The 115343-nt window shown below is 36.1% G+C and carries 115 protein-coding genes, 8 tRNA genes, 4 pseudogenes and 1 riboswitch (1 of these 128 running past the window's edge); of the genes and pseudogenes, 86 read left to right on the forward strand and 41 right to left on the reverse strand.

What is annotated here, in order from left to right:
- Positions 1 to 9: 9 nt before the first annotated feature.
- The 8 genes from LOK41_RS01910 to LOK41_RS01945 all read left to right on the forward strand — a co-directional run bounded on the left by LOK41_RS01910 (position 10) and on the right by LOK41_RS01945 (position 692).
- Positions 10 to 85: transfer RNA gene (locus LOK41_RS01910), tRNA-Phe, on the forward strand.
- 14 nt (positions 86 to 99) lie between these two features.
- Positions 100 to 175 (forward strand) — tRNA-Thr (locus tag LOK41_RS01915).
- Between the two features lie 10 nt (positions 176 to 185).
- Positions 186 to 261 (forward strand) — tRNA-Lys (locus tag LOK41_RS01920).
- Between the two features lie 18 nt (positions 262 to 279).
- Positions 280 to 350: transfer RNA gene (locus LOK41_RS01925), tRNA-Gly, on the forward strand.
- A gap of 10 nt (positions 351 to 360) precedes the next feature.
- A tRNA-Ile gene (locus LOK41_RS01930) sits at positions 361 to 437 on the forward strand.
- A gap of 4 nt (positions 438 to 441) precedes the next feature.
- Positions 442 to 516: transfer RNA gene (locus LOK41_RS01935), tRNA-Asn, on the forward strand.
- 8 nt (positions 517 to 524) lie between these two features.
- A tRNA-Ser gene (locus tag LOK41_RS01940) sits at positions 525 to 615 on the forward strand.
- Between the two features lie 5 nt (positions 616 to 620).
- Positions 621 to 692 (forward strand) — tRNA-Glu (locus LOK41_RS01945).
- 104 nt (positions 693 to 796) lie between these two features.
- On the opposite strand, the gene LOK41_RS01950 is transcribed toward LOK41_RS01945, so the two are convergent.
- Positions 797 to 1099, reverse strand: a complete 303-nt coding sequence (locus LOK41_RS01950; RefSeq protein WP_241814934.1) for a hypothetical protein — start codon at positions 1097 to 1099, stop codon at positions 797 to 799.
- A gap of 120 nt (positions 1100 to 1219) precedes the next feature.
- Here LOK41_RS01950 and LOK41_RS01955 point away from each other — a divergent pair, with 120 nt between their 5' ends.
- From LOK41_RS01955 to LOK41_RS01995, 9 genes are all read left to right on the forward strand, one after another.
- A complete protein-coding gene (locus tag LOK41_RS01955; RefSeq protein WP_241814935.1) occupies positions 1220 to 2092 on the forward strand; it encodes an RNA polymerase sigma-70 factor in 873 nt (290 codons plus the stop codon).
- Between the two features lie 246 nt (positions 2093 to 2338).
- Entirely contained in the window at positions 2339 to 2782 is a 444-nt protein-coding gene (locus LOK41_RS01960; RefSeq protein WP_241814936.1) for a carboxymuconolactone decarboxylase family protein, read from the forward strand.
- Between the two features lie 306 nt (positions 2783 to 3088).
- Positions 3089 to 4033 (forward strand): L-lactate dehydrogenase, encoded by a 945-nt coding sequence (locus LOK41_RS01965; protein ID WP_241814937.1) that lies wholly within the window; start codon positions 3089 to 3091, stop codon positions 4031 to 4033.
- Between the two features lie 386 nt (positions 4034 to 4419).
- Positions 4420 to 6357 (forward strand): 1,4-alpha-glucan branching protein GlgB, encoded by a 1938-nt coding sequence (glgB, locus tag LOK41_RS01970; RefSeq protein ID WP_241814938.1) that lies wholly within the window; start codon positions 4420 to 4422, stop codon positions 6355 to 6357.
- A complete protein-coding gene (locus tag LOK41_RS01975; RefSeq protein ID WP_241814939.1) occupies positions 6305 to 7435 on the forward strand; it encodes a glucose-1-phosphate adenylyltransferase in 1131 nt (376 codons plus the stop codon). Before glgB ends, LOK41_RS01975 begins: the two co-directional genes overlap by 53 nt.
- Before the next feature lie 19 nt (positions 7436 to 7454).
- Positions 7455 to 8489 carry a GlgC family sugar phosphate nucleotidyltransferase gene (locus LOK41_RS01980; RefSeq protein WP_241814940.1) on the forward strand — a complete coding sequence of 345 codons (1035 nt, stop codon included), beginning with the start codon at positions 7455 to 7457 and terminating at the stop codon, positions 8487 to 8489.
- 297 nt (positions 8490 to 8786) lie between these two features.
- Complete coding sequence (gene glgA / locus LOK41_RS01985) at positions 8787 to 10223, forward strand: glycogen synthase GlgA (protein ID WP_241815275.1); 1437 nt, start codon at positions 8787 to 8789, stop codon at positions 10221 to 10223.
- Between the two features lie 11 nt (positions 10224 to 10234).
- Entirely contained in the window at positions 10235 to 12643 is a 2409-nt protein-coding gene (locus LOK41_RS01990) for a glycogen/starch/alpha-glucan phosphorylase (protein WP_241814941.1), read from the forward strand.
- Between the two features lie 328 nt (positions 12644 to 12971).
- Positions 12972 to 13526 carry a GNAT family N-acetyltransferase gene (locus LOK41_RS01995; RefSeq protein ID WP_241815276.1) on the forward strand — a complete coding sequence of 185 codons (555 nt, stop codon included), beginning with the start codon at positions 12972 to 12974 and terminating at the stop codon, positions 13524 to 13526.
- 36 nt (positions 13527 to 13562) lie between these two features.
- Here the strand turns inward: LOK41_RS01995 and LOK41_RS02000 are convergent, their stop codons facing one another.
- Entirely contained in the window at positions 13563 to 13706 is a 144-nt protein-coding gene (locus tag LOK41_RS02000) for a hypothetical protein (protein ID WP_241814942.1), read from the reverse strand.
- Between the two features lie 76 nt (positions 13707 to 13782).
- The gene (locus LOK41_RS02005; protein WP_241814943.1) at positions 13783 to 14505 is read right to left on the reverse strand and encodes a lipase family protein; all 723 of its coding nucleotides are present in this window, start codon (positions 14503 to 14505) and stop codon (positions 13783 to 13785) included.
- Positions 14506 to 14670: 165 nt separating this feature from the next.
- Here LOK41_RS02005 and LOK41_RS02010 point away from each other — a divergent pair, with 165 nt between their 5' ends.
- Positions 14671 to 15456, forward strand: a complete 786-nt coding sequence (locus LOK41_RS02010; protein ID WP_241814944.1) for a MerR family transcriptional regulator — start codon at positions 14671 to 14673, stop codon at positions 15454 to 15456.
- A gap of 39 nt (positions 15457 to 15495) precedes the next feature.
- Here LOK41_RS02010 and LOK41_RS02015 read toward each other — a convergent pair whose 3' ends face one another.
- On the reverse strand, positions 15496 to 16278 hold the full coding sequence (locus LOK41_RS02015) for a TIGR00266 family protein (protein ID WP_241814945.1): 783 nt from the start codon (positions 16276 to 16278) through the stop codon (positions 15496 to 15498).
- Between the two features lie 500 nt (positions 16279 to 16778).
- Between LOK41_RS02015 and cspD the strand changes: the two genes are divergently transcribed.
- Complete coding sequence (gene cspD, locus LOK41_RS02020; RefSeq protein ID WP_001193054.1) at positions 16779 to 16979, forward strand: cold-shock protein CspD; 201 nt, start codon at positions 16779 to 16781, stop codon at positions 16977 to 16979.
- Positions 16980 to 17023: 44 nt separating this feature from the next.
- Here the strand turns inward: cspD and LOK41_RS02025 are convergent, their stop codons facing one another.
- Positions 17024 to 17755 (reverse strand): yteA family sporulation protein, encoded by a 732-nt coding sequence (locus tag LOK41_RS02025; RefSeq protein ID WP_241814946.1) that lies wholly within the window; start codon positions 17753 to 17755, stop codon positions 17024 to 17026.
- A gap of 177 nt (positions 17756 to 17932) precedes the next feature.
- On the reverse strand, positions 17933 to 18886 hold the full coding sequence (locus tag LOK41_RS02030) for a 1,4-dihydroxy-2-naphthoate polyprenyltransferase (protein ID WP_241814947.1): 954 nt from the start codon (positions 18884 to 18886) through the stop codon (positions 17933 to 17935).
- A gap of 192 nt (positions 18887 to 19078) precedes the next feature.
- Between LOK41_RS02030 and LOK41_RS02035 the strand changes: the two genes are divergently transcribed.
- From LOK41_RS02035 to LOK41_RS02085, 11 genes and pseudogenes are all read left to right on the forward strand, one after another.
- Positions 19079 to 20473 (forward strand): isochorismate synthase, encoded by a 1395-nt coding sequence (locus LOK41_RS02035; RefSeq protein ID WP_241814948.1) that lies wholly within the window; start codon positions 19079 to 19081, stop codon positions 20471 to 20473.
- Positions 20470 to 22224 carry a 2-succinyl-5-enolpyruvyl-6-hydroxy-3-cyclohexene-1-carboxylic-acid synthase gene (menD, locus tag LOK41_RS02040; RefSeq protein ID WP_241814949.1) on the forward strand — a complete coding sequence of 585 codons (1755 nt, stop codon included), beginning with the start codon at positions 20470 to 20472 and terminating at the stop codon, positions 22222 to 22224. The genes LOK41_RS02035 and menD overlap by 4 nt, the downstream gene beginning before the upstream one ends.
- Entirely contained in the window at positions 22221 to 23033 is an 813-nt protein-coding gene (gene menH / locus LOK41_RS02045) for a 2-succinyl-6-hydroxy-2,4-cyclohexadiene-1-carboxylate synthase (protein ID WP_241814950.1), read from the forward strand. Before menD ends, menH begins: the two co-directional genes overlap by 4 nt.
- Positions 23034 to 23114: 81 nt before the next feature.
- A complete protein-coding gene (menB, locus tag LOK41_RS02050; RefSeq protein WP_017153677.1) occupies positions 23115 to 23933 on the forward strand; it encodes a 1,4-dihydroxy-2-naphthoyl-CoA synthase in 819 nt (272 codons plus the stop codon).
- 249 nt (positions 23934 to 24182) lie between these two features.
- Positions 24183 to 25628: an o-succinylbenzoate--CoA ligase gene (locus tag LOK41_RS02055; RefSeq protein WP_241814951.1), complete on the forward strand. Its 1446-nt coding sequence runs from the start codon at positions 24183 to 24185 to the stop codon at positions 25626 to 25628.
- Positions 25629 to 26735, forward strand: coding sequence for an o-succinylbenzoate synthase (gene menC / locus LOK41_RS02060; RefSeq protein ID WP_241814952.1), 1107 nt, complete (start codon positions 25629 to 25631; stop codon positions 26733 to 26735).
- Between the two features lie 4 nt (positions 26736 to 26739).
- Positions 26740 to 27024: a PX domain-containing protein gene (locus tag LOK41_RS02065; protein WP_241814953.1), complete on the forward strand. Its 285-nt coding sequence runs from the start codon at positions 26740 to 26742 to the stop codon at positions 27022 to 27024.
- Between the two features lie 178 nt (positions 27025 to 27202).
- Complete coding sequence (locus tag LOK41_RS02070; protein ID WP_241814954.1) at positions 27203 to 27820, forward strand: DUF47 domain-containing protein; 618 nt, start codon at positions 27203 to 27205, stop codon at positions 27818 to 27820.
- A 71-nt stretch (positions 27821 to 27891) separates the two neighbouring features.
- Entirely contained in the window at positions 27892 to 28878 is a 987-nt protein-coding gene (locus LOK41_RS02075; protein ID WP_241814955.1) for an inorganic phosphate transporter, read from the forward strand.
- A gap of 58 nt (positions 28879 to 28936) precedes the next feature.
- Positions 28937 to 29050 (forward strand): annotated as a pseudogene (locus tag LOK41_RS02080) (GntT/GntP/DsdX family permease); the annotation flags it as partial.
- Between the two features lie 378 nt (positions 29051 to 29428).
- Complete coding sequence (locus LOK41_RS02085; protein ID WP_241814956.1) at positions 29429 to 29647, forward strand: YjcZ family sporulation protein; 219 nt, start codon at positions 29429 to 29431, stop codon at positions 29645 to 29647.
- Positions 29648 to 29698: 51 nt separating this feature from the next.
- On the opposite strand, the gene LOK41_RS02090 is transcribed toward LOK41_RS02085, so the two are convergent.
- From LOK41_RS02090 to LOK41_RS02110, 5 genes are all read right to left on the reverse strand, one after another.
- Positions 29699 to 31669 (reverse strand): FtsX-like permease family protein, encoded by a 1971-nt coding sequence (locus LOK41_RS02090; protein WP_241814957.1) that lies wholly within the window; start codon positions 31667 to 31669, stop codon positions 29699 to 29701.
- On the reverse strand, positions 31666 to 32418 hold the full coding sequence (locus LOK41_RS02095) for an ABC transporter ATP-binding protein (protein WP_098489699.1): 753 nt from the start codon (positions 32416 to 32418) through the stop codon (positions 31666 to 31668). Before LOK41_RS02095 ends, LOK41_RS02090 begins: the two co-directional genes overlap by 4 nt.
- Before the next feature lie 20 nt (positions 32419 to 32438).
- Positions 32439 to 34409: an ABC transporter permease gene (locus tag LOK41_RS02100; RefSeq protein ID WP_241814958.1), complete on the reverse strand. Its 1971-nt coding sequence runs from the start codon at positions 34407 to 34409 to the stop codon at positions 32439 to 32441.
- Between the two features lie 97 nt (positions 34410 to 34506).
- On the reverse strand, positions 34507 to 35526 hold the full coding sequence (locus LOK41_RS02105) for a sensor histidine kinase (protein WP_241814959.1): 1020 nt from the start codon (positions 35524 to 35526) through the stop codon (positions 34507 to 34509).
- 2 nt (positions 35527 to 35528) lie between these two features.
- Positions 35529 to 36224 (reverse strand): response regulator transcription factor, encoded by a 696-nt coding sequence (locus LOK41_RS02110; RefSeq protein ID WP_241814960.1) that lies wholly within the window; start codon positions 36222 to 36224, stop codon positions 35529 to 35531.
- 206 nt (positions 36225 to 36430) lie between these two features.
- Here LOK41_RS02110 and LOK41_RS02115 point away from each other — a divergent pair, with 206 nt between their 5' ends.
- The 5 genes from LOK41_RS02115 (at position 36431) to LOK41_RS02135 (ending at position 40428) form a co-directional block, all read left to right on the forward strand.
- Positions 36431 to 36703, forward strand: a complete 273-nt coding sequence (locus tag LOK41_RS02115) for an autorepressor SdpR family transcription factor (RefSeq protein ID WP_241814961.1) — start codon at positions 36431 to 36433, stop codon at positions 36701 to 36703.
- Positions 36700 to 37350, forward strand: a complete 651-nt coding sequence (locus tag LOK41_RS02120; RefSeq protein WP_241814962.1) for an SdpI family protein — start codon at positions 36700 to 36702, stop codon at positions 37348 to 37350. Before LOK41_RS02115 ends, LOK41_RS02120 begins: the two co-directional genes overlap by 4 nt.
- Before the next feature lie 31 nt (positions 37351 to 37381).
- A complete protein-coding gene (locus LOK41_RS02125; RefSeq protein WP_241814963.1) occupies positions 37382 to 38017 on the forward strand; it encodes an SdpI family protein in 636 nt (211 codons plus the stop codon).
- A gap of 130 nt (positions 38018 to 38147) precedes the next feature.
- The gene (locus LOK41_RS02130; RefSeq protein WP_241814964.1) at positions 38148 to 38864 is read left to right on the forward strand and encodes an ABC transporter ATP-binding protein; all 717 of its coding nucleotides are present in this window, start codon (positions 38148 to 38150) and stop codon (positions 38862 to 38864) included.
- A complete protein-coding gene (locus tag LOK41_RS02135; protein WP_241814965.1) occupies positions 38854 to 40428 on the forward strand; it encodes an ABC transporter permease in 1575 nt (524 codons plus the stop codon). Before LOK41_RS02130 ends, LOK41_RS02135 begins: the two co-directional genes overlap by 11 nt.
- Positions 40429 to 40500: 72 nt before the next feature.
- Here LOK41_RS02135 and LOK41_RS02140 read toward each other — a convergent pair whose 3' ends face one another.
- Positions 40501 to 41385: an AraC family transcriptional regulator gene (locus LOK41_RS02140; protein ID WP_241814966.1), complete on the reverse strand. Its 885-nt coding sequence runs from the start codon at positions 41383 to 41385 to the stop codon at positions 40501 to 40503.
- A 305-nt stretch (positions 41386 to 41690) separates the two neighbouring features.
- Here LOK41_RS02140 and LOK41_RS02145 point away from each other — a divergent pair, with 305 nt between their 5' ends.
- The 4 genes from LOK41_RS02145 (at position 41691) to LOK41_RS02160 (ending at position 45705) form a co-directional block, all read left to right on the forward strand.
- Positions 41691 to 42461 carry an ABC transporter ATP-binding protein gene (locus tag LOK41_RS02145; protein ID WP_241814967.1) on the forward strand — a complete coding sequence of 257 codons (771 nt, stop codon included), beginning with the start codon at positions 41691 to 41693 and terminating at the stop codon, positions 42459 to 42461.
- On the forward strand, positions 42448 to 44397 hold the full coding sequence (locus LOK41_RS02150; RefSeq protein WP_241814968.1) for an FtsX-like permease family protein: 1950 nt from the start codon (positions 42448 to 42450) through the stop codon (positions 44395 to 44397). The genes LOK41_RS02145 and LOK41_RS02150 overlap by 14 nt, the downstream gene beginning before the upstream one ends.
- Before the next feature lie 145 nt (positions 44398 to 44542).
- A complete protein-coding gene (locus LOK41_RS02155; RefSeq protein ID WP_241814969.1) occupies positions 44543 to 45109 on the forward strand; it encodes a class I SAM-dependent methyltransferase in 567 nt (188 codons plus the stop codon).
- The gene (locus LOK41_RS02160; protein WP_241814970.1) at positions 45109 to 45705 is read left to right on the forward strand and encodes a DedA family protein; all 597 of its coding nucleotides are present in this window, start codon (positions 45109 to 45111) and stop codon (positions 45703 to 45705) included. Before LOK41_RS02155 ends, LOK41_RS02160 begins: the two co-directional genes overlap by 1 nt.
- Before the next feature lie 179 nt (positions 45706 to 45884).
- Here LOK41_RS02160 and LOK41_RS02165 read toward each other — a convergent pair whose 3' ends face one another.
- The gene (locus LOK41_RS02165) at positions 45885 to 46064 is read right to left on the reverse strand and encodes a cold-shock protein (protein WP_241814971.1); all 180 of its coding nucleotides are present in this window, start codon (positions 46062 to 46064) and stop codon (positions 45885 to 45887) included.
- Positions 46065 to 46228: 164 nt separating this feature from the next.
- The gene (gene hpt / locus LOK41_RS02170) at positions 46229 to 46759 is read right to left on the reverse strand and encodes a hypoxanthine phosphoribosyltransferase (RefSeq protein ID WP_174100052.1); all 531 of its coding nucleotides are present in this window, start codon (positions 46757 to 46759) and stop codon (positions 46229 to 46231) included.
- A 188-nt stretch (positions 46760 to 46947) separates the two neighbouring features.
- Here hpt and LOK41_RS02175 point away from each other — a divergent pair, with 188 nt between their 5' ends.
- The 9 genes from LOK41_RS02175 to LOK41_RS02215 all read left to right on the forward strand — a co-directional run bounded on the left by LOK41_RS02175 (position 46948) and on the right by LOK41_RS02215 (position 54871).
- On the forward strand, positions 46948 to 47853 hold the full coding sequence (locus LOK41_RS02175; RefSeq protein WP_241814972.1) for an ABC transporter permease subunit: 906 nt from the start codon (positions 46948 to 46950) through the stop codon (positions 47851 to 47853).
- A complete protein-coding gene (locus LOK41_RS02180) occupies positions 47846 to 48745 on the forward strand; it encodes an ABC transporter permease subunit (protein ID WP_241814973.1) in 900 nt (299 codons plus the stop codon). The genes LOK41_RS02175 and LOK41_RS02180 overlap by 8 nt, the downstream gene beginning before the upstream one ends.
- 235 nt (positions 48746 to 48980) lie before the next feature.
- Positions 48981 to 49193, forward strand: a complete 213-nt coding sequence (locus tag LOK41_RS02185) for a hypothetical protein (protein WP_241814974.1) — start codon at positions 48981 to 48983, stop codon at positions 49191 to 49193.
- Between the two features lie 186 nt (positions 49194 to 49379).
- Positions 49380 to 49712: a hypothetical protein gene (locus LOK41_RS02190; protein WP_241814975.1), complete on the forward strand. Its 333-nt coding sequence runs from the start codon at positions 49380 to 49382 to the stop codon at positions 49710 to 49712.
- Between the two features lie 588 nt (positions 49713 to 50300).
- Positions 50301 to 50903: a PspC-like choline-binding domain-containing protein gene (locus LOK41_RS02195; protein WP_241814976.1), complete on the forward strand. Its 603-nt coding sequence runs from the start codon at positions 50301 to 50303 to the stop codon at positions 50901 to 50903.
- Positions 50904 to 51129: 226 nt separating this feature from the next.
- Positions 51130 to 51624, forward strand: a complete 495-nt coding sequence (locus LOK41_RS02200) for an LPXTG cell wall anchor domain-containing protein (RefSeq protein ID WP_241814977.1) — start codon at positions 51130 to 51132, stop codon at positions 51622 to 51624.
- A gap of 94 nt (positions 51625 to 51718) precedes the next feature.
- Positions 51719 to 52339, forward strand: a complete 621-nt coding sequence (locus LOK41_RS02205) for a class D sortase (protein WP_241814978.1) — start codon at positions 51719 to 51721, stop codon at positions 52337 to 52339.
- Between the two features lie 43 nt (positions 52340 to 52382).
- Positions 52383 to 53072: a response regulator transcription factor gene (locus LOK41_RS02210; protein WP_174100064.1), complete on the forward strand. Its 690-nt coding sequence runs from the start codon at positions 52383 to 52385 to the stop codon at positions 53070 to 53072.
- Entirely contained in the window at positions 53069 to 54871 is a 1803-nt protein-coding gene (locus tag LOK41_RS02215; protein WP_241814979.1) for a sensor histidine kinase, read from the forward strand. Before LOK41_RS02210 ends, LOK41_RS02215 begins: the two co-directional genes overlap by 4 nt.
- Before the next feature lie 374 nt (positions 54872 to 55245).
- Here the strand turns inward: LOK41_RS02215 and thiT are convergent, their stop codons facing one another.
- On the reverse strand, positions 55246 to 55848 hold the full coding sequence (thiT, locus tag LOK41_RS02220; protein WP_241814980.1) for an energy-coupled thiamine transporter ThiT: 603 nt from the start codon (positions 55846 to 55848) through the stop codon (positions 55246 to 55248).
- Positions 55849 to 55943: 95 nt separating this feature from the next.
- A riboswitch (TPP riboswitch) is annotated at positions 55944 to 56045 on the reverse strand.
- Positions 56046 to 56482: 437 nt separating this feature from the next.
- Between thiT and LOK41_RS02225 the strand changes: the two genes are divergently transcribed.
- Genes LOK41_RS02225 through LOK41_RS02235 form a run of 3 tightly spaced genes read left to right on the forward strand, consistent with a single transcriptional unit; the run spans position 56483 to position 58879 of the window.
- A complete protein-coding gene (locus tag LOK41_RS02225) occupies positions 56483 to 56710 on the forward strand; it encodes a FeoA family protein (RefSeq protein ID WP_241814981.1) in 228 nt (75 codons plus the stop codon).
- Complete coding sequence (gene feoB / locus LOK41_RS02230; protein ID WP_241814982.1) at positions 56707 to 58695, forward strand: ferrous iron transport protein B; 1989 nt, start codon at positions 56707 to 56709, stop codon at positions 58693 to 58695. Before LOK41_RS02225 ends, feoB begins: the two co-directional genes overlap by 4 nt.
- A 16-nt stretch (positions 58696 to 58711) precedes the next feature.
- Complete coding sequence (locus tag LOK41_RS02235; RefSeq protein WP_174100074.1) at positions 58712 to 58879, forward strand: FeoB-associated Cys-rich membrane protein; 168 nt, start codon at positions 58712 to 58714, stop codon at positions 58877 to 58879.
- A gap of 40 nt (positions 58880 to 58919) precedes the next feature.
- On the opposite strand, the pseudogene LOK41_RS29225 reads toward LOK41_RS02235, so the two are convergent.
- The 3 pseudogenes from LOK41_RS29225 to LOK41_RS02245 form a co-directional block, all read right to left on the reverse strand.
- Positions 58920 to 59021: pseudogene (locus tag LOK41_RS29225) on the reverse strand (lipoprotein BA_5634 family protein); the annotation flags it as partial.
- 146 nt (positions 59022 to 59167) lie between these two features.
- Positions 59168 to 60036: pseudogene (locus LOK41_RS02240) on the reverse strand (LysR family transcriptional regulator).
- 123 nt (positions 60037 to 60159) lie between these two features.
- Positions 60160 to 60600 (reverse strand): annotated as a pseudogene (locus LOK41_RS02245) (aspartate/glutamate racemase family protein); the annotation flags it as partial.
- 22 nt (positions 60601 to 60622) lie between these two features.
- Here LOK41_RS02245 and LOK41_RS02250 point away from each other — a divergent pair.
- Positions 60623 to 61129 carry a DUF4178 domain-containing protein gene (locus LOK41_RS02250; protein WP_241814984.1) on the forward strand — a complete coding sequence of 169 codons (507 nt, stop codon included), beginning with the start codon at positions 60623 to 60625 and terminating at the stop codon, positions 61127 to 61129.
- 12 nt (positions 61130 to 61141) lie between these two features.
- Positions 61142 to 61951 carry a DUF4247 domain-containing protein gene (locus LOK41_RS02255; protein WP_241814985.1) on the forward strand — a complete coding sequence of 270 codons (810 nt, stop codon included), beginning with the start codon at positions 61142 to 61144 and terminating at the stop codon, positions 61949 to 61951.
- 76 nt (positions 61952 to 62027) lie between these two features.
- Here LOK41_RS02255 and LOK41_RS02260 read toward each other — a convergent pair whose 3' ends face one another.
- Positions 62028 to 62957 carry an alpha/beta hydrolase gene (locus LOK41_RS02260; RefSeq protein WP_241814986.1) on the reverse strand — a complete coding sequence of 310 codons (930 nt, stop codon included), beginning with the start codon at positions 62955 to 62957 and terminating at the stop codon, positions 62028 to 62030.
- Between the two features lie 426 nt (positions 62958 to 63383).
- Positions 63384 to 64538, reverse strand: coding sequence for an MFS transporter (locus tag LOK41_RS02265; RefSeq protein ID WP_241814987.1), 1155 nt, complete (start codon positions 64536 to 64538; stop codon positions 63384 to 63386).
- 99 nt (positions 64539 to 64637) lie between these two features.
- On the opposite strand from LOK41_RS02265, the gene LOK41_RS02270 reads away from it, so the two are divergent.
- The gene (locus LOK41_RS02270) at positions 64638 to 65501 is read left to right on the forward strand and encodes a LysR family transcriptional regulator (protein WP_241814988.1); all 864 of its coding nucleotides are present in this window, start codon (positions 64638 to 64640) and stop codon (positions 65499 to 65501) included.
- Positions 65502 to 65601: 100 nt separating this feature from the next.
- Here the strand turns inward: LOK41_RS02270 and LOK41_RS02275 are convergent, their stop codons facing one another.
- Both LOK41_RS02275 and LOK41_RS02280 read right to left on the reverse strand, forming a co-directional pair.
- Positions 65602 to 66894, reverse strand: coding sequence for a hypothetical protein (locus LOK41_RS02275; protein WP_241815277.1), 1293 nt, complete (start codon positions 66892 to 66894; stop codon positions 65602 to 65604).
- A 210-nt stretch (positions 66895 to 67104) separates the two neighbouring features.
- Positions 67105 to 68133, reverse strand: coding sequence for a YdcF family protein (locus LOK41_RS02280; protein WP_241815278.1), 1029 nt, complete (start codon positions 68131 to 68133; stop codon positions 67105 to 67107).
- 185 nt (positions 68134 to 68318) lie between these two features.
- On the opposite strand from LOK41_RS02280, the gene LOK41_RS02285 reads away from it, so the two are divergent.
- Positions 68319 to 68534, forward strand: a complete 216-nt coding sequence (locus tag LOK41_RS02285) for a spore germination protein (RefSeq protein ID WP_241815279.1) — start codon at positions 68319 to 68321, stop codon at positions 68532 to 68534.
- 43 nt (positions 68535 to 68577) lie between these two features.
- Here LOK41_RS02285 and cydB read toward each other — a convergent pair whose 3' ends face one another.
- Both cydB and cydA read right to left on the reverse strand, forming a co-directional pair.
- Positions 68578 to 69609: a cytochrome d ubiquinol oxidase subunit II gene (gene cydB, locus LOK41_RS02290; RefSeq protein WP_241814989.1), complete on the reverse strand. Its 1032-nt coding sequence runs from the start codon at positions 69607 to 69609 to the stop codon at positions 68578 to 68580.
- On the reverse strand, positions 69599 to 70945 hold the full coding sequence (gene cydA / locus LOK41_RS02295; RefSeq protein ID WP_241814990.1) for a cytochrome ubiquinol oxidase subunit I: 1347 nt from the start codon (positions 70943 to 70945) through the stop codon (positions 69599 to 69601). Before cydA ends, cydB begins: the two co-directional genes overlap by 11 nt.
- Positions 70946 to 71168: 223 nt before the next feature.
- Here cydA and LOK41_RS02300 point away from each other — a divergent pair, with 223 nt between their 5' ends.
- Positions 71169 to 71732 (forward strand): beta-class carbonic anhydrase, encoded by a 564-nt coding sequence (locus LOK41_RS02300; protein WP_241814991.1) that lies wholly within the window; start codon positions 71169 to 71171, stop codon positions 71730 to 71732.
- Here LOK41_RS02300 and yidD read toward each other — a convergent pair.
- Entirely contained in the window at positions 71729 to 71965 is a 237-nt protein-coding gene (gene yidD / locus LOK41_RS02305; RefSeq protein ID WP_174100100.1) for a membrane protein insertion efficiency factor YidD, read from the reverse strand. The genes LOK41_RS02300 and yidD overlap by 4 nt on opposite strands.
- A 322-nt stretch (positions 71966 to 72287) precedes the next feature.
- Here yidD and luxS point away from each other — a divergent pair, with 322 nt between their 5' ends.
- Entirely contained in the window at positions 72288 to 72761 is a 474-nt protein-coding gene (luxS, locus tag LOK41_RS02310; protein WP_174100102.1) for an S-ribosylhomocysteine lyase LuxS, read from the forward strand.
- A 90-nt stretch (positions 72762 to 72851) separates the two neighbouring features.
- On the opposite strand, the gene LOK41_RS02315 is transcribed toward luxS, so the two are convergent.
- On the reverse strand, positions 72852 to 73409 hold the full coding sequence (locus tag LOK41_RS02315) for a helix-turn-helix domain-containing protein (protein ID WP_241814992.1): 558 nt from the start codon (positions 73407 to 73409) through the stop codon (positions 72852 to 72854).
- 259 nt (positions 73410 to 73668) lie between these two features.
- On the opposite strand from LOK41_RS02315, the gene dapA reads away from it, so the two are divergent.
- From dapA to LOK41_RS02335, 4 genes are all read left to right on the forward strand, one after another.
- The gene (dapA, locus tag LOK41_RS02320) at positions 73669 to 74565 is read left to right on the forward strand and encodes a 4-hydroxy-tetrahydrodipicolinate synthase (protein WP_241814993.1); all 897 of its coding nucleotides are present in this window, start codon (positions 73669 to 73671) and stop codon (positions 74563 to 74565) included.
- 19 nt (positions 74566 to 74584) lie between these two features.
- Complete coding sequence (locus tag LOK41_RS02325; RefSeq protein WP_241814994.1) at positions 74585 to 76069, forward strand: aldehyde dehydrogenase family protein; 1485 nt, start codon at positions 74585 to 74587, stop codon at positions 76067 to 76069.
- 223 nt (positions 76070 to 76292) lie between these two features.
- A complete protein-coding gene (locus tag LOK41_RS02330; protein WP_241814995.1) occupies positions 76293 to 76739 on the forward strand; it encodes a DUF5412 domain-containing protein in 447 nt (148 codons plus the stop codon).
- Positions 76740 to 77061: 322 nt separating this feature from the next.
- On the forward strand, positions 77062 to 77532 hold the full coding sequence (locus tag LOK41_RS02335; protein ID WP_241814996.1) for a DinB family protein: 471 nt from the start codon (positions 77062 to 77064) through the stop codon (positions 77530 to 77532).
- Between the two features lie 212 nt (positions 77533 to 77744).
- Here the strand turns inward: LOK41_RS02335 and LOK41_RS02340 are convergent, their stop codons facing one another.
- Genes LOK41_RS02340 through ytzI form a run of 4 tightly spaced genes read right to left on the reverse strand, consistent with a single transcriptional unit; the run spans position 77745 to position 78639 of the window.
- Positions 77745 to 77972 (reverse strand): DUF3953 domain-containing protein, encoded by a 228-nt coding sequence (locus LOK41_RS02340; protein WP_241814997.1) that lies wholly within the window; start codon positions 77970 to 77972, stop codon positions 77745 to 77747.
- 25 nt (positions 77973 to 77997) lie between these two features.
- Entirely contained in the window at positions 77998 to 78228 is a 231-nt protein-coding gene (locus tag LOK41_RS02345; protein WP_241814998.1) for a DUF3953 domain-containing protein, read from the reverse strand.
- 27 nt (positions 78229 to 78255) lie between these two features.
- The gene (locus tag LOK41_RS02350) at positions 78256 to 78486 is read right to left on the reverse strand and encodes a DUF3953 domain-containing protein (RefSeq protein ID WP_241814999.1); all 231 of its coding nucleotides are present in this window, start codon (positions 78484 to 78486) and stop codon (positions 78256 to 78258) included.
- A 6-nt stretch (positions 78487 to 78492) separates the two neighbouring features.
- Positions 78493 to 78639: a YtzI protein gene (gene ytzI / locus LOK41_RS02355; protein ID WP_241815000.1), complete on the reverse strand. Its 147-nt coding sequence runs from the start codon at positions 78637 to 78639 to the stop codon at positions 78493 to 78495.
- Positions 78640 to 78746: 107 nt separating this feature from the next.
- Between ytzI and LOK41_RS02360 the strand changes: the two genes are divergently transcribed.
- Positions 78747 to 79064 (forward strand): HAD family hydrolase, encoded by a 318-nt coding sequence (locus LOK41_RS02360; RefSeq protein ID WP_174100110.1) that lies wholly within the window; start codon positions 78747 to 78749, stop codon positions 79062 to 79064.
- 85 nt (positions 79065 to 79149) lie between these two features.
- Positions 79150 to 79629 (forward strand): antimutator 8-oxo-(dGTP/GTP)ase, encoded by a 480-nt coding sequence (gene mutTA / locus LOK41_RS02365; RefSeq protein WP_241815001.1) that lies wholly within the window; start codon positions 79150 to 79152, stop codon positions 79627 to 79629.
- A gap of 290 nt (positions 79630 to 79919) precedes the next feature.
- Here mutTA and LOK41_RS02375 read toward each other — a convergent pair whose 3' ends face one another.
- Positions 79920 to 80570 (reverse strand): HAD family hydrolase, encoded by a 651-nt coding sequence (locus LOK41_RS02375; RefSeq protein ID WP_241815281.1) that lies wholly within the window; start codon positions 80568 to 80570, stop codon positions 79920 to 79922.
- Between the two features lie 175 nt (positions 80571 to 80745).
- On the opposite strand from LOK41_RS02375, the gene LOK41_RS02380 reads away from it, so the two are divergent.
- Positions 80746 to 81870 (forward strand): recombinase family protein, encoded by a 1125-nt coding sequence (locus tag LOK41_RS02380; protein WP_241815002.1) that lies wholly within the window; start codon positions 80746 to 80748, stop codon positions 81868 to 81870.
- A gap of 303 nt (positions 81871 to 82173) precedes the next feature.
- Here LOK41_RS02380 and LOK41_RS02385 read toward each other — a convergent pair whose 3' ends face one another.
- Positions 82174 to 82596 (reverse strand): e9imm peptide, encoded by a 423-nt coding sequence (locus tag LOK41_RS02385; protein WP_347269282.1) that lies wholly within the window; start codon positions 82594 to 82596, stop codon positions 82174 to 82176.
- A gap of 371 nt (positions 82597 to 82967) precedes the next feature.
- On the opposite strand from LOK41_RS02385, the gene LOK41_RS02390 reads away from it, so the two are divergent.
- A complete protein-coding gene (locus tag LOK41_RS02390) occupies positions 82968 to 83195 on the forward strand; it encodes a hypothetical protein (protein WP_241815004.1) in 228 nt (75 codons plus the stop codon).
- 46 nt (positions 83196 to 83241) lie between these two features.
- On the opposite strand, the gene LOK41_RS02395 is transcribed toward LOK41_RS02390, so the two are convergent.
- Genes LOK41_RS02395 through LOK41_RS02405 form a run of 3 tightly spaced genes read right to left on the reverse strand, consistent with a single transcriptional unit; the run spans position 83242 to position 85821 of the window.
- Complete coding sequence (locus LOK41_RS02395; protein WP_241815005.1) at positions 83242 to 84048, reverse strand: ABC transporter permease; 807 nt, start codon at positions 84046 to 84048, stop codon at positions 83242 to 83244.
- Positions 84041 to 84805, reverse strand: a complete 765-nt coding sequence (locus LOK41_RS02400) for an ABC transporter ATP-binding protein (RefSeq protein WP_241815006.1) — start codon at positions 84803 to 84805, stop codon at positions 84041 to 84043. The genes LOK41_RS02395 and LOK41_RS02400 overlap by 8 nt, the downstream gene beginning before the upstream one ends.
- Positions 84806 to 84816: 11 nt before the next feature.
- The gene (locus LOK41_RS02405) at positions 84817 to 85821 is read right to left on the reverse strand and encodes an ABC transporter substrate-binding protein (RefSeq protein WP_241815007.1); all 1005 of its coding nucleotides are present in this window, start codon (positions 85819 to 85821) and stop codon (positions 84817 to 84819) included.
- A gap of 121 nt (positions 85822 to 85942) precedes the next feature.
- Between LOK41_RS02405 and LOK41_RS02410 the strand changes: the two genes are divergently transcribed.
- From LOK41_RS02410 to LOK41_RS02485, 16 genes are all read left to right on the forward strand, one after another.
- Complete coding sequence (locus LOK41_RS02410; RefSeq protein ID WP_241815008.1) at positions 85943 to 86239, forward strand: DUF3986 family protein; 297 nt, start codon at positions 85943 to 85945, stop codon at positions 86237 to 86239.
- A 1-nt stretch (position 86240) separates the two neighbouring features.
- Positions 86241 to 86474 (forward strand): hypothetical protein, encoded by a 234-nt coding sequence (locus LOK41_RS02415; RefSeq protein WP_241815009.1) that lies wholly within the window; start codon positions 86241 to 86243, stop codon positions 86472 to 86474.
- A 339-nt stretch (positions 86475 to 86813) separates the two neighbouring features.
- Entirely contained in the window at positions 86814 to 87746 is a 933-nt protein-coding gene (locus LOK41_RS02420) for a metallophosphoesterase (protein WP_481748791.1), read from the forward strand.
- Positions 87747 to 88376: 630 nt separating this feature from the next.
- Positions 88377 to 90194, forward strand: a complete 1818-nt coding sequence (locus tag LOK41_RS02425; RefSeq protein WP_241815010.1) for an acyltransferase family protein — start codon at positions 88377 to 88379, stop codon at positions 90192 to 90194.
- 970 nt (positions 90195 to 91164) lie between these two features.
- Entirely contained in the window at positions 91165 to 92214 is a 1050-nt protein-coding gene (locus tag LOK41_RS02430) for a P-loop NTPase (RefSeq protein WP_241815011.1), read from the forward strand.
- A gap of 49 nt (positions 92215 to 92263) precedes the next feature.
- Positions 92264 to 93067, forward strand: a complete 804-nt coding sequence (gene fdhD, locus LOK41_RS02435) for a formate dehydrogenase accessory sulfurtransferase FdhD (protein ID WP_241815012.1) — start codon at positions 92264 to 92266, stop codon at positions 93065 to 93067.
- A gap of 49 nt (positions 93068 to 93116) precedes the next feature.
- Positions 93117 to 94133, forward strand: a complete 1017-nt coding sequence (gene moaA, locus LOK41_RS02440) for a GTP 3',8-cyclase MoaA (protein ID WP_241815013.1) — start codon at positions 93117 to 93119, stop codon at positions 94131 to 94133.
- Between the two features lie 97 nt (positions 94134 to 94230).
- On the forward strand, positions 94231 to 95247 hold the full coding sequence (locus LOK41_RS02445) for a MoeB/ThiF family adenylyltransferase (protein ID WP_241815014.1): 1017 nt from the start codon (positions 94231 to 94233) through the stop codon (positions 95245 to 95247).
- Between the two features lie 17 nt (positions 95248 to 95264).
- Positions 95265 to 96554 (forward strand): molybdopterin molybdotransferase MoeA, encoded by a 1290-nt coding sequence (locus tag LOK41_RS02450; protein ID WP_241815283.1) that lies wholly within the window; start codon positions 95265 to 95267, stop codon positions 96552 to 96554.
- Between the two features lie 42 nt (positions 96555 to 96596).
- Positions 96597 to 97061, forward strand: coding sequence for a molybdenum cofactor biosynthesis protein MoaE (locus LOK41_RS02455; RefSeq protein WP_241815015.1), 465 nt, complete (start codon positions 96597 to 96599; stop codon positions 97059 to 97061).
- A gap of 3 nt (positions 97062 to 97064) precedes the next feature.
- Entirely contained in the window at positions 97065 to 97301 is a 237-nt protein-coding gene (moaD, locus tag LOK41_RS02460) for a molybdopterin converting factor subunit 1 (protein ID WP_241815016.1), read from the forward strand.
- A 373-nt stretch (positions 97302 to 97674) separates the two neighbouring features.
- Entirely contained in the window at positions 97675 to 100629 is a 2955-nt protein-coding gene (gene fdhF, locus LOK41_RS02465) for a formate dehydrogenase subunit alpha (RefSeq protein ID WP_241815017.1), read from the forward strand.
- On the forward strand, positions 100629 to 101108 hold the full coding sequence (locus LOK41_RS02470; protein ID WP_241815018.1) for a helical membrane plugin domain-containing protein: 480 nt from the start codon (positions 100629 to 100631) through the stop codon (positions 101106 to 101108). The genes fdhF and LOK41_RS02470 overlap by 1 nt, the downstream gene beginning before the upstream one ends.
- A 364-nt stretch (positions 101109 to 101472) precedes the next feature.
- Positions 101473 to 101883, forward strand: coding sequence for a phosphate-starvation-inducible protein PsiE (locus LOK41_RS02475; protein WP_241815019.1), 411 nt, complete (start codon positions 101473 to 101475; stop codon positions 101881 to 101883).
- Between the two features lie 22 nt (positions 101884 to 101905).
- Positions 101906 to 102259 carry a Na-translocating system protein MpsC family protein gene (locus tag LOK41_RS02480; protein WP_241815020.1) on the forward strand — a complete coding sequence of 118 codons (354 nt, stop codon included), beginning with the start codon at positions 101906 to 101908 and terminating at the stop codon, positions 102257 to 102259.
- A 131-nt stretch (positions 102260 to 102390) separates the two neighbouring features.
- On the forward strand, positions 102391 to 102768 hold the full coding sequence (locus LOK41_RS02485; RefSeq protein WP_241815021.1) for a nucleoside triphosphate pyrophosphohydrolase family protein: 378 nt from the start codon (positions 102391 to 102393) through the stop codon (positions 102766 to 102768).
- 10 nt (positions 102769 to 102778) lie between these two features.
- Here the strand turns inward: LOK41_RS02485 and LOK41_RS02490 are convergent, their stop codons facing one another.
- The 4 genes from LOK41_RS02490 to LOK41_RS02505 form a co-directional block, all read right to left on the reverse strand.
- Positions 102779 to 103915 carry a Ger(x)C family spore germination protein gene (locus LOK41_RS02490; protein WP_241815022.1) on the reverse strand — a complete coding sequence of 379 codons (1137 nt, stop codon included), beginning with the start codon at positions 103913 to 103915 and terminating at the stop codon, positions 102779 to 102781.
- Positions 103912 to 105012: an endospore germination permease gene (locus LOK41_RS02495; RefSeq protein ID WP_241815023.1), complete on the reverse strand. Its 1101-nt coding sequence runs from the start codon at positions 105010 to 105012 to the stop codon at positions 103912 to 103914. Before LOK41_RS02495 ends, LOK41_RS02490 begins: the two co-directional genes overlap by 4 nt.
- Entirely contained in the window at positions 104957 to 106549 is a 1593-nt protein-coding gene (locus LOK41_RS02500) for a spore germination protein (RefSeq protein ID WP_241815024.1), read from the reverse strand. The genes LOK41_RS02495 and LOK41_RS02500 overlap by 56 nt, the downstream gene beginning before the upstream one ends.
- 305 nt (positions 106550 to 106854) lie before the next feature.
- Entirely contained in the window at positions 106855 to 107664 is an 810-nt protein-coding gene (locus LOK41_RS02505; protein ID WP_241815025.1) for an alpha/beta fold hydrolase, read from the reverse strand.
- Between the two features lie 229 nt (positions 107665 to 107893).
- Here LOK41_RS02505 and LOK41_RS02510 point away from each other — a divergent pair, with 229 nt between their 5' ends.
- The 4 genes from LOK41_RS02510 (at position 107894) to LOK41_RS02525 (ending at position 112499) form a co-directional block, all read left to right on the forward strand.
- Positions 107894 to 109093, forward strand: a complete 1200-nt coding sequence (locus LOK41_RS02510; protein WP_241815026.1) for an ATP-binding protein — start codon at positions 107894 to 107896, stop codon at positions 109091 to 109093.
- A 232-nt stretch (positions 109094 to 109325) separates the two neighbouring features.
- The gene (locus LOK41_RS02515; protein WP_241815027.1) at positions 109326 to 110549 is read left to right on the forward strand and encodes an ATP-binding protein; all 1224 of its coding nucleotides are present in this window, start codon (positions 109326 to 109328) and stop codon (positions 110547 to 110549) included.
- Positions 110550 to 111157: 608 nt separating this feature from the next.
- Positions 111158 to 111481, forward strand: coding sequence for an iron-sulfur cluster biosynthesis family protein (locus LOK41_RS02520; protein ID WP_241815028.1), 324 nt, complete (start codon positions 111158 to 111160; stop codon positions 111479 to 111481).
- Between the two features lie 112 nt (positions 111482 to 111593).
- Entirely contained in the window at positions 111594 to 112499 is a 906-nt protein-coding gene (locus LOK41_RS02525) for a DMT family transporter (protein WP_241815029.1), read from the forward strand.
- A gap of 28 nt (positions 112500 to 112527) precedes the next feature.
- Here the strand turns inward: LOK41_RS02525 and LOK41_RS02530 are convergent, their stop codons facing one another.
- The gene (locus tag LOK41_RS02530; protein WP_174100125.1) at positions 112528 to 112749 is read right to left on the reverse strand and encodes a hypothetical protein; all 222 of its coding nucleotides are present in this window, start codon (positions 112747 to 112749) and stop codon (positions 112528 to 112530) included.
- A gap of 518 nt (positions 112750 to 113267) precedes the next feature.
- Here LOK41_RS02530 and LOK41_RS02535 point away from each other — a divergent pair.
- A complete protein-coding gene (locus LOK41_RS02535) occupies positions 113268 to 113639 on the forward strand; it encodes an ATP synthase subunit I (RefSeq protein WP_241815030.1) in 372 nt (123 codons plus the stop codon).
- Between the two features lie 495 nt (positions 113640 to 114134).
- On the opposite strand, the gene pckA is transcribed toward LOK41_RS02535, so the two are convergent.
- On the reverse strand, positions 114135 to 115343 hold the 3' portion of the coding sequence (gene pckA, locus LOK41_RS02540; protein WP_241815031.1) for a phosphoenolpyruvate carboxykinase (ATP). It continues 378 nt past the right edge of the window; the window shows 1209 of its 1587 coding nt (coding positions 379-1587); its start codon lies beyond the right edge, outside the window; it ends in the stop codon at positions 114135 to 114137.

Consider the following 115343-nt stretch of genomic DNA (forward strand, 5'->3'; position numbering starts at 1 on the left):
TTACATAAAGGCTCGGTAGCTCAGTCGGTAGAGCAGAGGACTGAAAATCCTCGTGTCGGCGGTTCGATTCCGTCCCGAGCCACCATTTTGAAATAGCAAGCCGGCTTAGCTCAATTGGTAGAGCAACTGACTTGTAATCAGTAGGTTGGGGGTTCAAGTCCTCTAGCCGGCACCACTTTCAAAATGAGCCATTAGCTCAGTTGGTAGAGCATCTGACTTTTAATCAGAGGGTCGAAGGTTCGAGTCCTTCATGGCTCACCATTTATTTTTAAATTTCATGCGGGTGTAGTTTAGTGGTAAAACAAGAGCCTTCCAAGCTCTGGTCGAGAGTTCGATTCTCTTCACCCGCTTTTCTATTGGGGGCCTATAGCTCAGCTGGTTAGAGCGCACGCCTGATAAGCGTGAGGTCGATGGTTCGAGTCCATTTAGGCCCACCATTATTCCGCAGTAGCTCAGTGGTAGAGCTATCGGCTGTTAACCGATCGGTCGTAGGTTCGAGTCCTACCTGCGGAGCCATATTATATAGAGAAGTACCCAAGTGGCTCAAGGGGCTCCCCTGCTAAGGGAGTAGATCGCTAACGCGGTGCGAGGGTTCGAATCCCTTCTTCTCTGCCAGAACTGGCCCGTTGGTCAAGTGGTTAAGACACCGCCCTTTCACGGCGGTAACACGGGTTCGAATCCCGTACGGGTCATACTTAAAGAGATAGCATAGTCTGCTATCTCTTTTTTGTGTTCACCAGTACTCAACCAGAAATGCCCTTCCTTAAGAACGTGCAGGAAAGAGCCAAGGGGGGATTCACGGTTCTGAAATTCCATGAGCAATTAATAGTAAAAAAATAAAAATAGATAGCAGTATAAAAAATATGCCATTAGATATAACACTGAAAATCACTATACTAGTTTTCTTTGTCATAACTCCTAAAATAAGGGCGATTATAAATCCAATATCTATTATAAAGAATAAAATCATGCTAATCTGTAAATTGATAGTTGGATATAATTTTGTTGTTATAAAAACGAGTAGTGTAGCGATAAGTAACGAAATTATCCAAAGTATGGGGATAGCTATTTTTTTACTTTCTCGAATGTTATTCTTCATAATATCACCTCTTTCCACTTTCCTAAATTACACAAATCTTTCGTAACAGAAAGATAATCTTTTCAATATAACAAATCATATATTTTTATATTGAAACACACTATAGAATGGAGTGATGGTATGGATTTTGAAACCTTGTATCGAACCTATCAGCCGTTGATTTACGCTGTTGCTTATCGCTTGCTTGGCTCTGTTAGTGATGCGGAAGATGTTGCACAAGATATACTTATTAAAAGTCAACATGTGAACCAAGAATCACTTAGAAATAAGAAGGCGTATTTAATTAAAATGACGACAAACCATTGTTTAAATATATTGCAATCAGCTCAGAAAAAGAGAGAAGTATATACAGGGGAATGGCTTCCAGAACCGGAAATAGATACGATGAAGCTAAATCCTATGGAAACTATAATTCAAAATGAAAGAGTATCCTATGCATTTCTTGTACTGTTAGAGAATTTAACACCTCTTGAAAGAGCTGTATTTGTCTTAAGGGAAGCTCTCAGGTACGATTATCGAGAAATAGCGGAGATTTTAAACAAATCAGAGGCGAATTGTCGAAAGATTTACAGCCGTTGCAAAGAGAAGATACGGCCTGAAATACCAGTACATCCACAACAATCGGATCATACAGAAAAAATGATACATACCTTTATTAGAGGCTCAGAAACAGGGGATTTTGAGGAATTTATTAATTTACTGACAGCAGATGCAACCCTCGTTACTGATGGAGGTGGTAAAGTGCGTGCAGCTATATTTCCGATTCTGGGTAAACAACGTATTCAAATGTTTCTGGAGGCTATTGCTTCACGAGGATTCTTCCAATTGGAGGTTCTCCCAACTATAATAAATGGTCAATTTGGTATTTTAGCAAGGAATAAGGGACGTGCAGAAAAAGCCATATGTTTTGAGTGGAATGAAAGTGGAGAATCTATTAGAAGAATCTATATTATAGTCAATCCTGATAAATTAAAGCATATTCCAGTTCTATAGCATGAAATTGAAAAAAGAGGTCTTTATTTTAAGATCTCTTTTTGTATTTTGTCACAAATGGAACAGCTAATTTGTCTTATAAGTGACAGGATATAAAAAAGATGCTATGCATGTTGTTTATTAGAGTTTCTGTTGGGAATTAAATATTTTACGGCAGATATTGATTTTCAATAATACATGAAAAATCTTGTTAAATATCCTGGTGTCAAAGTACAAACTAATTTGATTTGATGGAGGGAATATACAATGGAAACGAGATTTTTAATGGGAAAGGTAAATCCAGAAGGTTATAAGGCAATGGCGGGATTAGAAAAATACTTGATGACTACAAGTATCGATGAGATATTGAAAGAGCTAATTAAAATTAGGGCTTCTCAAATTAATGGATGTGCGTATTGCATTGATCTCCATACGAAAGATGCGCGAAAACTAGGGGAAACAGAGCAACGTATTTATGCGCTTAATGCTTGGCGTGAGACACCATTCTTTACGCAGGAAGAACGTGCGGTGCTTGCTTTAACGGAAGCAATTACATTAGTAGCGGAAACCCATGTTCCTGATGAAGTATATGAAGAAGTAAGAAAATACTTTGAAGAAAAACAAATTGCTGAAATCATTATGCAGATTGTCACTATTAATGCATGGAATCGAATTGGAGTTTCTACCCGTTTAATGCCGGAAATAAGATAAGGTCTTGAATAAAAAGCTATTCTTTCTAGAAACGCTATCGAAAGAATAGCTTTTTATGTAGTATTACACGAAAATAAGTTTTCACAATCTAAAGAAAAGGTTTACATTGAGATTGATTCCATACCTATTATGATAACTTTCTCCTATATGTGAAAAAGTTCACAAATAGGTCATAATTTGTGAATAAATTCACAATGATTCGTGCTACAATATGTGTGTAAGGAAGTTAAACAACATTAAATTAGTACTTTAATTAATTACTTAAACAATCATAATAAATGTGAACAATAGAGAGGGGAAATTACCATGAAAAAAGGTATCAATCGCGTAGTATTAGTAGGAACAGGAGCTGTAGGTTGTAGTTATGCTTACTCAATGATCAACCAAGGTGTAGCTGAGGAATTTGTACTTGTTGACGTAAATGAAGCAAAAGCAGAAGGAGAAGCAATGGACTTAAGCCATGCGGTACCATTCTCTCCATCACCAACAAAAGTTTGGAGTGGTAGCTATGCAGATTGTAAAGATGCAGATTTAGTTGTTATCACTGCTGGATTACCACAAAAGCCAGGTGAAACTCGCTTAGACTTAGTTGAGAAAAATACAAAAATCTTTAAACAAATCGTTCGTAGTATTATGGATACTGGATTTGATGGTATTTTCTTAATCGCAACTAACCCAGTTGATATTTTAACTTACGTAACTTGGAAAGAATCTGGATTACCAAAAGAGCGTGTAATCGGTTCTGGTACAACTTTAGACTCTGCTCGTTTCCGCTATATGCTAGGTGACTACTTAGATGTAGATCCACGTAACGTTCACGCATACATTATTGGTGAGCATGGTGATACTGAACTTCCAGTATGGAGCCACACTACAGTAGGTGTACAAAAATTAGAAACAATTTTAGCGAACAACGAACAATACAACCAAGATGATTTAGATAAAATCTTTGTAAATGTACGCGATGCAGCTTACCACATTATCGAGCGTAAAGGTGCAACTTACTACGGAATCGGTATGTCACTACTTCGTGTAACAAAAGCAATCTTAAACAACGAAAACAGTGTGCTAACTGTATCTGCATACCTAGAAGGTCAATACGGTGAGAAAGACGCTTATGTAGGTATTCCAGCTGTTATTAACCGCGAAGGTGTGCGTGAAATCGTTGAGCTTGAATTAAACGAAGAAGAAAAAGCGAAATTCGCTCACTCTGTAAAAGTATTAAAAGAAACAATGGCACCAGTACTTTAATAGAATTGATAAATGATTCAGAAGCAGGAAGCTGCTTCCGGCTTCTGAATTTTTATATAAAGCAGTATAAATTCCTTTTCCAGTTCCCTTGTATATCCCCCAAATATACCCCTTTTGCTGGAAAAGGGCCGTTTATAGAAAAAAGCACTCTATACGAAAATAGAGTGCTTTTTTCTTATATTATTACAAGTGAAATAATGATCTCAAATAAAACGCTTTCAATGAATATTCGTCAAAATTCGATATATTTTATCAAAAATTTAAATATTACCTTTAATTCCCACGAAAAAACGTATATTTATTTAAAAATACACAAGGATATTTCAGTTTTTCGGCGAATGTTTACAAAGTAATAAAAATTCTGTCATCTTAGTGAGGTGAACATATTGAGTGTAACAAATTGTATAGAAGAGAGTTTGTATGAATTTCATTCAAAGAAGTGTTATGAGAGCTATAACATATTTGGCGCGCATCTTGCAGTAGAGGATGAAATACAAGGCGTACGATTTACAGTATGGGCTCCTCATGCAAAAGTTGTGAGTGTAGTTGGAGATTTTAATGATTGGGATGTTGAAGGGCATCGGATGATACAAATGACAGAAAAGGGTATTTGGTCATTGTTTATACCACATTTGGAAGAAAACGAAATATATAAGTATGCGATTGAAACCAAAAGTGGAGAAACAATTTTAAAAGCAGACCCCTATGCAAATTACGCAGAAGTAAGACCAAATACGGCATCTGTTATTTTTGATATAAGGGGATACAAATGGAACGATAACAATTGGTTCCGCAAGAAAAAAAGAAAATCAGTTTATAAAGAAGCAATGACAGTTTATGAATTGCATTTTGGATCATGGAAAAAGAAAGAAGATGGCTCTTTGTACTTGTACCGAGAAATGGCAGAGGAGCTCATTCCCTATGTAGCGGAGCATCAATTTACTCATATTGAAATTATGCCGCTTGTTGAACACCCGTATGATCGATCTTGGGGATATCAAGGGACTGGATATTATGCGGTAACAAGTCGTTTTGGTACACCGCATGATTTCATGTATTTTGTCGATGAATGTCATAAATATGGAATCGGTGTCATTTTAGATTGGGTACCAGGGCATTTTTGTAAAGATGCTCATGGTTTGTATTTGTTTGATGGTGCACCGACCTATGAATATAAAGATTTGGATGTGCAGGAGAATCAAGTTTGGGGAACAGTAAATTTTGATTTAGGGAAACAGGAAGTACGAAATTTTTTAATTTCAAATGCATTGTTTTGGATGAAATATTATCATATCGACGGCTTTCGTGTTGATGCGGTTGCGAATATGCTGTATTGGGAAAAAGAAGGCAGGCAGCAAAGTAATGAATATGCGGTTTCCTTTTTACGTGAGTTAAATGAGGCCGTATTTGCAGAGGATGAAAAATTTTTGATGACTGCAGAAGATTCTACAGCTTGGCCGCTTGTGACCGCTCCAACTTATGAAGGTGGACTAGGGTTTAATTATAAATGGAATATGGGCTGGATGAATGATGTACTGAAATATATGGAGTGTGCGCCGGAATACCGGAAATATATTCATGAGAAAATGACGTTTTCTTTGCTATATGCTTACTCTGAAAACTTTATATTGCCGCTCTCTCACGATGAAGTCGTTCACGGAAAAAAATCATTGTTAAACAAAATGCCGGGAGACTACTGGGAAAAGTTTGCACAGCTTCGTTTATTATATGGGTATTTCTTTACGCATCCGGGGAAGAAATTGCTCTTTATGGGCGGAGAATTTGGTCAGTTTGATGAGTGGAAAGATCTTGAGGATCTAGATTGGAATTTGCATGATTTTGAAATGCATCGTTCTATGCATGATTACTTTAAAGTGCTCATAGCATTGTATAAGCGCTCTAAGCCACTTTGGCAGCTGGATCATTCGCAGGAGGGATTTCAGTGGATTGATGCTGATAATAGAGAACAAAGTATTTTCTCGTTTATTCGTAAAGGAGATAAGGATGAAGATATCCTTGTCGTTGTATGTAATTTTACGAACATTGTGTACGAAAACTATAAAGTGGGCGTACCAGCATTCCAGTATTATAACGAGATTTTAAATAGTGATGATGTAACATATGGAGGCTCAGGACAGGTGAATAAAAAACGTCTGAAGGCAATAGGAGAGCCGTATCATAATCAAGAAGCTCATGTAGAAATAACAATTCCACCATTTGGTGTATCTATTTTACGACCAGTGAAAACGAGAAAGGGGAGCAAAAAACAAGATGGTTCAAAAGCAGACGTGCGTAGCAATGTTACTAGCAGGAGGAAAAGGTAGCCGTTTAAGTGCCTTAACAAAAAATTTAGCAAAGCCAGCTGTTCCATTTGGTGGCAAGTATCGAATTATTGATTTCACTTTAAGTAATTGTGCAAACTCTGGTATTGAAACGGTTGGAATTTTAACACAGTATCAGCCACTTGAGCTTCATAGTTATATTGGAATCGGTAATGCTTGGGATTTAGACCGTGTGAATGGCGGCGTGACTGTATTGCCCCCGTACTCGGAATCTTCAGGAGTGAAATGGTATACAGGAACAGCAAGCGCGATTTATCAAAACTTAAACTATTTGCATCAGTACGATCCTGAATATGTTCTGATTTTATCAGGGGATCATATTTATAAAATGGATTACAGTAAGATGTTAGATTACCATATTGAAAAAGAAGCAGATGTTTCGATTTCTGTTATTGAAGTACCTTGGGACGAAGCAAGTAGATTTGGAATTATGAATACGAATGAAGAGATGGAGATTGTTGAGTTTGAGGAAAAACCCCAGTTCCCAAAAAGCAATCTTGCCTCGATGGGCATTTATATTTTTAATTGGGCAATCTTAAAAGAATATTTAGAGATGGATGCAAGAAATCCAGAGTCTACGAATGACTTCGGAAAAGATGTCCTTCCTCTTTTACTAGATGAAGGAAAGAAATTAATTGCCTATCCGTTCCAAGGATATTGGAAAGATGTTGGAACGGTTAAAAGTTTATGGGAAGCCAATATGGACTTGCTTCGTGATGAATCTTTATTGCAACTAAATGATCGTGATTGGCGCGTTTACTCAGTTAACCCAAATGAACCACCACAATTTATAGCTGAGGATGCCAAAGTAGAAGAGTCATTGATAAATGAAGGATGCGTTATTGAGGGAGATGTAAAGCATTCTGTTTTATTCCAAGGTGTAACGGTAGGAAAAGGTAGCCTAGTTATTGATTCCGTTGTTATGCCAGGGGCTCGAATTGGAAAAAATGTTGTGATTGAAAAGGCGATTGTTGGCTCAGGGATGGTAATTGAGGATAATACCGTAATTCGATCAGAAAAAAATGTAGATGAGATTGTATTAATCGCAGAAGGCAAATAGACAAAAGGGGATGAGATACATGGGAGAATCAATGTTAGGAATTATTAATGCAACGGGGAGCTTTCCTTCTTTAAAGAAAGTAACAGAACACCGTTCACTAGCTGTACTACCATTTGGAGGACGTTATCGTCTCATTGATTTCATGCTTTCGAATATGGTTAATTCTCATATTCATAGCGTTGCGATTTTTACAAGTCATAAAAATCGTTCCTTGATGGATCATCTCGGATCAGGAAAACAATGGGATTTAGATAGAAAACGTGACGGCTTATTTTTATTTCCTCCGAATTGCCAATGTGATCAAGATGAGTTTGGTTCTTTCGCTCATTTTAGAAGACATATTGATTATTTTCTACGTAGTAGACAAGAGTACGTTGTCATTACAAATAGTCATCTTGTCACAGCGATAAATTTTCAAGCAGTGTTAGAAAGACATATACATACAGAAGCAGATATTACGGAAGTGTGTCATGAAGGAGTTCCCCTGCAAACCTATGTGCTTAAGAAACAGTTATTATTAGATTTATTTGAAACGTATAAAGATATGGAGCATTATAGTTTATTTGATGTTGTTAGAGAAAAGCGGGGGGAATCATTGTACATTGGAACATATGAACATATGGGATATGTAGCGGTGATCGATTCGATTGAAAGTTATTATAAACATAGTTTAGAGATTTTGCAGCCTTCGATTTGGAAACAGTTATTTACGAAAGAAGCACCGATTTTTACAAAAGTAAAAGATGAACCACCAACACGTTATATGAAAGATGCTAAGGTGAAAAATACAATGATTGCAAATGGAAGTATTATTGCAGGGAAAGTTGAGAACAGTGTTGTATTTCGTTCTGTTAAAGTTGGGAAAGGTTCCGTTATTCGAAATAGCATCATTATGCAAAAGAGCCAAATTGGAGATAATTGTATATTAGACGGTGTTATTATTGATAAGGATGTTAAGATTGAGGATGGTGTGATTTTAACAGGAACACCTGATAATCCACATGTTGTGGAAAAGGGGAGTATCCAAAGTCAAAATGTTACTAGTTATTCTTGAGAATTAAAAACTGGTAAAAACCTTCATTTTAGGTGGAAGAGAGAATCCGGCGATGGATAGAAGCGGTCAGGGCCTTTTTTGGCCCCATGCCGAGTTAAAACCAAAAGGAGGAAACGAGTGGAGGACTTCTTTTGGTTTCATAGCCGAAATTTCTATGTAGGAAAATTGAAATAGAGCCATATAGCCAGTGGAATTAGGTTCACTGGCTCATCATGATATGAATTTAAAATTTGAAGGGAGGAAGCTGTAAGAAGGGCGGCCCGAGATGTACACGCTTTTCAGGCAGTGGAACAACACGTGAATATTTTATTTGCAGTATCAGAATGCGTACCGTTTATTAAATCAGGAGGTTTAGCAGATGTTGCGGGGGCACTTCCAAAAGAATTGAAAAAATTAGGGGTAAATGTCCGGATTATACTTCCAAACTACAGTCTTATCCCTAAGCATTTACGAGAAGCATGTACGCTTCATAAGGTAATTCATGTTCAGCTTGGCTGGCGAAACCAATATTGCGGTATTTTAAAAGGGGAGCAAGATGGGATTACGTATTACTTAATCGACAATGAGTATTATTTTAAAAGGGATTCTCTGTATGGGCATTATGATGATGGAGAACGTTTTTCTTTCTTTTCTAAAGCGGTGTTAGAGTGTATGCCGCATTTAGATTTTGAAGTGGATATTCTTCATAGTCACGATTGGCATACAGCGATGGTGAATTTTTTACTACGTGAAAAATATAGGGACAACCCGTTATATGAACATATTAAAACCGTTTATACAATTCATAATTTGCAGTTCCAAGGTGTATTTCCACGTGAAGTTATGCATGATTTATTGGAGCTTGGTGATGAATATTTTCATAGTGAACAGCTTGAATTCTATGGGAACGTTAACTTTATGAAAGGTGGCATTATCGCTTCAGATTGCATTACAGCAGTTAGTCCGACATATAAGGAAGAGATTCAATACGAATTTTTTGGTGAAAAACTAGATGGTTTGTTGCGTAAATATAATGATAAGCTGAGCGGGATTGTAAATGGCATTGATACGAGCGTATATAATCCGAAAACAGACGCATTTATTACTGCGCAGTATGATGCTGAGTCGCTATATGATAAGCAAGAAAATAAACGTGCATTGCAGCGTTACTTTGGTTTGCCAGAAAAAGAAGATACACCAATCATTTCAATGGTAACGAGATTAACAAAACAAAAAGGTCTCGACTTAGTGCGTACTGTCTTTCATGAAATGATGGAAGAGGATGTACAATGTATCATTTTAGGATCAGGAGATTCTGAGTATGAGCAATTTTTCGAGTGGATGGCATATGAGTATCCAGAAAAAATAAAAGTGTATATTGGTTTTAATGAAGAGTTAGCACATCAAGTATATGCAGGTAGTGATTTGTTTTTAATGCCATCACTATTTGAACCGTGTGGACTTGGACAGCTCATTGCACTGGCGTATGGTGTTATTCCAATTGTCAGAGAGACTGGAGGATTGAATGATACAGTTCAGTCTTATAATGAGAAAATGGAGACTGGAAATGGCTTCAGTTTTAGAAATTTTAATGCTCATGACATGTTACATACGATTCGTCGTGCGCTGAAGTATTATCATAATAAACCGGTATGGGATCAGCTTGTAAAGCAGGCGATGACAGAAGATTATAGCTGGAAAAAGTCGGCTCTTGAATACAAGGAACTATATAAAAGTTTGCTGAAACACTCTTAGGTGGTGAAAAAATGTTTACTCATGTTGAAAGCTTTAAAGCAGCTTTTTTAGAAAAACTAGAAACGATGTATGGAAAAAGTTTCAAAGATTCTACAAGTCGTGATCAGTATAATACACTTGGACATATGGTACGTGAGTATATGAATCAGCACTGGATTACAACAAATGAAAGGTACCGGGCAGGGAATCAAAAGCAAATGTATTACTTATCTATTGAGTTTTTACTTGGCCGTTTGCTTGGTAGTAATTTACTAAATTTAGGAATACGAGATGTATGTGAACAAGGTCTTTCAGAACTTGGAATTTCCTTGAAAGAATTAGAAGAAAGTGAAGCGGATGCAGGGCTTGGTAATGGAGGACTTGGCCGCCTTGCAGCCTGTTTTCTTGATTCATTGGCATCTTTAAATCTTCCTGGACACGGATGTGGTATTCGTTATAAGCATGGTTTATTTGATCAGAAAATTGTCGATGGATATCAGGTGGAGTTGCCTGAACAGTGGCTTCGGCATGAAAATGTATGGGAAGTCAGGAGACATGATCAAGCTGTGGAAGTGAGTTATTTCGGACAAGTGGAAGCTGTGCAAATCAATGGTCGTTTAGAATTTCGTCATACTGATGCGGAAGTCATTATGGCGGTTCCTTATGATGTTCCGGTTGTTGGGTATGAAACAGATACTGTGAACACACTTCGTCTTTGGAATGCAGAACCAGTTCCTTTCCCGCAAAACTGTAAAGATATTTTGAAATATAAACGCGAAACAGAAGTGGTATCAGAATTTTTATACCCAGATGATACGCATGATGAAGGGAAAATACTACGGTTAAAACAACAGTATTTTCTTGTATCTGCAAGCTTACAAAACATTGTTCGCATGCATAGAGAGCGAAATGGGACGCTTCGCAATTTGCATGAGAAAATTGCAATTCATATTAATGATACACACCCGGTCCTTGCGATTCCAGAGCTCATGCGTATTTTACTAGATGAAGAAAAACTCTCTTGGGAAGAAGCATGGGATATTACGACCCAGACGATTTCTTACACGAACCATACGACATTGTCAGAAGCGCTTGAGAAGTGGCCGATTCATATCTTTAAATCGTTATTACCACGGATCTATATGATTATTGAAGAGATTAATGAACGGTTTTGTCATGAATTATGGGAGCGATATCCGTATGATTGGAAGCGGATTGAAGACATGGCGATTATTGCACATGGTCTTGTAAAAATGGCGCATTTAGCAATTGTCGGAAGTTATAGTGTAAATGGTGTTGCAAAAATTCATACGGAAATTTTAAAACAGCGTGAAATGCGATTGTTTTATGAATTTTACCCAGAAAAATTTAATAATAAAACAAATGGGATCGCGCATAGACGCTGGCTTATGAAAGCAAATCCGCAGCTTACCAATCTTATTTCAGAAGCGATTGGAGAGGAATGGAAGAAGCAGCCGCAGGGATTACAATTGCTACAAGATTACCGGTATGACACTGCTTTTCAAGATAAGTTACAAGATGTAAAGCAAGAGTGTAAACATATTTTAGCAGAGCGTATCCGCAACACAATGGGTGTTATTATTGATCCAAGTTCCATTTTTGATGTACAAGTGAAACGATTGCATGCTTACAAAAGGCAATTATTAAATGTGTTACATATTTTATATTTGTACAATCGTTTGAAAGAAGATTCTAGCTTTTCGTTTTATCCGCGTACATTTATTTTTGGAGCGAAAGCATCGCCAGGCTATTATTATGCGAAAAAAATTATTAAATTAATAAACGAACTTGCTAGAAAGGTAAATGAAGATCCGTATGTAAGTCAATATATGAAAGTTATCTTTCTAGAAAACTACCGTGTTTCACTAGCTGAAGATGTTTTTCCAGCAGCAGATGTAAGTGAGCAAATCTCAACGGCGAGTAAAGAAGCATCCGGAACAGGGAATATGAAGTTTATGATGAATGGAGCAATTACACTCGGAACACTGGATGGAGCCAATATTGAAATTAGGGAAAAGGTAGGAGATGAGGCCTGTTTTATCTTTGGCTTAACAGCGGAAGAAGTGCTTCATTATTATCAAAATGGTGGCTATCGTGCAAATGATTATTACCATCACAATATGCACATTAAAAAAGTAGTGGATCAGCTAATAAATGGTTTTTTCCAAAATGCCGGAGCTGAATTTGAAGCAATTTATGATTCTCTTGTCATCCAAAACGACGAATACTTTGTTCTTCGTGATTTTAGTCCATATGCAGAGCGTCAAGAAGATGTAGGAAGAGCATATGAAAACAGAAGAAAGTGGCTAGAAATGTCAATCATTAACATTGCACAATCTGGGTACTTTGCGAGTGATCGAACAATCCTGCAGTATAGTAATGAGATTTGGGGTATTGGGGATAGGGTTAAGCTTTCGTAAGATGAAGATATAAATTAAAGAGTTTGCTTTTTAGGTGGGAGCGGAGATCTAGCCATGCATAGAAGCGGTCAGATCCCTTTTTAGCCCTATGCCAAGTGAAGACAAAAGGAGAAAAAGAGTGAAGGTCACTTTTTTCCTCCATAGCAGCGACTTATATGTCTAAAAATCAAAATGAATGTATAGAAATCATATAGAGTCCCTTGTGAAGATTTGGAGGGGCTTTTATTTGTGGATTGGAGAATATAAAAATAAGTACGGTATATTTTAGTATTGGATTCTTTTTATTATGAAAAAAGTGGATAAAGTAATTATGAATCGAGGTGGAAGTATGCAAAATAGCTATGAACTTCCGAAATTAGAAACAAAGCGTCTGCTACTAACAAAATTAGATATGTCTCATTTAGACGATTTATTTGAAGTCTATTTGAATCCTCAAACGACTACATATGTACCTCGAAATGTACATAAAAATAAAGAAGAGACTCAAAGTTTATTAGAGAAGATGATAGAAACAACAAAGGAAGGTAAGTCTTTTGTTTGGTCCGTTATTTTTCAGGAGAATCAAAAAGCGATAGGAACCTGTGGTATTTGGATATTACCGCACAGTAGTGCTTCTTTAGGAGCAGTTATCAGTCCGTTGTATTGGGGAAATGGCCTCATTGTTGAAGCTTTAGAAAAGCTCATAAAGTTTGGTTTTCAGGAGTTAAGTTTGAATCGTATTGAAGGAAGATGTGATGTGAAAAATATAGCGTCTGAACGAGTGATGCAAAAGTTAAAGATGACCTATGAAGGAACATTGAGACAAAGTGTGAAAATTAATGAAAGATATTGTGATTCTAAGGTATATTCTCTTTTGAAACAAGAATATGATAGTTCCCGGTAAAGTCAAACAGCTTGGAAACTTCCAAGCTGTTTTTGGTTATTTCACTATAGAGATATAATGCGTCACCGAATACAGCATACCAGTTCCACCATATTCCTCCGTAGCAAAGTATGAGAATGTAAAGAAACCCGTAGCTGCAAATAGTAGAACAAGAAAAATTGCAAAGAAATATTTTAGCATGTATGGTCCCCTCATCCGAAATTAGTTACATATATTATTATAATATATCATCATTTTATTTCCAAATGTTTCCGGTTTAAAAATGAGAAGTCAGACATGTTTTGTATGTTGTCATAGCGTGATTGTTGGTGATAGATTTTGTGTTTTTCGTAAATGTCATGTTGTGATGAACATGTGCATACTCCCAGTCATGGTCATTAAAATGCACTTTGCGCGGTGGAAGAAGCGGGACGACATCGAATAAATTAACAAAGCGAAAGCTACTTGCTACTTGCATTTTATAGTAGTTTCGAAAAGTAATATCGCCAACTTTTGGAGAAGCGAAGTTATAGAGACCATATTGTGCAAACGCGGTATTCACTCGTGCGTCTAATATGTGCAGTGTGGCAAGTGCCCCGCCTAGGCTATGTCCTGTGGCGAGCAGCTTTTTATGTGATGGCAAAGAGACGAGCATATCCATAATCGTATCACGGCATGATTCATAAATAGAGAGAAAGCCGTTATGGACGTTCCCGCTGTTTAATGCGTATGGATAAGGTTTTTGGTTTACAAGTGAATCAATCAGCCACTCAGGATCCGTTTGTGTTCCCCGAAAGGCAACAATGATGGTATCTTCAGATTCTAATATGAAGCCAAACCATTCTGTTGTTTGCATTACCTTTGCTTGAAAACCTTGTACATATTGAAAATCATCAGGTATTTGAAAAACACCATTTTGTTTATATTGATCATATGTTAACTCGCAACAAGAAGCTAACAATATGGCAGTATCTTTATCAAAGGATAAAGGAGCACGCATCAAGGAAGCCCTCCTTAAGAAGAAGTAATAGTTCAATATATGAGTGGGTAGGTGGAATCATTCTTTGAGGAGATTGAAAGGAAATTAAAACTTGAACCTACAGTTACGTGAGGGAGTATGATTGAGGTAACCGCATTGGTAAAAAGAATGTAGGGGGAATAAGAGATGAGTAACAGTGAAAATTATTCAATTGGAGAGTTTTCGAAACAAACAGGCACATCAGTACGAACACTACATTATTACGACGAAATTGGGTTACTTACACCTGAAAAACATCCTAGTTCCGGGCATCGCATATATAAAAGATCGGATATATTAACATTGCAAAAAATTGTGAGTTTAAAATTTTTAGGATATAGCTTAGATGAAATCTGTGTAATGGTAAATAGGGAAAGCTTTAACGGAAGCTTGAAAGAAACATTACAAAGTCAGAAAAAAGCTTTTGAAGAAAAAAAGAGACATATCGAAACTTCTCTAAAAGCGATTCATCGAACGATTACTTTATTAGAGGACGAAGGGCAAATAGACAGTGACATTCTGATGACTTTAATTCGGAGTATACAAAAAGAAAATGAACAACGCTTATGGCTTGAGGAATACATAGATAAGGGAGTTGTTGATCGATTATACGATAAATCTGAAGAAGAGATGGTAGCATTGGATAAAGAATTTATTCAGTTGTCGAAGGAAGTAAAGAGATTATTCGGAAAGCCAGTCCATGATTCAGAGGTGCAACAGCTTGTTGATAAACATATGAAGGCGAGTCTTACATACGTTGGGCAAGAAGCACTGCACTTTTTTGGAGAATTAGAAAATATGGAGGAACAATATGAGCAGATGATTCCTTCTCCATATACAGCGGAAGAAGAGGACTGGTTAAACCGAGCGATGGAGTATTATATGATTCAAAACGGTATGTATAGTCCAAATGAAGCAGAAACGGATAAATAAAAAACAATCGCTACGTCTTATGACGTAGCGATTTGAACTTTACTCTTTTCCATCAAGAAGGCGACCAAGTCCTCCTAAAACGCTACCTTCCCCGCTACTTTGGGCTGCAGGGTTTGTAAGGCGTGCTGCTAAACGGCTTAATGTCAAGGATTGAAGCCAAACCGTTCCAGGCCCTTCTAACGTTGCGAAGAATAAACCTTCTCCGCCGAATAGAGCAGTTTTTACATTGCCTACAAATTGAATATCATAGTCAACATCTTTCGTCATTGCAACGAGGCAACCTGTATCGATACGTAATCTCTCGCCAGGTTTTAGTTCTCGTTTATAAACTGTTCCACCTGCATGCATGAAAGCAAGTCCGTCACCTTCAAGTTTTTGCATAATGAAGCCTTCACCACCGAAAAAGCCGCTACCGATTTTTTTCGTAAATTCAATTCCAATCGAAACCCCTTTGGCTGCGCAAAGGAAAGCATCTTTTTGACAAACCACTTTGCCTTGATATTCTCTTAAATCAACTGGAACGATTTTTCCAGGATAAGGCGCAGCAAATGATACGTGACGTTTGCCGTGACCTGTGTTTGTAAATACAGTCATAAACATACTTTCACCTGTAACGAGACGCTTTCCAGCACCCATTAGTTTGCCGAATAGGCCGCCAGATTTTCCGGCACCGTCGCCGAAGACTGTTTCCATTTCAATATGGTCTTCCATCATCATCATTGCGCCAGCTTCTGCTATAACACTTTCCTCTGGATCTAATTCAATTTCAACGAACTGCATATCATCGCCATATAATTTATACTCAATTTCATGTGCTTTCATTTTTTCACCTCTTATGTAGTGGATACTAATATTGTACAGAAATTAAAGAGATTAGAAAACTATCGTTTTGTTAATTTTCAAACAAAAAGCCATTTTGATTTTTCGACATATAAGTTGCTGTTATGAAAAGAAATAGTAGATTTGCACTTGTTTTCTTCTTTCGCTTGGTAATGAGGCTGAAAGAGGATCTGACCGCTTCTATACATGGCTGGACGCTCTTTCCTATCTAAAAAGAAAGGTTTTATATCAGTTTGTATTTATGTAGATTCCAGATTTTGTGAAGAGTTTAAAAAATGTAAGAAAAATGCTGAAATGAAAGTGTTCTCATTTGACGTTTTTGATAGAGCGTGATATAGTGAAATCACTATTGAGCTACATAATGTGGTACGGAAATAAAGCGTGTTTAATTCAAGGCATTAGGTCTGAGATACATTCATGTCCTTTATATCCACCTTTTCATGTGGATTCATAGTTTCATTTTTATTTAGGAGGTACATGACATGCAAACAGGTAAAGTTAAATGGTTTAACAGCGAAAAAGGTTTCGGTTTCATCGAAGTTGAAGGTGGAGACGATGTATTCGTACATTTCTCAGCTATCCAAGGCGACGGCTTCAAAACTTTAGAAGAAGGTCAAGAAGTTTCTTTCGAAATCGTTGAAGGTAACCGTGGACCACAAGCTGCTAACGTTACAAAAAACTAATTAGCTAGCGAGAAAAAAGCATTCCGAAATTCGGAATGCTTTTTTTATGCCTTCGAACCAGACTCATCTGAAGATAATTCACCTTTGTAAGTACGTTCTTCAAAATCATCCAGCATTTGTTCATATTCCTCATGCTCTTCTGTCGCGTACACTTGTGGATTCTTTCCATACATATCTGTTCCGATGAAGTTCTCGAAGTCTTCTACATAACCACGTGGCTCTTCAGCATCTACATACATTTCATCGAAGTTTTTAGAGTCGCGGCGTTCTAAATCGGATGGCGTTTCTGAAGTTCCATATAAAGCGACATCTTGCCAAGCATCCTCTGCATCATATCCTACGGCACTGTCCATATCATATTTGCCAAACGGTGGCTCTACTAATTCTTCTTCAATAGGGCGTGCGCTCATGTTTAATTTATTTGTTGTATGTTGGATACAGGTCGTAGCAGTCGGCATTGCTTCTAATCGTTCTAGCGGAATTTCTTCACCAGAAACTTCGCAAATACCGTATGTGCCAGCTTCGATTTTTTGCAAGGCATGCTTTGTATCTTGCAGTTGCTTATGCCAAAGTTCAATCAGTCCGAAATCTTTTTCTCGTTCATATAATTCTGTACCCATGTCCCCAGGATGATTATCATAAGCAGATAATTCTCCTACAGATTCCCGTTCAGAAGCACGATCTTCATTTTCATGATTTTGAAGTGTTTGTTCTAGTTCTTGTTGTTGCTTTTCTAACATGGATTTAAAGTGATTGATTTGTTGTGGAGTTAACATTGTATCCACCTTCCTACAATTCGGTTTCTTTATGTAGTATGAGCCGGAATTCGGGAAATATGAGGAGGAATTTAGGGAAGTAGTGGTGTCGTTACATGTCGAGTGGTCGATATGCTGTGTCGAATCGCCGATATATTTTGAAAATGAAAAAGGAGAGCTGCCTAGCAGCTCCCTTCCCTATAGGAAATACCCAAGTAATAGGCCGATTCCCATTAAAAATCCGAAGATTGTATTTGTTTTTGCAGTTGCAATCATTGCAGGTGCCATTTCCATTGGAATGCTTTTGCCGATAAATCCTTTTGTTGCTTTGAATGCTTTCGGTGCACTCAGGAATACAATTAACATCCATGGAGATACGATTCCGACAATGATTAGGGCAATCGTCCAAATGTAGGAAACGATAAACATAGAAGCAAGGACACCAATTGCATTTTCACGTCCAACGATAATTGCTAATGTGTTACGACCGTTTTCTTTGTCTCCATCTAGATCACGAATGTTATTGGAAAGTAAAATTGCACCAATTAAAATTGAATTTGGAATGGATATTAAAATAATTTCTGATGTTACAGTTCCAGTCTGAATGAAGAAAGAAATACCAATAATAATAATACCCATAAATAATCCTGCTGTTAATTCTCCAAAAGGTGTATAAGCAATTGGAATTGGGCCACCTGTATAAAGGTAAGCAACAGCCATACACACAAGACCGATTGCAGCAAGCCACCAGCTAGAGTTCATACAAATATAAACGCCTAATAGCATCGCGATACCGAAAAATCCAAATGCTAAGTTCAGTACTGTTTTTGGCTGAATACCGTCGCGGACAATTGCCCCGCCGATACCAACAGAACCTTCATGATCTAATCCTCTTTTATAATCAAAGTATTCGTTAAACATGTTTGTTGCCGCTTGAATGAGAAGACAAGCGAGAAGCATGATAAAGAAAAGAGGGAGATGTATTTGATTAATACCCCCTACTTGCATGGCATACGCTGTTCCGATAAAAACAGGAACAAAAGCAGCTGTTAATGTATGAGGACGTAATAAACTCCACCAAATGCGCCAGCCTGTTTGTTTACTTGGCTTTGACGGCATAGGAGGGGAATTTGTTTCAATTTTCATTTCCATTTTGAATCCTCCTTGTTCACATAAAGTACACAATTAAGTGTAGGAAAAGCATCATTTAGTGTCAACGTTTATTTTCTAGGAAGAGAAGGTGAATTTCTCAGAAATGCTAAACGTTGACAGGGGTTTCGTTTGAGGTGTATCTTAAAATCAAGCGTATTTATGACTATTTTTCGCCCATAGGGGGGAGACTTTGTGATTCAGACGAAACAAAAAGATTTACAAGAAATACTTACTGCAGCGATTGAATATGCAACTGATGAAAAAACATTGGTCAGTTTTGTAAAACAAATAGATTGGATGGATCCGCTTCTTTTTTATGCAGCAGGAAGAAGTATTGCATCCGAAAATAGATGTTACTTTGCAGACCCAGCCCAGCATGTAATATTTGCGGGAATTGGCTCTGTTTTCACTATAGCAAAATCTTCTGACAAGCGCTTTCAATATGCCTGTGAAGAGTGGAATAAAGTGCAGGAGAAAGCAATTGTTCATAGGGAAGAATATGAATTTGGAACGGGTCCACTTTTATTTGGTGGCTTTTCATTTGATCCAGAAAAAGAGCAAACGGATCTGTGGAAAGAATTTAAAGATACAACACTATCGTTACCGGCTTTTCTTTTAACAGTTAAAAATGAAAAAGCATGGTTAACAATAAATACATTTATTTCAGCTGGAGACTCTGTACAGATGGTTTATGAAGAAATTGTTTCTCTAGAAGAAAGAATTTTACACGAATGTAAAGGGCCACTTACAGAAGCAAAATTAGCAGTAAATTCTAAAGTAGAAGTTGATCCAAGGGGCTGGATGAATGCGATTGTAAAAGTGCAAGAAGAAATGAAAAAAGGAAGCGTACAGAAGGTTGTATTAGCAAGAGAGCTAAAACTAGTGATGGATCGAAATATTGATTCTGCTCGTATTTTAGAAGCGCTCCGCATCGGTCAGCCGGATTGTTACGTATTTTCCTTTGATTATAAAGGGGCATGCTTCTTAGGAGCAACGCCTGAAAGATTAATTCGTAAAGAAGGCGAGAAATTTACATCGATGTGTCTTGCTGGCTCGATTGGTCATGGTAACTCTATAGAAGAAAGTAAGCAAAATGGCGAGATGCTTCTTCATGATAAAAAGAATTTAGCAGAGCATGGCTATGTAGTAAATATGATTCGCGGCGTATTAAATGAACATTGTGAGTCTGTTACTATTCCAGAGCGTCCAGGGTTATTAACAACAAAAAATTTACTACATTTATATACACCAGTGGAAGCGAAAGGTGATGCATCCCTTCTGACAATGGTAGAAGAACTCCACCCGACGCCAGCTCTTGGTGGCACACCTCGCCACGCGGCGATGAAATTAATTCGTGATGTAGAATTATTAGACCGTGGACTGTACGGAGCACCAATCGGTTGGATAGATGACAAGGGGAACGGTGAATTTGCAGTCGCCTTGCGGTGCGGATTATTAAATGGTAATAAGGCATCCTTATTTGCCGGTTGCGGTATTGTGATTGATTCAGTTCCGCAACTTGAATATGAAGAAACAAGTTTGAAGTTTAGACCGATGCTTGGTGCTTTGGAGGAATTAATGAAATGAATAATCATATAGAAGCATTATCATATTATTTAGGCGCGTTTGTGGACGAACTAGCGCGTCTAAATGTATATGATGTTGTCATTAGTCCAGGCTCACGGTCAACACCGCTAGCCTTATTGATGGAGCAACATGAACAGATACAAACGTATTTACATGTAGATGAACGATCAGCTGCCTTTTTCGCGCTTGGTATTGCGAAAGCGAAGAATCGTCCTGTAGCAATTTTATGTACATCAGGAACAGCGGCAGCGAACTATTATCCAGCAATTTGTGAAGCTTTTCATTCACGTGTACCACTTCTTGTTTTAACAGCAGATAGACCGCATGAACTAAGAGATGTTGGTGCACCGCAGGCAATGAATCAATTGAATTTATATGGTTCTTTTGTAAAAAAGTTTATGGAGATGGCACTGCCAGAAGCTAGGGATCCTATGTATCATTATGCTCGTATGACAGCTGGGCGCGCTATTGCAAGTGCATCGCTTGCGCCAAAGGGACCTGTTCATATTAACTTCCCACTTCGGGAACCGCTCATTCCTGATTTCTCTTTAGAGAATTTATGGGAAAAAGGTCGTGGTGAATATACAGGGGCAGTGCATCAAGGAAATATGACGATGACGAGTGAATATGTACATTCTCTTACAGAGCGCCTTTCAAGTATGGAAAAGGGGCTTATTGTTTGTGGGGACGATAGCCATCCAGAAATCGTTGAAGTTATCACGGAACTTGCTGAGCAAACCGGATATCCGATTTTAGCAGATCCACTTTCCGGCCTCAGAAGCGGCGAGCATGATAAATCAATGGTAATGGATTGTTATGATACATTTTTACGAAACGAATTGTTAAAGGATACATGGAAGCCAGAAGTAATCATTCGTTTTGGTGGTATGCCTGTATCAAAAGCATTAACGCAATATATAAAGAAACAAGAGAATGCTGTTCATATTGTTGTAGATGAATCAGGAAAATGGAGAGATCCAGCCCTTGTAGCGACGGAAGTTGTATGTGCAAGTGATGTCTCGTTCTGTAAAACAATGATAGATCATATGCAAAAACGAGAAAAGAATGATTGGTACGTGATGTGGAAACATATAAACGATGCAACGAAGGAACAGCTTCGTGAAATCGAAACTTATGAAACAGCATTTGAAGGAAAAGTGATTACAGACATCGTGCATGTACTGCCAGAGGGAGCGACTTTATTTGCCAGCAATAGTATGCCAATTCGTGATACAGATACGTTCTTCTTTACAACAGATAAAAGAATCAATGTAATGGCAAATCGTGGTGTGAATGGTATTGATGGGATTATTTCAACAGCCCTAGGCGCTAGTATGGTTTGTGAACCACTTGTATTAGTCATCGGTGATTTATCATTTTATCACGATCTAAACGGACTTCTAGCAGCAAAATTACATGATTTAAATGTAACAATTGTTGTTGTCAATAATGATGGTGGTGGTATTTTCTCATTCCTACCGCAATACGAGTCAAAAGAACATTTTGAAACATTATTCGGAACGCCGCTTGGACTGGATTATGAATATGTTGTAAACATGTACGGTGGTTCATTTGCGCGTGTAAATGGCTGGGACGCATTTCGTAACGAAGTGCAAAAAGGAACAACTGAAAAAGGATTACATGTTGTAGAGATTTGTACGAATCGTGACGAGAACTTACAGCTGCACCGTGATTTATGGGCAAGTACATCGAAGGTTGTTACGGAAATTTTGCAAGGTGAAGCGGAATGAAAGTAACGCTAGAAGGTGTAGCATATGAATATGAGGTGGTAGGTAGTGGAGAACCGCTACTACTTCTTCATGGTTTTACGGGTAGCATGGAAACGTGGCGCCCATTTATTTCTTCATGGAGCGAACAATTTCAAGTTATCACTTTGGATCTAGTTGGTCACGGGAACACGGAAAGTCCGGAAGAAATGACGCATTATGATATTCAAAACGTAGCACTTCAAATGACGACATTACTCGATCATTTAAATATTGAAAAAGCACATATACTTGGTTATTCGATGGGCGGAAGGCTTGCGATTACGATGGCATGCTTATATCCAGGCCGTGTGAAATCTCTTTTATTAGAAAATTGTACAGCTGGGCTTGAGGTGGAATCGAATCGGCAAGAACGCCGCGCGCGCGATGAACAGCTCGCAGATCAAATCGAATTCGAAGGCATAGAAGCATTCGTAAATAAGTGGGAAAATATTCCGCTTTTTGCAACGCAAAAAAAATTACCACAAGGCGTGAAAGAAGCAGTTCGAAAAGAGAGACTAGCCAATACCCCAAGAGGACTTGCAAATAGTCTTAGGGGAATGGGAACAGGGGCGCAACCTTCATGGTGGAATCAGCTTGAAAGACTCAAAATGCCTGTTCTTTTAATGAATGGAGAGTATGATCAAAAGTTTTTTCAAATTCTTACAAACATGAAAAAATGCATCCCTCATGCGAAATTTGTCAAAATTCGCGAGGCTGGCCATGCAATTCATGTGGAACAACCGCAAAAGTTTGGTACAATAGTAGAGGGATTTCTAAAAACCATACAGTGACACTTTTTTCTTTTGAAGAGAGTGAAGCTTATAAAGGGGCTAGTGGACAACCATTAGCATAATAAAAAGGAGGTAAGAGTAATGGCTATTGAATGGGTAAAAGAAGGCAATTACGAAGATATTATTTATTCCACATACAATGGTATCGCAAAGATTTCGATTAACCGTCCTGAAGTACATAACGCATTCCGTCCGAAAACGGTAATGGAGTTAATCGATGCTTTTGCACACGCACGCGATGATGCAAATGTTGGCGTTATCATTTTAACTGGGGAAGGTGGACGTGCATTCTGTTCTGGCGGCGACCAAAAAGTTCGCGGTCATGGTGGATATGTAGGTGAGGACCAAATCCCACGCTTAAACGTATTAGACTTACAACGTCTAATTCGCGCAATCCCTAAACCAGTTATCGCAATGGTAGCAGGTTATGCAATTGGCGGTGGCCACGTACTTCATATCGTATGTGACTTAACAATCGCAGCAGACAACGCTGTATTCGGACAAACTGGTCCTAAAGTAGGTAGCTTTGATGGTGGATACGGTGCTGGCTATTTAGCTCGTATGGTAGGTCATAAGAAAGCTCGTGAAATTTGGTACTTATGCCGTCAATATAGTGCACAAGAAGCACTTGATATGGGCTTAGTAAACACAGTTGTACCATTAGATCAATTAGAAGCAGAAACAGTACAATGGGCAGAAGAAATCTTAGCAAACAGCCCAATGGCACTTCGTTTCTTAAAAGCTGCATTCAATGCAGATACAGACGGTTTAGCTGGTATTCAGCAACTAGCGGGAGACGCAACGTTACTGTACTACACAACTGACGAAGCAAAAGAAGGCCGTGACGCGTTCAAAGAAAAACGCCGTCCAGACTTCGGACAATTCCCTCGTTTCCCTTGATCAAAAGCGAAGCCGACTGTTTAGACGCAAGGGGCTAGGAGGCGTAGCTGGATGAAATTAAAAGCGGAAGCGGCTCGTTTAGAACAAGAGGGCGTTGGAACTCCTGACGAAGAGGCTTAGTTTGCCTCGCAGGAAGGCGTGAAATGACCGACTGTTCTAGCCGCTGTAGCTGGATAAGATCAAAAGCGGAAACAAAAAGAGACTTGATTCTATATCAAGTCTCTTTCTTTCATGAAAGGAGAATGTGTAATGGAGACAATGCCCAATTGGTTAATGCAACGTGCTTTTTTAACGCCAGAGCGCATTGCAATTGAGACAAAAGAAGAGAGAATGAGCTTTGCAAAATTACATGAAAAAGTATTATCTGTTTGTGAACACCTTTCATACTTACAAGTAGAAAAAGGTCAAAAAGTGGCTGTTCTGATGAAAAATGGTACGGAGATGATTACGGTAGTTCATGCCTTATCTTATATAGGGGCAGTAGCGGTACTTCTAAATACACGTCTTTCAAGAGAAGAGCTACTTTGGCAAATGGAAGATGCTGAAGTTGTTCGCTTAATAACGGACCGAGAATTTGAAACGGAGCAGGTACCTGTTTACATATTTGAAGAAGTAATGCATGGACCGAAGAAAACGGCAGTTGTTCAAGAGGAGTTCTCGTTAGAAGAAGCGATGACAATTATTTATACGTCAGGGACAACTGGTAAGCCAAAAGGGGTTATTTTAACATACGGTAATCACTGGGCGAGTGCCGTTGGATCGTCACTTAATTTAGGGCTTCGTGATGACGATTGTTGGTTAGCGTGTATGCCAATGTTTCATGTGGGCGGATTATCTTTATTAATGAAAAATGTGATGTACGGTATGCGCGTTTTACTCGTTCCGAAATATGATCCTGATTTCATTCATGAGGCAATAAAAACTCAGGGAGTAACAATCATATCGGTTGTATCTAAAATGCTGACGGACTTATTAGAAAGGCTTGGAGAAGAAACATATCCAAACTCTTTACGCTGCATGTTATTAGGCGGAGGGCCAGCACCAAGGCCGCTACTAGAAACATGTGTAGCAAAAGGAATTCCTGTATATCAAACGTATGGAATGACGGAAACATCTTCACAAATTTGTACGTTATCAGTAGATTACATGTTAAAGAAAGTCGGTTCAGCAGGAAAACCTCTTTTCCCATGTCAACTTCGAATAGAGAAGGATGGTAGGGTTATGCCGCCGAATGTTGAAGGTGAGATTGTTGTAAAAGGACCGAATGTGACACGTGGTTATTTTAAACGAGAAGACGCAACGCGTGAAACGATAGCAAATGGTTGGCTTCACACAGGAGACCTTGGCTATTTAGATGAAGAAGGGTTCTTATATGTATTGGATCGTCGCAGTGATTTAATTATTTCAGGCGGAGAAAATATTTATCCAGCACAAATTGAAGAAGTATTGCTTGCGCATCCTGCGGTAGGGGAGGCTGGTGTTGTTGGGAAAGCGGATGAAAAGTGGGGACAAGTGCCAGCTGCCTTTATTGTCAAAGCAGGACATGTAACAGAAGAAGAAATTATTCGTTTTTGTGAAGAAAAATTAGCGAAATATAAAGTGCCAAAAGAAGTGCATTTCTTATCAGAATTACCACGTAATGCTTCGAAAAAATTGTTAAGACGGGAACTAAGGCAGTTGCTGGAGGAAATGTAGATGAAGTTTAAAAAAGTGACGCTTTATATAACCGAAATGCCGCTTGTTACTCCTTTTGCCGCAAGTTACGGAACGTATAAGACGCGTGAAAGTATTGTCATTGAGCTAGAGGATACGGACGGATATATTGGTTTTGGGGAAGTTGTTGCTTTCTCAGAGCCATGGTACACAGAAGAAACCATAACAACGGCACTTCATATGCTTCAAGATTTTTTATTGCCAGATTTACTGAAAGCTGAAGTTATGCATCCAAATGAAATCCCTAATCTTTTTCAGCATATAAAGCGGAACCGGATGGCGAAAGCGGGAATAGAAGGTGCGGTATGGGATTTGTATGCGAAACGTCAAAACAAATCGTTAGCGACTTTACTTGGAGGAACGCAGCGAGAAATTGAAGTCGGCGTTGTGATGGGTTTAGATACAATTCCGAATATGTTAAAACGAATTGAAATGTATGCAGCAGAAGGATATCAGCGATTTAAAGTGAAAATCAAGCCGGAACTTGATTATGAGCTATTGAAGGAAATACGAAAAGCATTTCCACAGGTTCCTTTAATGGTAGATGCAAATTCAGCGTATACGCTAGCAGATACTGAGAAATTAAAGAGGTTAGATGAGTTTCAGTTAATGATGATTGAACAGCCTTTAGCTGATAACGATTTTCTTGATCATGCTAAACTGCAAAAACAAATCGAGACACCTATTTGTTTGGACGAGAGTATTCATAGTTTAGAAGATGCAAGAGTAGCCATTACACTGGGAAGCTGTCGCATTGTAAATATCAAGCCCGGCCGAGTCGGGGGATTAACTGAATCCATTCAAGTTCATGATTATTGCAAAGCACATGATATTCCAGTTTGGTGCGGTGGTATGGTTGAAATGGGAATTTCACGTGCACAAAATATCGCGCTGGCATCACTTCAAAACTTTACAATTCCCGGTGATATTTCAGCTTCGAGTAGGCATTGGCAGCGCGATATTATTTCACCAGAAGTAACGTTGCAAGGAGGAAAAGTGATTGTCCCAACTGGTCCTGGGTTTGGATATGATGTAAACCGGGAAAGATTAGAAGAGATTACGAAAAAACGGATTGTCTGTGAGAGGTGAATGCATGAGGGAAGAGATATTGCAGGTTATACAAACATACTTATTACGAGTGGTATTTGTAAAAGTTGCATACATCTTTTGGTCTCATGAAACGGAAGGGATAACCACTACTATTGCGATTGAAACAAGGAATGCTTCATATAAGCAATTTCAATGGTTATATTTTGAGTTGGTAGAAGGACTAAAAGGAAGAGAGAAATTTGATGTGTTACATGTAAATACGCTCTCTGATCCACAAGTGAAAAAACGTATACTGCAAGAAGGAAAGTTGTTTGTACAGCGTATATAAGGAGCCTACGATAATTCGGTTATCGTAGGCTTTTTTGCATTAAGGGAATTTGAAATTCTTTCAATTATTAAGATTTGGTTCATCATTTTTATGGATTGAATTGTGCCATAGGGAAATATTAAGGTTGTATTATTTACGCTTGATATTTAAACTCATTGGACAAATTGGAGGTAATAGCATGGCTGTAAGGAAAAAAGACAAGTTTACAAATCATTTAAGTAATATTTCTTTAAATTTAAATGAAAGTGCTAATTATTTCGCTGATTATAAACTGAAAAATGTGAATGACCTTAAAATTTTTTCTGAAAAAATGAAGAAATATGAATCAGAGGGGGATTCTTTAGTTCATGAAGTTACCAAAGACTTACACAATGCTTTCATCACTTCCATTGAACGAGAAGATATTTTATCTCTTACCTTGAGCATGGATGATGTTTTAGATGGATTAGAACATACTGCTGCTCTATTTGAAATGTATTCTATAGTAAATGCTGATAATTATATGCTTGAGTTTGTCGATGCTATCCGTAATTGCACTGCTGAAATTGTGGCAGCGGTTGAAATGTTGGCAACAAAGAAATTACTAAACATGAGGGATCATGCCATTAAAATTAAAGAATTGGAATCAAAATGTGATGAGGTTTTGCGTGAATCCATTAAAAATCTGTTTGCTAATGAAAAAGATCCTATTCGTATTATTCAATATAAAGAAATCTATGAAGAGCTCGAAAACATTGCGGACTTCTGTCAGAATGTAGCCAACACATTAGAAAGCATTATCATGAAAAATGCTTAACCGTATTCAAGGAGCATTAATATATCTCTGGAGTGAAAATTAATATAGTCAAAAAATATGTGGAGGCTATAATGACAACAATAATTATTATCCTTATTCTCGCTTTAACTTTCGAATTCATTAATGGATTTCATGATACGGCTAACGCAATTGCAATGTCAGTTTCTACAAAGGCTTTATCACCACGATTCGCGGTTATTTATGCCGGTGTATTAAATTTTATAGGTGCTTTAATATCAGAAGCCGTAGCAAAATCGATTGGCGGTAAAATTGCTGATCCTTTTCAGATTGAAAACGGCTTGTTAATCGTCATTTCCGCTCTTATTGCAGCTATATTTTGGAATCTGTTTACATGGTATTATGGGATTCCTTCTTCATCGTCACACACTTTAATCGGATCTGTTGCTGGAGCTGTTATTTTTGGATCAGGAATACATTCTATAAACTGGGAAGGTTTCACAGATATTATAAAAGCCCTAATCATTTCTCCTTTTTTAGCCTTTATAGTAGGATTTATTCTAATGAAAATATTAGCAATTGTTTTTAAAAACGTAAATCCTCGCCGGGCGACTCGTGGTTTTCGAGGGTTTCAAGTTGTAGCTTCTGGTTTAGCTGCATTTTCTCATGGAGGAAATGATGGACAAAAAACAATGGGAATTATTGTTTTTGCTTTAGTAGCAGGTGGTTACCAAACCACATTAGATGTACCACTTTGGGTACAAGTTACTTGTGCAGCAACAATTGGTCTAGGAACAATGATGGGTGGAATGCGGATTATTAAAACGGTTGCTAAAAAAATATTTAAAGTTCAACCTATCAATGGATTTGCTGCAGATTTAACATCATTTGTAGTATTGCAAGGTGCTACTATGTTAGGGCTACCAGTATCAACCACACATGTATCTTCATCTGCCATTTTAGGCGTTGGTTCCGCTAAACGTGTTCGGGGTGTAAATTGGGGAGTCGCTATAAGAATTGTGATGACTTGGGTTATTACACTGCCAATATCGGCATTAATAGCGGGTTTAGTAATGATGATAATGAAAATTTTTATATAAGGATATTAAATGAAAAAATAATGGTTAAGTGTCTAATAATAGTTGGAAAAACATTGTAGGGTCAGGATCATTCATGTTTTCCCATGTAAATGATGCTGGATTCTGGTTCATAAAAGAGACGTTTAAGACGTGGATAGTGCTAGAGACAGTATTATCATTTATCCCGCACTAACGGGCAGTAATACTCCCACCTCAAAATTCGGCGGGAGCAAAGAAGTTAGGTGGGAGATAAACTGCCCGTAAAGGCCCGATTGGTTCAATTAATAATCAGTGGGGGATGAGGAAACCCCCCACTGATTAAAGTTTCACTTTATCGCATTTGGATTTGCATGATTGCTTAATATGTTTGTGTAATATAAGGAGGATGCTCTTAAAGAGCATCCTTTTTTGTATGTGATTTAAGAATTCATTTTTTTATTATTACATGAAACAAGCCTATTTTTAGGCAATACAAGCTCCCGATTTTCCATATAGACATAATATAAATGGAATCCCCTCATTTAGAACAAGATGATCTTGTTACGAATGATATTAAAGGAGGAATAGAGTAATGAGTGAAAGTTTCGATCATAGAAATCACGGTCATGACCGTGATCGTGACCGCGATCGTGACCGTGACCGTTGTCACAACTTTGGCGGCGGTTTCGCGCTTCTAATTGTATTGTTTATCCTATTGATCATCATCGGTGCTAGCTGCTTCAGTGGTGGAGGCGGCGGTTACTGTGGTTATGGAGGCGGTTTTGGCGGCCACGGTGGATTTTGTTGCTAACATCTAAAAACTATTGAAATAGCCTTGTGCACGTGCACAAGGCTATTTTATTCACAATTTAAGGCGTTGTGATAATTTATTCATGTAAAGGGAACGGATTAAAAAGAAGAAAATAATCTCGATAATCCCAAATAAAGTAAGTACAAATAATAGTTCTTTAAGTAAAGAAAGAGAAAGCACTGCTTGTAAAAATTGAATTGCAAATATCGTATGGATAGCTGCAACTATATAAGGTACGAAAAATAAGATAGCTAATTGAATTGTTGCAGAGCGAAACATCTCTGCTTCTGTTAATCCAATTTTAGTAATAGTGATATACTTTTGTTCTTCCCGCGTTAAATCATTATACATACGGAAATATAAGACACTTGCTGCGCCGATAAAGAAGATAATACCGAGAAATGTTCCAATAAAGAAACTAGAGACATTATCTTTTTTACTGTATGCTAATGCATCACTAGCTGTAGCAAGGCTAAATGGAGTGACAACATCATGTTTTTCTGAATCATGATTTTTGAATAATGCATTTCGGTCTTTATCTATACTATTGATTATATTTTTCGTAGGAATAAGAGTATCTTCCCAATTTTCAACGAGATAGTTATAAACGGTCATAGTTTCAATATGAGGAAGTATGTTATCAACCACATGATCCTGCATGATAAGTGTATCCGGAAGAATGTATTGTGGCTCTACGCCATGTATTAAAAAATCTTTAATACGAAATGTCTTTTTGTTAGATTCTAGTGTAATTGTTTCGTGTTTTGCAAATGGATTTGCAATTAAATTTAATAGCGTTGGTGAATATTTAGAAATTATATATGCTTCGTCTGGACTTAACTGAATTTCTGGTTTTTTTAGCAGCTTAGCTAATGTATTGTAATCACTCATTTTCATAATCACAATATTTTCTTCTTGTGCCTTATCTTTTAAAACTGTCAATTTATATTTTTTATATTGAAATCCATGAGTTGTCAGTTCTTGTTCAATTGTAGCAATATGTTTTTGCTCAAATGAATTTCTGGTTTCAGATGTATACGTAAACGGAACAGGATAGCGTTCTAAAATAGATGCTTTTGTGTAATTATTCATAGCAAAGAGCGGTGTAATAATTGTAAAAGCAAGCGCAGATAACATAGTAACAATAAAGAGCATATTAATATTACCACGCGTGCGAGCAACTAAATCTGAAATCCATAACATATTTATTTGTTTCATATAAAATTTTCTTCTCTTTTTTAAAATAGATATAAAGAGAAGAATCGTTTGAGAAAAGAATAAATATGTTCCAATGGTTACAAGTGGCAAAATCGATAAAATGATAAAGATTACAGAGCCATCCTGTACGTTTTTTTCAGTGACATATCCTTTTGGATATCCAGCGATATAATAACATAGACCTAAACAGGCTAAAGCAAATAAAGAAATAAGAATAGAAGGCCGTTTTTCTTTTCCTTGCTTTTGATCGCCTTTAATGAGACGAACTGTTTTACGTGTACGAACGAACATAGGTGTAAACGTAGAAACGATAAAAAATAGAACAATAAAAGTTAATGTTGTGGCGGTAATTGCCTTTGTTGGCCAATATAAATAGATTCCTGTTGCACCTGTTAATTTGGATGTAACGAGTAGGAAAAAGTTAGAAAAAACAAGACCAACTTGAGTACCAGCAAAAATTGCTAAGATCCCAATTATCATATTTTCCAGAAAAATAAGGCGTTTTAACTGTTTCTTAGAAATACCGAGAACGGTTAAAATACCAAATTGTTTTTTACGTACATTTAAAAATGTTCCAATCGAATATAGTAAAAAAAAGAACGAGAACATAACGATGACAAATTGTGCCATTCCAATTAAATTCATTAGCGGCCCTTGTTCTTTTATGTCTTGTAAGCGTGGATGATACGAATATACAGTAAAGGAAAAGAAAACTGTAATTGAAAATACACTGCTTATAAAATAGGCGAAATATGCCTGTGAATTCCGAGAGACATTTTTAAAAGCAAACTGCCAAAATGTCATCCGCGTCTTCCTCCTAATAACGCCAACACATCTAATATTTCTTGATAAAACTTTTCACGATATAGACCACGGTGTAATTCATTGTAAAGTTCACCATCTTTAATAAAAATCACACGGTTGCAATAGCTTGCTGCAAATGGATCGTGTGTCACCATTAAGATGGTTGCTTGTTCTTCTTTATTTAATTTTGTAAATAACTCCATTACATCAATCGCCGCTTTTGAATCTAAGTTTCCTGTTGGTTCATCAGCAAGTAAGAGCGATGGATGATGAATGACAGCACGAGCTACGGCGGTGCGCTGCGCTTGTCCACCAGAAACTTCAAAAATTCGTTTATCTAAAATATGATCAATTCCAAGTTTCTTGGAAATGTGATCAAGTTTTTCATCCATTTCTTTTAGAGGAATATTATCTAATGTTAAGGGTAATACGATATTTTCACCGATTGTTAACGTATCTAATAAGTTGAAATTTTGAAAGACAAACCCTAATTCTTGGCGACGAAAAACAGCTAATTTTTCACGGCGGAACGTGTGAGGTTCTTTTCCGTTAATAAACACCTCGCCAGCAGTAGGGGAATCAATCGTTGAAATTACATTTAAGAAAGTGGATTTACCGCTCCCAGAAGGACCCATAATTGCGACAAACTCACCTTTATCTACATGTAAATTAATGTTTTTTAAAGCGGTATGAGGGACTTTCCCCTCATACACTTTTGATACATTTTTTATGTGTAATACTTCTTCCATAAAACTCACCTTTCTAGCTCTTAAAGCTTAATATGTTGCGATAATTTTTGCATATATAGGGAACGAATTAACAAGAAAAAGATGGTTTCAACGGTTCCGAAAATCATAAGGACAACCGTAACTTCAGCAAATAAAGATAGATTCATGATTTCTTGTAACATTCTTGTGGCAAACATTGTATGGATAGATGCCATAATATATGGAACAAAGAATAAAATTGCCAGTTGAATCGTAGCAGAGTGTTTCATTTCAGATTCTGTTAATCCAATTTTTGTAACGGTAATATATTTTTCTTGTTCGTTTGTTAAATCTGTATACATACGGAAATAAAGTACACTTCCAGCTCCAATGAAGAAAATAACGCCAAGGAACGTACCAATCAAGAAGAATGAAGCGGCACCTAATTTAATTTCGTATAGCGTGTTACTCGCTTCGTTCATGATAAATAATGGTTCTTCAGATGGGATATTTCTTCGATCTTTTGCAAATGTATCAAGATATTCTGCAGCAATCTCATTTGTCTTTTCCCAGTCTTTTACTTGAAAATTATAAAGCGTCATGTGTTTCATGTTATTCGATAAAGCATGTACTGTATCATCAGATAAAATCAGTATTTGTGATGTCCATCCAGTTGGTATCACGTTAATAAATTCGTAACCTTTTACATGTAGTGTAAGTGCACTTTGAGAAAATGTGATGCTTGTTCTTTTAAATTCTTCTTGCATTGGACTTAATATGTTTTGATAGCCATATCCAGGTAATATATATGTTTCATTCTCCTTTACAAAAAGTTGCTTGTGATGTAAAGCAGTCGCAAGTTTATTATAGTCACTTTCTTTTAACACATATGCTTCTTGTTCATAGGGCGTGGTTTCATCTTTTGGTAATGAAACTGCATATAAGTCTGTTTTGTATTTCTTAAATGCAAATTGTTCTTCACTAAGCCGTTTTTCTAACCAATCCATATGCTTTGAAACAAGTGGATTAGCGTCGTATGAAAGGTAGGAGAATGGAAATGGACTATTGTTTATAACATCAAATTTCATAAACTTCCCAAACCCATATATGAATGTAATCATTGTAAATGCAAGGGTAGATAGCATTGCTACAATAAACAGCATATTAATATTTGTACGAATACGGTTTGCTAAATCGGAAATCCAAAGCATGTTAATTCGCTTCATATAAAATTTTCTTCGCTTTTTTAATATGCGAATGAGCAGGAAACTAATTTGCGAAAAGAAAAGATAAGTTCCCATCGCAACGAGTGATGGAATAACGAAAACACTAGAAACCATGTATAGAGTTCCTATGTCTGAACCGAGTGATATAAAGTATTTTGGGTTCCCAGCTAATACATAACCTGATAATAAACAGGTAGCCCCAAACAAAGAAATTAGGATGGATGGCTTTCGCTCTTTTTGTCTCAAGTTTCCTTCTTTTAGAAGGCGCACTGCTTTTCTTGTTCGAATAAGCGTAGGAGTGAAAGCTGATACAACGATAAAGAGTCCGAGAAAGATTGTCGCTGTTAAAATAATTGCTTTTGTTGGCCAATATAAATAGAGCCCAGGAGCATATGTAATTTTCGCTGTTACCAATAAGAAAAATTGTGAAAAAACAAGTCCAAATTGAATGCCAAAGAAGATGGATAATAATCCAATTAACATATTTTCCATAAAAACAAGGCGTTTCAATTGTTTTCTTGATATTCCTAAAACGGTTAACACGCCAAATTGTTTTTTTCGAACTTTTAAAAAGGTACCGATGGAATAAAGTAAGAAGAAAAATGAGAAGAACACAATGACTACTTCTGAAAATATCATTAATCCTGAAATTCCATCAACTACGCTAGAATTCTGTAACCGAGGATGAAATAAATACACTGCAAATGAAAAGAACACAGCAATGGAAAAAGCACTGCTTACAAAGTAAGCGAAATAAGCTCTAGAATTTCGTGTTACGTTTTTAAATGCGAACTGCCAAAATGTCATGCTGTATACCTCCAAATTGAAGGTATCGTTTGAGTCGTGTTGCAAAAAATGTATGAGAATGAGTCCTCATACATTTTGTTGAAATGCGTTATATTCATTAGTCTGTCACCTTCCTAGGTTCATCTGCTTGATGATTTACAGCGTTATGGAAGATAATTTTTATACTTGTTCCTTTACCGACCTCGGAATCTAATTTCACGGAATGGCCTAAATAAGAACAAATCTTGCTTACAATATAAAGCCCCATACCAGTCGATTCTCCGAAAGTACGTCCATTTTTCCCTGTGTAAAATGGTTCAAATACTCTTCGAATGTCTTCCTGAGGGATACCAACACCTTCATCACGAATTTCTAAAATAATATCTTTTCCGTTTCGGTAAGCAGATAAGAAAACCTTTTTTCCACGCTCACCAGAATAACGAACCGCATTCGTCATTAACTGATAAATAATGAATTTAAGCCACTTGGTATCAGAGGCAACCATAAGATCAGAATGAACTTCTAGAACAGGGAAGACTCCGTTCCGAATAAAGAGTTCTTTTAAGCCATTAATATTTTTGGTTACAGCATCTTTTAGTGAAATGGTTTCAACGTGGAAATCTTCATGGAAGTTATTGAGCCGTGCCATATATAATGCCATATCAAGCCCTTGGTTTAATCTTTCTAGTTCTTTTTTAAATTTAGGAATGAGATGCTCATCTTCCATTTCAAGTACCATAAGCTGCATAACAGAAACGGGTGTTTTCATTTGATGCACCCAGTGGTTAATAAACAGTTGATGCTCTTGTTGTTTTACTTCATATGTTTGCAGCTCTTTTTGGAATAGGCGATATTGCGTACGGACAAGCTCGTTTACGCCGTGCGGCATAGGAGCGGTTGCTCTTTCAATAAAAGCATCTTCCATTTTTTCTGGTGGCTCACTTAACCTGTGATACATTCTGCGGTTGCGAACATAACGATAAGCAAGGAAGCAAATAAATAAATATAAACTTAATACAATAAAGTAGAACTTGTTGTTTTGGAATCCGTCTACTGCATCATAGAGAATAAAAATGATACCGAAGTTTAATGCATATAATAGAAAAAATGCAAAATGATCACGCAAAAATAACTTCATGCTTATTCACTCCAAGTTGTGTTAAAACGATACCCTAATCCACGTACTGTTTCAATGGCATTTTCAATACCAAGTTCATTAAATTTCTTACGAAGACGTGTAATGTTTACGTTTAATGTATTTTCTTCAACGAAGCTTTCATCATCCCAAAGAGCAGCTAATAAATCTTCACGACTTGCTGTACGTGGGAATTTAGATAAAAGCATTTCAGCTAAGATTGCTTCTTTCTTTGTTAGAAGAACTTGTTCACTTCCAAAATGAATTTCTGGTCGTTCAGGGAATAATTTTAAACCTTCTACTTCAACGATACGTTCTGAAATATTTGGTGCATAGTCACCATAAATACGGCGTAATTGTCCTTTAATTTTCGCCATCACAACATCGTAGTGGAAAGGTTTTGTAATATAATCATCTGCACCGCTCTCAATTGCCATAATTTGTTCCATTTCACCAGCACGAGCAGAAATGAAAATAATAGGACAAGTAGATTCATGACGGATTTGACGACACCAGTAGAAGCCATCGAACTTCGGTAAGTTTACATCTAGAAGGACTAGGTGTGGTTTCACTCTATTAAAAGAATCCATAATATTATCAAAGTTATCCGCAACAACAGCTTCGTAACCGTATTTTTGAATATGAGATTGCAGTAAAGATGAGATATTTGGATCGTCTTCAACGATTAAAATTTTATACATATGTATATTCCTCCTAAAAACAATTGTAGCTATAGTGTACCATTTGTTTCGTGTCTTTTCATTAGCTTGAAACGAGTGCTAGTAAACAGTATAGGTCAAAAGTGGAAAAAGTAAAAAGGACTTTGGATATAATTGACAATTTATAGTTTTTATTTTAACATTTAGATAAATATCTAAATGTCTAATTAGCGAAAGGAAGAAAAGTATTGAACCAAGCATTTAAAGCATTAGCAGATCCAACCAGACGAAAAATTTTAGACTTATTAAAAGAAGGAGATTTAACAGCTGGTGAAATTGCCGAACATTTCAATATGACAAAGCCAAGTATTTCACATCATTTAAATGCGCTCAAAAACGCTGAACTCATTCAAGATGAAAAAAGAGGACAATTCGTTGTGTACTCTTTGAACACAACCGTTTTTCAAGATTTATTAGCATGGGTGTTTACGTTTACGAATAAAGGGGGAGAGGGGAAATGAGGAAGCATGTGTTTCCAATCGTAATAATTGCTCTAACAATTATTACATGGTGTGTAGCGTGGCCTTATTTACCAGAGGAAATTCCGAGTCATATAAATGTTTCTGGTGAAGTAGATGACCATATGTCGAAAATGGGAATGATGATTTTTGACGTAGCAATTATGGGATTCATATATGCTCTATTCACGTTATTACCTAAAATAGACCCGAAGTACGCGAACTACAAAAAGTTTCCGAAAGCATTTGTGATAATGAACGGGGCCATTATATTTTTCTTATTTGCTAATAACATGATGACGCTTGTAAATGCTTTAGGTTATAACGTTCCAATTGGGATAGTTATGAACATAATGCTCGGTATTCTTTTTGTTGTACTCGGTAATTATATGCAGCAATGTAAACCAAACTTTTTTATGGGAATTAAAACACCGTGGACATTAAGTAGTGAAGAAGTATGGAGAAAAACGCATCGATTGGGATCAAAAATTATGATGCTTGGTGGTATTGTAATGATTCTTTCGGCGTTTCTTCCAGGGATATGGAAGATGATTAGTGTACTAAGTGTTATATCCCTACTGGTTGCTAGTACAATGATATATTCTTATGTTGTTTATAAGAAAGAGATGGAAGAAAGTAGAAGGGTATAGTTTTTATAAAAAACTATAGGGGGATGAGAAAATGAAAAAACATCTTTTTGCAATCATACTTATTCTTATAACGTGTTTAGCATGGGCATTTGCTTGGCCACATTTACCGGATACAATTGCAACGCACTGGAGCGGCGGTACTGCAGATGGATTTTCATCAAAATTAACTGGAATGATGTCTATGGTAGGAGTCATGATAGGGTGTTATATTCTTTTAAATGTTATACAAAAGATTGATCCTAAAAAAGAAAACTATGAAAAGTTTTCTAAAGCATTGTTGATCATAAATAATGGCTTGCTAGTTGTTTTATTTATAGGAAACATAGATATTATTGCAAGTGGATTAGGCTATAACGTATTTATTAATAGAGTTCCAGAGTTACTTGTAGGTATTTTATTTTTAATTATCGGTAACTATTTACCACAATGTAAGCCAAACTTTTTCGTTGGTATGCGGAATCCGTGGACACTTAGTAATGAAGAAGTATGGAGAAAAACGCATCGCTTTAGCGGAAAAGTGTTTGTAGTTTTAGGACTTGTGATGATTGTCAGTATTGCCCTGCCAGCTGAATGGAGATCTTATTTGATGCTTGTAATCATATTAATTGCTGTAGTGTTGACGAATTTATATTCTTATATTCTATATAAAAAAGAAATGCACGTATAGATTAGAAGCTAACGTTTGTAGAAAGGTTAGGATTCATTATATGCAGTAGGAAAGAAGTCTTACTGCATATAATGTTAGGTTTTGTGTCTGAATTTTTAGATAAAAGTTTATAGTGCTTGGAGGAGAGGACATGTTAGAAATCATCAACTTTAGCAAAACTTACAAAGGTGGCAAAAAAGCAGTAAATGATTTGAGTTTAACTGTTCAGGCAGGGGACATATTTGGGTTTATCGGACATAACGGTGCTGGAAAAAGTACGACGATTAAGTCACTAGTAGGCGTGATAGATTTCGAGGAGGGTGAAATTTTTGTTGATGGACATTCAGTAAAAAAAGATCCGATTGCATGTAAGAAAGTCATGGCATATATTCCTGATAATCCGGATTTATATGAACAATTAACAGGGATTCAATATTTGAATTTTGTTGCGGATATTTTTGGAGTGCCTGCAATAGAAAGAGAAGAGCGGACTCGAAAGTATGGAGATGCTTTTGAGATTACGCCATATTTGGGGGATTTAATTTCATCTTACTCACACGGTATGAAACAAAAAGTAGCGATTATATCGGCAGTTGTTCATCGCCCAAAATTGTTGGTTTTAGACGAGCCTTTTGTTGGGCTAGATCCAAAGGCAGCTCTTGTACTGAAAGGGATGATGAAGGAACTTTGTGAATCAGGAAGTGCAATCTTCTTTTCAACTCATGTATTAGATGTAGCAGAGAAGTTATGTAGTAAGATAGCGATGATTCATAAAGGGAAACTCGCAATTTCAGGAGAGGTAAAGTCTCTAACAAAGGAATATTCATTAGAAGAGCTGTTTATGAAGGTGCTCGCCGATGAAAAGTAATATGCTAGCTCTTTTAAAAACCCGTCTCATTACGCAGCTTGGCCTCAATACGTTTAAATATGAAAAAGATAGGAAAAAGAAGAGGAATAAAATTTTTATTTCAGCAACTATTGTATTCGTTTTTGTTATGTTGATGCTATACAGCGGAGCTTCAGCATATGGATTCGTGCAACTTGGAATAGGAGAAGTTATTCCAGTTTATGCATTTGTGATTAGTAGTTTATTCATTTTGGTTTTCACTATGTTTAAGGCGAATGGAGAGCTTTTTGCTTTTCGGGATTATGATTTTTTGATGTCGTTGCCGATTAGCGTAAGTACCGTCATTACTAGTAGATTTTTATATTTGTACGTGCTAAATACGTTTTTTTCAATCATCATTATGCTGCCAATGGGGGCTGTTTATTGTATATATGAGAACCCATCAATATTTTTTTATTTCATGTGGTTCATTACATTGTTTACAGTATCATTAGTTCCAACAACTATCGCGACGCTTTTTGGAGCATGTATTACCGCAATCGCATCTAAATTTAAACATGCGAATAAAGTCACTACTATTTTAAGTTTGATAGCAATGATTATCTTTGCGTCCTTCATGTTCAAGCAAGGAAATACGAAATATAGTTTGACTGATATAGAAGGGATTGGAGTGATTATTTCAGAACAATTGCTGAAGGTGTATCCACTAGCTCATATGTTTCAAAAAGCAATTGTCGATACGAATGTTATAGCTTTTATTCTTTTTGTCAGCATATCATTTATTTGGTATTATCTTTTCGTAAAAATACTCTCTTTTAAATATAAGCAAATCAATACAGGAATTGCTACGTATCATATGCGCTCTGATTATAAGATTGATCGGATGAAGAAAGAAAAAGTATTGATTGCGTTATATAAAAAAGAACGGAAACGTTTCTTTTCTTCTACCGTATATGTGATAAATATTGGTATGGGAGTTGTTATGGCAGTCATATTCTCATTTGCAGTCGTTGTAGTAGGACCAAGCCAATTCATTGGATATGCTGGAATCGAAATACTTTTGCAAAAGATTGCCCCATTCGCTCTCTCAGCAATGATTGCAATGACGTGTACAACGTGTGTGTCATTGTCGCTCGAAGGAAAAAACGTATGGATTATGAAATCATTACCTCTTACACCGAAAATGATTTATGACAGTAAAATTCTCATGAACCTTTCACTGAGTATACCTACATCAATTATTAGCGCCATTCTTATGATAATCGGTTTAAAGCCGGATATTTGGACTGCTATTTTACTCATAATTACTCCAATTGCCTATTCATTCTTTTCAGCTGTATGGGGAATTTTTATAAATAATCGATTTGGTTACTATGATTGGGTGTCAGAAACGCAAGTAGTGAAACAGAGCATGGGAGCTTTTCTTGGTATGTTTGGCGGCATGATTGTGGCTGTCATACCCGCCTTTCTAGTAGGTGCTGCTGTGATATCAAACTATAGGTTGTTTACTTTTGTAGTTGTTGTAATGATTTTGATTATAACTGCAGGATTGTATAGCAATGAATCTAAGAGAAGGGTAATGTGAATGTTAGTCTAAAAAAGCTGTCTCCAAAAGGTAGTTCAAAACGACCTTTTGGGATAGCTTCTTTTATTAATCCTATGCATGATTTACTTTTTTCGAAACAGGAATCCATATTTCGCTCTTAAAAGTTGGCGAAGTTACATCTTTATTTTCATTCCAAAGAATTTCGGGCCCTTCCAGTTGTTCATAGTTCGAAGATGGAAACCACTCAGAATAAATACGTCCCCATACATTTTGTAATGTTTCAGGAAATGGTCCGATTACTTCGAATACAGCCCATGTTGAGGCAGGGACTTCAAGTTGCCTGAACTGGTCTGGGCAATCTTTCGTTGTTGCGACTCCAATATAGTGATCCAACTCTCCTTTTTCCTCCATTCTTCCTTCAGAAAAATTGGTAGAAGCGCTAATGAGTCCAGTAGGTTCAACATTCGAAAGCGTCTTTAATGTGTGGATTGCTTGACTGTCTAAACTTTTCCACATAGAAGCAATTTCTTGGTTTACCCCGCTGAAAATAATCGGTACTCGTTTCTTTATACCAACGATGCGAAATGCCTCTTTTTCTTCAATTCGATAGTTCATTTCATGTCCTCCTTTAATAGATAACTGGAAGGTCATTCGTGAGTAGGCTTTAAGAGAACCGCCACTATTTCTAGCCTCTGACGGCGTTATACCATGCAGGTTTTGAAATGCTCGTGAAAAAGAATCTGGTGAGTTGTATCCATATTTCATAGCGATATCAATGACTTTTACATTACTATCTTTTAGTTCGAATGCCGCAAGAGTAAGACGTCTACAGCGAATATATTCTGAAAGGGAAATGCCTGCAAGGAAGGAAAACATCCTTTTAAAATGATATTCAGAGCAGAAAGCTAGCTTTGCCACTTCTTTAAAGTCAATGTTATTCGCAAGATTATCTTCAATATACTGTATTGCTGCATTCATGTTTTTAAGCGAATTCATGATATGACCTCCTTATGTAAATAGAATAGCAGGAATGAAATAACCACATCCGACATTTCGTGCACAAGTATGTAGGGCTGTTTTTTACCTTACAGAAATGTAATGTTTCTGTAAGGAGAATGAATGGCTGGCTCTGTATCCCAATGTTATAGTAGCAAAGTAGTTATTTCATAAAGTTAAATTTTGTTTTCTTCTGCTAAGTAGCCTTACATAACTGTCATGTTTGTGTAAGAAACATCGATAGTGGCAAGAGTAGAAGTTAGATATAGTGAAAATAGAGAATAGAAGAAGAGAGGGATATAGAGATGAAAACGGTATTAGAAGCGAAAAATATTAAAAAAGTATATGATACAGGTGGAAATAAATTTGAAGCGTTAAAAGGCATTAACTTACAAGTACAAGAGGGTGAGTTTGTTGGAATTATGGGACCTTCTGGGTCTGGTAAAACGACTCTTTTAAATGTTCTTTCTACAATTGATAACGCGACGAACGGTGAAATTTTAATTGATGGAAAAGACATTGTGAAAATGAATGATGATAAATTGGCATTGTTCCGCCGTGATCATTTAGGTTTCATCTTCCAAGATTATAACTTATTAGATACGTTAACGGTAAAAGAGAATATTGCGCTGCCACTTGCGTTATCAAAAGTGAAAGCAAGCGAAATTGATCGCCGCGTTCTTGAAATTGCAAAGAAGTTTGGGATTGATCATATTTTAAGTCAATTCCCATACCAAGTATCTGGTGGACAGAAACAGCGCTGCGCAGCATCACGTGCAATCGTTACAAATCCAAGTATGATTTTTGGGGACGAGCCAACAGGGGCGCTTGATTCTAAATCAGCAACAGACTTATTAGAAAGTATGAAGTCATTAAATGAATATGATAATTCAACCATTTTAATGGTAACACATGATGCATTTGCGGCAAGTTACTGTAAACGAGTTATCTTCATTAAAGATGGCGAGCTATATAAGGAATTGCACCGCGGGGAACTAACTCGTAAACAATTCTTCCAACAAGTAGTAGACGTAATGTCCGCAATTTCTGGAGGCATGACCCATGACATTATCTAGTATTGCCCTCCGCAATATACAGCGGAACTTTAAAGATTACTTTTTATATTTCGCATCGATGATCTTTAGTATCGTCATTTATTTTACATTTAAGGCACTTCAGTACAGTTCACAAATGGAAAAAGCAGCGGAAGGCTCTAAGAAAATTAGCGGGGCATTCCAAGTTTCCAGCGTGATGCTGATTATTTTCGTAGCAGTATTTATTATATACTCTAACGGATTCTTTACACGAAAACGCAAAAAAGAAGTTGGATTATATTCACTGCTAGGGATTCGAAAAAAACAAATTGGTAAAATGTTATTTTATGAAAACATGCTAATGGGATTAATGTCATTAGTAATTGGAATTGCGATTGGTAGTGTACTTTCAAAATTATTCCTTGAATTGTTAGTAAGTATGATGGGATTAAACCTAAATGTGCATTTTGAAGTACCGGTGGCAGCAATTATTGATACAGCTATTATCTTTTTCGGCATTATCCTTTACACATCACTACAAGGGTATCGTCTAATCTATCGCTTTAAGTTAATTGAACTGTTCCATGCAGAGCGTGAAGGAGAGGCAATGCCAAAAGGATCGATGATTATGGCATTACTGTCAGTCTTCTTAATCGGTTCGGGATATTTCTTATCGCTGATGTTTATGAAGGCTGCAAAATATGCTGACTTTATGATGGTTGCATTTTATATTTTACTTGCAACGGTACTTGGTACGTATTTACTATTTATGTTCTTTACAGTATTTGTATTAAAAAGAGCCAGACATAAGAAGTCATCCTTCTATAACGGTATGAATATGGTAACAACGTCACAGTTATTATATCGTATTAAAGGAAATGCAAAGTCTCTTGCGACAATTGCGATATTAAGTGCAGTAACATTAACGGCAGTTGGTACGTCTGTTACGATGTATTACAACACATTTAAGCAAGCGAAGAATGTTTCACCATATAGCTATTCATATGTGAAACAAGATGCAGCGTTAGATCATAAAGTAAATGCAATTCTTGATGCAGAAAAGAAAAATCATCCAGTTACAGATCAATCTGAAATTGAGATGGTTCCTGTGAAAGGGAAGTTTGAAGGTAAAAAAGCGGATCAGGTTATGAATACACATTACCTTGTTACAGAAAAATACCAGCTTATTTCTCAATCGACATTTAATAGAATTGCGAAAAAAATGGATGCAGATGCTGTGAATTTAGCTGCTAATGAAGCATTTGTATATGGTAGTCTATATGTTGAAGGGCTTGATTTCGGTCCTGAATATAAAGGGAATAAGGCTGTATTTCCTATTGGAAATGAAACACAAAAGCTTACTATTAAAGATGTAGATAATCGCAATATCACGAATTTAAGTGAATTATTTGTGATTGTTCCAGATCAAGTATATGAACAAGCGAAAAAAGTATCTGGAACACGTGTTGTAAAAAATATTGATATAAAAGATGAAAGAAATAGTAAGGCACTAACAGAAAAATTAGCGAAAGCTATCCCAGCAGGAAAATCTGAAATTGAAGCATCATTTAGAGACTTCTACACTGGTTTCCAAGCAGGTCTTGAAGCGACGGGATTAATGATGTTTATCGGATTATTCCTAGGTTTAGTGTTCTTGCTTGCAACAGGTTCTATCATTTACTTCAAACAGTTAACAGAAGCGAGTGCGGACCGTGATCGTTACGTTGTCCTTCGTAAAGTTGGTGTAACAAAGCAAGAAATGAAAAAGGCAATTGCAAAACAAGTAAGCTTTATCTTTGCGATTCCATTAGTAATTGGAATTCTACACAGCTTATTTGCATTAAAAGGTTTATCAAATATATTGCCATATGAAATATTGATTCCGTTATTAATCAGCATTGGAGTGTACGGTGTCATTTATATTGGGTATTACTTCTTAACAGTTCGTTCTTATTATAAGATTGTGAGCGCGAAGTAATAAAGGAAGCAGTTATCGCTATAGGCGGTAGCTGTTTTTTTATTTCTTCATAAAATCTTAAGAAATTTCCATGCTATTTTTTAAAAAATGATCGTTATACTTGGAGCTATATTAAACAATACCGAATGAATGGGAGAGGTTAGAAATGCAACTTATTACATTCTTAACCGAATTTGTGAAGCATCCAAAGAATACTGGGGCAATTGCACCTAGTTCGAATAGATTAGCCAAAAAGATGGTAGGCGCGATTAATTTTGAAGAAGCGAAGTACATTTTAGAATTAGGACCTGGAACAGGGTCATTCACGAAAGAGATTATAAAGAGAAAAAAAGAACATACAATATTTATCTTGATTGAAATTAATGAAGTGTTTTTCAAAAAGTTACAGAAGCAGTTCAAGGACGATCCTAATATTTTAGTCATACATGGATCAGCTGAAAACATAAAGAAATATATCGAGGAGTTACAAATAGAGAAGGTTGATTACGTATTATCAGGCTTGCCCTTTACGTCTTTACCAAAGGAAGTATCGTCTCGCATTTTATCCAGTGTCATGGAGTCATTAAGTGAGGATGGTGAATTCATTACATTTCAATATTCCCTTGCAAAGAAAGCATTTATTCAAAGCTTTTTTCAGGAAATTTCACTAAAAAAAGTTTGGCTGAATCTTCCTCCAGCGCATGTCCTTAGTTGTAGAAAGGCATGCATGTAATGGAATTATATGAATTGTTATCATATATTGAGCAGTATGGTTATTGGGCTTTATTCTTTTGTCTATGGCTCGGGATTGTAGGCATGCCAATTCCAGATGAAATGATTGTAATGAGTGGTGGGTTTGTATCGTCGGTGGACATACTAAGTGTAGTTCCTGCCTTTTTATTAACTTATTTAGGCGTTGTGTCAGGTCTCTCATTAGGATATATACTTGGAAAAGTATTTGGTTCTAAAGTACTTGATAAATTAATGAAAAAGAAGAAAGTAAAGTACCTTTTAAAATCACAAGAACTGATTAATAAATACGGACATTATGCATTGGCAACAAGTTATTTTATACCTGTCGTTAGACATATCGTTCCTTATTTAGTTGGTATGAATCGTATGTCATTTAAAACATATGCTTTGTATTCATACACGACAGGATTTATGTGGACATTGCTTTATTTTATGCTTGGTTCTATGTTTGGTAAACATATCGAAACGATTGTAGAACTCGCGACGAAGTATGGCCTCTATTTTGGTGGCACAATTGTTGTCATAGTAAGTATTTCATATTTATATATGCAGAAGAAAAATCAGGTAATAGGATAGATTACTTTTCCAAATATTCGCAGACAGTAAGGAAAAAGGCAGCTATTTTAAGGAATAGTTGCTTTTTTCAATCATTTATCATTTTAACCGAGAAGACCCATTCCTCTAAACGAAGTGAAGGTGGGGGTAGTTCAATTGATTCCATAATTGAGGAATATAGAGGAAATGGAGTACCATCTCTATAGCTTTTGTAGTAGTCGTGTTCCGCTTTTCATATCGCCTTTACATAAAGGACATTTTGGTTCTTCTTCTAAAGAAAAGTTTTTACGCATCCATCCACGACAGCTTTCTGATTGGCATTCCCATACAGCTATTTCTTCTGGATCTTCGACAGGCTTATTATTTCTTTTCCAATACATATAATCACTCCTCTAAAGTGAAAAATTTTTCTAAAAAAATAAAAAGGTTGTTAACGTTTTTTGTTAACAACCTTTTATACTTTTAATTATAATCTTTATTTTATAAAAATGCGAACTTTATAAATAAACTTCCATCAGAAATCGATGGAAGTTATATGTGTTTTTTATTTATCTGTTACAACAGAAGCAATATATGGTAAGTTACGATATTTTTCTGCGCAGTCGATACCGTATCCAACGATAAATTCATCTGGAATTTGGAAGCCTACATACTCTGCTGTTAAATCGACTTTACGACGTTCTGGTTTATCAAGTAATGTACAGAACTTTAATGCTTTTGGTTTATGCATGAAGAAATGGTCTTTTAAGAAGTGAAGTGTTAAGCCAGAATCGATAATGTCTTCTACAACAATTACATTTTTGCCTGTAATGTTGACATCGATATCTTTTAATAATTTAACTTTCCCCGTTGTTTCAGTTTGGTTGCCGTAACTAGATGCTGAGATAAAGTCGATTGTTACTTCATTTTTAATGTGACGAATTAAATCCGCGGCAAAGACGAAAGAACCTTTTAGTACAGCGATAACAACGATTTCTTCTCCTTCAAAATCACGCTCAATTTGTAGTGCGAGTTCTTTTACCTTCGTTTGTAATGCTTCTTCAGAAATTAAAGTATCTTTTATTTCAATATTCATTGAGATCCTCCTACGTTGTAAAACTTGTGAACATTTCGACTTTAAAGGATTGAAGGGGAAAAGTCAAAAAAGAGAAAGACATATCGGTTAAAGGTTTATATTAGGAAAGCCAGAATAAAATAAAATGAAAGTTCGATTTGAGGTTTTTTATGATCCATTCATGCTAGAGAAATTGAGAGGAGAAGGGAATGTTTAAAAAAATAATTTCAATCATTCTTCAATTATTTATTATGATTCTGCTATTTATAGTAATTGTAAGTCTTCCGATGTTATTTATAGATGGGAAGAAAGTTGGGATACATATAGAGCATTTTTTTTCACAATGTATACATGTTATCTCTGCACTCATACATCCAGAAGAGTTAAAGGTGAAAATGGCTACACAAGTAGCGACTGTTTCAAACAATGTGCAAATATTTAAGATGCAAGAAAGGGAATTCCCCTTATTTCCACTTATCTTTAAGCCATATGCATATTCGCTCGTGCTTATATTTGGAGCGCTCGTAGTTTCGCTCTGTTTGTCTTTTGTATGTAGTATGATTACAGCGGTTATACCAAGGCGTGTACAGAGGTTGATAGAAGAAGTTGTATGTTTTCTTAAAATCATTCCAGATATCTTCCTGATTTTTTTTCTTCAACTTGTAATGGTAAGTATATATAGGTATACCGGAGTTTTACCATTACATCCATTCTCTACAATGCAAAATTCATCGATTGTATTACCAATTCTAATTTTAGCTATTATACCTACCATTTCTTTATTTCAATTCCAAATGCTACTTATAAAAGAGGAGCAGAAGAAAGATTATGTTATGTTTGTGAAGGCGAAAGGTTTTAGTAGTCTGTATATTTTATGTAAGCATATTGTTAGTAATATCGTGATTTCAGTTGTGAATCATATGGAATCAATATTATTAGCTTTGATAACGAGTTTATTTGTTTTTGAGTACATGTTTCATATTAGAGGTTTGTTTTCAATTTTGATTAGCGGTCAAGATCCAGCAGTTATCGTTTATTTGCTGATGCTGTTTATCGTACCTATGTACGGAGTGATATTACTATTGAATTGGTTAAGGAGGAAGCTGTATGCGTAAACAGCGTTATATATACTTCTTATTTCCTATTATTCTATTATTAATTATTAGTTTTGCACTTCCATATTTTCAGAAGGAACCTAAGGTAGTGGAATATCGATACAATGATAAAGGAGAAATTGTTGAAGCGGCCCCTTTTTCCATGTCCTCTGAACATTGGTTTGGAACGGATCGAGAAGGAGAAGATTTGTTTTATAAAGTAATAGAAGGAGCTAAGTATACAATTTTAATATCGTTTTTTGTGGCGGTTGCTAGAGTAACCATTTCTTTATTGATGAGCTTATGCATTCGTAATGATAAGTGGAGCTTTTCTTTTTTACAACGTATTACTGTTAGTTTTCAATTTTTTCCACAAACGTTATTTTGTATTTTATTTCTTACACCGTTCATTATTTATGAACTACGAACGAAACCTATTGTTACAAATATAGAAGTGCTATGTATACAATTTCTTGTATTAGTTGTTGTGGCGCTTCCAGGAATGACACGATTTTTTCAAAAAGAAGTTCAGCAGCTGTGGAATAAGGAATATGTAAAGAATTCTTTTCTATTAGGCGGAAGCAGATGGCATGTATTTCGAACTCATATTATGAAAGTATTACAACCACAAATTATATTTCAAATTGGAGAACAGATGGTGCAAGTATTATTAATTATGTTACATCTTGCCATTTTTAAATTGTTTTTAGGGGGAACAAAAATCGTTTCCGGGCAAGCTCATGATCAATTTAATATATATGTTCCATACTTAAATGACTGGGCAAATTTAATTAGTTATTACTATGGAGAACTTATGCTAGAGCCAAGAATTATTATAATTCCAGTTCTGTTCTATATGCTTCTTTTATTTTGTATGACAAAAGTAGTAAACGGATATAAACATAATATGTAAATACAAATGTAAAAAACGAAATGAAATCATTCTTTTTAGGGGGGAGAGAGCATCCGGCCATGCATAGAAGCGGCCAAACTTTCTTCCTGCTTCATGCCAAGTGAAAACAAAAGGAGAGAACGAGTGCAGGGCATTTTGTTTTCAAAAATGGAAGTGTTTTTACAAAAATATCCACAAAAAGGTCTGATGATATAATAACTATATTAAGAAAACTCTTCCATAAAGGGTGATAATCATGAAAAAGAAACAGTACTCAAGTATTACATTTATAAAAGCATTACTTCTAACAATCGTTCTTGGTATGTTGGCTTATATAATTGATGTTCCTGCTATTCGAGTTTCACTGATTGGAATGACTTTAGTTCTTGGTGCGATTTCTCATGGGATGCTGCTCCAACTGTATGAAGCTGGATTAGATGATATGAAAGAATATATAGATAAAAAATGATTTCAAAACCTTCATTCATTTAGATGAAGGTTTTTTAATTCCTTACAAAAATGTAAGGTAATTTGTAAGACAAATCGATAGTGGAGTAGTGGTATTTTGGATAAACTTATAGGTGTAAGGTAAAAGGCAAGCACATTTTAGGTAAAATACGCTTTAGGCATTACATGTGAAAAGGAGTAGAAGGGAATGGAGAAACATTGGATGACCATTGCTTTATTATCGACTAGTAACACTATGATACTAGATGAAGAGATGAGCCTTTCGCACTTATTTGATCGAAAAGAAGATCATTCTTCTTCACAATTTACAATGAAATGGTGTAAATGGAGCGAAAGTTGTAAATTTGAAGAAGAGACCCCTAATAAAGAGCAAAGAATCATCTTCACAAACCCTATTAAAGCATGGACCTTTCAACATAGTAAGTGTAACGTCACTAATCACTTAAAGAAAACTGAGCCAAGACAATTAGTTATTACTCCAGATCCTTTTACTCTACATTCACGTGAAAGTAACAATTAAATACTGAGACACAGAAAAAGCATTGTAGAGGGAATCTACAATGCTTTTTTAGTGAAGATAAACATCTATATAAAGTGAAACTTTAATCAGTGGGGATTTTTCCCATCCCCCACTGATTATTAGTTGAACCAATCGGGCTTTTACGGACAGTTCACCTTCCACCTAACTTCTTTGCTTTCGCTGAATTTTGAGGTGGGAGTGTTACTGTCCGTTAATGCGGGATAAATACGGATTGAAAAAATGGCATAAAATCATTCCTTTTAGGTGGGAGAGAGGATCCGCTTATAGGTAGAAGCGGTCGGTTCCTTTTTTTAGCCCCATGCCCATGTAAAAACAGAAGTAGAAAAGGAGTGAAAGTCTCTTTCTGTACTTCATAGCTACAATTTATATGTTAGAAAATCAAATTGGATATATATTAATTTCGAGAATGTAGTAGAAAAATAGTAACGGGAAAATAACTAAAGTAACAAAAATAATAAAATTATTACATTTATATTACAAAAGTGTTGTTTGTTTTTATAATTCGTAATATAATTTGGTTATAGAGGTAGAAACCAAAATAAATTATTATTTGGGAGACTGGGAAAAATGAAAAAAATTATTTTGCTAGTTTTAATGTCTGTAATGTTTTTAGTACCTGCCGTTTCTTATGGAGAAACAAATGAAAATATGAATCAGGCTATCCCGAAAGAAGAACAAGCTATACAAAAAATGGGATGGGTAAAAACTGGAGATACATGGTATTACTTTGATAAAGATGGAAAAGCTCATGAAGGCTGGTTAAGTTATAACGGAAAATGGTATTACTGTATAGATGGAATGATGGTACAAAACGATTATGTTAGAGTAAATGGAAGCGATTATTACTTAGGTCAAGATGGTATTATGCAAACTGGTTGGATACAGGATGGAGATCGTTGGTTATATGCAAACCAAGATGGTTCATTTAAAACTGGCTGGTTAAAAGAAAGAAATGAGTGGTATTATATTCATCGTGGATTAATGAGAACTGGCTGGGTAAGAACTGATGCGGGTTGGTATTATATGAACTCTAATGGCACAATGAAAACAGGTTGGGTGCAAGAGAGTGGAAATTGGTATTATTTAAAATCTGACGGTGCAATGGCAACAGGCAAACATTTGATTAATGGTACTTGGTATGTATTTAAAGATAATGGTGTTATGCTTTAAACATTTTAGATAAGAGGCTGCCGAAAGTAGTTGAATAACTACTTTTAGCAGCCCTTTTTTATTCTATAAATAGAGAGAAGTGTATAGGGAATTTTGCTTTTCTGACGGAGATTAAATCTTTAAAAGAAATCCATTTTATCTGCATCTCATCTTTACATCATAGATATATTCTATGAATACATCCGATGCGATGTGATGTGAAAAATTATATAAGGAGAGAAATGAAATGAAAAAGAAACTTTTACCAATATGTGCGATGGCACTTTTATCAGTGGGGTATGCATCGGTAGCCAGTGCTTCTACTGGCACGATGACGAAAGAAGAAGTGACACAAGTGCAGCAGGATATGGCAAAAAAAGAAGCAGCAATTCAGGAGCAACAAAAAAGTGATATAGCGAAAAAAGAAGCAGCAATTCAGGAGCAACAAAAAAGTGATATAGCGAAAAAAGAAGTAGCAATTCAGGAGCAACAAAAAAGTGATATAGCGAAAAAAGAAGCAGCAATCCAAGCGCAACAAAAAAGTGATATGGCAAAAAAAGAAGCAGCAATCCAAGCGCAACAAAAGAGTGAGGTAACGAAAAAAGAGGCAGTAACACAAGCTACAAAAGGAGAAAAACTACCAAATACAGCATCGAATAGCGTAACAATGATGGCAGTAAGCGCGTGCCTTGTAGCATTAGGATCATTGTTTGGGTTTACGCGCCGTAAAATTAAAGCGTAAAATGAATTTTTAATTAGCCTATAAAGAATAGGATAATTTCATATATTAAAAATGGTAGGTTAACCCTACCATTTTTTGCATGGAGGGATGAAAAGTGACATTTCTAAATCGGATTGGACTAGTTTTCATAATACTTGGTATTCTTATGGGGGCTTATTATTCCTTTGAATGGTATAAAGGGAAAAGTTCTGCGCGAGATTTAACAACAGAGGAGATAAAGAGCTTTGAAAAGGTACAACAAAAGGAGAGTATTATTGAAACACCTGTGAATTCGCAAATGACTTCTTCTCAAATGCAGTATAAAGAAGGAGAGAAAGTAGCTACATTAAATATCCCGAAAATAAAGAAGAAATTTTCCGTACATTGGGGAACTGATGAAAATACGTTAAAAAAAGGCGTTGGTATGTTTGTCAGTGATATTACTACAGTTCCGTCTGAACGTGGCCATACAGTGCTGAGCGGACATCGTGATACTGTATTTACAGAATTAGGAGAGCTAAAAGAAAAAGATAGTCTCGTTGTAGAATATGATAAAAAGATCTACACTTATGAAATTCAAAAAATGTGGATTACGCATGCAGATGATCGAACTGTCATTGTAAAAAAAGAAGAACCGACTTTAACGCTCACGACTTGTTATCCATTTGATTATATAGGTGATGCACCAGATCGATATATTATTGAAGCGAAGTTAATTGCGACTTATTCAAAATGAAATGACAGCCTTAGCTATTTTAGAATAAGAGGGGGAAATGAATATGCCACAAACCATTTTAATTGTTGAAGATGAAGACATTCTACGTGAAATCTTGAAAGATTATTTTTTAAGTGAACAATATAAAGTGCTTGAGGCAAGGGATGGAAAAGAAGCATTATCCTTGTTTGAAGAAGATGAGGTTCATTTAGTTATCCTTGATATTATGTTACCAGAATTAGATGGCTGGTCTGTATGCAGGAGAATTCGTAAAACGTCACAAGTTCCGATTATTATGCTAACAGCACGTGTAGATGAGGATGATACATTACTTGGATTTGAGCTAGGGGCAGATGATTATGTAACAAAACCATATAGTCCACCTATTTTATTGGCGAGAGCAAAACGATTACTAGAGAGCAGAGAAGTTATCAGTAAACCCTCGAGTAATAACGATGATACATTATCTATCCATGGAATTTGTGTTCACTTTCCCTCACGTGCTGTTACTGTAGAAGGAATAGACATTAATTTAACGCATACAGAGTTTGAGATATTGACCTATTTCATGCAAAATCAAGGAATTGTTTTGACAAGAGAGCAATTGATTTCAAGAATTTGGGGCTATGAATTTGCTGGTGATGACCGGACAGTGAATAGTCATATCCGTAATTTACGAAATAAATTAGGAGATAAAGCAAAGCACATTACGACTGTTGTTCGGATGGGTTATAAATTTGAGGGGAATGTATGAGAAAAGGAATTGTACTCAAATTATTTATTCTTACAACAGCACTATGCATGTTGATTTTAGCGACGATTTTTATTGGACAAACGATATTTTTTAAACAATATTATGCAAACCGAAAAGTTAGTGATATTAAAACAAATATAAGCACCTTTGAGAGAGATTATTTGAATAGCGGTGGTAACACAGAAGCAATTCAGAAACTGGAACAAGATTTTTATAGAGAAAATAATACATGGATTACAGCATTAGATAGCGATGGGAATTTAAAACATGCAACCGATTTTTATTTAGAAGTAAAGCTGGATCGGCTGTGGCAGAAGGAACTTGGAAAAACAAACCTTACAATCCCTCTCTATTATCTTATGGGAATAGAAGAGGTTGAAAATGAAAAAATGCCGAATTTTTCAGGATTGCAAATTTCGGTTTATGGAATAGATAGAGATTCTACATTTGTTCCTGCTGTATTAAATTTAAGTAAGGGTAGTATAAGTTGGTCCAACAAGCCATTAGATAAGAAAATAAATGAAATAGTTCTTAAGGTGAAAGAGGAAAAGAAAAGTGCGGCTCAAGTTCCTAGTACTGGTTTTGGGGGAACTGTTACAAAAGTGCAACTACCTGATAGTAAAGGGATAGTGAATCCACTTTATAAAAACACTTTGTTCTTGGAGAGTATAAAAGAATTTCAAGCAGACTTACTGTTAAATGAAAATAAAGATAACAATGATGCCTTAAGAATAAATGACTATGAAAAAAATGATATAAAATATAAATTATTAATCAAACCGATAAAAGAAAAGGATGGCTCTTTAACATATATATTCGCCATGGCGTCCTTACAGCCTGTGGATGAAGCAGTACAAATGGTAAAGGATTATTATGTATATATTATTGCATTTGTACTAGTCCTCACCTTGTTGGCATCTTTTTATTACTCAAAACAAATTGCAAAACCGCTATTACGAATAAATGACACAACCAAGAAAATTGCAAATCTAGATTTCACAGAAAGAATTCCAATTACTTCAAAAGATGAGATTGGAGATTTATCTCAAAATATTAATAGGTTATCTAATACATTGCACACACATATTGAACAATTAGAACGAGATATTGAAAAAGAAAGAAAGTTAGAAAATACGAGAAAAGAATTTATTTCGGGTGTCTCACATGAATTGAAAACACCGCTAAGTATTATGAAAAGCTGTATTTCGATTCTAAAAGATGGGGTAGCTGAACATAAGAAAGAGTATTACTTTCAGGCAATGGAAAAAGAAGTGGATAAGATGGACATGCTAATTTTGGACATGCTAGAGTTAGCTAAATTCGAATCTGGTACGTATAAAATGCAGATGGATACTTTTCATATTGATGAGGTCATTGAGCATATATGTGAACAATTATCATTAGAAATAGAGAAAAAACAACTGCATTTTTACAAATACATATCTCCAGCCAAAGTTGTTGCAAACCAACATCGCATTGAACAAGTACTAGTCAACTTTGTAACGAATGCAATCCGTTATACACCGGAAAACGAGAATATTATTATTTCTACAATAGATGAGTCAAATCGAATAAAGATTTGTATAGAAAATAAAGGTGCTCATATTGAAGAAGAACAATTAGATAAAATTTGGGATCGCTTTTATCGTGTAGATACAGCACGCCAGCGCTCAAAAGGTGGAACGGGACTCGGACTTGCTATTTCTAAAAATATTTTAGAACTTCACGAAGTAGAGTATGGGGTAACGAATACAGCCGATGGTGTGTTATTTTACTTCTATTTACCAAAAAAAGTGTAGGAAAGAAATTCTACGCTTTTTTAATTTATTTTGATAATATCTTTATTTTATCTTTATATTTAACATTTATCCCGCACTAACGGGCAGTAATACTCCCACCTCAAAATTCGGCGGGAGCAAAGAAGTTAGGTGGGAGATAAACTGCCCGTAAAGGCCCGATTGGTTCAACTAATAATTAGTGGGGGATGAGGAAAACCCCCACTGATTAAAGTTTCACTTTATAATTTTGGTAGAAGATGAAGTTGTTTAAGGAGTAGATTATCCATGAAGAGCAATTTACTAAGTGTAATGGTATTTATATTTTTATGTGTATTTATTGTTTTTATTATTGATATAACACATTGAGAGTTGTTTATAAAAAGAAGAGCACCTATTTAGGCACTCTTCTTTTTTGTGTTTCTATTATATACATCTGCGCTTTTGAATAGGCGCGGAGCTGTTGTGTATAAAAGCAGTAGTAATACTGTACATAATGCGAAGGATGCAAGCAGTGTACTACCGTTTACAATCAATGAATATAGGAAAGCAGATTGCCCTTTTGGTGCATATTGTCCCCAGAAAACAATACCAGCGATAAAGTGCCAGAAGTAACGTGCTAAGCTACCAATGAATGTAGCACCAATAATATAGGCCATTGTTTTCTTACCTTGATTATTTGCCATTGCTTGTTGGATAGGTTGATAAAATAAGCCGGCGAAACCAACGAAGGCAAAAGCAATAAAATATTCAATCAGTGTCTGAATTGGTGTAACGATAACAGCATCCCCAACGACAATTTGTAATAGTCCCCAAATCAAGCCGCCTAAGAAAGCTGTTTTAAATCCCCAGCGGTAAGCGATAATAAAAATAGGAATCATAGCAAATGAAACAGAACCGCCTGTTGGAAGTTTAATGGATAGTGGTAAAATATCGATGATCAAGGCAAAGGCTGCAAGGATTGCAGATTCAATCATCGCTTGTAAATTGGTGTTACGCATATTGTCATTCCCCCTAAATCTAAGTTGCACAAAAAAAGAATAATGTATCATAGGGAGATATGAAATACGTAAATAGAATATGATGAGGTAGATGTATTTCGGCGTTTGCACAATTCCTACGTTAGCATTAACTAACAGGTTCTAAGGGTCGGAATATTATATTCCCTCTCAGCAACGAGGCTCCCCCTGTGATAACGAGATTCTTTGATTGTTAGATTCATTGTAATTGAAATGGATGAGAATGGCAAATGGTGTTTAGATAATCGTAAATTAAAGACTTTTCTTGTTAGAGGGAAGAGAGAATCCAGCTATGGATAGAAGCGGTCAGTGCCTTTTTGGAGCCCATACCGCATGAGGACAGAAATAGGGAATGAGAGGAAGTCTATTTTTATTTTCATAGCCGTAATATGTATGTAGGGAAATGGAAATAGCAGAAGAGGCTCCCTTTTCTTTTTTGATGAAAGAGAGAGTCTAGCCATTAGCGAGCGGTGAGAGTTATGGTGCAAAAAAGTTATTCCTATGTAATTGTCCCAAAATGTTAGTAAATATGAAGGAAAAGGCTATAGTATTTGATTGGTAGGGATGGTATAATTCATCTGAAAATAATTATCATTCTCTTTTGAGGAGGGGGATTATGAGTCTAGTTGACATCAAAATAGGTGAAAAGGCACTAGTGAAAAATATACAGGCGTTAGATAAGTTGTTAAAGCGGAGATTAGCTGCTTTTGGTCTTTCTGAAGGAAGTGAACTTCGTGTAAAACAAAAAGCGATGTTCAAGGGACCATGTACACTAGAATGCCGCGGGCAATTAATTAGTATTCGTCATTGTGACGCGAAAATGATAAAGGTGGAATTAGCGTGAATAAGGTTGCATTGCTAGGGAATCCGAACACAGGAAAAACATCATTATTTAATGCGTTAACTGGTTCCTATGAATACGTGGGAAACTGGAGCGGGGTAACGGTAGAAAAAAAGGTCGGTAAGTTAAAGAATAAGCAAGGAACATTAATTGATTTACCAGGTGTATATGATTTAAATCCTGTCTCTCGTGATGAAGGTGTCGTTACAAACTTTCTATTAAAAGAAGAATTTCAACATATGCTGAATATTGTTGATTCTTCTCAATTTGAGCGTAATATGCATTTAACAATGCAACTACTGGAATTTGGTAAGCCTGTTTCTATTGGTTTAAATATGATCGATGTGGCGAAGCAGCGCGGGATTGTTATTGATGTAAAAAAATTATCAAAAACACTAGGAGTAACGGTTGTTCCTGTTGTTGCGAGGAGTGGTAAAGGTTGTGAGGAATTACTTGCTGCCCTTCATGAGAGTGAGAAGAAGACGAAAGAGCCTTTCATTCTTTCATATGGTAAACAAGTAGATGCAGGAATTGCAGAGCTTATAGATCTTTTAAACAAGGAAAATTATGAACATCCAAGATGGCTTGCCCTTCAGTTTTTAAGCAATAATGAAGTTGTGGAACAAGAAGTGAGTAGATTACCGATTTATAAGGAACTTGTGGCAATTCGCTCTAATCTGGAGGCAGAACTTGATGGTACATTAGAGCAGCATATTTATAATACACGTGCAGCGTATATTGAAAAGTTAAAAACAAATGTCATTCAGCATGAAAAAGAAGGAAAGATTCCTTTTTCAGAAAGGGTCGATAAGTTAATTACACATAAAGTTTTGGGACTTCCAATCTTTTTAGCAGTTATGTTTTTTATTTTTCAGGTTACGTTTACGTGGATTGGGACGCCTTTGTCGGATATGCTTGACGAATTTCTTGGTGGACAATTTACAGATTGGGTTACAGCAGGACTTATAAATATTGGGGCCTCTGAGTTTATTCAGGCACTTATTATAGAAGGTATTATTGCTGGTGTTGGTGCTGTATTAGTATTCGTCCCACAAATTTTTGCCTTGTTCTTCTTTATTTCGTTACTAGAAGACTCAGGATATATGGCACGAATTGCAGTTGTCATGGATCGGGTTATGGAATTCTTCGGTTTAAACGGGAAGGCGTTTATTCCAATGATTATCGGTTTTGGTTGTAACGTACCAGGCATTATGGCAGCAAGAACAATTGAACAAGAGAAAGAGAGGTTGCTTACTGTTTTAGTAACACCATTTATGTCTTGCTCAGCACGTTTGCCTGTATACGCACTATTTGCGGGAGTCTTTTTCCCGAATAGCCAAGCGAGTGTTGTGTTCTCGTTATACATTGCAGGGATTGTACTTGCGCTATTAGTTACAAAGGTAATGTCTATGACTGTTTTAAAAGAAGAAAAGTCTATTTTTGTGATTGAGCTTCCGCCTTATCGTATGCCACAAGCAAAAACATTGTGGCTGAGTACGTGGGAAAAAGGAAAAGGTTTCGTACGTAAAGCTGGTACATTTATTTTTGGTGGATCTGTTGTCATTTGGTTACTCAACTATGCTGGTCCATCTGGATTTGGCGTAGATATGGGAGATAGTTTCTTAGCGATGATTGGTGGGTTCGTGGCACCAATTTTAGCACCGCTTGGTTTTGGAACATGGCAAGCAGCAGCGTCGCTTTTAACAGGATTTTTAGCAAAAGAAGTTGTTGTTTCTACAATGGCAATTATTTATGCAGTAAAAGAAGATGTGCTAGGAAATGTAATGGGAGCGCACTATACTGCGTTATCAGCATATGCGTTTATGTTTTTCATTTTATTATACGTTCCATGTTTAGCAACAGTAGCTGTTATTCGCCGCGAAACAGGATCTATAAAATGGACGATTTTCTCTGTGGTTTACCCACTTATTATTGCTTATATATTAACGCTCATTATATACCAAGTCGGATCCTTACTTGGATTCTAGAAGGAGATGTATCATAATGATGGTCAATATTGTTATTGGAGCTGTCATTTTTGGCTATGCAGGGTATACATTATTCAATTTTGTAAAGAGAAGTAGAAAAGGGAAATGTGCAGCATGTTCCTTAAATAAATCATGTCAGTCAAAGAGTTGTAGTCCCGATATGGAGCAGGTCGTGAATAAATAGAAAAAAGCTTTGCGAATTTCGCAAAGCTTTTTTCTATTTATTATTTTTTAATTTTAACAAGTTGTACGGCTTCTGTTTCTTTAGTTGTATCTTGGATTTTATCTTTAGGGTCCTTATCAAATTTCAGTACACCTACAGAACGAAATTTTAGACCTTCTTATAACAGAGAAGATTATTTTATCGTTTTGGGGGTGGCCTGTTTTCTTAGCTTGATAGATATACGTTAGAACTCCATACCTATCAACTCCAGAACAAAAACAAACCGATTGATATACCAATCAGTTTGTTTTATTTACACATCTTATCTTTTAAAAAGTCAATAAAAACAGATTTTGGTCTGCCTTTTAAATAGATAAAATCAATACTAATATTAATTTTCACTGGAGGTGCCATTTCCACTCGGATCAATTCTCCATTTTCTAATTCTTGTTTGACACAATGTTCAGGCAAAAAGCTAATGCCCATCCCTTGTATCACTAAATTTTTCGCTGTTTCCATATTATCTACTTCTAAAGATATAGTCGGGCTTACATCATTACTTGAAAATAGCCGATGAATCATGAGCCAATCTATTGATCCATAATCAAAAAAGATAAGGGGTTGTTTACTTACATGTTCTATTGTTACTTTTTTTCTTTTAAAAATATATGATTTCGAGGCACAAAAAGGCCAATAGGGTCATTATAAAGACGAATTGATTCTACTTGAGGATGTGTTTCTGTTCGTACGATGCCAAAGTCAACTTCTTTATTAATAACCTTCTGTAAGATGTCTTGTGAATGCCCTGTTACAATTTTTATTTTAACATCCTTAAATTCAGATTTGAAACCAGGTAAAATCTCAGGAAGGATATTATTAGATATTGATAAAGCACTCCCAATTACCAAGTCATATGGGATTGTTACTTGTTGCAATCCATACTTAGCTTCCTGATAAGATTGCAAAATTTTTTGTGCATGTGGAAAAAAATACTCTCCTTTTTCAGTTAAGGAAATCTTATTGCCATTTCGATGAAAAAGCTTTATATTAATTTCACGTTCAAGTGATTGAATACGTGCTGTTACAGAAGGTTGGGTTAAATAAAGAGCTTCGGCGGCTTTATTGAAACTACCAAGTTGACAAACATATATAAAAGCTTCAATATTTTCAATATTCATGTCTAAACGCTCCTTACTGTAGCTCTCTATTATCATTTACTATAACATGTACACGTAAATCGTATGCATCAAATATTCATAAAATAAGAATGCAACAATTCTGCCGCATTCCCAACTTATAAATTACACTTTTATTATTTCTTTTTCTGTTCCATTAGCTATTTTAATAACCATTTTAGCTACAATTTCTGTTGGATCAATAACGCAAATATTTTCGGATGATTTCAATACAAGAGGAACCTCTGTGCAGCCTGCTATAATAGCCTCAGCTCCGCTCTCTTTCAATTTATCAGCAACCTTTGAAAGATATAAAAATCCTGTTTCTAAATTTACACTTTTAATAGCATATATTCCTTCCATCACTTTTTCTTGCATTTCTTTATCAGGCTCAATGACATTAATCTTGTAACTTTGACAACTGTTTTGGTATAGTTCCGTCTTAATCGTCCCATCCGTAGCTAACAAACCTACTTTTTTTAAATTATTTTCTTGTACAAAACGAGCCGTTTCTAAAGGCATATGCAAGATCGGAATACTAACGGACCTTTTAGCAGCTTGTCTATAACAAGAAAAGGAGGGATAAATCATGAGTTTATTTAAACGTATTAAAAATATAATAAAAAGTCCAGAGCCTGTGAAACCAGAGAAATCGTTACTCACGTTAGCACCTGGCGATATGATTGAAGTTTCATTAGTTATGTATGAATTGATTGGAAAAACAAGCATGCATTCTCGGAATGAAATTGTCTTAACATTACAGGACGGGAAAACAATTCGCTATTTAAAAATTGAAAATCGTGAAAGTACGTATTATAAGTTGTATACACCAATTGATGGTCGGTTAGATTCGATAGATGAGATTCCAACGACAATTGAAATGGATGATATCGAGTATCATATGGAAGAACAATATAGCGGCCGTGTTGTTGTGATGGGAAAAACACCGTTTGCTGTCTCTGATGAACAATATGTGTGGGAGTTTCAATCTGATAACCGCAAGCTACTTCGCATTGAGTGGCAAGACGGACGTACAATGATGTATGAGGGAGAATCGATTCTTCCTGCTGATGTACAAATTATAAGGGCAACGTAAGGGGGCGTAATCATGTCAAACCGATTGTTTACCATGATTAAATCGTTCGTAATCCCTATACTTGCCATCGTTACATTACTTGTAATTGCTGGATATGCTTTATCAGGGTGTCAAAGTGAAAAATCGATTCAAGATCGTTATCCACTAGAATCCGTCGCAAAAGATGGTAAGCAAGAATCTTATGTGTATAGGGCTGCTAATCGGTCAGTTCCAGAAGTTGCAAAAGAACTGATTGATGAGAAAAAGCCAAAGCAAGTATCTAAAGAAGATGAAAATCAGATGTTCCTTGTCTATTCTGATAAGTTATATAATCTTCAGAAGGATAAAGAAAAACCGTCTGATACATTAATTGAAATTAGTAATAAAGAGTACGTTCGCCAAAATTATCAACCGTCCTTTTTACAAGGATATATTATGGCGAGTATATTAAATGATATATTTGATTCACGTAAATCGTATCATGGCGATTACCGAGGATATACAGATCGGAAAAATCATAAACCGGTTATTCCAGACAGGCCGCCTACAAAAGAAGAAAAACAAACACCACCGCCTATTACAAAACAAGGTAAGGGTTCTATTATTAAAAGAAGCGATAAGATTGAGCCGAAACCATCTGTAGGAGACCAAGGAAGCATTATCGAAAAAGAAACGAAGACAGTTCCACCATCTACAGAGAAAAAAGGAAAAATCACAAAATCACCGAGTGGTTCTAGCGGATCAGATGTGAAGCTGAAATCATCCATTAAAAGCCCACCACGAAATACGTCTCCGCCTAAAACGAGGGTTGGGGGATCTGGGAAAATTACGAAGAGAAGATAGAGAAAAGCCCAAGGAGCAGAGTAGATGCTTCTTGGGCTTTTGTGTGAGTGATATGATATATAAGTAACAAATATAATTATTTATGTTTATTTAGGAATTCGATGGTTTTTCCGAGCGTTTTTTCAGCATGTGGTGAAGTAAAATCAAATTGATATTCATGACCTAATTCAGATTTTGTTCCGTCAAATAAAACACTTTCTACTTCTACGCCATTCTTTTTGAGCGCGTCTATAAGATCGGCTGAATGTGGTGCCAAAGGATCGGCATCTCCAACTGTCAAAAAGACAGGTGGATAATTAGGTGTTACATGATGAACTGTAGACAATTCGTTGAGTCTAGGAAAAGATGCTACATCCTTCTCTCCTGTATATGACCAAAACATTGTATGCACCATCCATTTTCCGATTGCTGATGATTCAGGATTATCTAATCTATCCATGCTATAAGGCCCGCAAAACAAAAGAAGACCTTTTATTTGTTTATTATCAATAGAAGGATGAATATCCATCGTTTTTTCTAGTCTTTCATTGGACATAAGTGCGGCAGTTTGACTAGCGATTTGAGCACCCGCGGAATCGCCTCCTATGAATAATCTATTCATATCGCCACCGTATTCTGCAATATTGTTCTGAAGATATTTCAGTGCCTGATTTGCTTGAATGATAGGACCTGGATATTTTTGCCGCGGTGCAATCGCATAGTTTATATTTGCAACTACATATCCCTCGTTAGCTAATGCCATTCCGTATTCTTGTGTTTGTTCTTTACTACCAGATAAAAAGCCACCGCCATGTATCCACATAATAACAGGGAGCTTCTCATTCAAATTTTTCGGATAGTAAATATCTAAAATACTATTATCAAGTCCATCCTTGTCATAAACAATATCTTTTTTTACAATAACTTGCTTTCTTATCGTTTCCATATTTTTAGGTGATGCAAAAGGCTTTGCCTCGAAAAGTTTCTTCATTACTGCTGCTCTAATTGCAGGTGTAAACTGATTCATTATAGATACAGCCAATGTAGGAATACCAATGACCGAAATAGGAATTATCCATCGCTTTTTCTTATAGACTTTTTTCTTTAGTATCACTTGAATCAGCCTTTCTTAAGATTTATCGTAGTTCTGTATATCTATATTTCAACATTTCTTGGTGTTTCATTGTTATTATGTATCCTGCTATTTATGATTCATACTCCTACTTTACAATTCAGCGAGAGCAAAGAAGTTAGATGGGGAATCAAGGAACCCCCACTGATTAAAGTTTCACTTTATACCATTATACCCTTATTTCTTGTATATTCCCTTTCAATTTCAAGATCTAGTAACCAGGCTTCATAAGTATGCGGAATAGAGCATAAGAGATTATGTTAGTAATAAGCCCTTATCTTATAAGAAGGAGATAGGGGCGTATTGTTTTTGAATCATAATTTAGTGAGATTCACGTACTGTTACAATTTTCTTACCTATAAGAAGGATTTGTCCTCCTATAGCCAAAAGTAATATACCGGCTATTATATAAGGCAAAGTAACAGGTTCTATTTCTTTCTCTAAAAATATTCCGTTTGTCATAGTCCCTATTGAACCAGCCAAGTAATTAATAGAGCTAAGTAAAGCAATTGAAATGGTAGCATGATCTGGGCTAATTTCTAAGAGTGTTTTTTGCTGAGTAGCGAGTGCCGCCCACCCTGTACTTCCCCAAAGAATTAAGCATATAGCTAACAATAATGCAGTTTCATGGAAAACTCCCATACATATAAATGAGAAAAACATGATTCCCATTAAGTACAGTAATATGATTTTTGGTTTCTTATAGAAATCCATTATAAACCCAATTATAAAACTTCCGGCAATACCACCAATTCCCCACATCCAAATAAACATGATAGATTTTTGAAATCCATATGCAGTAATGATGGTATCTAAGTATGTGTATAAACCTAAACTGCAAAAACTTAATACCATTGTGATAAGCATGACAAGAGAAATTTTTTTGTTTTTGAACATACTTAGCCTCTCTTTTAGCGTTGGCAAAGGTCTGGATTCTATCATAGGAAATTTAGCAAAGAGAGCCAATATTCCGATAGTCCCAATGATAACGATAAACCACATCGCTATGCGCCATTCATAAATAGAAGCAATATATATGCCAAACGGAACGCCAATTACGGTACCAGCGCTCATTCCGAGTAAAACAGTACTTAAAGCTCTACCCATTCTTTTTTCAGAAACGAATGTAACAGCAGCTGACGACGCTAATGGTGAGTATAGGCCAGCACCTATGCCAGCTAGGCCTCTAGAAATGAATAGAATCATAAAGTGATGAGTTACAGCGGTCAGGAAGTTAGAGAATGTAAAAAGGAATAATGCTGCTAATAATGTATGTTTTGTGTTTGCCTTTCTCATGCATGTAGCAAATAAAGGCGCTGCAATCGCATAACAAATTGTGAAGATGCTTACTGTTTGTCCAGCAGTCCCGATTGAAATATGAAAATCATCGGCGATTTGAGGCAAGATTCCTGCCATTATATAAGCATCTACTCCTAGTGCGAACATCCCAAATGTTAATAAAAAAATAGTATTCAATGTGAGTCCCCCTTTTGATGATTTGTTCTAATTTCATCGTAACGAGTATAATGAAATTAGTGAAATTCATATTTTACATGAAAGGTATGAGTAAGATTCATGACGATAGCTAGATATGAAGTGTTTCAAAAGGTAGTAGAGTTAGGGAATTTTACTAGAGCGGCAGAGCAATTAAACATGACACAATCAGCTGTGAGTCATGCGATTGCGAGTTTAGAAAAAGAATTAGGATATCCTTTGTTGCACCGGAATAAGCAATCTGAGATTAGAATGACTGAGTTTGCAAATCGTCTTTTTCCACATATTCAGAATGTCTTGAAGAGCGAAGTGGCTATTAAACAAGAAGTATCCATGCAAAATAATCGGTTGGAAGGCACATTGAAAATCGGAGCATTTACAAGTGCAGCAGCTCAAATATTACCTGCCATGTTATTGCATCTTAAACAGAGTTACTCAGGTGTGAAAGTTTTATTATTCGAGGGGACATACGGAGAAGTAGCGGAATGGATTAATAATGGTACAGTTGATATAGGGTTTATATTAGAATCGAATACAAATAAACAAATAAAATCAATCCCGGTGAGCAAAGATGAAATCGTATTAGGGTTACCGAAAAATCATTCATTGATGAATCAAAAAATAGTGGATGTTCAGCAAATTAATGGAATGGATTTTATTATGCCAAAAGGTCCGTATCAGCCACTAGTAATAAAAAATTTAGCTGATTATCAAGTACGTCCAAACATTATATTAGAAGTACTAAATTGCGAAACAATCGTGAACATGGTCTCGCAAAATATTGGAATTACAATGGGGCCTGAGTTGTTTTTTAAATCGCATAAAAATATTGAAATGAAAAAATTAAAGCAGAAACAATATCGTCATATCCATTTAGCGTTTAAAGAAAGATCACCGATAATTGATGCTTTTTTAATGTGTAATCAATTGCTGATTCCTTCCTAAGAGTATATAAAAGTTGTATTTTTTATATTCAAAAAGAGGACTGTCTATAAGGCAGCTTTCACTGACATATGGGCAGTTCCTCATTTTTTTATAACCACTCTTACCCCTTTTTTGGAGCAGTTTTTTTACCAATCCAAACACCTAAACCTACCATTCCGAGCCAACAACAGAGTGCTAAAGTAGACATTAATAACGGTACTGGTAGTCCTGGGATTGGTAACTTATTCCTTCCGGCAATTGTTTGGAAAAGTTGAGACCACGGAGTATTGTAGTAGATTCCAACGGTCACAATTACAACGAATACAAAGAATTGTAAACACAAATTTCCAATTGATCTCCATGTTGTATGAATGAGTAATGAAAGTTCTCTATGTGAAGGGTTATGGGTATATACCTTCATATTATTTTGGGAAGAAATTATGTTAAATGTATAGCTTCCAATAGTTACACTTAGGATAATAAATATGGGTGAATAGAATCCGAATAACATTAAAAATGTACTCAATAGAAAAATATGTACTGGATTCATTTTTTTAATATTTTTATTGGATAACAGTGTAGACATTAAAATTCCTAATAAATAAGGAACAACCACAATAAAAATACTAGCTAAAATATTGTAAAACGTAAAACCGTAAAATAGCCCGATTACAAATAAATAACCATTTCCAAATCCAAGTAAAAAGGATTCGGCTTTTAGTTTCGTTGGTAATGATGAAGAAAGATTATGAAAAAATTGTCCTTTTAATAATTTGAAAAACATGAAACCAATAAGCAAAATAGCCATAATTAGAAACAAGATTATGAGTCGGTCATTGCTCATATAGCGACTCGCACGCAGCAGAATAACGAATAGAGAAAATAATAAAAACTGTATGATTGCCCCTGTAATTGGAACGGAGGGCATGTCTGTCGTTTTTTCAATTTGTGGCATTTTTCTTATAGAAAAGACGACATGAATTAAGCAACCTCCATATATGAGAGTTAATATGAACAAGGGTATGAAACTAATTGCGAAAAGAAATGTAATTAACAAGAAGAAAACAATGAACATAAGTAGTGCTTGTTGATTATTGTTAAAAACTTTTCCGCCTCCTTCTACATGGCGAAATAAAAAAGTGCTCGTCATTGCAGAAATAGTACTAATGGAAAAACCAGAAACGAGTGCACTTCCTTCGATCCATAGGGAAGAATCTTTAAAGAGGGCGACACTTATTATAGATATCATAGCAATGAAAACAGCATAGTATAATGATTGATGAATACCAATCTTACTAACGATAGGTATCCAAATCAATACACCAGTTATATAGGTAGTATAAAATAAAATAGATGGCCAATATCCTTCAAAGCCGCTAGATAACTGTAACCCGTATACAACGTAAAGAATCATTGGAATAAAAGCCGTACTGATTAGTAAGCCAAATGTAAAGAGACTTTGAAGGATGTCCCATCTTTCTCTATTAATACGTATCATACAATCCCTCCGCTACATGTGAAAATTCAATCTTTTTTCATACATATTGTATCCAAAACTACGATATTGTATATTTTTACATATAGAGAAAAGCCTTCCTTAAGAGAGGAAGGCTTTTTTTGTAAATTAACTAAATAAAAAGCTAATTACAGATAAGAAGACACAGAATCCTAAAATAACTCCTACAACTTTCATATGGAACTTTCGGCTCATTACAACAATTGCAATATATTCCCGAGTCATCGCATTTGGCCAGTAATAGAAAGCGGTTTTTGAACCGATTCCTTGGCTGTTGAGCCCGGCTTGTCTTGCGTATAATCCAGCACGGAATAGATGGAAATTATTCGTTGTAAAGATGCTCTTATACTTGTCTTTTAATGAATCCATAATTTGTTTTGAGAAGAGCATGTTTTGGTACGTATTAACGGAACGATTTTCTTGAACTGTATGTTTAATCGGAATTCCTTTTTCAACAGCGTATTTTTGCATTGCTTCCGCTTCAGGGAGATTTTCATCCGGTCCTTGTCCACCAGAGAAAATGATTGTAGGTGGAGTAGTGACAGCAGCCTGTTTCCAGTAAAAATCAATCGCTTTATTAATTCGACTCGCTAAAAGCGGAGGTACTTTATCATTAATTAAGCCACTGCCAAGAACGATAATGAAATCTTGATTGCGTCTTGGTCTGTTAAATTGATATAGAAAATAAGCCGTTAAGAAAGTTGATATATGGAAAAAGAAATATATCATAATCAAAAATACTCCTGCAAAAATCGGCTGGAAATGAGGAGAGAAAAATCGAGTTGGCTCAACTATTAAGGCTAACATAGCAAGTAACATACCAATTCCAGCGATTAAAGTTAAGCAGTTCGATAAACGACGTCCTTCTTTTCTCATTAAAATTCTTGCGTTAAGAAATAGTCCAATCATTAATGCGAATACACCAAAGGTCAGCATTAAGAAAATGATAATAAACGGTATAATTGCAACAATTCTCAATATCGCATAATCTGAGCTGAAACCTAAATAAAGGAAAAGGATAAGCGATGAGCAAAAAAATAGGTTAAATAAAAATCCGATTATTAAACTTCTAGGATCCCTTAAATAAAAGAATAGAAAAATAAGGAATAAAATAAGTGTAACACTTCCAAAAAACATCAATTTTGTAAACACCTCAATTTTTTTATGAATAATTGCCCCGTTTATTATATATTACATTTCATAAATAACGTAATTGAAAAATAATTCATTATAAAAAATAATATCTTTTTTTGCTATAAACCTGCCATGTTTTTAGACTCTCTTCATAAACTGAGAATAACATAAGGAAAGTGAGTGATACGATGCCTGCTGTTATTGATGGTGTAATCATACAAAATTGCAATGGAACAATTAATCTAGGTGATAAATACAATGTAAGTCCGAAAGAAGGAGACAGATCATATAACGGTTCTGGATCGTCTAATACAGGATTTTCTGTGAGAGTCTTTAATGGAATTAGTGCTACAGATGTGTGTGATAAAGATGTGAATGATCAAGGAATACAATTTACACTATAAGCTTGAAATGAAAAAGGCACTCGTTTTGAGTGCCTTTTTCATTTTAGTGATACCCTTTCGCAGAGTCTTTATGAATTTTTTCTTTAAAGATTGTGTAGCTCCATAATTGATATCCGATAACGATCGGTACCATTACCATTGCGACGAAGAACATAATTTTTAAGTTTAATTCACTACCTGCTGCTTGGTATAACGTTGTACTATATGCATCGTTAATACGTGATGGCAACATTCTTGGGAACATACCTGCAAAGCCAGTTGTCATAAACATTGCGATTGTTAGACAAACAAACGTGAATGCAAGACCAATTTTATGTTTGTAAACCATAATAATTGCAAGGACACTCATTAGCATTGCAAGAGCTGGAAGAATAAATAGTACAGGATATTCCGTAAAGTTTTGGAATAAGTTTGTACGGTTTGCAGTTGCTACATAGAAGATTGCTAAAATACTTGCTGCTGCTGCTACTGAAAATGGTTTTGCAATTTTATAAGCACGGTCTGATACTTCACCGGATGTTTTAATCATAACCCAAAGTGCACCGGATACGACGAAGATTGCAGTGAAGAAGAGCCCACCTAAAATACCGTAATGATTTAATAAGCTAAATAATGTTCCTTCATAGCCGTTTTTTCCAATTTGCAGCCCGTAATATAGGTTTGCAAATGTAACACCAAATAAGAAAGCGATTAGGAAGCTACCAATTGCAAATGCCCATTTACAAACGTTTTGCCAAATTGGTGAATCATCTTTATGCATAAATTCAAGCCCTGCTGCACGAGCAAAAAGAGCGAGTAATACTAAAAATAACGGTGTATATAAGTAGCTAAACATATTTGCATAAGTAACTGGGAAGGCGGCGAATGTTGCACCGCCCGCTGTAATTAACCATACTTCGTTACCGCCCCAGAACGGCCCAATTGCTTCTTGCATTTGATTCCGTTCTTTTCGGTCTTTCGTAACGAATGGGAAAATCATTCCGTTACCGAGTGCGTAGCCATCAAGAATAAAGTAAACTGTCCAAATCACGCCCCATAAACCAAACCAAATGACTGCAAGCATATCATGAGACATGAGCCGCACCTCCCTTAGTAGGTTCTTCTAGTGCTGCAGGTCCTTTTTTCGCGAACTTCAACATTAGATATACATCAGCAATTAATAGCAGTGTATAGAATAATACTAAACTTAGTAATGAGAACCAAATTTGCGGGACAGAAATTGGTGAAACAGCTTCAGCTGTACGCATCAATTTGTATACTGTCCATGGCTGACGACCTGCTTCAGCGACAACCCATCCAGCGTTAATCGCAACATATGGCAGTAAGACAGACCACATTGTAATTTTTAAATAACGTTTTGAATCTTCTAGTTTACCTTTACGATTTAAATAGAAACCATACCAAGTAAGTGCCATGAAGAATATGCCAAGTGCAACCATTAAACGGAAGCTATAATAAACAAGATTTACGTTTGGACGATCCTCTTTCGGAATATCTTTCAAACCGACAATTTCTCCGTCAAATGAGTTTGTATAGAAGAAACTTCCAAGTTTTAGGATTGTTAATAACTCGAAGTTCTTTTCATTTTTTACATCAGGAATTTGAATGATTGAGAAGCCTTGACCTTTACCAGTTTCCCAAACAGCTTCCATTGCAGCACCTTTTGCTGGTTGATATTTAGCAGCTGAAACGCCAGATTGATGACTCATAAATGGTGTCACAGTTGCAGCAAATAAACCTAAGATTAAACCGAATTTAAATGATTTTCTAAAGAATTCTACTTCGTTTTTACGTAATAAATGATACGCACTAATCGCCATTACGAAGAAAGCACCGACGATATAACAACTAATTACTGTATGGAAGAACATGTTCCATGCGTATGGATTAGTAACAAGTGCCCAGAAATCATTTAATTCAGCGCGGCCGTTACGCACCACGTAGCCAACAGGGTTTTGCATAAAGCCGTTTGCTGTAATGATCCAAAGCGCGGAAATATTTGTTCCAAGTGCAACCATCCACATACAAAAAGCACGGAACTTTGGTGAGATTTTATCTTTACCGAATAACCAAATTCCCATGAAGGTAGATTCTAAGAAGAAAGCAACAAGTGCTTCGATTGCGAGTGGCGATCCGAAGATATCCCCCATGTATTTTGAGTACTCTGACCAGTTTGTCCCAAATTGAAACTCCATCGTAATACCGGTTATAATCCCCATTACGAAGTTTATCGTAAATAGCTTACCCCAGAAATTCGCCATTTTTCGATAAGTGGGATTTAATGTACGTGCATATTGTGTTTCCATACACGCTACTAAAATAACAAGTCCGATTGTCAAAGGTACAAACAAAAAGTGATAAAAAATAGTAATTGCAAATTGAAAACGACTCAATAACAGAACGTCGGACATAATAAAGATTCACTCCTTTTTAACATTATCTACATTTAGTTTATAGTGGAAATATGAGCAAAGTAGAGGAAAGTTGTTGCAGAGCTGTGTGTATATTTTGAAAGAATTATGTCGATTATCTGAAAAATTATATATTTGCAATAAAGCAATATCCTTTTGGAATTTTTTTGACTTTGGTAAACTAAGTATGTAGTTTAAATGAAAGAAAAGAGGGTCCTTTACTATGAAGTCATTAGAAGAGATTTTGCAGTATAATGAAAAATTCGTCGAAGAGAAAAAATATGAAGAGTATGAGGCAGGAAAATTTCCAAACAAAAAGATGGTAATCATTTCTTGTATGGATACACGTCTTGTTGAACTATTGCCAAAAGCAATGAATATGCGTAATGGTGATGTGAAAATTATTAAAGTGGCAGGCGCTGTTATTTCACATCCATTTGGAAGTATTGTGCGCAGTGTATTAGTTGCTGTATATGAACTTGGCGCAGATGAAATATGCGTTGTTGGTCATCATGACTGTGGCATGGCAAAAATACAGGCAAGCAGTACAATTGAAAAAATGAAAGAGCGTGGCGTAACCGCAGACAAATTAGATACACTTCAATACTCTGGAATCGATTTGGATAAATTCTTACAAGGATTCTCTAGTGTAGAAGAAAGTGTAGAGCATAGCGTGTCAGTACTTCGTAACCATCCATTACTTCCGACAGAAGTATCGGTTCATGGTCTTGTCATTCATCCTGATACAGGAAAATTAGATTTAGTTGTGAACGGCTACGAAGCTTAAGATTTTACTTTGTCATCCTTTTTATCTGGGACTGGATCAAATCCTCCTGGATGAAAAGGATGACATTTTAATATACGTATAAGTGTGAGCCAAAATCCTTTGAAAGCACCGTGTTTTTGAAACGCCTCTAATCCATAATGAGAGCATGATGGATAAAAGCGACATGTAGGTGGTGTCATCGGAGAAATAAATTTTTGATAAAAGCGTATGATGCCGATAAAAATCTGTTTCATAACGGTCTCCTTTCCAGCATATTCTTCTAGTATTATAGCACGGGCTCTCTCTATATAAATCCATTTTGATTTTTTGACATATGAGCTGCGGCTATGAAAGTAAATACAATTATCCACTTACTTCCTCTTTTTGTTTTCATATGGTATGGGGTGAAAAAAGCACTGACCGCTTCTATGCATGGCCAGATGCTCTCTACCATCTGAAAAGAAGGGTTTGATGTTCGTTTTTTAATTTGGATTTACATAATACTTTACTAATTTGAATTTCCGTTATATCATATTGGATATGACGGAATTAAATTGAAAGTGGGAGAGATGTTTTATGCCATCAGTAGAAAGCTTTGAATTAGACCATACGATTGTAAAAGCACCTTATGTAAGACATTGTGGTGTTCATAAAGTAGGTAGCGACGGTATTGTGAATAAATTCGATATTCGTTTTTGCCAACCAAATAAACAAGCGATGAAACCAGATGTCATTCATACGTTAGAACATTTATTAGCATTTAATTTACGTAAATATATTGATCGTTATCCGCATTTTGATATTATCGATATTTCACCAATGGGTTGCCAAACAGGATATTATCTTGTTGTAAGCGGAACACCAACAGTTCGTGAAGTCATCGATTTATTAGAGCTTACATTACAAGATGCGGTTCAAATTACAGAAATTCCAGCTGCAAATGAAACGCAGTGTGGTCAAGCGAAGCTTCATGATTTAGAAGGAGCAAAACGCTTAATGAATTTCTGGTTAAGTCAAGATAAAGAAGATTTAGAGAAAGTATTTGGTTGAAAAATGAGGAAGCTGCCTGTGAAAGGGCAGCTTTTTTAGTTCTTATGTGTAACATATAGTGTTGAATCGCTGATATGTGAGAAGTGAAAGTTATTGCTTAAAGAACATTGGAGGCGAGCTAACAAATAAAAACTTAGCCGGTTTTTCCATATGATTAAACCAATTATGTGGCGTGGCAGATTCCATATGAATGCTGTCGCCAGGATGTAGATCATGCTCCTCGTTTTCTAATAGAATGGTGAGTACACCTTCTAATACGAACACGAATTCCTGCCCGTTGTGGGAATACGGATTGCCTTTTTTTTCACCAGGATGCAGCGTCACTAAAATTGGCTCGAAATGTGGATTTGATACACTTCCAGAAAGATTCGTGTAAATAAAATGAGAGTAATTTACATGTTCTTTATTTTGCTGTCCGCGGCGTATGATACTTGTATTTGTTTTTTGCTCAGCTGCAAAAAAATAGCTTGGGCTGACATGGAGTGCTTCTGATATTTTTTTTAATGATTCTAGTGTAATAGAAGATTTCGAGCGCTCTACTTGAGAGATAAAACTAATAGATAGATTTGTTTTCTCAGAGATTTGTTTTAAAGTCATTCTTTTTTCTAAGCGAAGCGTTTTAATTTTGTTTCCGATATTTTCATCCATATGATAATCCCTCGAATAGTGTATTAGATAGAATTTTTCTTATGAAAAAAGTGTAAAGGAAAGTTTTGAGTTTTGCAAATTGTCATTAAAATATTTTTCGGAAAAATTAGATAAATATGTTGTAAATCTATTTTTTCTGCATTATAATGACACGTAAGTGTATAGATGATATGAAACGCGTTTTTTTTTACGAAATAAATTGAAGTGACACTTTAATTTATTTTACTTTTAGTTAAATTCGGTGATAGGAGGAAGAAACATGTATCAAACATTTAAAGGGGCATATCCAGTCATTATTACACCGATGAATCAAAACGAAGAGATTAATTGGGAAGGCTTGAAACAAAATATTGAGCACTTTATTCAAGAAGGTGTAGCAGGTTTAGTTGTGAACGGAAGTACGGGAGAGTTTGTTAGCTTAACAAAGGAAGAACGTTTTAGAGTTGTGGAAACAGCGGTGGAACAAATTAACGGACGTATCCCATTTCTTGTTGGAACGGCGGCTGAAACGACAAAAGAAGCAATTGAATATACAAAGCAAGCAGAAAGAGCTGGAGCAAGCGGTGCACTACTCATTAATTCATACTACGCTCATCCGAAAGAAGAAGAGATTTATGAACACTTTAAAGCAGTAGCGGAATCTGTTCAGTTTCCAATCATGATTTATAATAATCCATTTACATCTGGCGTGGATATTAGCACAGAAACGATTCTCCGCGTCGGACGTGATGTAGAAAATATTACGCATGTAAAAGAATCGAGCGGTGATATTCGTAAAGTGCGTGATATTACAAGAAAAGGAAAAGGGGATATTGAAACATTCTGCGGTGCGGATGATTTAGTATTAGAGTCCTTTTTAGTTGGGGCAACAGGCTGGATTTCAGTTGCAGGTAACGCTGTGCCAAAACTTGTAACGGAACTGTTTGATGCTGCGCAAAATAAGGAACTAGAGAAGGCTTGGGGGCTATACGATAAAATTTTGCCGCTCTGTAGCTTTATTGAAGAATCAGGGAAGTATGTTCAAATCATTAAGAGGGTCATGGATTTAAAAGGGCAAGCTGGTGGTCCATCTCGTAAACCGCGCCTGCCATTAACAGAGGAAGAAGATCAAAAGTTACAAGGGATTTTAGAAAATCTATTAACATTGCAAAAGTAAAAAGAAGGGAGAGAGGAGTATGCTAATAGCGAATCAAGATTTAAAACCGAAAGTTCAAGCGTTTCTAGATGGAAAAAAGGAATTATTCATCGATGGGAAGTTTGTTCCAGCGTTGAGCGGAAAAACATTTGATGTTTGGAATCCAGCGACAGAGGAAGTGCTTGCTGTCGTAAGTGAGGCCGGAGAAGAAGATGTGAATCTTGCAGTGAAAGCTGCACGCAAAGCTTTTGAAGAAGGAGCTTGGTCAAAAATCAGTGCGGCAGAACGAGCACATTTAATTTACAAACTTGCAGATTTAATCGATGAGAATAAAGAAGAGTTAGCACAACTTGAGGCATTAGACAATGGAAAGCCGTATAAACAGGCACTTGAAGATGATATTGCAGGTACGGTTGATCATTTCCGTTATTATGCAGGATGGGCGACGAAGATTCTTGGGCAAACAATCCCAATTTCACCAGAATATTTAAACTATACACGCCATGAACCGATTGGCGTTGTCGGGCAAATTATTCCGTGGAACTTTCCACTATTAATGGCTGCTTGGAAGTTAGGCGCAGCACTTGCAACAGGATGTACAATTGTTCTGAAACCAGCAGAGCAAACACCGCTCTCTCTCCTATATACAGCGCAGTTATTTAAAGAAGCTGGGTTCCCAGATGGTGTAGTCAATTTTGTACCTGGCTTTGGCGAAAGTGCTGGTGAGGCAATTGTGAATCATCCGGATATCGATAAAGTTGCTTTCACAGGATCAACTGTGATTGGAAAAGGGATTATGCGTAAAGCGGCTGAGACGACAAAACACGTCACATTAGAGCTTGGCGGGAAATCACCGAACATTATTTTAGAAGATGCCGATCTTTCTAAAGCAATCCCTGGAGCATTCAACGGCATTATGTATAACCATGGGCAAAACTGTAGTGCAGGTTCACGTGTATTTGTTCATCGTAAGCATTATGAACAAGTTGTTCAAGAATTAGGGGAAATGGCGAATGAAGTGAAGTTAGGGCACGGATTAGACCCTGAAGTAGAAATGGGACCGCTCGTATCGAAGAAGCAACAAGAACGCGTACTGGCTTACATTAAGAGCGGCATAGAAGAAGGTGCAAAACTGGTAGCGGGCGGCGTGAAGGAATTTGAAAAAGGGTATTTTGTAGCGCCAACTGTATTTGCAGATGTAACCGATAATATGAAAATTGCGCAAGAAGAAATCTTTGGTCCCGTTGTTTCGATCTTACCTTTTGATGAGATAGAAGAAGTTATCGAACGAGCAAACAATACACCGTACGGCTTAGCAGCTGGTGTATGGACGGAAAATGTAAAGACAGCGCATCAAGTTGCGAATCAATTAAAAGCAGGTACAGTGTGGATTAATAGTTACAACTTAGAAAATGCCGCATCGCCATTTGGAGGATATAAACAATCTGGTATTGGCCGTGAAATGGGTTCGTATGCGCTTGATAATTATACGGAAGTGAAGAGCATTTGGGTGAATTTGGAGTAGGTTGAGAGAAGGATATGGATACCATATCCTTTTTCTATACAAAAATATATGTCTGTTTTTTGTTCAAAAAGGGAGGCTGAATGAGGTTAGGTGAGTTCCTGCTAACAGATGAAAAAAAGACTTATCCCTTCTTTAACAAAGAAGGGATAAGTCTTTTTTTGGTGAATAAGAAATAGGTAAATTATATTATTATGTAATATGGTTTTAATGGGATTATATTCAAATGCATAGGAGAGGGTTATTTGAACGATACAGAAGCAAAAAACGAAATCAAAAAAAGAAAAGAAGAGTAGGGATCCTATTACTTTCTTTGCTAGTCATTATAATAAGCTTTGGATATTGGAAATTTTTTAGTCTGCAAGGTGTTCCAAAAGGAGAATTGATTCGAACTGTGAAATCTCCCGATGGAAAACATGCTATAAAAACTTATTTTCATAACGCTGGATCATTAAGTGCGGATGCTGTTAGAGGAGAATTAGTTAACCTTAGTTCCAATTCTGCCAAAAATGTATATTGGAACTATCCAGATACAGATCCACACATTGAATGGATAGATAAAGATAGAGTTAGAATAGGAGATCAAACATTAGATATTTCAAAGAAAGAAACTTATGATTGGCGTGACGATAATAAGCATATAAAAGAATATCCAAAACAGTTTGTTCAGTAAATAGGATAGAACTACTTTGATCAAATAAAGCACAAGAGTAACAAAAAGAGCTATCTTTTTTATATTAAGTGAGAAGATGGCTTTTGTTATGGCTTTAAAACAAAGTTTGATAATTTATAAAAAAGTCTGATCGTTTATAATAAAGTTTGATCAAAAATCCTGTGTTGATGTGCAGGATTTTTTCTTGTTCCGCAATTGGGCCATATTGTGGAATAAGATTAGCAGGGTAGTTAAAAAGCAGGATGTTTATTTAAAAATGTAGAATCTCAACAGAGTTATAAGGATTTTTTTGAAACTCTAACTATTTAGGGAGGAGATTACTTTGAAACGAACTGACTTGCTTTTAAACGTGTTAGATTCAACATTCGATAAAGAGAGTTGGTATGCACCGTTTAAACATGCTATAGAAGGACTTACAGCTGAACAGGCTATTTGGAAGCCATCTGGAGGGGCAACTAAAACCATTTGGGAGAACGTTAATCATCTCATTTATTACAAAGAGAGACTTGCTGCAAACTTGGAAGGCCGTGAATGGACACATAATCTCGACGGTGATGAAACCTTTTATCTTACCAATCAATCTAATAATGATAAGGAATGGAAGAAAGTCGTTGAACGTTCTGAAAACGCTCAACGTAATTTAAGGCAGGTATTGAGTGCAATTTCCGAAAAAGAGCTTGAGCAAAGTTCTCTTGAGGGGAAATTACTGGACATCATGCTTCATGATGCTTATCATACAGGCCAAATTATTCAATTAAGGAAAATGCAGGGGGCATGGCCATCAAATCGTTGACTGAACGTTCTAGTTATTCCACTAAAGGGTGCTTTAATTGAGCAAGGATAACAAAAATTATCAAACTTTTTTATAAAAGGATGATTCAATTGAATATAGAAAAAGCGTGTTTTGATCAATCTTTTTTTAATACACGCTCTTTTCTATGATCGTTTATCAAGGATATTAGTATCAATTTTATCAAATTTTATTTTAAAGCAACATTTGCCGTTTTATCGTAAAAGTATCGAAATTACAATGAAGAAGATAAAACTAGAAACAAAAAAGGAAGAAATTCCCGTTGCTTTTCTATTTGCTTTCAGTTCAGAAATGCCCATGATAATGAACATACATGCGAGTGAAAGCTGCATGTAAGGAAGTATAGCGGCTTTAGTAAAATAGTAATAAACCCCGAGAACGATTGTAAGAAGTCCGAAAAAAATACGTAATCCAGTTAGCATTGTGTCCCTCCTTCAAAAGATAATATTAGCGGAGAAATTCTGATATAGCGACGAATAAAACGAGAGCTCCAACTAGAAAACACATTGTTCCGCTTACTTTCTTTTGTTCACGTAATTCCTCGATGCTCATAGTGAAAGACATTAATCCTAAAGCGATAAACATATAAAGCAAGATGCCTCTGTTATCAGTGATAAAGCTATAGATAGATAAAGCTAATGTAATGAGTGCAAAGGTAATCCGAACAATCTTTAACACATTACCCCCTCCGTAAGAAAACAGTCATTACATCACATACTTTACTGCAAGAACAGCCCACACGAAAACTCCTGCTACCATACAAGTTAGGCCAGTGCTTGGATCCTTCTTTTTGATTTGTTCAATCGCAATTATAAACATTAAGGCTCCTACGAAAAATTGTGAAAGTGTAAGAAATGCATCATTCTGTGTAAATAGACTATATAAGGATACGATAATAATAATGAAAGTAGTGAGAAGGCGGAGTATACGAAGCATATATTATTAATCCTCCTTTTTATTTGTTAGATAAGGATTGTTCTCTGGTTTATCAACTGAATGTTTATATGAATAACCCTTATTAATTGTCATCACAGAGAGAACTAATACGATAAGTACAATAATGACTCCAATAATTAATATTTTAATCAAATAGAACCCTCCTTTTCTCCATTTTATCATTAAACGAAACTTCGTTTTACATAATTTTGTAATTGTTGAAAAGAATAGAAGTTAAAAAGGTGAAAGAAGGGCGTTATATGGAGAACAAGAAAACTTATTATATATCAGTAGGAAATGGACAGATTTCGCAAGTGAAAACGGCAGATACGTATAGCTTTGAAATTCAGGCAAATGATGAGGAAATTATTCAGCTTCGGGAGTATTTTGATCAAGCATACCGTGAAGACTTAGGCTCTTTTGTACGTTCTCACGTTCCATATGTTGAGTATCATCATGATTCAAATAATGATCGGTATGATGCTGAGCTGCAGAAAGCATATCAGATGATTTATGATTTAGGAAATCATGAAACGAAAGAATTAGTCGCGCAAATGGGAATAATCAATGGATTATAGTTGGATAACATTATGCATATGAATGCGAATTGTGCTACAATTTGTGGTAGGAAAAACTTGTAACCATCTATAGGGGAGTAATGGCATGTACAAATTTAAAGATTATTACCACAACACTGTACAATTATCGTTTGAACGTTACCCATTTTCTCCTGAGCCAAAGCATGTTTGGGTTGTATGCCGGTACGGGGATCAATGGTTATTAACGCATCATTTACGTCGCGGTCTTGAATTTCCAGGTGGTAAAGTAGAAATTGGGGAAACACCGGAAGAAGCGGCAGTCAGGGAAGTTCATGAAGAAACCGGCGGCATTGTTTCTGATTTAACTTACTTAGGACAATATAAAGTATCTGGAAAAGACAAAATAATCATTAAAAACATTTATTTCGCAACAATTAGTGCAGTAGAGCAACATACGCACTACGAAGAGACAAAAGGGTCTGTTCTATTAAAAAACATTCCTGATAATATTAAAACTGATAGAAAATTTAGCTTTATTATGCGTGATGATGTACTAGCGCGTACGATGAAACATATAGAAGAACTCGGCTGTTTTACGAAGTAAAGGAGCCGAGTTCTTTTTTATCCCGCATTAACGGACAGTAATACTCCTACCTCAAAATTCGGCGAGAGCAAAGTCCAGCTCTAGCGGCTAGAATATCCGGTCGTTTCGCCCCCTCGGACGAGGTAAAAAGCGCATCTCGGCCTAGGGCTCCAATGTCCTGCGATTCTGAGCGAGCCGCTTCCGCTTTTCTAAAGAAGTTAGGTGAGAGGTAAACTGCCCGTAAAAGCCCGATTGGTGAGGACTAATAATCAGTGGGCGATGAAGAAACCCCCACTGATTAAAGTTTCACTTTATAGAAAAGATAGTACTTCAAGTAAATCTCTAGCCACACGAGAATGCTCAAACCCCTCCCAAAATGAATCCTTCTTCCAAATAGCGGTAATGCCAGTATTTTCAGCTCCAATTACATCATTTTCAGGATGATCTCCAACGTAGATACATTCCTTCGCTGTTACATTTAATTGTTGAAGGGCACGTTCAAAGATAGCTGGATGAGGTTTCTTAATGCCTTCTGCTTCCGAAATAAGAATTGTATTTGTATAGGTATGTAGCTGTAAGGCACAAAGATTGTTTATCTGAAATTCGGTGAAGCCATTTGTGATAATTCCGATTGCGATATTATGATTTTGCAGTTGTTGTAGCAATTCATGCATATTTGGAAAAGGAATGCAGTGATTTTTGAATTCTGTTATGTAGTCATGCAGGAGTTGATCGGCTGTTAGAGTTGTAATGTTATATTCGTTGAGCAAAGTAGTATATACTTTATCCTTCCAAGTGTAGCCGTTATTATCAAGCTGAATGAAACGAGTGCAATACTCGTTTTTTTCTATCTCAGTAAAATGCTCTGCGTAACGTTCATATTGATCGCTAATAAAACTCTCCAAAGATTGACGTCGATCTAACAATGTTCCATCTAAATCAAACAGTACAGCGCGTATCATCATACATTCCCCCTCAAAAAGTAAAAAACTCCCTAAAAATAATTATCGCATATTTGTCAGAAAATGATTACTCCGATTGGTGAGGGCTAATAATCAGTGGGGGATGAAAAAATTCCCCCACTGATTAAAGTTTCACTGTATCATATCTTTGTAGAATGGAATAATGGAGGTTTATATGAGGAAGGTTTATAGAAGGCTATTATGCTTTATCTTAGCAATTGGTGTTACAGCAGGGTGCAGTAAAGAAGTAAGAGTTGCGGAAACGAAAGATATATGCAAAACCGAAGGTGAATGTACGAAGCTTGGAGATGCTATGGTTCAAAAAGTATATAAAAAAATGGACAGTCTGTCTCAGCTGGAAGAACCAGAGGAAGATGTAAAAGGCTTGGAAGAAAATACAGAAGAGAACGCTGGAAAGAAAGACAACATGAAAGAAGCAGAACAGAAGAAAGATGATGATGAAAACTATTTCTTTTTAGCATCTTACTATATTAATGAGGAAGAAATCGTAGATCCTTATTTTGAAAAACTAGATAAGAAGCGTTTACAGAAAATGTTTGCGGATGATATAGAAGCGAAGGAAGAAATAATTGAGCAGCATGAAGATAGAGATTATCATGAAACGCTGTGGGGAATTTATCGTACGTTAATTCCGTCTAAGTATCGAGAGAATATAAAAGAATTTGATATTGTGACAGATGGATATGATGGAATTGTTGCTCATGTAACTCCTAGTATGGAGAATCCGAAAGATTGGGTGTTAAGTTTAGATACGCTTGATTCAGGTGTGAATATAGATGAAGTAATGAAGACATTAATACATGAGACTGCTCATGTATTAACGCTTAGTGATAAACAAATTCCAGTAGATGAAAAGTATGTAAAGGCATTTGAAGCGGAGAAAGATGTTTCTTCCTATCAAAATAAGTGTAAAAATCTTTTCTTGCAAGAAGGGTGCGCGAAAGCAGATTCGTATATTAACAAATTCTATGATTCTTTCTGGAAGCCAATTGAAAGTGAATGGAAAGAAAAGCAAATTGAAACAGATGAAGAGGCGCAAATACAATTTTTTGAAGAAAAGCATGATCAATTCGTTTCTGAGTATGGAACAACAAATGTAGCAGAGGATATTGCTGATACATTTACTGCATTCATTTTGCAAGATTCAAAGAAAGTGAAAGAGGGACAAGAACTGAAATATAAAAAGATGGCATTCTTTTATCAATATCCGGAGCTTGTCAAAATGAGAGCGGAAGTATTGGCTGGATTATATGAGGTTTCACAAGAAATAAAAGAATAAAAATAGTAAAACCCCCCCCAATATAAGATAACGGGTTCAGTTTTGAAGTACAAAATTATATTTAGAAGATAAATTCACAATAAAATTAGAAACCGAATTGACCTGTAAAATCACATTATAATTAGCATATGAAAACGCCCAGAGTTGAAAAAAACTCTGAGCGTCTTTTATTGTCTTATTCGATTAAAGTACCCTTTAGCTTAATTAAAATTAAAGACCAAAATCAAACAAAGTTCTAAACATATTGATTTTACACAAGTCATTCTTAAAAAAGAGCGTTAACTCTATTTGGAGCAACCCACTTTATAATTGTAATGGTTTATAAGCCAATGCTTTGTCTATAATTTCTCTGGCGGTTAATTCTTCATCGCTCCAGAAAATATAATCACTTATTTTAGGGTCAACAACAGACGATTCAACCATGTCCAACCAAATTGTCAGCTCCCATTCTTCTCCTTCGCCATCCATAAGTTTTTGAACCAAGGTAACTAACTCGTCTTTACTTAACTCACCTAACTTGATAGTTTTATGGTTAATAGCTCTTTTTACAATGTATTCTGCACCGTAGTCAGCAAAAAATAATTCTTTTGCATATGGATAGGGAACACTATTTTCAAATACAGTAAGTTTATGTTCAAAATCCTTCCCAAAATCTTGTAGCTCTTGAATTTCTAAAACTAATTTTAATAGTTTCTTTTCGTCCAATTCCTCACTCCCTTTGTTCAAGATAACTACCTCATTAATCTAAGTACATTTCTTCACAATTTCTATATTCATTTTAACATAAAATTACAATTACCCTTTTGATTTATCAATATTAACATAGCAAATAGCATTATAATTAACATAGTATTTAACGCGTTGACAATAGCTATTGGCAACATGTTATTTGGTCTGTTAATTAGTAGGCTATTTCGTGTTTTGTACTCGAAAACCGAACCCGTTAAATATAATATAGGTTGCTTTTTTTAAGTAGAAGAAGGAACTAGAAATTGTAAATAGAATAGAGTATAAAAGGATTAATTGTCACAAAATTGACACAATTAGAATATACATAGTAGAGATGTAATGAATTTATTCTCAAGGGGGTAGATCGTATGAAAACCATTCTTGCTATTGCTGGTCTTATTTGGGTCATGTCGCATGGGTTTCCGATTTTCGAGGGAGAGCAAATTCGTACAGCGTTAAATAAACAATTTAATGAGTATCATGTTATAGATCGAAAAGATAACATTGTAACAGTGCGTGTGAAAGATTGTTTTCATACGGTCAAGATTCAAGGAAGTACTGTAGTTAACGATACAAAAGTATGTGACCAACAATGAATCCAATTTATAATAAAAAAAGCTGACTCCGGCATATGATTTGGAGTCAGCTTCTTTTTCTTTTCCCTACAAGTAATTTTTCAAACCCTTCAACAAATACATACATCAGAGTGGCAAGGACACATGTCAGTAAGACACTCAGCAGTACAAGCGTAAAGTTAAACACTTGGAATCCATAGCTAATTAAATAACCGAGCCCTTGTTTGGAAACGAGAAGTTCCCCGAAAATAACACCAACCCATGATAATCCAACGTTTACTTTTAAAGTTGAAATGATAGCTGGAAAGGAAGACGGTAAAATAACTTGTTGATATGTTTGCCATTTATTAGCGCCAAACGTATCCATTACTTTTATATAATTCGAATCCACTTCTTGAAATGCACTGTAAATAACAAGAATGGTGATGATGATGGAAATAATGACTCCCATTGCGATTGAAGAGGAGATATTTGGGCCGAAAATAACGATAATAATTGGGCCAAGTGCTACTTTTGGCATCGCGTTTAATACAACAAGGTATGGGTCTAATACGCGAGCGATAAGAGGTACCCACCAAAGAATGGTTGCGATAATTGTCCCGAGCGCTGTCCCGAGAATAAATCCAATACTTGTTTCTAATAATGTCGTCCATATGTGAATCCAGAGTGATCCATCTCCCCATTTGCTTAAAAACAGTTCCCAAATGCTTGAAGGAGAGCTGAAGAGTAAAGGATCAATCCACTCTTGCTTGCTAGAAATTTCCCATAATAAAAAGAAGAGAATGAGAAGTAATAATTGTAAAGCGGCAACTATCCAGGTGCGCTGGCGCTCTTTTTTTCGAAACTGTTCATGTAGTTGTTTTATATTATCCAAGGCTCTCAAGCTCCTTCCATATGGCTTGAAAAAGAGCTGGAAACTCAGGGTGGTGTCTCGCCTCTAATGGTGGTAGAGAGCGAATGCTTTCTGGTACGATAAATGTTTTGGCAATTTTGCCAGGATTTGATCGAAGTAAGTAAATACGATCACTCATCGCGATAGCCTCTTCGATGTCATGGGTGACGAGAAGAGAAGTCTTCTTATACTTGTGCAATAAAGAAAATACGAGATTCTCTAATTTTAATTTCGTTTGATAATCAAGGGCTGAAAATGGTTCATCTAACAAAAGGATTTTTGGGTTTGTTGCGAGTGTACGAACGAGTGCTGCCCGTTGACGCATACCACCCGATAATTCTGAAGGGTATTGCTTTTCTACACCTTGCAGGCCCACTTGCTTTAAAAGTTGCAATGTATGTTCTTTCGTTTCCGCTCCGTATGTTTTTGTAATGTGCAGCCCAAGCATAATATTTTCTTCAATTGTTTTCCAAGGGAACAAATAATCTTGTTGAAGCATATATCCCATTGAATCTGTGGGTTTTATTACTGGTTTATTATTCACAAAGACTCTACCTTCAATTGGCTCTAGTAGTCCTGCGATAATAGAAAGGAGCGTTGTTTTCCCGCAGCCACTTGGACCGAGAAAGGATATGAATTCTCCTTCGTCTACCTGTAAGCTAATATCTTCAAGGATGAGCCGGGCACTTTTCTTTGAAAAAAAACATTGAGAAACGTGAGCTATTTGTAAGAAACACATTGTATTCGCCTCTATTTCTTAATAACGCTTTCGGCAATTTTTGTATTAACGAGCGCCTCATGTGGAACTTCTTTTTGTAGTTCACCAGCTTCTTTCATAATTGTTTGTAGTTGTTTCCATTCTTCCGTATCTAATAATGGATTTGTGGCATACGAATGTTGCTTTTTATAGCGTTCGATTACTTTTAGCATAATATCTTTTGAAGTATCTTTAAAAAGTGGTGTAACAGCCTCGGCAATTTCTTCTGGACTATGTGTATCTACCCATTGCTGTGCTTTATATAATGCGCGCGTAAATTTTTCGGCGGCTGTTTTATCTTTCTTTAAAAAGCTTTCTTTTGCCATAAATGTTGTGTAGGGAACAGTTCCAGATTCAGCACCAAAGGAAGCGACGATATAGCCCTTTCCTTCCTTTTCAAAAATGCTTGCGGTTGGTTCAAACAGCTGGACAAATTCTCCTGTACCAGATGCGAAGGCATTAGCGATATTCGCAAACTCAACATTTTGAATTAAATTTGTATCTTTTTGCGGATTAATACCATTTTTCTTCAAAACGTATTCCCCAACCATTTGCGGCATACCGCCTTTACGTTGACCGAGGAAAGTAACGCCCTTCACATCGTTCCAATTAAAGGAGTCTAACTTTTTACGTGAAACTAAAAATGTACCATCCGTTTGTGTGAGTTGTGCAAAGTTAATAACCGGATCTTTTGCTCCTTGCTGGTGAACATAAATGGATGTTTCAGAACCGACAAGTGCAATGTCAATTCCACCAGATAACAGCGCGGTCATCGTTTTATCGCCACCAGCTGTCGTTTGCAAATCAATATCTAACCCTTCATCTTTAAAAAATCCCTTTTCAATTCCAACATAGAGCGGGGTATAGAAGAGGGAATGTGTAACTTCACCGATGCGAATCTTTTGCGTCTGCTGCTTCGTATTGTCTTTTTTACTACACGCCACAAATGTAAAAACAGTGAGTACAAGTATACAAAAAACAGCTATGAATTTTTTCAATAGGTGCCACCTCCTAGAAATGAATCTATTTCCATAATATGTAGAGAAGTGCCTAGATGTGAGTGGACATAGAAGGAATTTTTTTGATGATAAAGAAGTACACATATAAGGGGTGATAAAAATGAAGTATGAATATGATGATAGCCTGCATTTACATCTTGATTATTTTGGAGAAGAATATGATGTGGAATCGATTGCTTATAAAAGAAAACATGAAGATGTGTGGGATGTTTTTTTTAACTTTGCCTTTTATGGGATTCCCTTAGTACAGGTGCAAGAAGATGAATTCATGGATGACTATTCTGGATATCGTGTTTTTTCTGTACATGCCAATGACTTAAGCTGGGAATTTGGTAGTGCTAAGTTTGAAGAATGGATTTTAGAGCATCGGATATTAGAGAAGGTAGTACAAAAATGAAGTGATTGATTTTCTCGTTTTGTTACTTATATTTGTAGCAGATTTTATGATGTTACAGTTTCTTTCTTATCGCTTTGTAAAAAAGAATATCCATAAATATAAGGAAACGAAACTTATGCATATGTGGTTGGATATGCAAGTAAAGAAAGGGCCGAAATTAGATTTTGGTGATTATACATTTATATTGATTGTATGCATCATATGGAAACTTTGGCTTCTTCCTTTTATAAGTTGAAATTTGTAAAATCATCCAAACTACTTCTAATAGGATTAGTAGTAAATATCCTATCATTTTCCCCCTTAATAGAAGAACTACATGATGCATCAAATCTTAATTTTGGTGTGAGTAGCTTATTCATGTTCACTTCAATTTTCAAAAAGACATACGTTTGTAACATAGAAATGCTACAACGTTATGTAAAGCGTATCTTTTTACGAAGATGAATTTAGAGGTGAACGTATGAAAATGAACTTAGAACACGCCAAAATAAATAAAATGAACTCGAGCGAAGAAGTACCTTCTTTAGAACAAGCAAAAGAAGGTACTTCCTTATTGTGGTTGAGACGAATAGGTATGATTTCCCTCATACTATTCATTCTTCCGATAACAATTTACGTATATGCTTTTCATTTCGAAACAAAAGCATTGTCAGTTACATGGAATGATATTGACAATCCAAATATCCCAAAAGGTTTTCATGGTGTGAAAATCGTACAGTTCTCAGACACACATTTTGGACCAAATTTTCCTCATAAACAACAACAAATGTTAGTGGATAAAATTAATCAATTGAATCCTGATATTGTAGTATTTACAGGAGATTTAATTGATAAATTTGGAGAATATGCTGCAGAAAGAAAGTACTCACAAACTATTTTGGCACAAATTCATGCTCCCCTTGGAAAATATGCAGTGTTTGGCAATCATGATCGAGGCGGTGGAGGTAGTTACTTATATAAAGAGTATATGGAGAAAGCTGGCTTTAAGGTTTTGAATAATGAAACGAAAAAGATTAAAGCTGCGAATGGGGATTATATTACTATTTCTGGCCTTGATGATTTTTTACTTGGAAAACCAAAAATTCAGCCAACCTTGCAAGATCTTAGAGTAGAGGATTTTAACTTACTACTAGTGCATGAACCTGATACTGTCGATCAAATATTGGAATATCCAGTAGATCTTCAAATATCCGGTCATAGTCATGGTGGACAAGTTCAGATTCCGTTCATAGGCCCTATTATCACTACTTCACTAGCAAACAAATATGTAGAAGGACTTTATTCATTAGAAGGAAAGCGTAAACCATTACAGTTGTATGTGAATCGTGGTATGGGAACTACTAGAATGCCGGTACGGTTTTTTAGTAAACCGGAACTTTCTGTTTTTTCATTGAATAGAACGAGCGGTGTTGTAAAAGATATTTTGACTCACACAGAAACACATCCGTATGGAATTAAAGTCCGATTACAAGATGGACAAATTGGTAGAGTTCAGAGTATCGGTTAATAAGAAAAGAGGTTATCCTAAAAGTAGTTTTTAGGGTAACCTCTTTTTATAGATAAAGTGAAACTTTAATCAGTGGGGGTTTTCCTCATCCCCCACTGATTATTAGTTGAACCAATCGGGCCTTTACGGGCAGTAATACTCCCACCTAATTTCTTTGCTCCCGCCGAATTTTGAGGTGGGAGTATTACTGCCCGTTAGTGCGGGATAAACTCACTATGATTTTCTACGATATAAATCACGGCTTCGGAAACAAAAAGAAGTTTCCACTTACTTGCTCCTTGTGTTTTCACATGGGATGGGGCGAAAAAAGGCCTGACTGCTTCTATGCACCGCCGGACGCTCTCTTCCTACCCGAAAGGAAAGGTCTTATACCGGTTTTCAATTTACATTTATATATTCGAGTATTTATTTCATTTACAAAAGAAAGTTTATTCATGAAACTATTTTATGTAGTTAGATAACGTGATAAAATTTTAGTTACTGTGTATGTAATCATAAAAAAAGAGAGAGTTTATTAAATGGTTTTGTAATATTTTGATTGGGCTCCTATTTTTTTGGGGATACAATTGATAGAGTTGTATGTTGTGTGTATTTACAGAATTTTTAGAGAAACATGGGGGTGACTGCTAGATGCCCGAACCATTAAAGAAAAATAGTCGCTATATGGTTGGATTGGACAGTCTAAGGGGCCTAGCTATACTAGGTGTTATTTTGTATCACATCAATTTTAATTGGATGCCTGGAGGATTTTTAGGAGTTACGGTATTCTTTGTACTTTCTGGTTATCTAATAACGGATATTCTGGCGATAGAATGGCAGAGAAATAAGAGAATTGACTTGAAGAGGTTTTGGCTCAGTAGAGCAAGACGGTTACTTCCTGGAATGCTCGTTATGCTTGTAATTGTGTTAGCGTGGATCACCATTTTCCATAGTTCCTTGCTAGGAAAGATGCGCGGAGATTCACTAGCAGCTTTATTGTATTTCAGTAACTGGTGGTATATTTATCACAAATTATCATACTTTGAGAGTTTTAATCAACTTTCACCGCTAAATCATTTTTGGTCATTAGCTGTGGAAGAACAGTTCTATGTCGTGTGGCCATTTATCATTGGCCTTGCATTTTTTTACATAAAAAAGAAATCACGTATTATTTTATTCATCATGTTAGGGGCAGCTATGTCTGCATTAGCGATGGCACTTTTGTATGAACCAGGAGCTGACCCAAGCAGAATTTATTATGGGACTGATACGAGGGCTTTTTCTTTACTAATTGGAGCAGCACTTGCCTTAATTTGGCCAAGCAGTAGGCTTGCGAATAAAATTATTCCAAAGGCACGTCTCGTTCTTGACATAGTTGGAGGGATTGCTCTTGTCATCATTCTCGTTATGTTTTGGAAGACGAATCAATATGATCCGTTTCTATATCGCGGAGGAATGGTTCTTTTATCGCTTGCTACTGCTCTGTTAGTAGCGAACCTTGCTCATCCAGCTAGCCGAATTGCTCAATTTTTACGTTTTAGACCACTGCGCTGGATGGGGGTACGATCGTATGGAATATATCTTTGGCATTATCCGATTATTACATTAACGACCCCAAAAATAAATGCTGGAGAGTTTTCGTTTACACGAGCCCTTCTTCAATTTCTTCTTATTATAGTTGTTGCACAAATTTCGTGGAAGTTTATTGAGGATCCAATCAGGCGAGGAGCATTGAAGAATATTGGCTCGAAGAACTGGAGCATGAGAAACTTAGCATTAAGTGGTAAGTTAGCTATAGTAGGTGCATTATTCATTTCTACCATAGCTGTATTTGGACTATCGACAGCTAGTCAAGCAAAGGATAATCCTCAACAAGGTAAAACTGAAGTAGTACAAACGGAACAAAAAGAAAAACCGAAACACCCAGTGGCAATTCGGGAAAAACCAGCTGAAGAACAACCTCCAAATAAAGAACAACAAGAAGCTACTACACAGACTAAGGAGCTTCAAACAGTTACAGCTGTAGGTGATTCTATTATGATTGATATCGCTCCGTATTTAAAAAATGCATTTCCTAATATAACGATTGATGCAAAGGTTGGTCGACAATTGTCTAAAGCAATTCCAGCGGTGGAACAGCTAAAGAATCAAGGGAATTTAGGAAATCATGTCATTATTGGATTAGGTACAAATGGAGCCTTTACAAAGGATCAATTAGTATCATTAGTGCAATTGATTGGGAATGAACGTAAAATTATATTAGTCAATACGAGGGTACCGCGTCCATGGGAATCATTAGTGAATGAGAAATTAAAAGAAGTAGCATCTGCTTACCAAAATGTGACGCTAGTCGATTGGTATGCAGCAAGTGCCGGAAATAAAGCATACTTTGAACCAGATGGCGTACATTTAACAAAAGCAGGTGCAGAAGCATATGCTGCACTTGTAGCAAAAGCAGTGAATTCATAATTGGATGTATTTCATGGTATAAAAATATTTTTTTATTATTTAGTAGATTGATTGTAACAAAAAAAGAACTTGTAGATACGCTACAAGTTCTTTTTTCGGTTTATATTGAATAACGGGGGTATAACTAGACAAAACAGCTCAAACATGAATAACGGGGAGTTCTACTTTAACCTGACACATTTAGTATATAGCACATGATAGCGTTTTCGATAATATATTATTGAAAATTATGTGAATTATAAAATTGATAGGTGGGAATTTGTTCACACTTTCATTATTTTGACTACAGATAAGTTATTTATCAAGAATTTAAATAACTATAATTTTCTCTTGTAAGAAATAAGCCGGGAATTGTACGAGAAGAGAAGTATTAGAACTGATAAAATAATCATTTGAAATACAAATCACAAAACATTATTATATTAATTAGGAAATGTGAAAAAGTATCTTGAAGGTTAGATGAATATTATAGATTGTAAGGATAATGTTGGTAATCTTACTGTTAATTTGCTATTGAGGTCAGACATTTAAAGTATTATAATAAGGACATAAAAAATCATTGATATTGGGTAATGATAAATTGCTTTTATATCCTGTTTTTTTATTTTTACTATATGTGATAAGAGGAATCGCTGGCAGATAAATCTGTTTAGTAATTAGCTCACCATAAAATAGGCTGTGTATCGTATGTACACATTTTATTTTATGGTGAGCTTTTTTGTTGTTTAAAAAGAAGAATTATTATGCTGAGAAGAGATTGAGTACTAAATGAAACAGAGAGCTTTGAGGTTTCTACTATCACTCGCCGTATACATTATATAGTCTGTTATTTCGCGATAATTTGTTGATGGTAATTCAATAGGAACGGTACCTATATATGCCTAGAGTAGGCTTAAATAATTCGAACCATATTTTGGTAATAATTAATATTTGTGAAATGAAATTAATAACTAAAAAAGGACTGATAGGTATGTTAACACACGAAAAAATTATGAACGCTTTAAAACATGTTCAAGATCCTGAGCTTCATAAAAGTATTGTGGATTTAAACATGGTACGAAATATTCAAATTGACGGCACTCATGTTCAATTGGAAGTTGTTTTGACAATTCAAGGTTGTCCATTAAAAGCAAAAATTAAAGAAGATGTTGAAAGCTCGCTTCACAACATTGGTGCTTCTAGTGTTACGCTAACTTTCGGTTCTATGACAGTAGAAGAACGTGCTGCATTGACGCAAATGCTGAAGAAAGATTCTACAACAAATACAGGAATGCCCGCCATGTTGCGACCGGATTCAGGTGTCCAATTTATTACTGTGACAAGTGGAAAAGGGGGCGTGGGAAAGTCTACGGTTACTGTTAATCTTGCCATTGCTTTGACGCGTTTAGGAAAAAAGGTCGGAATTTTAGATGCAGATATATACGGGTTTAGTATTCCAGCGATGATGGGGGTGACACAAAAACCAACGATGATTGACAAAACAGTCATTCCGGTTGTTAGTCATGGTGTTCAAATTATGTCAATGGGATTCTTTACAGATAATAACAATCCAGTTATGTGGCGAGGACCGATGCTTAATAAATGGATCCAAAACTTTCTTGCAAACACGCATTGGGGGGAACTAGATTATCTTCTTCTTGATTTACCTCCTGGTACAGGGGACGTAGCGATTGATGTAGCAGCGATGATTCCACAAGCGAAAGAAATTATCGTCACAACTCCTCATAACGTTGCCTCTTTTGTTGCTTCAAGAGCAGGGGCGATGGCGAGATATACGAAACATGAAATTTTAGGAATCGTTGAAAATATGGCGTATTACGAAGAACAAGATGGTTCAAGAAACTATCTTTTTGGAAAGGGTGGCGGTGATATGCTAGCCGAACAGTTACAATCCGAAGTGATTGCAAGAGTTCCTTTTGCTAAGCGTGAGGAAAATAAAAATTTGAATGTATATGATGAAGATTCTCTTGCTGGAGAAATGTTTACATCATTAGCTGAAGATCTTATTCATAGAGGATAAAAATATAGAACTTTTCATGAAAAACATAATTTAAAGGATGAGACGCCGTATGAAACCGGTAGTAGGAAAAAGAAGGATTCTTAAATTCGCGGATGGCTCCATGAAAGAAGCTGAAGATCTAGTCGTTACAGAATTTCCTGTGACAGTAAAAATTAATGGACAAGAATTTGTTACGATGGTTTGCACACCAGAGTACATTGAAGATATGGTTATTGGTTACTTAGCATCTGAAGGAGTTATACGGAGATATGAAGATATCAAAGAAGTTTGGATTCAGGACAAAGAAGGATATGTGTACGTGAAAATAGATAAATTGAATCCTTATTATCAAAACTTCCAAAATAAGCGCTATATTACATCGTGCTGTGGGATGAGTAGACAAGGATTTGTCTTTGTGAATGATGCATTAACGGCTAAGAAAATGAATGAAATACGAGTCAAAATCTCTCCAGATGACTGCATTCATTTCATGAATCAGTTACAAGATTCAGCTACTATTTTTAAAGATACTGGAGGAGTTCATAATGCTGCCTTATGTGATGTAAATGGTTTTATGCTAAGTCGGATGGATATAGGAAGACATAATGCTTTGGATAAAATATACGGATATTGTTTGAAAAATAACGTCTCGATTGGAAATAAAATCATTGTTTTTAGCGGACGTATATCTTCAGAAATTTTATTGAAAGTAGCGAAGATTGGGTGTGAGATAGTTCTTTCGAAATCTGCGCCTACTGAATTGGCATTAGAGTTAGCAGAAGATTTAGGGATTACAACAGTAGGTTTTATTCGAAATCAATCTTTCAATATTTACACATGTCCAGAACGAATTCAAAAATACGGTAAAACATAAGATGAATTTAATAGTAGTTGGTCGTTTACCTTAGAAGGGAGAGAGAAATATGGAAAATGGTATATTAGATAAATTGCAACGCCCCTTGAGAGATCTTCGTTTATCTGTGACAGATCGTTGTAATTTCCGCTGTCGTTATTGCATGCCGGAAGAAATATTTGGAGCGGATTATCCTTTTTTATCTTCTGATAAAATTTTGTCTTTTGATGAGATGGAACGATTAACTCGTATATTTGTTTCTTTAGGTGTCAAAAAAATACGCATTACAGGAGGAGAGCCTCTATTACGAAAAGATCTTCCTGAACTTATTCATCGTTTGAATTCTATTAATGGAGTAGAGGATATTTCTATAACAACGAATGGATCGCTTCTTAAAAAGTTCGCCCCTGCGCTGTTTGATGCTGGGTTAAGACGGGTGACAGTGAGTCTTGATTCTTTAGATGATCAACGTTTCAATCAGTTAAATGGCAATAAAAGCAAAGTTGCAAGAGTTTTAGAAGGCATTGAATCAGCTGCGCGAGCGGGACTAAAAGTAAAAGTGAATATGGTTGTGCAAAAGGGGAAAAACGATCAAGATATCATTCCGATGGCGAAATATTTTAAAGAGCATAAACACACTCTTCGCTTTATTGAGTATATGGATGTAGGGAACTCAAATGGCTGGAGAATGACAGAAGTAATGACGAAACAAGAAATTTTAAATCAAATTGGAGCAATTATGCCACTTGAACAAATTGAGCCTAATTATGTAGGGGAGGTAGCGACTAGATACCGTTATATAGGTAGTGAGCAAGAAATTGGAATCATTTCATCTGTGACTGATTCTTTTTGTTCAACCTGTTCAAGGGCTCGTGTTTCTGCTGAAGGGAAATTATATACATGTTTATTTGCGTCAAAGGGATATGATCTTCGTCATTTACTTCGTTCAGAAGAGCCGGATGATGTGATTACTCATACAATTACTGATATTTGGAATCATCGTGGTGACCGCTATTCTGATGAAAGAGCAAATGGTAACCATTCTATAAAACAATCAAAAGTAGAGATGTATCATATTGGTGGCTAAAATGAATATCTCATGAATGATAACTATCAAAGATTACATACATGAATGATATACATGATTGATGTATGTAATCTTTGAAAGAAAGGAAGAGGGAGCGGTGACTGAGCGTTATTCACGACAGCAGCTGTTCAAACAAATAGGTTTGGAAGGGCAAGAAAAAATAAGACATAAGCATGTACTAATCGTAGGAGCTGGAGCATTGGGGAGTGCTGGTGCTGAAGCTTTTGTAAGAGCTGGTATTGGAAAACTAACAATTATTGATCGTGATTATGTTGAATGGAGTAATTTGCAGCGTCAACAGCTATATACGGAAAAGGATGCGAATGACAAAGTACCAAAAGCGATTGCTGCAAAAAAGCATTTGGAACAAATAAATTCAGAAGTTGAAATTGAAGCACTGATTATGGATGCGGTGGCTGATAATGTAGAAAGTTTGCTAGATGATGTTGATATCATTATCGATGGAACAGATAACTTTGATATTCGCTTTATTATAAATGATCTTTCACATAAGTATAACATTCCATGGATTTATGGTTCGTGTGTAGGAAGTTATGGAGCCACTTATACAGTTATTCCTGGAAGAACGCCATGTTTGAATTGTATCTTGAAAAGAGTTCCTACTGGAGGTGTAACGTGCGATACAGCAGGAATTATTAGCCCGACTGTTCAAATTGTTTCCGCTTATCAAGTAGCAGAGGCATTCAAAATTCTTGTAGAAGATTTTGCTGCACTTCGGAATACTTTTTTGACTTTTGATGTGTGGAGCAATCAGCGCCATTCTATTCATGTAGATAAAATAAAAACAGAAGGTTGTCCATCTTGTGGAACATGTAGAACATATCCATATTTATCGTACGAAAATCAAACAAAGACCGAAGTATTATGTGGACGAAATACAGTTCAAATTAGACCTACTAAAAGCATCGAATATAATTTTGACCAAGTAGAAAAATCATTAAAGATTTATGGTGAGGTCACGAAAAATCCATATTTATTATCTTGTCAGCTTCCAGACTATCGGATGGTTATATTTAAGGATGGTCGTGTGTTTATTCATGGAACAAACAATATCCAGCTTGCCAAAAATCTTTATTATCGCCTATTAGGTTAATAAGAGGAGTGAGAATGATGGTAAAAAAACGCACCCCTATTTCTGTAGGCGAATGTGTTCATAAAGTAATGGAATATGTCAAAAATGGCATGAAGGAAATGATACCACTTGAATGCGCCCATGGCCGTTACTTAGCGGAAGATTTGCTAGCTGATCATAACGTTCCTTGGTTTGATCGTTCTCCATATGATGGGTTTGCTGTAAGAGCAGAAGATACAGAAAAAGCGAATTCTGATCACCCAATATCATTAAAAGTGGTAGGAGAAATTGGTGCAGGTACGGTCTTTCATGGGCAAGTTGGGGCATTTGAAGCGGTTAGAATTATGACAGGTGCTCCAATTCCGGAAGGATGTGATGCGGTTGTCATGCTTGAATTAGTGAAAGAGTATACAGAAAGTGGTCAGAAGTTTATTGTAATGAAACGCTCTCTTCAGAAAGGTGATAACATCTCCTTTGCAGGTGAAGATGCAAAAAAAGGAACAATTTTAGTAAAAAAAGGGACTTATATCAATCCGGGTATTTCAGCGCTATTAGCAACATTCGGATATGATGAGGTACCTGTTGCAAAAAAGCCTGTCGTCGGCGTTTTAGCGACTGGAAGTGAACTTCTTGACGTAAGTGAATCATTAACGCTAGGGAAAATTCGAAATAGCAATTCGTACATGATTGTAGCGCAAATTGAACGAGCTGGCGGAAAAGTTAAGTATTTCGGAAAATTAAGTGATGAGTTTGATAGCTGTTTTGTTGCTGTCAAAAACGCTTTATCTGAAGTAGACATACTTATTACAACAGGCGGAGTGTCAGTGGGAGACTACGACTATTTACCGGCAATTTATGAAAAGTTAGGAGCAACAGTTCTTTTTAACAAAGTAGCAATGAGGCCAGGAAGTGTAACAACAGTAGCTCAATTGGATGGGAAATTATTATTTGGTTTATCAGGAAATCCGTCTGCTTGTTACGTTGGATGTGAATTATTTGTTCGTCCTGTTATCCGCACGTATTTATTCAATGACAAGCCACATTTGAAAAGAGTATGTGCATATTTAGGAGAAGATTTTGTAAAGCCTAATCCATTTACTAGGTTTGTAAGAGGAACCATTTCCTATGAGGAAGGTCGCTTAATTGTTTCACCTTCAGGTTTTAATAAATCAGGTGCTGTTTCCTCTTTAGCTAGAGCCGATGTATTTATCGTTCTACCAGGAGGTTCAAGAGGCTACAAAAAGGGAATGAGTGTTGATGTTTTACTACTAGAAGATGTACAAGGAAGTGAATGGCCTTGGGAAAACATTGTTCCTTCTTATAGATGACAAAGTGGAATACAACATGAACGGAAGAAGTGGTGAGAACAGGTGAAACACGAGTTATTTAAAGTTGTACATGAAGCGATACGTGTAGAAGAAGTAATAAATCAAGTTTCCAGAAGAGAAGCAGGTGCCATTACACTCTTTATTGGAACGGTTAGGGAATTCACAAAAGGGAAGAAAACATTATCTCTTGAGTACCAAGCGTATGAAACGATGGCAGTAAAAATGTTGAGCCAAATAGGAAAAGAAATTGAGAAGAAATGGCCGGATACACAGGTTGCTATCACTCATCGGATAGGTAAATTAAAAATAACAGATATTGCTGTTGTTATCGCGGTTTCCTCCCCGCATCGTAAAGTGGCGTACCAAGCAAATGAATATGCCATTGAGCGAATTAAACAAATTGTACCTATTTGGAAAAAAGAATTTTGGGAAGACGGAACGATGTGGATTGGAGATCAATTAGAGACCACTAAATATCCAGAAGGACAACCAGGCAAGGAGGAATAAGAAATGATTACTGTTTTATTTTTCGCAGGAATGCGTGAAGAAGTTGGATTAGATGAATTAAAAATAATCGAAACGGAGAATATGACGATTCATCAACTAAAACAATGTCTTCAAAATAAGTATGCTCTTTCATCTTTTAATCAAGTTATGACAGCTATCAACGAAAGCTTTGTAACAGATGATGAAACGATAGATGATGGAGATATAATTGCTTTTATTCCTCCTGTAAGTGGGGGATAAGCAGAATAGCACTGTTTTATCATTTTAACCGAGAAGTCCCCCTCCCCTAAACGAAGTGAAGGTGAGGCTGGTTCAATGATAAGAATTTAGTGCAAGAGCTGTATTGATTATCTACCGGAAGAATTTGTTGTTGAGGTTAAATGTTTAAAGTATTATAATGAAAATATAAACGTAAATATGAAAATAATCATTGATGTTGGGTAATGACAAATTGCTTTAACATCCTGTTTTTTTCATTATATGTGGTGAGAAGGATTACTAGTAGGATCAAACTGCTTAGTTATTAGCCCGCCATAAAATAGAATGTGTATTTTACTTATACACTCTATTTTATGGCGGGCTTTTTTGATTTCTTTAAAAAGGAGAATGAACAATGGGAGGAACAGTACGAGTAAGAATTAATGGAAAGCAACATGAAGTAAAAGAAGGGACTCGAATTCTTGATTATCTTTTAGAACAAGGAGTAGAACACCCACATATCTGTTATTCAGAAGTTTTAGGTCCGATTCAAACTTGTGATACATGTATGTGTGAAATTGATGGCAAAATTCTAAGAGCGTGTTCGACAGAGTTTGAGGAAGGAATGAACATTTTAACTTCTTCAGAAAGAGCCAAAAATGCACAAACAGAAGCGATGGACCGCATTTTAGAGAATCACTTACTGTATTGTACCGTTTGTGATAATAACAATGGAAATTGTCGTGTTCATAACACAGCAGAACTGTTAGAAATTGAACATCAAACTCGTCCATTTAGGGAAAAAGGATATGAGGTGGATATGTCACATCCTTTCTATAGATATGATCCAGATCAATGTATCCTTTGTGGACGTTGCGTAGAAGTATGCCAAGATTTACAAGTAAATGAGACCTTATCAATTGATTGGGAACGTGAAATTCCACGTGTCGTTTGGGATGATGGTAAATCCATCAATGAATCGTCTTGTGTCTCTTGCGGACAGTGTGCCACAGTTTGTCCATGTAATGCATTAATGGAAAAATCAATGTTAGGTGAAGCGGGGCTTATGACCGCGATTCCAAAAGACTTACTAAACCCTATGGTTGATCTTATTAAAGAAGTTGAGCCGGATTATAAAACAATTTTTGCATTATCAGAAGTGGAAGCAGCTGCTCGTGATAAACGGACGAAAAAAACAAAAACAGTTTGTACATTTTGTGGTGTAGGTTGTTCGTTTGAAGTATGGACAAAAGGGCGTGAAATTTTAAAAGTTGAACCAACTGAAAATAGCCCGGTAAACAGTGTTTCGACATGTGTGAAAGGCAAATTCGGCTGGGATTTTGTAAATAGTGAACAACGTCTTACAACTCCATTAATTCGAAAAGGAGATGCATTTGTTCCTGCTACTTGGGAAGAAGCACTTACATTGATCGCAGAAAAAATGGGTGCCATTAAAGAAACGTATGGAGGAAATGCAATTGGCTTTGTAAGTTCGTCGAAGACAACAAATGAAGAATCGTATCTGATGCAAAAATTAGCTCGTCAAGTGTTTGGAACGAATAACGTAGATAACTGTTCTCGCTATTGTCAGTCTCCTGCAACAGATGGATTACTCGCTACCGTTGGGTACGGAGGAGATTCAGGTACGATTCGAGATATTGAAAGTGCAGGTCTTGTTATCACGGTGGGAGCTAATCCAACTGAGGGGCATCCTGTTTTAGCAACGCGGGTAAAACGTGCGAAAAAATTACGTGGCCAAAAATTGATTGTGTCAGATCTTCGTAAGCATGAACTGGCAGAGCGTTCTGATTTATTTTTACATCCGAAACAAGGAACGGACTTCGTTTGGTTAACTGCTATTGCAAAATATATGATTGATCAAGGTTGGCACAATGAAGCATTTATTAAAGCTCGTGTAAATAATTACAAAGAGTATATAAAGCTTCTTAAAAAATATACACTCGACTATGCAGTTGAAGTGACAGGTCTTCCAAAAGAACAACTAATTAAGACAGCTAAAATGATTCATGAAGCAGATGGAACATGTATTTTATGGGGAATGGGTGTGACGCAAAATGTCGCAGGTTCCCATACGTCAGGTGCTATTGCTAATCTTCTACTCGTAACAGGTAATTTCGGTCGTCCTGGAGCAGGGGCATACCCACTTCGTGGCCATAACAATGTACAAGGTTCATGTGATATGGGATCTCTGCCGCAGTGGCTCGCAGGAAACCAGCGTTTAACAGACAGTACAGCACGCACCAAATTTGAAAAAGCGTATGGCGTAACAATTTCTGAAAATCCAGGATTTACGAACATTGATATGTTAAAGGCATCAGAAGAAGGAAAATTAAAAGCTATGTATCTTATGGGGGAAGACATGGCGTGGGTAGATTCAAACGCTAACCATGTGCATGAAACCCTTAGTAAGCTAGAATTCTTTGTTGTTCAAGATGTGTTCTTAACAAAAACAGCGCAGTTTGCGGATGTTGTGTTACCAGCAGCTCCATCTCTTGAAAAAGATGGAATATTCACCAATACAGAACGACGTATTCAACGTCTATATCAAGTACTTGAGCCACTAGAGGAATCAAAACCAGACTGGTGGATTATTCAACAAATTGCTAAATATATGGGGTTTGATTGGGGCTATAAACATCCAAGTGAAATCATGGACGAAATTTCTAATCTTTGTCCGACTTTTGCAGGAGTATCATACGAGAGACTTGAAGGATGGAATAGTTTAATATGGCCGGTACAAAAAGATGGCACAGATGAGCCACTTCTTTATACAGAGCGTTTCAATTTCCCTGATGGAAAGGCGCGTTTTTCTCTTACAGAATATATTCCGCCTATTGAATTTGCACAAGATTTTGATCTTACATTGAACAATGGACGACTTTTAGAACATTTCCACGTTGGAAATATGACAAATAAATCAAAAGGTCTTCAATATAAATTACCTGAAGTGTTTGTGGAAGTCTCACCTGAACTTGCGAAGGAACGGAAGGTGGAAGATGGATCATTAGTACGCCTTATTTCTCCATATGGTGCGATTAAGCTTCGTGCAGTTGTAACCGAGCGCGTTCAAGGCAAAGAATTGTATGTTCCTATGCACTCAGTAAGTCATGAAAATGCGATTAATATTTTAACTGGAAGTGTCGGAGACGTTCGGACACAGACTCCAGCTTACAAACAGACAAAAGTGAAAATGGAGGTAGTACCAGCAAAAGGACGTAGACCACTTCCGATGTATAATCCTCGTTACGCAAAACGTAATCCTCAGTTAGGTGTCCAAGTGGAACGTAAGTGGGCACGCAAAGATTACGAAGCAATTTCGGACTTGAATGTATCAGGGGGGAACAAATAATGGCAAAGCCAATTACGAAGATAGATGAGCCAATCCTTACCGAAAAGGAAAAACAAGATCAATCACTGAAAGAGGTTTTACAAGACTTATCCCAAAATGCTGATGGGATTAAAGAGACCATGCAACTTCTTCAAGAACTCCACGAAAGTGGAATTCTTGGAGCCATTAACAATCTTGTTGAAGCGAAAGAACAAGTAGCCAAAATAGCAGTAGGACAAATGTTACGTCCCCCTGTAACAAATGCCATTAATAATGCAATGGCTGCAGGTGGACTATTGACAGAAATGAACCCTGAAACAACAAAAAAACTGATGGCAGGCCTATCGAAAGGTCTTCAAAAAGCAGAGGAAGGGTTACAGGCGAATAAAAAAGTTAGTGTTTTTGATTTAGTAAAATTAATGAGAGATCCTGATGTGAATCGTGTTCTGAAATTTTCTATTGATTTATTAAAGGGGTTAGGTGAAGGACTAAAGGATTAGCCTCAGTAGGTCAATAACTTAGTAGATAGGAAAGAAATTTCACAATTGTTCTATACGGCTCTTAGATTGTGATTCAAGAATTTTTCTTCATCTGTTTTTTGTGATTACTGGATACAGATGAGGGGAAGTTCTAATTCTTGTTTTTAAAGATGTATTTTGCTACAGTTCATACTTATGAACGATCTTATTTAGGGTTCTGTAAGTATGTTTTTCACCGACTGAATTTCATAATTCATTCCATGCTTATTCTTTCTAATAGTATTCTTTTATACATGGTGTAAAAAATGGAAAAAAGTAGATTCAGTTGACTTTTGGGGGAATTTCGATTCAAAGCGAAAGGGGATAATAAAGATGGAGGATACTGATGTTTGAATCGGATAAGCTAGAAAAGGGGAAGTGGCTGATAAAACTGTATCAAACGATATTGAATGCAGCATTGATTTTTCTTAGCTTTATGCTTGTTTATTTTCTTTTTAGAGAACTTTATTACATTTTAAATGATATCTTTGGGGGTAATGGGAATATTCATGAGATTTTTGGTAAAATCCTAATATTTTTCTTATATTTCGGTTTTATTTCTATGATTGTACGATATTTCAAAGAAGATTACCATTTTCCATTACGATACCTTCTATACATTGGGATTACAGCTACCATTAGATTTATTATAGTAAATAACGGAGAACCAATTCAAAATTTCTGGTTATCTATCGTAATTTTTGTACTTACAATAAGTTATATAATCTTACCGCACGCAGACGCTAAAAAGGATTAAAGGATCAGATAGGAGAAATAAAATGAAAAAAAATGTGGAACATCAATTCAATATGTTACTTCGTGAAATACGCAAAGAATATATTGGAAATGGCCCAAAAGAAATTACAACTCGTTTTGTAGGCTCTTGGGTTATTAGTGAGATGAAAGGCAATTTGACGAATGTGGAACATTTTATGATGGGTTCACCAGAAGGGCAACGAGTCGTTCATGAAGCACGAACGAAGTTAGTAAAACAGATTTATAAGAATCCTTTAGTTTTGAAAAAAATTGAGGAGATAACAGAGGCGAAAGTTGTAAATATTTTTACAGATATTGATATAGAAACAGATACAGCGATGACTATTTATGTATTTGACAAACCTATTCAGGGATAATTATTATCTACGCTTTTGAATAATAATGGACTCATATTTTAGAATGGAAATGATAAGGCTAGGGTTTACATATGAAACCCTAGCCTTTAATAAAGATATTTAATTGTATATACAGTTAAGGAGGAGCTGTTATGGACATAAAAAAAATGATAGAAATGATAAAGGTAACAGAGGTTGATACAGAATTACTTGTTTCCAAAATACACAGAAATCTCATAGACCTTTATAACAAAAAAGATATTGGAGATTACACTGGAATTTTAAACGATATGCTAGTATTAGCGGTTCACCTTAAATTTGATATGGTTTTAAAATATTTTGGTGCAGCTCCGATTGTTGCTGCGGATGAAAGAATTCAATTTCAGGAAACATTTAAATGCTTAGGTACAAGAAACAACAATAAAGATTGGTTTTTACATTTATTTTCTTTATTTTTAGGAATAGCTTTTGTTTTTAAATTTGATACGAGTGAAATTGAAAGGGATTTCTTTGAAAAGAAAAGAAGGTGATGTTTTTCTTTTATTCAATAATTCCATTTTCTAAAATTTTTAGAGTGGGTGTTACTTTAACACTTGCTTCTGAGAACGTATGTGGCCATTCATTTTCAATTTCTTTCCAGTGTTTATATTGAAAGGCACGTGCATAATCGCCAAACCCGAATGGGTCAAGCTTTTGTCTTTGTACCTTATAGATTAAGTCATTAAAATCTTTCTCTAGCTGTTTCGTAATAAGTGCAGTTAATTTCACTGTATCTTTTTTCATGTCTATATCAAATGTACGCTCTGCGATGGAAACCTTGAGTTTCATCTTAATATCAAAAACAAAATGATTTCCATTATAGCGAGTTGAAATATCACGGTTTATATCAAGAACATTTATCGTTACAAAGCCCTTTTCTTTTGTATTCCGAAGAGAACTAGGGATTGCAACTGCTGCAGAAGGTATACGTATTGTAAGGGAAACAGGTGGAGTTGCCTCCTTTTGCAGCATAAGAAGCAGTGCGCTTTCAGTGCGATTTAAAGACATCTTATAGATTACTCGGCGAGTTAAAAGCGCAGAACCAGTGACTACGAGTTCCCTCTTTCCTTTTTCTACCTCTGAGATTGCAGGTGTTATTCCTTTATTAAAAGATTGTTGATGGAATTTATGAAAAGTAGTAAAAGCTGTACGATTATATAGTCTGTTTGTATTAGTCAAATCAGTCAAGTATTCAGGAAGTGGCGGCTTATCTTTAAAGTCATTATATATAATAGAAGAAACGGGTCCTTTCACAGCAACAATACGCATACTTCCAGTGTTTTTTGGATCACGATACCATACATCAAGGTAAGGCATAGCTCCTTTCTTTTCTAAAAGGTTTTGGCTGAATAAGATGAGTTGTAATTTTTCAGTAGAAACTAAACCATTACTTGAGCTATTAAACATTTCTTTCGCTTCCCTTGATGTATTCACTCGCGATTCATGTACTTCATACTTTTTCTCAACATCTTCATTAAAATTGGGGATTAAATTGTAAACTGTCAATTTCCCTTTTTTGTCCGTATCAAACCCGTAAATTAATGATATAGATTGTTTTTCCAAGTCAAGTCGATCACTACAGCCTGTCAGAAGGGTTAACAGAAAACAGGTCAAGATGAACTTCATGAACTGTATCATTTACTTCTCCTCCTTTGCCAGCGTTGATAAACTGTTATGTACAAGAGAAACACAACCGGAAATATAAAAGCAAAGAAATAGCTAGTTTTTCCCAAAAATTCCCTTAATGTGTCTATTTGGTAAGAGGAAGGCGTGTAGAAGAAAAAAATGAAAACATATGCAGATAGTATGATGCAAATAGGTAATGTACTCTTTTGTTTATTAAATAATTGATTTATTCCATCAGTAGCAGCAAAAATGTAAGGAATACAAGAATCAAAAACAATAAAGAGATAGAACGACAAAAAAATAATTTCAAACCGTTCGAGAAACGAATAGTGAAATGGTGTAACAAGGGAAAGTGTTGGCCATAAAAATTTTATTATTCCATCTGGACTAAAATAAACGAAACAAACGAGAGTGACTTGAAGATAAGCTAATAATGTAATTCCATTGGCGATGATAATACCTTTTACGGCAGATCGTTTGTTATTCAGATAAGGATAGAGGACAAATCCGAATTCAAATCCAAGAAAAGCAATTACGGTTGATTTCACAGTGTTAAAAATCGGCATCCACCCTTCTTTCACAAGAGGGAGAAGATATATCAAATGACCATCTTTAAGTGGAATCAATAATAACAATGGCATCCAAAGTGTAAAGAAAAAATGAAAGACTGCATAGCGACTTATGATTCGCACTCCGCTTTGAGCTAACATATACATTGGAATAGTTAATAAAATCATAATTAAATAAATTGGAGTTCTAGGCAAAATCCAAATATGAATAATCATTAAGAGAGAAAAAACCAAGGAAACAGCTGCAAGCAGAGAATATAGAATCCAGAGAACCATCCCTGTTTTTCCAAGCCATTTCCCTAGATAACGAGTCAGTATATGAAGTAAAGTATCTCCAGGATGCTTTGCCATGATTTGCACAATACATAGACTTACTAACGTAGTGAGTGCCCATCCCATAATAAGTGATATCCAACCATCTGTGCCAGCTCCTTGGGATAATTCCCGTGGAAGTGTTAGTAGCCCGAATCCAACTTGAACACCGCTAATCGTTAAAATGTACTGTAATAGAGAGATTTCCCGTTTTACAAATTTGTTCACTTATGATCCCCTTTTCTTTCATGTTTCCTTGCTTGTTTCCTTGTTTAGGCCGGAGAGATAACGGTCGTTTCTGCAGCAGACGCTGTGGTAAACGAATAAATGTATCTTTCCAATCGGAAATATGTTGTAGTGGCGAAATGGGACTGCTATAAGGAACACCGAGTGATTCTAAAGAAAGTAAATGAATAATGATTACGGTCATCCCGACCATAATCCCAATTATGCCGAACATAGAAGCGATAATCATCATAGGAAAACGAAGGAGACGAATTCCTGATGACATTTCCAAATTGGGAATGATGAAAGAGGCAATCGCGGTGATTGCTACGACAATAACCATAACATTACTTACAATCCCAGCCTGAACTGCCGCTTGCCCAATTACAATCCCGCCTACAACGCCTATCGTTTGTCCTATGGGACCAGGAAGTCGAATGGCTGCTTCACGGAGCATTTCAAGCACTAACTCCATCAATAGTGCTTCCAATATGGGAGGGAAAGGAATTTTGGCACGCGATTCCCCAATCGTTAACAGCAATTTGAGCGGAAGAACTTCATAATGAAAAGAAATCATAGCGATATAAAGAGCAGGAGCAAAAATCACAATAAATAATGCTGTAAGACGAAGCAATCGTATAAATGAAGCGATTGTTGATCTTGAGCTGTAATCATCTATCGTTTGAAAAAAGGCCGGAAAAGTCATAGGCCCAATTAATACACCTGGTGAGCGGTCTACAACAATAGCAATTCGACCTTGCAGCAGCTGATGTGCAGTTGTATCTGGACGTTCAGTTATAGAAAACTGGGGAAATGGGGTGTACGAGTTATCCTCAATTAACCCTTCTAATGTACCAGTACTAAGAAGAGCATCAATTTTGATAGATTGAATACGACTTTCCATTTCCTTAAGAGCATCTTCATTTGCAACATCTGCCAGGTAAAGCATAGAAACCTTGGCACTTGCTCGTTCTCCAACATTGAAATTTTTGACCTTTAACTCACGATTTGGGATGTAACGACGAATGAGGGCAATGTTTTCGCCAGCTATTTCCGTAAAACCTTGATGTGAGCTTTTCAATGAAGCTTCTGTCGATGGCTCCTGAATATTTCTCTTTGGTCCCCCTTGTGTTTCGAGTTCTAATGCTGTTACCTGACCATCAATAAGTAAAACGCTTTTACCATGTAGAAGAGCTTGTTCAATTTCTGACCATTTCTGAACCTTTTTGATCTGCCCAATGGAAACAGAAGACTTCCAAAAATCTTTCTCATTCCATTCCTGAAATAAGAGGGGGCGAAGAATATCTATATTGATGACAGTTTTATCTACTAATCCCTCCATATACACGAGTGCAGCTCCTTGTCCATTTTGTAATGGAAAGGTTCGCGTAATTAGCTCTGGAATTCCGTCAAATAGTTTGGACAAATGATTTAGATTTATGGAAATAGAAGAAGAAATCATACTGTTTAATACATTGTCAGCTTGTTCCTGCGTAGAAAAAGATTGTTTCCCTCGTAGCCATTTATGAAAAGAGTCCATACATTCACCTTTTCTCCTTATTGTGTTTCATATGGTTTATTATGGAGAATTAGATAAAGACATATACTTTTTTTAGGTCATGGAGAAAATGAACGATTGTAAGGAAACTTAATGAAATATTGCAGAAGAGGATGTTCGTGCAAAATGATAAATGAAATATATCGGCGATTCGGTAAATAGCGACACAAAAACAAGAATCTATTGTCTTTCGTTTCACGCATTAATGGGCAGTAAGACTCTCTAAGCTAGGTGGGGGATGAAGAAAACCTCTACTGATTAAAGATTCACTTTATTGGAATTGTTCATTACGTGTTTAAGAACTGTAAAAGTGCCTGATTAAGCTCGTTTGCTTGATCAATAGGTGCTCCATGTCCACTGTTAGTAAGGGAATATAATTTAGATCCTCTAATTCGTTGCTGCGTAAGCTCAGCACTTTTGAAAGGAATGAGTTGATCATGAACTCCGTGGAATATCATTGTTGGAACATGAATTTGATCTAAATCTTTTATTACATCTTCGTTCGCAGCGGCTTGAAGGATTTTAATAAGAGCATAGGAAGCGGATTGCAGTCCGAGGTAGGAAAACCAGTCTAACGTAGCGGAACCTAGGTTTCGATTGAAGAATGATAAGGACACATCGTTAAGAAATTTAGGTAGATTCATATACATTTGATTAATAAGGGTATCAGCTTGTTCCTTAGAAACACCGTAAGGAGAATCTTGATTTTTAACAAAAGAAGGGGAAACAGCATCTATTAGTGCTAATTTTGAAATATGTCTTCCGTTATAGCGAGACATGTATCGAATTGAAAGGGCACCGCCGACAGAAAAAACAACTAAAGTAGCATTTTCTATTTGAAGGGCGTCTAACACAATCGCAATGTCATCAGCTAAGCGGTCGTAGGAATAACCGGTCCAAGGTTTATCGGATTGTCCATTCCCTCGTATATCCATAGCGATACAACGGAACCCATGTTGTGGTAATACGTTAAATTGATATTGAAACATTTGATGATTTAACGGCCAACCATGGACGGAAAAAATAGGCTTACTGTCAGGACCGGGGTTCATATCCTGTACAAAGATATGTACATCTTTTTCGACTTTAACAAACATTGTTCAGCCTCCCGTTAACCGATTTTTACATATTCTATTCTTAATATGCACACTCCCATACTATAAGTATTATTTTTCATATTTTTTATGATTACGAAATGACGAATCAATCGGATTGCTGTGCCAAATAAAAGAGAAAAAGTATCGCAAATGTATATTGTCGTTTATTATAATAATGTGTGTTAGTAATCATATAACGAAAGTATATGGGGTTTGGGGAAGTGTTAAAGTGAAAGAAAACTTTATATCATTTCAAGAAGAAAAGAAAAATGCCTGCTTTTTTTTATGGGTATTGAGTATTGTATGGGTTATATATGAAATAGTTTATTCTATTATACTAGGAGATTCTGTACCACTTATAAGATTAGATGTTCAAATTCCAAAGTTTTTGTATGGAGCTTGCTTAATCGCATGCAGTATGTATCTGATAAAAAGAGAACAGGCATATCGTGTTAAGTACATATGTTTAGTAGCTTATATGTTTTCGGAAAGTTTTAATTTGTATTGGTATGCAATTCACAATAAAGTAGCATTTGATGATGGGAATATACTTGAATTTGTTTTTATTTTATTTGTGCCAATTTTTATGAGTAAAAGGTATTTACTGTGGCTATTTTTGATTTTAATGGGGAAATATAGTGCATTTTTGGTCCTGGGAAAAACGGGAGCATTTATGCCGTTGGTTATGTATAGTCTATTATTATTTGTAACGTATCTCTTATTGAATCGATTTTTACAGTACCTTTCTGCTGTAAACAATGTAATGATAGAAAAACGAGAGTCTGAAAAGCTCGCAGTTATTGGGAAAATGGCAGCGTCTGTTGGACATGAAATTAAAAATCCACTTTCATCATTAAGGGGATTTACACAATTGCAGAAAGAGAAATATATAGAGGATAAAGTGTATGAACAGATGATTGATGAAATTGAGCATATAAACAATATGATCAGTGAACTGATGATAATGGCAACTTGTAAGCCTTCTACCTACAATAGTTATTTAATAGAAGAAATTGTATCAAATGCGTTGAAAGAAATGAGTGCAGAAATCAAGAGGAAACAGCTGTATCTCACTTATGATGCCGCACCTGATCAAATAAAAATAGATTGTGATCATAGTAAATTAAAAGGAGTATTTCTATACATAATAAAGAACGCAATTGAAGCGATGGAACATGCCGGAACACTTCAGATACATATAAACAAAAGAAATGAAGATGGTGTAATCGTAAGTATTGTAGATAATGGGTGCGGCGTGCAGGAAGAGAATTTACAGCGTATAACAGAGGCTTTCTATACAACAAAGAAAGGTGGTATAGGATTAGGTCTTACTGTGGTTTGTAAAATTATTGAAGAACATAGTGGACAAATACATATTACGAGTAAAAGCAACGTAGGAACAAAAGTAGATATTATTTTACCTGTATAAGAACAAAAAACGACATAAACCCTTTCTTTTTAGGTAGGAGAGAGAATCCGACCATGCATAGAAACGGTCAGTGCTTGTTTTAGCCCCATGCCAAGTGAAAACAAAGGGAGAAAATGAGTAGATATTTCCTTTTGTTTTCATAGCCATAGTGTATATGCTGGAAAATCAAAATGAATTGATATAGAAGGCAAGATGGGTGAAGTATATCTATTGTGAATAGAGGAGTTACTACATGAACAGTGTTTATAGATTAACTAGGGAAGAGATCCGAACGTTAAAGCTGTTTTTAAGTTTATTCTTTACGACTTTTTTTATTTATGATGTTGCATATTATTATATTATGCCTAAGCTAGAAGGGGGAGGAGATGGGGCTCCAATTCTAGAAAGGGGTTTAGGGATATGGTTGTATATTCTCATGGTTATATTGGTGTTTGTGGGAATATATGTGGCGAAGCGACAGAATCCATATGCTGTGAAATATATTATTTTCATAGGATATAATATATTAGATTTCATTCATAATTTTATCATTTACTATGGAACAGATTTAGAGTTTGATGCAGGGAATATAGTAGAAGGATTTTTCTTCCTTTTTGCACCACTCTTTGTGAACAAACGCTATTTTTGGTTAGTAACAGGAGGGACAATCGTAAAGTATGCTTTAATGGGATTCGTCGTGAATTCTTTTATTGTTCTCATTCCTATTGTTCTTTGTAGCTTGTTTTCAGTTATAGGGTGGATTATTTTATTGAGGTTTCAATCCTATATACGCACAATCGAACTGACGCATAAGGAATTGCAAAAGTCAGAGAAGATGACTGTAATTGGAAGAATGGCGACGGTTATCGGGTTTAAAATGCGTAATCCACTAATGCTATTAAAAAGCTTTGTTAGCAAACAACAAGAAAAGTATCCTGAGGATAAAGTATATTGTGACATTATGGAGCAGGAAATCGAAAGAATCGATACAATTGCCACCGAACTTGTGGAGCTAGGAAATTCTAAGCCAATGGAATGCGGGAATCATAATATAAAAGACATTCTTTCATACGTGGTAAGAATTATGGGACAGCCTGCTTCGGAACGAGGAATTAAAATACATACCATTTATAAAGGTGAGTTACCAAATATAACATGTAATGAAAAACGTTTAAAACAAGTGTTTTTAAATGTAATAAAAAATGCGATTGAATCGATGCATGCTGGTGGAATAATTATCATTCAGGTAGCTGTAAAAGATGCGATGATTATTCGGATCACAGATGAAGGATGCGGCATACCGAAAGAAAAAATTCCTAAACTGAGTGAAGCTTTTTATACAACAAAAGACGATGGAACTGGCTTAGGATTAATGGTTACATATAAGATTATTGAAGAACATCAAGGGAAAATACAATTTGAGAGTGAAGTTGGAGTTGGGACTACGGTTGAGATTGTGCTCCCAATTTCGGAATAAAATAAAAAGAGAAAATCCGTTCGCGAAACGAATTTTCTCTTTTTTGATGTCATAAGTCTTACATATTATTAGGGGTCTAGTAGTCCTTAAGTTTTCAAGTTAGCAATTTGCATGAAGAAGGATTACTAACAGATTTCTTTAGGATTATATCATATAAAGTATCAAGAAATGATATGTAATATTTCATATTGAAGTCTAGAACAACGCAGCCTATTGATAGGTAGATGTGTACATTGTATAGTGGTCGTAATTTTCTGTATACAATAAATGGATAGAATTCTTAAAAACAATGGTACAATATAAGAATTATCCCGCATTAAAGGGCAGTAATACTCCCACCTCAAAATTCGGCGAAAGCAATGTCCAGCTCTAGCGGCTAGAATCTCCGGTCGTTTCGCCCCCTCGGACGAGGCAAAAAGCGCCTCTCTGTCGGGGGCTCCAACGTCCTGCGATTCTGAGCGAACCGCTTCCGCTTTTCTAAAGAAGTTAGGTGGGAGATAAACTGCCCGTAAAAGCCCGATTGGTGAGGGCTCATAATCAGTGGGGGATGGAGAAAACCCCCACTGATTAAAGTTTCATTTTATGTAAAGAGGTAGGAGGACTATTGAATGTACGTTACTGTAACAGATGAAGCATATAGAAAGATTATGGATACGATTCCAAGTGAAGCGAAGTTTATAAAATTATTTTATGATAATGAAGGATGCGGCTGCGTGATGAGTGGCATTATTGATTTAGTGGCTGTATCGGAAAAAGATGAGCGTGACATAGACATCGAGTCAAATCAATTACAGTTTATTGCGGATCGCACAAAACTTGTTTTTATGGATGATAAGTTGACTGTTGATTTACATGAATCAGGAGGACATTTTCAACTGAAAAGTCCAAGTCAATTTTATAATCCAAATATGAAACTTCATATTCGAGTATAATTTATTCAGAGGGAGCAAATTGTATGCTCCTTTTTCTTATGCAATTTTTCATGTAATGAAATGTACATATGATTGAATTTTCTGTATAATTTTCTATGCGGAGGGGATACGCATGAGAAGATGGGGAATTGAATTATTACTTTTAAGTGTTGTTATGATTTGGGGTGTCAATTATACAATTGGAAAATACGGACTCGTAGAATTTACAGCAATTGAGTTTACTGCGCTCCGTATGATTGCAGCAGCACCGCTATTATTATTACTTACATTTTATATTGAAAAGTCATTGCATATGGAATTAAGGGATATACCAAGGCTTATTGTAGTTAGTGTGGTGGGAATCGTGCTGTATCAAACATTATTTATGGAGACCATCAAATATACATCCGCTACGAACGCTTCCTTACTCATTTCTATTTCACCTATTTTCACAACAATGTTTGCGATTTTTTTGAAACAAGAGAAGTTTTCCCAGCGGAAGTTAGTTGGTTCTATGATAGCTTGCATCGGTGCGGCCCTTGTTTTATTAGCTGGGCATTCACTTGCTGGTTCTTTTTATGGAAATGGAATTGGACTCATTACATCGATATGCTGGGGGCTCTATCCAGTTTTAGCAGGACCACTGATTAGAAAATATTCAGCACTTCGCGTAACTGCATGGTCAGCAGTTGTTGGAGCGATTCCACTCGCTATACTGAGCGGATGGCATATTTTTTCATTGCCGTTTCAAATTGAACAAGGAATGACATGGTTTGCGCTATTGTATTCTATTTTCTTTGTCACAGTATTTGGCTTAGTTATGTGGTATATTGGAGTTCAAAAAATTGGGGCCTCTCATACAATGGTGTATATGTATATTACGCCATTTGTTGCAGTTGTATTTGCGGCGGTATGGGCGAAGGAATATATTTCGCTGCAACAAATAATCGGCGGAGGGATTATTTTTCTCGGTTTATGGTTTGTGAAATCTGAAAAGTTTGAAACGCAGTCAATTGCGCCAGAACATATATCAAAATAGGAAAACAGATCAGTTATGATCTGCTTTCCTATTTTTTTATTTTGGGCAGAAATATAAGGAACAAAATAGCAGTAATAAGTGGAAGTAAGTTGAGAAAAGGTATGCGAAACAGCGCAATGAGAATAATACCAGGGAGAAGGACACCGAGGACAGCATAGAAAATGCTATGTTTTTTTGTGTACCAATATAACGAGAGTCCTATAAGTGCAGGGATAATGAGGTGGATGAGAGCCATTAAAAAATAAATCATGGGAGGCCTCCTTTAAAAGATATTAAAAGCTTTCTTTTTAGATGGGAGAGAGAATCCCCTCATGGATAGAAGCGGTCAGTGCCATTTTTCGCCCCCATGCCATGTGAGAACAGAAAGAGGGAACGAGTAGAGGTCTCTTTATGTTTCCGAGGCCGTGGTTTATATGTTGAAAAACTAAAACGTGTATATATACATCATATCCATATGTTTATAGATTGATATCACTTTTTTGTAAATCTATGAAAAAATGTTTGAAAAAAAGTCATAAATTGCGTCTGTCTTCAAACTAGAAATCTTGTATAATATTATTTCTGAAAAATATTTTAACAACATAAGTGTAGTGTTTATGTTGTTTTTCTTTTAAATGTAACAGATAAAGTGAAACTTTAATCAGTGGGGAGGATTGATCCCCTACCTAGCTTCCTTGTTTTTGCTGAATTTTGAGGTGGGAGACTTACTGCCCGTTAATGCGGGGTAAAGTCTGATGATATGTAAATAAGATGATAAAGGAGAACTACATGATTAGTATGTCATTAAGGTCATTTAAAATTCAAATGTATTATTTGCTAGGCGCAATGCCATTAGGATGGGCGATGACACCTTTTTCTGCTCACTTTTTAGGTGTAGGGATTGGTTTACTCGTTAGTATGTATTGTGTTTGGATTTTAGGAAGACGTATCGAAAAGCTTGGAGATAGTATTGTAAAAAAGAGTAAAGCACCAACACTTGGTATGATTAATCGCTTTGCAGCGGCAATTCTCGGTGCAATTATTATGTATGAGATTGAACATCATATGGTTATGTGGGCGTTTGCTGTTGGAATTATGGGTGGTTATTTCTTAATTGTTATTAATTTAGGGTATTACAGCATGAAAGATGCGAGGAAATAGATAAGTACAAAAACCAAAAAAACTTTTCTTTTAGGTGGGAGAGAGCGTCCGACCATGGATAGAAGCGGTCAGTGCCATTTTTCGCCCCATGCCGTGTGTGAAAACAAAGGGAGCAAGTGAGAGGGAAATCCACTTTTATTTTTGAAGCCGTGATGTGTATGTTGGGAAATCAAAATATATAAATTTCCCCTCCTGGTATACTCCTTTTCTTTTTGAGTAGGGAGAGAGCGTCCGGCGATGTGTAGAAGCGGTCAATGCTTTTTTTGCTCCATGCCGTGTGTTAAAGCAAAGGGAGCAAGTGGGTAGGAAGTTTGCATTAGGAGTACCACGAAAGTAAAAGAAAGAAGCTTACGTTTTTATCGTAAGCTTCTTTTTTATTGTAAGTATGTGTAACCAGCAAAGTCGCATGGGTTTTGTCGGTGAGTACGCGATCCTTTTAGGTTACAACATGCTTATTCATATGAGTAAAGGTCATTCAGACAGTAAAGGTTTAAATTAAGCGATTGGACCGCCCAATTTGATAATATCTTCAGAAACATTCTCGAATTTCTTGAAGTTTTCTTTGAATTCATTTGCAAGTTCGATTGCTTTTGCTTTGTAAGCTGCTTTATCAGCCCATGTTTGTTCAGGCATTAATACTTCATCAGGTACACCTGGTACATGATGTGGTACTTCAAGACCGAAGATGTCATGTTTCGCTGTTTCAGCTTTATCAAGCTCGCCGTTTAATGCTGATTGTACCATTGCGCGAGTGTAACCTAAGTTCATACGTTTTCCAACGCCGTATTCGCCGCCAGTCCAGCCAGTGTTTACTAAGAATACTTTCGCATCATGTTTCTCAATCTTTTCACCAAGCATTTCAGCATAGCGAGATGCATCAAGTGGTAAGAATGGAGAACCGAAGCAAGTTGAGAATGTTGCTTGCGGAGATGTTACGCCGCGCTCAGTTCCAGCTAATTTACTAGTGTAACCGCTTAAGAAATGGTACATAGCTTGCTCTTTATTTAATTTACTGATTGGAGGTAATACTCCAGATGCATCAGCAGTTAAGAAAATAATTGTATTTGGATGTCCTGCAACACTTGGTACTACGATATTATCAATCGCATCAATTGGGTATGCAGCACGTGTATTTTCTGTTAATGTAGTATCATTATAATCTGCAATACGTGTTTGATTATCAATTACAACATTCTCAAGCACTGATCCAAATGTAATTGCATCAAAAATTTGAGGCTCTTTCTCATGAGAAAGGTTAATACATTTCGCGTAGCAACCGCCTTCAATATTGAATACGCCATTATCAGACCAACCGTGTTCATCGTCACCAATTAATTTACGGTGTGGATCAGCAGATAGCGTTGTTTTACCTGTTCCAGATAAACCGAAGAATAAAGCAACATCGCCTTCTTCACCTACGTTTGCAGAGCAGTGCATAGATAAAATATCTTGTTCTGGGAGTAAGAAGTTCATGATAGAGAAGATTGATTTTTTCATTTCTCCAGCGTATTCCGTACCACCGATTAATACGATGCGTTTTTCAAATGAAACCATGATAAATGCTTCAGAGTTTGTGCCGTCAATCTCTGGATCTGCTTTAAAGCTTGGTGCAGAAACAATTGTGAATTCAGATTCATGATTTGCTAATTCTTCTTCAGTTGGACGAATAAATAATTGATGTACAAATAAATTGTGCCATGCATA

Source organism: Bacillus sp. TL12 (genome assembly GCF_022625245.1).
Taxonomy (GTDB): Bacteria; Bacillota; Bacilli; order Bacillales; family Bacillaceae_G; genus Bacillus_A.

Excerpts from the sequence above, each read along its gene's own strand:
- LOK41_RS01950 (WP_241814934.1), bottom strand. The coding sequence starts at position 1,099 with ATGAAGAATAACATTCGAGAAAGTAAAAAAATAGCTATCCCCATACTT.
- LOK41_RS01955 (WP_241814935.1), top strand. The coding sequence starts at position 1,220 with ATGGATTTTGAAACCTTGTATCGAACCTATCAGCCGTTGATTTACGCT.
- LOK41_RS01960 (WP_241814936.1), top strand. The coding sequence starts at position 2,339 with ATGGAAACGAGATTTTTAATGGGAAAGGTAAATCCAGAAGGTTATAAG.
- LOK41_RS01965 (WP_241814937.1), top strand. The coding sequence starts at position 3,089 with ATGAAAAAAGGTATCAATCGCGTAGTATTAGTAGGAACAGGAGCTGTA.
- LOK41_RS01975 (WP_241814939.1), top strand. The coding sequence starts at position 6,305 with ATGGTTCAAAAGCAGACGTGCGTAGCAATGTTACTAGCAGGAGGAAAA.
- LOK41_RS01980 (WP_241814940.1), top strand. The coding sequence starts at position 7,455 with ATGGGAGAATCAATGTTAGGAATTATTAATGCAACGGGGAGCTTTCCT.
- LOK41_RS01990 (WP_241814941.1), top strand. The coding sequence starts at position 10,235 with ATGTTTACTCATGTTGAAAGCTTTAAAGCAGCTTTTTTAGAAAAACTA.
- LOK41_RS01995 (WP_241815276.1), top strand. The coding sequence starts at position 12,972 with ATGCAAAATAGCTATGAACTTCCGAAATTAGAAACAAAGCGTCTGCTA.
- LOK41_RS02000 (WP_241814942.1), bottom strand. The coding sequence starts at position 13,706 with ATGCTAAAATATTTCTTTGCAATTTTTCTTGTTCTACTATTTGCAGCT.
- LOK41_RS02005 (WP_241814943.1), bottom strand. The coding sequence starts at position 14,505 with ATGCGTGCTCCTTTATCCTTTGATAAAGATACTGCCATATTGTTAGCT.
- LOK41_RS02010 (WP_241814944.1), top strand. The coding sequence starts at position 14,671 with ATGAGTAACAGTGAAAATTATTCAATTGGAGAGTTTTCGAAACAAACA.
- LOK41_RS02015 (WP_241814945.1), bottom strand. The coding sequence starts at position 16,278 with ATGAAAGCACATGAAATTGAGTATAAATTATATGGCGATGATATGCAG.
- cspD (WP_001193054.1), top strand. The coding sequence starts at position 16,779 with ATGCAAACAGGTAAAGTTAAATGGTTTAACAGCGAAAAAGGTTTCGGT.
- LOK41_RS02025 (WP_241814946.1), bottom strand. The coding sequence starts at position 17,755 with ATGTTAACTCCACAACAAATCAATCACTTTAAATCCATGTTAGAAAAG.
- LOK41_RS02030 (WP_241814947.1), bottom strand. The coding sequence starts at position 18,886 with ATGGAAATGAAAATTGAAACAAATTCCCCTCCTATGCCGTCAAAGCCA.
- menD (WP_241814949.1), top strand. The coding sequence starts at position 20,470 with ATGAATAATCATATAGAAGCATTATCATATTATTTAGGCGCGTTTGTG.
- menH (WP_241814950.1), top strand. The coding sequence starts at position 22,221 with ATGAAAGTAACGCTAGAAGGTGTAGCATATGAATATGAGGTGGTAGGT.
- menB (WP_017153677.1), top strand. The coding sequence starts at position 23,115 with ATGGCTATTGAATGGGTAAAAGAAGGCAATTACGAAGATATTATTTAT.
- LOK41_RS02055 (WP_241814951.1), top strand. The coding sequence starts at position 24,183 with ATGGAGACAATGCCCAATTGGTTAATGCAACGTGCTTTTTTAACGCCA.
- menC (WP_241814952.1), top strand. The coding sequence starts at position 25,629 with ATGAAGTTTAAAAAAGTGACGCTTTATATAACCGAAATGCCGCTTGTT.
- LOK41_RS02065 (WP_241814953.1), top strand. The coding sequence starts at position 26,740 with ATGAGGGAAGAGATATTGCAGGTTATACAAACATACTTATTACGAGTG.
- LOK41_RS02070 (WP_241814954.1), top strand. The coding sequence starts at position 27,203 with ATGGCTGTAAGGAAAAAAGACAAGTTTACAAATCATTTAAGTAATATT.
- LOK41_RS02075 (WP_241814955.1), top strand. The coding sequence starts at position 27,892 with ATGACAACAATAATTATTATCCTTATTCTCGCTTTAACTTTCGAATTC.
- LOK41_RS02085 (WP_241814956.1), top strand. The coding sequence starts at position 29,429 with ATGAGTGAAAGTTTCGATCATAGAAATCACGGTCATGACCGTGATCGT.
- LOK41_RS02090 (WP_241814957.1), bottom strand. The coding sequence starts at position 31,669 with ATGACATTTTGGCAGTTTGCTTTTAAAAATGTCTCTCGGAATTCACAG.
- LOK41_RS02095 (WP_098489699.1), bottom strand. The coding sequence starts at position 32,418 with ATGGAAGAAGTATTACACATAAAAAATGTATCAAAAGTGTATGAGGGG.
- LOK41_RS02100 (WP_241814958.1), bottom strand. The coding sequence starts at position 34,409 with ATGACATTTTGGCAGTTCGCATTTAAAAACGTAACACGAAATTCTAGA.
- LOK41_RS02105 (WP_241814959.1), bottom strand. The coding sequence starts at position 35,526 with ATGAAGTTATTTTTGCGTGATCATTTTGCATTTTTTCTATTATATGCA.
- LOK41_RS02110 (WP_241814960.1), bottom strand. The coding sequence starts at position 36,224 with ATGTATAAAATTTTAATCGTTGAAGACGATCCAAATATCTCATCTTTA.
- LOK41_RS02120 (WP_241814962.1), top strand. The coding sequence starts at position 36,700 with ATGAGGAAGCATGTGTTTCCAATCGTAATAATTGCTCTAACAATTATT.
- LOK41_RS02125 (WP_241814963.1), top strand. The coding sequence starts at position 37,382 with ATGAAAAAACATCTTTTTGCAATCATACTTATTCTTATAACGTGTTTA.
- LOK41_RS02130 (WP_241814964.1), top strand. The coding sequence starts at position 38,148 with ATGTTAGAAATCATCAACTTTAGCAAAACTTACAAAGGTGGCAAAAAA.
- LOK41_RS02135 (WP_241814965.1), top strand. The coding sequence starts at position 38,854 with ATGAAAAGTAATATGCTAGCTCTTTTAAAAACCCGTCTCATTACGCAG.
- LOK41_RS02140 (WP_241814966.1), bottom strand. The coding sequence starts at position 41,385 with ATGAATTCGCTTAAAAACATGAATGCAGCAATACAGTATATTGAAGAT.
- LOK41_RS02145 (WP_241814967.1), top strand. The coding sequence starts at position 41,691 with ATGAAAACGGTATTAGAAGCGAAAAATATTAAAAAAGTATATGATACA.
- LOK41_RS02150 (WP_241814968.1), top strand. The coding sequence starts at position 42,448 with ATGACATTATCTAGTATTGCCCTCCGCAATATACAGCGGAACTTTAAA.
- LOK41_RS02155 (WP_241814969.1), top strand. The coding sequence starts at position 44,543 with ATGCAACTTATTACATTCTTAACCGAATTTGTGAAGCATCCAAAGAAT.
- LOK41_RS02160 (WP_241814970.1), top strand. The coding sequence starts at position 45,109 with ATGGAATTATATGAATTGTTATCATATATTGAGCAGTATGGTTATTGG.
- LOK41_RS02165 (WP_241814971.1), bottom strand. The coding sequence starts at position 46,064 with ATGTATTGGAAAAGAAATAATAAGCCTGTCGAAGATCCAGAAGAAATA.
- hpt (WP_174100052.1), bottom strand. The coding sequence starts at position 46,759 with ATGAATATTGAAATAAAAGATACTTTAATTTCTGAAGAAGCATTACAA.
- LOK41_RS02175 (WP_241814972.1), top strand. The coding sequence starts at position 46,948 with ATGTTTAAAAAAATAATTTCAATCATTCTTCAATTATTTATTATGATT.
- LOK41_RS02180 (WP_241814973.1), top strand. The coding sequence starts at position 47,846 with ATGCGTAAACAGCGTTATATATACTTCTTATTTCCTATTATTCTATTA.
- LOK41_RS02185 (WP_241814974.1), top strand. The coding sequence starts at position 48,981 with ATGAAAAAGAAACAGTACTCAAGTATTACATTTATAAAAGCATTACTT.
- LOK41_RS02190 (WP_241814975.1), top strand. The coding sequence starts at position 49,380 with ATGGAGAAACATTGGATGACCATTGCTTTATTATCGACTAGTAACACT.
- LOK41_RS02195 (WP_241814976.1), top strand. The coding sequence starts at position 50,301 with ATGAAAAAAATTATTTTGCTAGTTTTAATGTCTGTAATGTTTTTAGTA.
- LOK41_RS02200 (WP_241814977.1), top strand. The coding sequence starts at position 51,130 with ATGAAAAAGAAACTTTTACCAATATGTGCGATGGCACTTTTATCAGTG.
- LOK41_RS02210 (WP_174100064.1), top strand. The coding sequence starts at position 52,383 with ATGCCACAAACCATTTTAATTGTTGAAGATGAAGACATTCTACGTGAA.
- LOK41_RS02215 (WP_241814979.1), top strand. The coding sequence starts at position 53,069 with ATGAGAAAAGGAATTGTACTCAAATTATTTATTCTTACAACAGCACTA.
- thiT (WP_241814980.1), bottom strand. The coding sequence starts at position 55,848 with ATGCGTAACACCAATTTACAAGCGATGATTGAATCTGCAATCCTTGCA.
- LOK41_RS02225 (WP_241814981.1), top strand. The coding sequence starts at position 56,483 with ATGAGTCTAGTTGACATCAAAATAGGTGAAAAGGCACTAGTGAAAAAT.
- LOK41_RS02235 (WP_174100074.1), top strand. The coding sequence starts at position 58,712 with ATGATGGTCAATATTGTTATTGGAGCTGTCATTTTTGGCTATGCAGGG.
- LOK41_RS02250 (WP_241814984.1), top strand. The coding sequence starts at position 60,623 with ATGAGTTTATTTAAACGTATTAAAAATATAATAAAAAGTCCAGAGCCT.
- LOK41_RS02255 (WP_241814985.1), top strand. The coding sequence starts at position 61,142 with ATGTCAAACCGATTGTTTACCATGATTAAATCGTTCGTAATCCCTATA.
- LOK41_RS02260 (WP_241814986.1), bottom strand. The coding sequence starts at position 62,957 with ATGAATCAGTTTACACCTGCAATTAGAGCAGCAGTAATGAAGAAACTT.
- LOK41_RS02270 (WP_241814988.1), top strand. The coding sequence starts at position 64,638 with ATGACGATAGCTAGATATGAAGTGTTTCAAAAGGTAGTAGAGTTAGGG.
- LOK41_RS02275 (WP_241815277.1), bottom strand. The coding sequence starts at position 66,894 with ATGATTCTTTACGTTGTATACGGGTTACAGTTATCTAGCGGCTTTGAA.
- LOK41_RS02280 (WP_241815278.1), bottom strand. The coding sequence starts at position 68,133 with ATGTTTTTTGGAAGTGTTACACTTATTTTATTCCTTATTTTTCTATTC.
- LOK41_RS02285 (WP_241815279.1), top strand. The coding sequence starts at position 68,319 with ATGCCTGCTGTTATTGATGGTGTAATCATACAAAATTGCAATGGAACA.
- cydB (WP_241814989.1), bottom strand. The coding sequence starts at position 69,609 with ATGTCTCATGATATGCTTGCAGTCATTTGGTTTGGTTTATGGGGCGTG.
- cydA (WP_241814990.1), bottom strand. The coding sequence starts at position 70,945 with ATGTCCGACGTTCTGTTATTGAGTCGTTTTCAATTTGCAATTACTATT.
- LOK41_RS02300 (WP_241814991.1), top strand. The coding sequence starts at position 71,169 with ATGAAGTCATTAGAAGAGATTTTGCAGTATAATGAAAAATTCGTCGAA.
- yidD (WP_174100100.1), bottom strand. The coding sequence starts at position 71,965 with ATGAAACAGATTTTTATCGGCATCATACGCTTTTATCAAAAATTTATT.
- luxS (WP_174100102.1), top strand. The coding sequence starts at position 72,288 with ATGCCATCAGTAGAAAGCTTTGAATTAGACCATACGATTGTAAAAGCA.
- LOK41_RS02315 (WP_241814992.1), bottom strand. The coding sequence starts at position 73,409 with ATGGATGAAAATATCGGAAACAAAATTAAAACGCTTCGCTTAGAAAAA.
- dapA (WP_241814993.1), top strand. The coding sequence starts at position 73,669 with ATGTATCAAACATTTAAAGGGGCATATCCAGTCATTATTACACCGATG.
- LOK41_RS02325 (WP_241814994.1), top strand. The coding sequence starts at position 74,585 with ATGCTAATAGCGAATCAAGATTTAAAACCGAAAGTTCAAGCGTTTCTA.
- LOK41_RS02330 (WP_241814995.1), top strand. The coding sequence starts at position 76,293 with ATGCATAGGAGAGGGTTATTTGAACGATACAGAAGCAAAAAACGAAAT.
- LOK41_RS02340 (WP_241814997.1), bottom strand. The coding sequence starts at position 77,972 with ATGCTAACTGGATTACGTATTTTTTTCGGACTTCTTACAATCGTTCTC.
- LOK41_RS02350 (WP_241814999.1), bottom strand. The coding sequence starts at position 78,486 with ATGCTTCGTATACTCCGCCTTCTCACTACTTTCATTATTATTATCGTA.
- LOK41_RS02360 (WP_174100110.1), top strand. The coding sequence starts at position 78,747 with ATGGAGAACAAGAAAACTTATTATATATCAGTAGGAAATGGACAGATT.
- mutTA (WP_241815001.1), top strand. The coding sequence starts at position 79,150 with ATGTACAAATTTAAAGATTATTACCACAACACTGTACAATTATCGTTT.
- LOK41_RS02375 (WP_241815281.1), bottom strand. The coding sequence starts at position 80,570 with ATGATACGCGCTGTACTGTTTGATTTAGATGGAACATTGTTAGATCGA.
- LOK41_RS02380 (WP_241815002.1), top strand. The coding sequence starts at position 80,746 with ATGAGGAAGGTTTATAGAAGGCTATTATGCTTTATCTTAGCAATTGGT.
- LOK41_RS02390 (WP_241815004.1), top strand. The coding sequence starts at position 82,968 with ATGAAAACCATTCTTGCTATTGCTGGTCTTATTTGGGTCATGTCGCAT.
- LOK41_RS02400 (WP_241815006.1), bottom strand. The coding sequence starts at position 84,805 with ATGTGTTTCTTACAAATAGCTCACGTTTCTCAATGTTTTTTTTCAAAG.
- LOK41_RS02410 (WP_241815008.1), top strand. The coding sequence starts at position 85,943 with ATGAAGTATGAATATGATGATAGCCTGCATTTACATCTTGATTATTTT.
- LOK41_RS02420 (WP_481748791.1), top strand. The coding sequence starts at position 86,814 with ATGATTTCCCTCATACTATTCATTCTTCCGATAACAATTTACGTATAT.
- LOK41_RS02425 (WP_241815010.1), top strand. The coding sequence starts at position 88,377 with ATGCCCGAACCATTAAAGAAAAATAGTCGCTATATGGTTGGATTGGAC.
- LOK41_RS02430 (WP_241815011.1), top strand. The coding sequence starts at position 91,165 with ATGTTAACACACGAAAAAATTATGAACGCTTTAAAACATGTTCAAGAT.
- fdhD (WP_241815012.1), top strand. The coding sequence starts at position 92,264 with ATGAAACCGGTAGTAGGAAAAAGAAGGATTCTTAAATTCGCGGATGGC.
- moaA (WP_241815013.1), top strand. The coding sequence starts at position 93,117 with ATGGAAAATGGTATATTAGATAAATTGCAACGCCCCTTGAGAGATCTT.
- LOK41_RS02450 (WP_241815283.1), top strand. The coding sequence starts at position 95,265 with ATGGTAAAAAAACGCACCCCTATTTCTGTAGGCGAATGTGTTCATAAA.
- moaD (WP_241815016.1), top strand. The coding sequence starts at position 97,065 with ATGATTACTGTTTTATTTTTCGCAGGAATGCGTGAAGAAGTTGGATTA.
- fdhF (WP_241815017.1), top strand. The coding sequence starts at position 97,675 with ATGGGAGGAACAGTACGAGTAAGAATTAATGGAAAGCAACATGAAGTA.
- LOK41_RS02470 (WP_241815018.1), top strand. The coding sequence starts at position 100,629 with ATGGCAAAGCCAATTACGAAGATAGATGAGCCAATCCTTACCGAAAAG.
- LOK41_RS02475 (WP_241815019.1), top strand. The coding sequence starts at position 101,473 with ATGTTTGAATCGGATAAGCTAGAAAAGGGGAAGTGGCTGATAAAACTG.
- LOK41_RS02480 (WP_241815020.1), top strand. The coding sequence starts at position 101,906 with ATGAAAAAAAATGTGGAACATCAATTCAATATGTTACTTCGTGAAATA.
- LOK41_RS02485 (WP_241815021.1), top strand. The coding sequence starts at position 102,391 with ATGGACATAAAAAAAATGATAGAAATGATAAAGGTAACAGAGGTTGAT.
- LOK41_RS02490 (WP_241815022.1), bottom strand. The coding sequence starts at position 103,915 with ATGATACAGTTCATGAAGTTCATCTTGACCTGTTTTCTGTTAACCCTT.
- LOK41_RS02500 (WP_241815024.1), bottom strand. The coding sequence starts at position 106,549 with ATGGACTCTTTTCATAAATGGCTACGAGGGAAACAATCTTTTTCTACG.
- LOK41_RS02505 (WP_241815025.1), bottom strand. The coding sequence starts at position 107,664 with ATGTTTGTTAAAGTCGAAAAAGATGTACATATCTTTGTACAGGATATG.
- LOK41_RS02515 (WP_241815027.1), top strand. The coding sequence starts at position 109,326 with ATGAACAGTGTTTATAGATTAACTAGGGAAGAGATCCGAACGTTAAAG.
- LOK41_RS02520 (WP_241815028.1), top strand. The coding sequence starts at position 111,158 with ATGTACGTTACTGTAACAGATGAAGCATATAGAAAGATTATGGATACG.
- LOK41_RS02525 (WP_241815029.1), top strand. The coding sequence starts at position 111,594 with ATGAGAAGATGGGGAATTGAATTATTACTTTTAAGTGTTGTTATGATT.
- LOK41_RS02530 (WP_174100125.1), bottom strand. The coding sequence starts at position 112,749 with ATGATTTATTTTTTAATGGCTCTCATCCACCTCATTATCCCTGCACTT.
- LOK41_RS02535 (WP_241815030.1), top strand. The coding sequence starts at position 113,268 with ATGATTAGTATGTCATTAAGGTCATTTAAAATTCAAATGTATTATTTG.